Here is a 100,395-nt window from a genome sequence, read left to right on the forward strand (position 1 = left end):
TCCGGCGGCCCTGAATAATCTCGGTTCCCAGCACGCCGACAGGATGACAGAGGAAAAATCCGGAGTCCCGTACAAAATGAAAAAATCTTCACGCTCCTCATCCACCCCTTCGCCGGCTCAATTTCGACCTGAGTAGTTACCAACTTGCAGCCATCCGCCGAAGAGGCAACCGAGGACCAGTTAGTCAACGGCGCGTCGTCTTGCTTCCAGGTTAGCCCAGAATCTCTGGAACTAAAAATTCCGCTGCTTTTGGCGACAGCAACCATTTCTTTTCCATCCGTCGAAAGGGTGAGGGCACTGGCCATCACCCCGGGAGCAGTAACCTGGATCCAAGAGCCGCCTCGGTCTCTTGAGAGAAAGATCGTCCCGGCTCCTCCACGGCCCGTTGCCGCCAGCATCGTGGTCCCATCCCCTGAACAAGCGACAGAATACCACATTCCATTCGGCCCGATGTTCCAGGTGCCTCCAAAGTCAGTCGAGATTAGAAGGTAGAGCCCCGCAGCGGCGTCGAACCCAGCCAACATTGTGCTCCCATCCCTCGAGCAAGCCAGGGAGATTGGGTATCCTTGAAGCCTGCTATAGGTCCAACTGGCGGCGGAATTTGTAGTTAGGAAAATTTGGCTCCCGTACGCTTCCCCTGCGAGGTCTGCGCTCCCGACTGCAATTGTTTTGGCGTCCGCCGAACAGGCAACTGACGCCCAGTTGCCCCAAAACTCATTCGCCGCATTCAAAGCGATGGTGTCCCAGGTGATCCCCGCATTTGTAGAAATATAAAGAGGATCGGGAGGGAAATTGAAGGTGCCGGCCACCAGCGTGCTGCCATCGGCAGAAGCAACAACGGAGGCCCAGTTCGCCACAGGTGCGGCGGTTAAAACCCAAGATACCCCACCATTCGTCGAGATGTAGATACTACCTGCGGCAGAAGACACGTACTCCCCAACTGCCGCCACAATCTGTTGACCGTCTGCCGAGCAGGCAACAGAAACCCAGTTGGTAATGGGCGCACTGGTTTGAACCCAGCCCTGAGCAACAGCGCCAGCGGTAAGAAATAGAAAAAGAAGAACCCCCGCTGCTTTGAAAATTTTGGAAGCAACCGTTCTCACAAGTGTATGGACCTGGTTAACTGCCAAGTCCTCTAATTTCAACTAAGGAGACTCAAAAACGTCAATACAATTCTCACCCGCGCAGGCGTACAAAACAATTCGCGTGCCAAAAAGCAATTTCTTATCAATTATCAATTGACCGGTTCGGCATCTTCTGGTATGCTTGAATCGGATGCATCCGCTAAAGCGGCGCTCGTGCCCTGTCGCACTGTGGAGAGGCTCCAGCGAGAAGGACACCCTGCCGCGCAGGCGAAGCGGCTGGTGAAAGCCGTGATAGACCTTGAGGAAGGAAAGGTGGTCGATTATGTTAAACTTTGGTGTCACCTTGTGCGATTTTTGCCTTATTCTCCCCCGGGGGCGGAGAGGTGATTTTGATGCTTGCTCTGGTTCTGATTCTGCTTGGGGGCAGAAAGCTGCCGGAGATTGCTCGGGGGTTGGGCCAAGGAATTTATGAATTTCATAGGAACGTGAGGGAACTCAGTGAGGATCTTGATCAGGAGGCCCGCGACGCCGGGGAGAGTTTAGGTGGAATTTTTGGAAAGGCCGCTGCCCAGGCACTGACACCTGAAAATCAGGTTGCGGAACTTTACGATCCAGCCGCCTTTCAGGATTCTCGCGCCGAGAAGCGGAGAAAGTTTCGAGGCTTGGTCCGCCTGTATCGCCTGATTTGCCATCGCCTTCGCAGGTGCTTTGATGCGTTCATTCGGGCTTTTGGGTCTGGAGGGAAACGATGAGAAATGAAAAGCCCGAACGACCGCAGGCAGCGGACCCCGCGAGTCTGTCATGTTTGCATTCTGCACCTGTGGCGCAGGGGGCCTATACGGAGCGTTCGCCGAACGGCAACCACGGCGATATTTATCAATCATGAAATGTAATATCTGCGGCGCGGAAGAGGCGAGCGTCCACATTACGCAGACGCACCCCGCAGGGGGAAGCCCGTCTGCGTTTCATTTGTGCGAGGCATGTGCCAAGAAAATGGGCGTCAACGACCCGACAGGCTTTTCGCTTGCAGACCTACTCATCGCGGTGAGAGCGTCACAGCGGACAAATCAGAAACAAGAGTAAGGAGTGTTGGAAAAAATGGAGCACTTCAAGGCGAACCACCGCAGGGAGCAGGCCCCGCGAGTCCGTCCTGCTTACATTTTAAGCAAGTGGCGCGGTGCCGCTGCTACGGATCGTTGGGGCATATGGTTGCGTGCGCTAGTCGTCGGCATAGCCTTCGCGTTTCTGTATTCGGCCATCTGGGGCGTCCGCCGCAAACTATGATTCACGAACCCAACCATCCAGCTTCAGGCAACGGCCCGGCTGCGTCTCTGTTCGATTTTGAACGCCCCAGACGCGCCGTGCCTGAGCCGGTTCGTGAGGCGGCATCACCGCGGCTGTCATGAACAATGGCTTTTGCAAATTTCCTCAGACGCGGTTCTGGCACGAGGTTTGTCAGCATCTCGCGGAGCTTCCAGGCGTCGCAGTCACGGAAGCTACCGACGCTCCGGTTGTTGGCTCGTGGATCGATTTCACTTTTCGTGATCATTCCTTTACCATTAATGCGGAGTGTGGAGAATTCGTGTTTTTCGTCGAGGACCCAGGCTGCCCCGAGCCCGTGAGCGCTGAGGTCAGGGCGTACTTTGAGCCGTTCTTTGCAGAGCGGACAGACCACGGAGACAGCGGTGACATCACTTTGAGACGAGTATGACTACGCCCAATGGAGCGGCGATTGAGGGATGAACCAGAGAGCGCCGAACAATCGTTTTGGAGCGGATGCTGACCGGGCATTGTGCTCATGTTCGGTGCTTGATCCGCCCGGCACGGCTCAAAACGGTCGTTAAGTTTGGAGGGAGATTATGACACGAAAGGAGATCAATCAGGCAGAGTGGAGCAATCCAAAAACTGGTCTGGGCCCAAATGGTGCAAGCTGTATTTCAGCCGACGAGACATACGCGCATGGGTTCCAAAGTGGCACCAGGCTTTTGGGTGGACGATCAACATGGGAAACGCCCGTGGAGCCGTTTGCCTTGTCGGAGTTGTGATTGCTGCGATTGCATTTGTGGTGCTTTCAAACATTATTGTGCTGAACTTAATTGCAAGAAAATGACCATTGAGCTTAACCACCGCAGGCAGCGGACCTCGCGATTCCGCGCCGTGTGCATATCACGCCAGTGGCGCGGGGCCGCTGCTGCGGGGCGTTAGGCCAGGACAAAATGACTAATCGCGAATCACCCGCGCAGGCGTACAAAACAATTCGCGTGCCCAAAAGCAATTTCTTATCAATTTGGCTGGCTCGAGGAAGACCTGGCGAACCGACCCAAGAACGACCCGCTTAAACTTGATATGGCCGCTCGCTTGCGCCGGCAAACCACCCTGTCGATCAAAGCGATTGCAGCTCGGGTTCACCTTGGCAGTTCCAAAGCGGCCAAGCGGGTCATGTGAGCCACCTGCTCTATCGTGAACACCGATGCTATGATACAGCTATGATACCGATGTCAGTCAAAATAAGCTGTTCTGACCCCCACTCGATTATGAAATCATTCTTGCCCGCCGCGGCGCTGGTTCTCGTCACCCTCACCGCCGGCGCGAAGCTGGCCAGCAGCGGCGCCGCCGAGACGCCGCCGGCGCACGCCGCCCCGGAATACCAGCCGCCCGCCATCAAGCCGGCGGACATTCTGCCCGGCGCCACGAAGCAGTTCACGTTCACTCAGAGCCGGTTCTTTCCCGGCACGGTGCGGGAGGTCACGGTATTCATCCCGGCGCAATACGACGGCCGGTCGCCTGCGTGCGTCTATGTGAAGACCGATGGGTTCAACCCGCGCGAAAAGATCCTGCTGGAGACGATGATTGCGACCAGGGAAATGCCGGTGACCGTTGGCGTGTTCGTGCAACCCGGCGACCTGCCCGCGCCGATGAAAGGCACCCTCGGCCGGCGCAACCGTGATTTCGAATACGACGGCGTCAGCGACAACAACGTGCGGTTTCTGACCGAGGAACTGCTGCCTTTCGTTGCCGAGAAGTACAACCTCAGCCTCTCGACCAACGGTAATGACCGCTGTATGTCCGGCGGCAGCAGCGGCGGAATCGCGGCCTTCACCGCGGGGTGGAACCGGCCCGAGGCCTTCAGCCGGGTGTATGCGGCCAGCGGCAGTTGGGTCGCCTTCCGCGGCGGGCATGAATTCCCGGCGATGCTGCGCAAGTTCGAGGCCAAGCCCATCCGCGCCTTTCTCACGACGGCGACGCATGACATGGAGAACTGCGCCGGCGACTGGTTCCTGCTCGACCAGGAGATGGAAAAGGCGCTGCAGTTCTCCGGCTATGAGTATCAGTTTCGCGTGGTCGACGGCCCCCATGTCGCCGGCTACCTCAAACATTGGCGCGAGGCGATGGCCTACCTGTGGCGGGGTTGGCCCGAGCCCGTGAAGCCCGGCCCCAGCGCGCCGCGCGCGCGGGAGATTTTGGTTCCGGGCCAGGATTGGCAACTGGTGGCCGAAGGGTTCAAGAGCACCCGCGGCCCGGCGTGCAACGCGAGCGGCGAAGTCTTCTTTGCCGACACTTCGGCGAACAGGCTTTACCGCATCGGCCTCGATGGCAAAGTCAGTGTCTTTGCCGCAGACGCCGCCCAAGCCCACTGCGTCACTGTCGGCGCGGATGGCACTTTGTTCGCCGTCTCGGAAACGTCCGGCAAGCTGATGCGCTACGACGCGACAGGTAAGGGCCGCGTGGTGATGGAGGGCATTTTTGGCCACTCGATTCTCGCGCGACCGGATGGCGGCCTTTACGTCACCAGCAACGACGCGAAAGCCGGCTTGCCCGGGGCCGTCTGGCTCATTAAGGATGGCCAGAAGATGCTGGTGGACCGCGGCCTCAAATTCGCCACCGGCATGGCCTGCCGGCCCGACCGCTGGCTGCTCTCGGTCGCCGAAGGCCACTCGAAGTGGGTCGATAGCTATCAGATCCAGCCCGACGGCACGCTCACCAACAAAGAGCGGTTCTTCCACCTGTTCGTCACCGATTGGGATGACGATGCCGGCCCGGAAAGTCTCTGCTATTCGGTTGAAGGCCGTCAATTCATCGCCACCCGCAGCGGCATCCAAATCAGCGCCGACGATGGTCCAACGCAAATCATCCTCCCCGTTCCCGACCGCAGTCGTGTCCTGGGTGTCGCCCTCGGCGGCCCGGACAAGGACATGCTGTTCGCCTTCTGCGGCAACCGAATCTGGAAGCGCAAGATCCAGCAACATGCGATGGGCGCGTCCTCGCCCTGGACCAAAGTCAGCGGCACGCCCTTGTGAGCTGAAGCCAATCTCGACTCTCACTTGGAAGCAATCTATGTGTAAGCCCCGAAAGCTGGTCCGGTTGTTTGCCCTGAGCCTGACTCTGTGTGCCTGCGCCATCTCCTGCCTGGCGCAGACCTCCCCGGCGCGACCGGAGGTGTGGATGGGGCCTCCGAGCTGTGACCAGGGACGATGCTTCCGCGAGCTCTTTCAAAAGCCGGACGAGTGGAAGGAGACGCGCTCCTCTATCGACGTGGTCTTCTATGCCGATCACAACCTGAAGCGGCAGTTCACCGATGACGAGCTGCGAACCTGGTTTGGCCAGTTGAACGGGTGGACGCTCAAGTTCGGGATGGAGGTCGGCGCAATTAAGCCGTGGGGCCAGACCGGCGAGGCCTGCTTCAAGGCAGAGAAGCCCATTTGGGACCGGCTTGAGCAGCTCGGCGCCAACCTCTACGCCATTGCGATGGACGAGCCGCTGCTGTGCTGCCGCATGCACATCCACAAGCCCGACGACTACGCCGTCCAGGAGACGGCGAACTACATCGCCCTGGTCCGCCGGCATTTTCCGCAGATGAAAATCGGCGATATCGAGACCTATCCCTCCATCCCGCTCGCTGATCATGTCTGGTGGCTCGATGCGCTCCAGAAGAGGCTCGCCGAAATGAGCGTGCGCGGCTTGGACTTCTACCGGCTGGACGTGAACTGGGCCAACTTCATTGTGCAGGACCGTGGGAGTTGGGGTGAGGTGCGGCAGATCGAACTGGCCTGCCGCCGTCGCAAGCTGCCTTTCAGCCTCATCTACTGGGCTTCCGACCTTCCCGAACTCGAGCGCAAAGGCATCGCCGACGAATCCTCCTGGTATCTGTCCATCCTGCACCAGGGCACTGCTTACGCGATGGTGGATGGCCGGCCCGACCAGCTCGTCATTGAGAGCTGGCTTCAGTCGGGCAACCCCAAATGCCTGCCGGAAACCGAGTCGTGGACGTTCACCCGCTCGGCCCTGGATTTGACCCGCTTGCTTATGAGGGCCAGGCGATGAAGTGCGCCTGCCCCCTGATGTGCCGACAGGCTTTGAGCGTGCGACCAGGGCTAAGCGATGGACGCCAGGCTGCCGGCTAATTCGACGCTAGGGCGGCCTCTGGCGCTGGTCTGCGGCATCAAGCGCTTCGAGGACTGCGGCCGTAATGGCTGAGGGGGTGATGCCGGTCATGCAACGCAAGTCGATTGGGCAGGAGCGGCGGAAACAGGGCGAACAAGGGGCCTGAGATGTAAGCAAGTGGTGGCGTGGCTCGCCCGGCAGGCCGGGGCCGGTCAGTTCGGGGGAGGTGCTTCCGAAAGGGACAACGACGGGTGTGTCCAAGGCGGCGGCGGCATGCATGGGACCGCTGTCGTTGGTGAGTAAAACCCGGCACAATTTGAGCACCGCCAGCAATTCGCGCAGGGAGGTCTTTCCACTAAAATTAATGGCCTGACCGCCCGTTTGCCGGGTGATCTCCTCGCATAATTCAGCGTCCTGCGCATTCCCCAGCACCACCCAAACCCGATTCGGGTCTCGGCGGGAGACCTCCCGGCCCACCGCAGCAAAGTTCTCCACCGGCCAGCGTTTAGCCGGTCCGTAAGCGGCCGAGGGGTTCAAGCCAAGCCACACCGGTTTTGATTTTGTTGCCATTGCGCCGGAGAGTTTGAGCCGAGCCGAAAGGAGCTTGCTCTCGACGGCTTCGACTTCACCGCGCAGCACCTCCAGCCGGGGAGAAAGGGGTTCAGGGGAAGCGCCCAGGGTGGCGGCCAAATGCAAGTAATCATGGATTTGGTGTGTGCCGGCCACCAGAGCCGGCGGCTCGGGAATTCTGGGCGGATTGAGCCGAATCAGTTCCTTCACTTCCCTGGCGGACCGCTTATGCATCGGGCGCCGGCCAAGCCGGGCGGGGACGCGCTCAGTGAGAAACCAGTTGCGCAGTCGATGTGCGTAACCGACCCGCCGGGGGATGCCAGCCAGCCACATTTCAAGGGCGGACCTGGGCGAATTAGGCAACACCAGGGCAAGGTCAAAGGGGGCCTTTGCGTCGGACTGGAGGCGCCGGATGTTGGAAGCGACCGTCCAAGGAGTCGAGCCGCGTGGGGCTTCGAGGACCGCATCCAGGAGGGGCTGTGCGCGCCAAAGGGGGCCGAGGTGTTCGGGGGTGAGCAGGGTGATTTTGGCCTGGGGAAAGCGCTCGCGAATTCGCTGCAAGGCAGGCAGGGTCATCACGGCGTCCCCCAGCCAATTGACGCCACGCACCAGAACCCGGCAGGGGTCGGTTAGTGGGGAGGCCCTAACATGAACTGGATTACACACGGAGGAAGAAGCATCGAGATTTCGTTGAACATTGAACATTGAATATCGAAGAGATTACAGGAGGACCGTGGTTCAATAAACCAATCATGTGGGGGCAAGGTAAAGGGCCTCCTCTCCCCGGCCCTCTCCTCCAAGGGAGGAGAGGGGGGGCAGACTGCCAGTCAGCCCAACCGGCGGTACCGCCGCAAGCGCTTGTACCGAGTTCGTCACTGGCCGTTGCAACATGGTGGCATCTGGTTAGGGGCGGCCTTGGGTTTCCACGTTCGCAGATTTAATGTCCTGACCAAGTGCCTGGGTTGCGGGGGGCTGGATGGAAGTCCCTGCCGCCTCGCCCTGGCCCTTGCTTTTCCACCGGTTATGGACCCAAAACCAGTTGGCCGGGTCCCGCCGTACGGCGGCTTCAAAGGCGCGGTTGACATCGAGCATAATGGCGCTGGGGGACCTGTGCTGGCCATTTTCGCGGGTGGAGATTTCAGCGCCTGCCTCGATGCGCCAGCGGGCCAGGCCGGTGCGGTAGCAGATGCCCGTGTAGAGAGAGCACTCGTAGCGCAGCGCGAAAATTGCCGGGGCAGGGGAAGTGGAACAATCACGCCCCAGGAACGGGAGACAGAGCCCGTTTCTGCCCGCGTGCTGGTCGGACAAAAGGCCCAGCAGCACTCCTGGCCGATGCATAAAGTTTCTCAACGCCGCCCCATCAAAGCGGCGCTCGAAGAAAAGGCAGCCCGAGCGCTCGCGCAAGGACTGCAGGAGTTGGTCCAGCGAGGGCAATTCCAGGCCACGGTAGGTTGTCGCGCACTGAAAGGCGGGCAGGAATTGCCCGAAGCGCGCGTATAACTCGAAATTGCCGAAGTGACCGATGGCGGCAACGACCCTCGAAGGAGCTGGTGAAGCGGCGCTACCCGCCAGGGCCGGCGGGGGGATGAATTCAACATGCGGTCGCAGCTCTTCCATGGTCATGGCGGCGGTCTTGACCGCGCAGGCAAAGTTCTCTCCTATCCGGCGGAAGTTCTCGCGAGCCAGCGCGCGTATCTCCGCCTGTGATTTTTCCTGGAAGCACAGGGTTAGGTTCCGCAGGGCGACCCGCCGGTGCCGCGCATCGAGCCAATAAACCAAAGCGCCCCCGGCGCCCCCCAAGCGGGCGACCCATTCCAGGGGCAGGCCCTGTATAAAGGCAACCAGCCCTCGGGCGATTAACGAAAGCAGCGCGTCCATGGGGCTGTCCTTACCGGAAACAAATCTTGCGCACGCAATCCTGGAAATCATCGGCGCCGTGCAGGATTTTAATTTCAACGCGCATGAAATAGATCGGCAGGTCGCGCCGGTCGATCTTTGGAAAACGGACTGCGTCTTTCTGTGTTGTGATAATGGCTTCGGCCTGGCGCTTTTTGCTTCGGTTAATCACGTTGAGGATTTCCTGCTGGGTGAACCGGTGATGGTCGGCAAAGCGCCGCGAGAAGACCAGCTCACCCCCGAGCTGGACGAGGCTGCCTTCGAAGCTTTCGGGCTGGGCAATACCGCTCAAGGAGGCCACCTTGCGCCCGCGCAACAGGTCGAGTCCGCAGCGCTGGCCTGTAAAGACGTCTTCCAGGTAAAGCGGGTGATGAATGCACTCAATGATTCCGGCAGTCGGATTGACGGCAGCAATGCGCCGGCGCAGGGCGGCGGTGTTGCCATCGCTTTTGGTAATGAAAATCGTGCTGGCCCGGGCCAGGTGCGAGGGCGGTTCCCGCAGCGTGCCGCGCGGGAGCAGCCGCTCGTTGCCGAAGGGTTGCTGTCGATCGATGAGCACGATGTCCTGGCGGCGCCCGCGCAACTTCCAATATTGAAAGCCGTCGTCGAGCAGGAGCGTGTCGCAACCAAACTTTTCAATGGCATAGCGCCCGCTCTTGACCCGGTCCTTATCCACCAGCACAACGACATCTTTCAGGTTGGAAGCCAGCATGTACGGCTCGTCCCCGGCCATTTCCGAATCCAGCAGAAGGGATTTGCCGTCCGAAACCACGCGCGGTGGGGTGGTATCGTCCCGGAGAAAGAGTTTGTTAACGAACCATTGGTGGATGGGGGTCGGCTTGGAGCGGTAGCCGCGCGAGAGGATAGCCACCGTGCGGCCCTGATCGCGCAGTTCGCGCGCAAATTTCTCCACAACCGGCGTCTTTCCCGTGCCACCCACGGTCAAATTGCCGATTGCAATGACCTGAACACCCAGCGTCGAGTCGCGTAAAATGCGCACGTTGTAGAGAAAACGCCGGGTTTTGACCGCCACTTGGAAGAGTTTGGAACAGCCGTACAGGGCGCAACGCACGACGGCTTCTTTAAAGCCGCGCCGTTCTTCAAGAATGACCTCCAACAGAAAGGTCTCAATTGTTTCGATCCAGGGAAGCCTTTCGCGCATCTGCCCTCAGTTTGCCAAGCGGGCGCCCTCTGGGCAAGGAACTCGTGGGAAGGTAAAGGGCCTCTTCTCTCCGGCTCTCAGCAGGTTCTGAGGTTCAGCGAGGTTGGGCTTTGACAAGTTTCCGACAAAGTTTCCGATAAAGGGAGATGAGATCGTTATTAAGATGCCCAAACTCCAACACGAATGGCTTGGACTTACGCCGGTTATGTGGCAGTATAGGGTTGAATCTAAAATATGAGTAAACCAAATATAATCGCTTATCTGAAACCGAGCTGCGGCTGGAGCCAGGGTGTGCGGGCCGTGCTGCGCAAATACGACCTGCCGTTCGAGGACCGAGACATCATCAACGACCCGGCGCAGCGGCAGGAGATGATTGAAAAGAGCGGTCAGATGCTGAGCCCCTGCGTCGAGGTCAATGGGCGTATGCTGGCCGATATCAGCGGCGAAGAGGTGGAGGCCTATTTGATGAGCCAGGGCCTGGTCCAACCCAATGAGCGCTCCCCTGAAGCGCCTACCAACCAGCCTTGCGCGCACGAGATGCCCTCCGAGAGCCCGGTCACCCTCCGGCGTTAGCGGCGCGGTTTGCGGCGTCCTTCGACAAAAGATTTCAAGATTTCAAACAGAATCTAACGAAGGGAACGAAGAGGGTCATTGCGGGGTCATTGCGCGAGTACGCGGTAGAAGCGCATGGCGTTGGTGGCACTCGAATCGGCGATCTGCATATTTGTGCCGTTGCCGTATCCGGTGCTGATGGTCTGCCAGGTCACGGGTGGCGCCAGGTTGGTTGTCTGTTCCACAATGTAATAGATGCCCGGCTGGCTGGTGAAGCTCAGGCTGAAGTTGCTCCCGCTCAGACCACCAACGGAGACCGTCGGCGAAACCAACGGCAACACGGTAATGCCCAGATTGGTCGAGACCCCACCGGGATTATCCGCGTTATAGGCTGTGAATGTAATGGTGTAGTCGCCGGGATTAGTCCAAATATGGGAATAACGCAGCTCACTTGCGTTCGTAAGAAACGACCCATCGCTAAAGAACCAGGCCACGCGGCTCGCCCAGCCAGTCACCAAGCCAGAGAGCAAATCACGGGCTGTCTGAACGACCGGAGACGGATAAACAACGGCGCTCACCGATAAGGGCCCTTTGATGTTTGCCGGCCAGACCTCATCGCAACCCATCGAGGGCGGATTGGTCCATGGCTCGCCGTCAATGTCTATGCCCGAGGTATTAGCCGCAGTGCCTGCGCCGCGGCAGGGCGAGGTGGTCGCCAGATGGATGCCGTCCATCAACTGGGGATCGGAGGAGATATTGCTTGCGCCGCCCGAAAGAGGAAAGGAACAAGAGTAATAAAACACCGCTCCGTATGAGTCGGCGGGGAACCCTGAGAGGGGGCTACCGCCTTCCCAATTGCCGGACACTATGGAATTGGTAACGCTGGTGAAATTGCCATAAAGACCGCCTGCGCCGCCATACGTCTTGATGAAGTTGCCGCTGACTGTGCAGTGATTCAACCCGCCCCCATTCTGCCATATACCGCCGCCCAGAGAGACCGCCCAGTTGCCAACCACGGCCGAGTTGACCAGCGCCGAAGCGTAAGCCCCGCCACCGGACTGATTGCTTGTGTTGCGCAGCACGCGGCAGTTTTGGACCAGCCCCCCATACACCCCTCCGCCGCCGTAATTGGCAGCGTTGGTGCAGATGACGCATTGCGTGAGAGTTGCTTGAGGCGAAGCCCAAACCCCCCCGCCGCTTTGCAAGGCGATTTGGTCGCCCGTGTTTCGAGTTGCGCCGCCTTCAAGTGTGAACGCGTTGAGAATTGCGCCATCGGCAACCCAGGCGCAGCGGACCGCTCCGGGGCCATTGGTGGCAGGATCCCACGCCCCTTGAATCGTTGTGAATGCGCTCCCATTAACACTGCTGAGAGTCAGTGGTTGAGTCACTGCCACGCGGTTGGTTAAATCGCCCGCCATGACGCGGCCACCGCTTGCATAAAGCCCGTTAGTGACCAGCACGAAATCACCCGCCCCGGCGGCATCGATGGCGTCCTGGATATTCGTCGCAGCAGTTGTCCAGTCTGAATATGGTGTCGTTGGATTTACCCCCGCCGCATCGGCGCAATGAACGACTACTTGGGCCACCACACTGGTCGCCATGCCGAAGGCGTTGCTGGCCACAACCTGGTAAGCCCCGGCATCACCCGGGCCAAATCCGTTCAGCGTGAGGTTTGGAGTCTGTGTCGAAGTAAAATGAGTTCCATCCACGAGGAGCCCGCCGTCTTTTAGCCAAGAGTAGGCAAACGGTCCCTGGCCGGCGACCACCGCCCCGCTGAAAACAAGCCCCAGGGGCGGCCCGGTAAGTTGCGGGGAGGCAGCCACGGTGACCAGAGGGACTGGCAGCCACTCATCACAGCCCATCGAGGGCGGATTGGCCCAGGGCTGTCCGTCAATGTCGGTACCGCTGACCACGCTATTTGTTCCTGCGCCGATGCAGGGTGAAGCCGCTCCCAGATGTATGCCATCGGGCAGAAGCTGCGGGTCCGCGGCGATGTTGCCTGCACCCGAGGCGAGAGGCGTCGCGCAACAGAAGGCCAACGTGGAAAGGGAGTCGTAGTTCATCCCGCGGTTTCCGAACACGAGGCAATTAGTGAGTTTGGCCGAATAGACACCGGCTAAGCCATAACCAGTAAGCGTGACTGCCGAATTACTGGAAATCGTACAATTGACGGCTGTCCCAAGATAGACGGCCCCGCCACTGCTTTGGATAGCTGGGCTTTGGTTGTGTGTGACCGCGCAATTTCTGAGATTGCTGAATGCGGCTCCTCCCCCGCCCAGGTTGGCGAAATTGGCGTTCAAGAAACAATTGGTCAGATTACACGAATCGGCCCCACCGCCGGACCCTGGCGTCGAGTTGCTCGACAAAGTGCACTTTATCAACTTGGCCTGATACACTCCTCCTCCTCCTTTGGCTGCAGCATTCCCTGCCAAAACGCAATTGACCACTGTCGCGTTCGTGCTGGAAGCTCCCCAAGCCCCGCCACCATAGCCCTGCATATCGGATGAGCTGTTACCTACCCGAGTCGCCCCGCCTTCCAACGTAAAGCCGCTCAAGACGGCCCCATTGGTCAACCAGGCGCAGCGCACGGCCAGAGGGCCATTGGTCGTCGCAGGGTCCCATGCCCCTTGAATCATCGTCAACGTCGGGCCATTCACACTTTCCACCAAGAGGGCTTTGTTGAGCGCGACGCGGTTGGTCAGGTCACCCCCAATCGCTCGGCCGCCGTTGGCATAAATGCCGTTGGTCACAAGCACAAGCTCTCCCGGCAAAGCAGCGTCGATCGCATCCTGGATATTCGTCGCGGCACTTGCCCAATCGAGGTAAGGAGCCGTTGGGGTCGAGTTGGCCGCATCCACACAATGGATGACCAGTTGGGCCACGATGCTGGTGGTCATCCCAGATGCATTGCTCACTGCAACCTGGTAAGCGCCCGCGTCGTCCAAACTAATCCCGCTGGCCGCCAGATTTGTTGTGTGCGAGGCACTCCAATGCGCATCGTCCGCTATCGGCGCGCCATCTTTAGTCCACCAGCAGGTGAATGGCTCCTGGCCCGCTGCCACGACGGTGAGATTGAACCCTACCGGATAGCTGCTGAACTGGATTTGTGGAGCCATGGTAACCACCGGCTCAGACAGCCACTCATCGCAACCAATCGACGGTGGGTTTGCCCAGGGTTGCCCGTCAATGTCCGTGCCGGTCACCACATTGGTGCCTGCGCCCCGGCAAGGAGAGGTGCTGGCCAGGTGGATGCCATCGGGCAGCAATTGCGGAGCAGTGGCGATGTTTCCAACTCCAGAGGGCAAGGGAGTGGTACAACAGAACGAAAGCCTTCCCCCCGAGTAATTGGCCGCTCCGCTGAAGCGGGGCATTGTATTGAAATAAACAATGCAGTTAGTCACCGCGCAGTTGAATGTCCCATACGCGAGATTGCTGACTATGGTGCAACTGGCCAAATTGCACAGGTAAGCGCTTCCTGAGCCAGGAGCCCAATTGCCTTGGAGAACTGAATTCCTTATGGTCCCCAGATAAACGCCTCCCCCATCGCTGGTCGCTGCATTCGATTGGATAATGCAATTAAGCACTAATGCGTTGGAAGAGGCGCACCAAATCCCGCCCCCGCTTTCAAGGGTAAAGACAGCCCCGCTCGCGCGGGTCGCACCGCCTTGCAGGGTAAAACCCGCCAGTGTCGCTCCATTCGTCATCCAGGCGCAGCGCACTGCCAGCGGCCCATTGGTCGTGGCTGGGTCCCAAGCCCCTTGTATCACGGTCAACCCCGGGCCGTTGACGCTTTGAACTGTCAATGCCTTGTCCAGGGTCACACGGTTGGTTAAATCCCCAGCCATCACCTTGCCGCCGGTGGCATAAATGCCGTTGGTGACCCAGATCAGGTCGCCCTCACTGGACGCATCGATTGCATCCTGAATATTTGTCGCCGCACTGCTCCAATCGGTAAAAGGAACAGTGGGATTCGAGCTGTTGAGGTCCACAAAGCGCACCGTGGCGGAGGCAGCCGCCAATGCGGTAAAGAGGATGATTGATGCTAAAAGCGCGGGACGTTTCATAATCAATGTTGCCTTGCCTTAATCCAGGATGACGCCCGAAATAGCGTATTGTTCCGAAAGTGTCAAGGAAATTCAAACGGGATTTCAACGGGTGAGGCTTCTCAAATTCTGGGCGTGGGGGGAAGGTAAAGGGCCTCCTCTCCCCGGCCCTCTCCTCCAAGAAGGGAGGAGAGGGAGGCCGACCGTCAGTCAGCCCAACCGGTGGTACCGCCGCCGCAAGCGCTTGTAATGACTTTGTCACTGCCCGTGGCAATCACGGGTATTCACCCCCTTGAGTCTGGAGTGCGAACAACTACGGTATTTTATGTTCTGTACTGGATTAAGCAGGAGAGCCCAATGAAGTTGTCGCCCCATTGTCTAAAGCGCTATAAAGACATTACGCTGCTGCTGCTGAAATACGGCCAGCCGAGCCTTGCCTCGCGATTTGTCCAGGAAGAAGAAACAAACCATCGCGGGGGCAACGGCTCGCGCAATGCCGAGGAATTGCCTGGGGACCTCGAACGGCTCGGCCCCACGTTTGTGAAGTTGGGCCAGTTGCTTTCAAGCCGCTCGGACCTGCTCCCCCCGCTGTTCCTCAAGCCTTTGGCGCGCTTGCAGGATAAGGTCAAACCATTCCCATTCGAGGAAGCGGTGTCCATCATCGAATCCGAACTGGGCACCAGGATTAACAAGGCGTTCGCCTCATTTGAACACGAGCCGCTGGCGGCGGCCTCTCTGGGCCAGGTCCATCGGGCTGCGCTCCATGATGGCAGGCCGGTCGCGGTCAAAGTCCAACGTCCCGGCATCGTCAAGCAGATCGAAGAAGATTTCGCGGCGCTGGAAGAAATCGCCCGGTTCCTCAATCGGCACACGAAGGTAGGCCAACGGTATCAGTTGCAAAAAATGCTTGAGGAATTCCAGCACACCCTCAGCCACGAACTGGATTACCGGCGGGAGGCCTCCAACCTGCAAACCATCGCCCGCAACCTCGAGAAGTTCCCTCGCATCCAACTGCCCTTGCCGGTGGCGGACTACACGACCCGCAAGGTGCTGACGATGGACTACCTCGAAGGGTTCAAGATAACCGAGCTTTCGCCCCTGGCCCGGCTGGACCTGGACGGCAAGGACCTGGCTGAGCAACTCTTTCAGGCCTATCTGCACCAGATTCTCGTGGACGGCATCTTCCACGCCGACCCGCACCCGGGGAATATCTTTGTGACGCCAGACCACAGGATAGGGCTGCTGGACTTGGGGATGGTGGGCCACATGACGCCGGGGATGCAAGAGAGCCTGCTCAAACTGTTGCTGGCGGTCAGCGAAGGGGAGAGCGACGAGGCGGCCGATATGGCGGTGCGCATTAGCACTCCGAGCTTTGATTTTGATGAGCCGCATTTCCATCACAAAATCGGTCAACTCGTTGCCGAGCAAAAGAATGCCACTTTGTCCGAGATGGATGTCGGCAAAGTCATCCTCGAAGTGGGCCGCAGCGCCGCAGAGACTGGCCTGTTCGTGCCTCCCGAGCTTTCGTTGCTGGGCAAAACCCTGCTCCAACTCGATGAGGTCGGCCGGACCCTCGACCCGGATTTCGACCCCACCGAATCGGTCCGGCGCAATGCGCGCAAGCTGCTCAATGACCGGCTCAAGTCGTCCCTGACCGAAAACCGCGCTTTTGCGGCGCTGCTGGAGGCCAAGCAGTTCGTGGGGGCCCTGCCGGCGCGGCTGAATAAAATCCTGGATACAATCGGCGAGGCGGAGTTGAATGTGAATGTCAAGCCGGCGGAGACCGAGTTCCTGGTCGAGAGCGCGCGCAAGGTGGCCAACCGCATCACGACCGGTCTGGTTTTGGCGGCGCTCATTATTGGGGCGGCGCTTTTGATGCGCGTGCCGACCAGCTTCGAACTGTTCGGCTATCCGGGCCTGGCGATGATCTGTTTCCTGGTCGCTGCAGGCGGCGGCTTTTGGTTGGTGGTGAGCATTCTTTGGCAGGACCACAAGTCCAAACAAAAAAGCCACTCCCCTCGCGCACCCTGACAACAGGTCGAGTGAGTCACTCGCTTGGCTTAGGCACGATGATCAACTTTCCGTCACTGACCTGGATGCTCGCAATCCGGCTGAGCGCCGCGGCGGCGCGCGGGTTCGCATTGACGCGGGCTGCGAGATTCTGTCTGCGGATAGCATCCATATAGCCGCTGGGCAGGGGCTTGCCTTTCACCACGCACTCTTGCATTCTCAGCCGCAACACCCCGTTCTCGATGGCAATTTGAAACGTTCCGGTCCCGTTCAGGTAACGCCCGCGAAAGTGGTCCAGGCCAACCTCGGCCATCGGCAAGCTGAACTGACCGCTGAGGCGGTCTCCGTCGATCATGACGTATAATTTGTCTTTGAAACCCCGGAATTCAGGTTCACTCGCAATCAACGCATTGACGTCATCCGCGCTCAGGGCCAGAGGAGCGGTGGGGCGCCCGGTTCGCACCGCATCACGGAAGCTGTCGAAACGGTCCTGGACCTGGGCGATTTGCTGCGGTGTCAGCTTGAGAGCCGGCAGCGGCATCGGTTTGGTGTCGGTGTAGTTATTGAGCAGTTTCTTAAACTGCTGGATGCCAAGCAAGCCGGCTATCAGAATGGCCACCAGGCAAACGACCCCGGTAATGCACCCATAAAAAAAGCAGCCCCGGCGTCGAGGCACCTTTTGGTCAGTCATTTATTGCGATTCTAGCGCCCCTTGGCGGCCTTGGGAAGGGCTGTCTGGCCGGCATAAACAGCGTTCTTTCCCAGCAACTGCTCGATGCGCAGGAGTTGATTGTATTTCGCCAATCGATCCGAACGGCTCAACGAGCCAGTCTTAATCTGGCCGCAGTTTGTCGCTACTGCAATGTCAGCAATGGTTGCGTCCTCCGTTTCGCCCGAGCGATGGCTGAGCACGGCAGTATAGGCATGGGTCTGCGCGAGTTGAACCGCATCCAGGGTCTCCGTCAAGGAACCAATCTGGTTGACCTTAACCAGAATGGAATTGGCGACACCTGAATCGATTCCCTTCTGCAGGAATTTCACATTCGTCACAAACACATCATCGCCGACGAGCTGTATCTTATCGCCGAGCTTGTCGGTGAGGGTTTTCCAATTCTTCCAATCGCTTTCGGCGCAGCCATCTTCAATGTTGACGATGGGGTACTTGCCGCACAATTCCACATAAGAATCCACCAACTCATCGCCGTTGACGGTTTTGCCCGAGCTTTTCTTGAATGTGTAGGACCCATTGCCGTTGTAAAACTCTGAAGCGGCAACATCGAGGGAGAGAAAGATGTCTTTGCCGGCCTTGTAGCCGGCGTCCTTGATGGCCTGGAGGATGCATTCAATCGCGTCCTCGACGCTGCCCAATTTGGGCGCAAACCCGCCTTCGTCGCCCACGGCGGTGCTGAGGCCCCGTTTTTTCAGGACCGCTTTAAGAGCGTGAAAAGTTTCCACGATGGCCCGCAGGCCCTCGCTGAAGGTGGGCAACCCATGGGGCATGATCATGAATTCCTGGAAATCGATGGGCGCATCCGAATGCGCGCCGCCATTGATGACATTGGCCATCGGAACGGGCAACACCTTGGCATTGGGCCCGCCCAGATATTTGAATAGCGGCATACCCAAGGCATCCGCTGCGGCTTTGGCGGTGGCCAGCGAGACCGCCAGGATGGCATTGGCCCCCAGCTTTGATTTGGTCTCCGTGCCGTCCAGGTCGAGCATGACCCGGTCCACTGTCAACTGGTCGAGAGCGTCAAGGCCTTGCACCGCAGGAAGGATTTTCTCAGTCACATTCTTCAGCGCTTTGGTAACGCCTTTGCCTTGGAAACGCTTCTTGTCGCCGTCGCGCAATTCAATGGCCTCATGCTCGCCGGTGCTGGCGCCGGAAGGGACCGCCGCGCGGCCCACAGCGCCTCCGGCCAGAATCACATCGACTTCGAGAGTGGGATTGCCGCGTGAATCGAAGACCTCACGCGCTTTGATATCATAAATTGTGCTCATATCTTTGTAATTCCTTCAGGGGCTCGGACGGCCAGGTTCCTTCCTGATTTGCGTCCAGCTCAGTTCTTAACAGCGGGCGCATGATAGAACCCCCGAAATGGGAGTCAAGCGATGGCTCAACAACCATTCATAAAAAGAGGTTGTCATCCTGCCGGTACATGCTATTTTTCACGGCCTTTCTATGAAAGAAAAAATCCATCCAAAATATGTGGATGCGGAGATTCGTTGCGCCTGCGGCAACGTGATTAAGACCCGCTCGACCAAGCCGGTGATTATCGTGGGCATTTGCAATGCCTGCCATCCGTTCTACACCGGGCAGCAGAAGTTCGTCGATACGGCGGGACGCGTGGACAAATTCCAGCAGCGCATGGCCAAAACCCAGGCCGCCCAGGCGGCAGCCGCTTCCGGCAAGAAGAAGAAACACTAGCAGCTTCCCCTTTAATCCGCCTGCATGGTCCCCGGACTGTTCGGGCGGATTTTCTTTTGTGTTGAACCCATTTCGTATCTGGGATTTCGCCTTAGCCGCATGGAGCTGAAGCCATATATTGAGAAGTTCGCCCGGCGATTCGGCGAAGTGGAAGCCGCTTTGAGCGAGCCAAAGGCCTTTGCCAACCCGCAACGCGCGCAGGAACTCTCCAAGGAATACGCCCGGTTGAAAGAACTGGTCGCCCAAGGCCAAGCTTACCAAAAGACCGTGTCCGACCTGGCGGAGAATCGGGCCTTGCTCGAGGCTGAGCCCGCCGAATCCGAGCTGGCCCAGATGGCCCGCGAGGAGGTCGCCCGGCTCGAAGGGGCGGAGAAGAACCTCGCTCAGCAACTCCAGCGGGGAATCATCCCGCCTGACCCGGCTGATTCCCGCAATACTATCTTTGAAATCCGCGCGGGGGCCGGCGGGCAGGAGTCCGCCTTATTTGCCGCCGACCTCTACCGCATGTACACCCGCTACGCCGAGCGGCGCGGATGGACATTCGAAGACCTCGATTCCAGTCCCTCGGACCTGGGCGGATATAAGGAAGTGATTTTTCAAATCCAGGGACAGGACGTGTATAAGCGGCTTAAGTATGAGAGTGGCGTCCATCGGGTCCAGCGCGTGCCCGCCACCGAGGCCCAGGGCCGCATTCACACCAGCACCTGCACGGTTGCTGTCTTGCCGGAAGCCCAGGAAGTGGATGTCGAGTTGAAACCCGAAGACCTGGAGATCACTGTCTGCCGCGCCTCGGGCCCCGGCGGCCAGGGAGTCAATACCACCGATTCCGCGGTCCAGGTGATACATAAACCCTCGGGCCTCATCGTGCGTTGCGCCGATCAACGCTCGCAGCAGAAGAACAAGGCCCGGGCCTTAACCGTGCTGCGCTCGCGCTTGCTCGAGCGCAAGACCGAAGAGGAAAACGCCAAGTACGCCGCGCAGCGCAAAGCGCAGGTCGGCACGGGCGAACGCAACGAACGCATCCGAACCTACAACTTCCCGCAGAACCGGGTCACCGACCACCGAATCGAACTGACACTGTATAATCTGCCCGTGGTGCTCGAAGGGGTCATCGATCCTATCATCGAACCGCTGATGATACATGATTTGGAGGAAAAGCTGACTGCATTGAAACTCTGAACGGGATGATCAAAGGAATCATTTTCGATTGCGACGGCACCTTGGCCGATACGATGCCCTTGCACTGGCGGGCCTGGCAGGTCATTGCCGCCCGGCACCGCTTTCACCTGCCCATCGAACGATTCTATTCATTGGGCGGGGTGCCTTCACGCGACATTCTGAAGATGCTCAGCGAGGAACAGGGCCTGGGCTTGGACCATCTGGCCGTCGCCCGCGAAAAGGAAGCCGAGTACCTGCCGCTCATCGCCCAGGTCGAACCCATTAACGCGGTCGTGGCAGTTGCCCGCGAAAATTTCGGCAAGGTCCCCCTGGCAGTGGCCTCGGGCGGCACCCATAGCGGCATCGGGCAGGTCCTCGGCCATTTGGGCATCCGGCACTTGTTTCAGGCTATCGTCACCAGCGAGGATGTCCCCCGGCAAAAACCGGCCCCGGACATTTTCCTGGAAGCAGCGCGGCGTCTTGGGATTCCGCCCCAGCACTGTCGCGCCTACGAAGACACTGATTTAGGCATGCAGGCCATCCGCGCGGCGGGCATGGAGGCGGTGGATGTCAGAAAATTGCTGGAGCAGCGTCAGGGAAGTTAGGTTAAACCGCCTCTTTCTTTCTGCCCTCCCCCAGTCGTTTAGATTTTTCAGTCGCGGCGCGCACCGCGTTCATGAGTACGGCGCGCAGTTTGCCTTTCTCGAGTTCGTGTATCCCCTCGATGGTCGTGCCTCCGGGACTGGCGACCATGTCCTTGAGCGAGCCGGTGTGCAGGCCCGTTTCAAGGACCATCCGGGCGCTGCCCAAGGCGGTTTGAGCCGCCAGCTTGGTCGCCACCTCGCGCGGCAATCCGGCGGCGACGCCCCCGTCGCTTAAGGCCTCGATGATCATATACAAGTAGGCCGGACCGCTCCCGCTCAAACCAGTTACCGCATCCAGGAGCCCCTCGTTGACCTCAATCGCAAGTCCCACCGCAGAAAATAGCCGGTGCGCCAGCTCCCCGTCTGCCGGACGCGCATTGTTGCCCAATGCAAAGGCTGTTGCCGAGGCTCCGACCAGCGCCGGCGTGTTAGGCATGACCCGGATGAGCCTTGCGCCGTTTTTCAAACCTGCTTCGAGCTTTGCCAGGGGCACCCCTGCTGCAATTGAAATGAGAAGATGTTTGTCAGTTATTTCCTCATGGATGCTTGCCAGGACGGGGCTGACCTGATCCGGTTTCACGGCAAGAATCACCACCCCTCCAAACCGCGCCACTTCCGCATTCGAGTCCGTTGCGCGGGCCTCAGTATTTTGGGCAAAGGCTGAGCGGGCGGCTTGGCTGGGGTCGCTGGCGATGACCCGGCTTGGAGAGATCAACCCGGCGCCAATGAAGCCTTTGGCCAGGGCAGTTGCCATTTTGCCCGCCCCAAGGAAACCGATGGTGAGTGTTTCTGTCACTGCGAGGTTTCTAGCAGGTCCGCCAGGCCAGTAAAGGTCAAATGACATGTTGCCTGGTTTTCACAATTATTCGCTTGCCAATTAAGTTTTCCTTAGGTAGTTTTTCGGCGTTGGATACAATGGCTTTATTTGCCTGTGTCCTGGTAAATGAATGCATGAATAAGCTTCAACCGACGAGGGTGTCTTGAGCCGCCCTTTCTCCCCACGTTCTTCTTCTTCTTCCGTTCCTTTCGTCAGGGTTAATGGAAAAATCCGCGCCCGCGAGGTCCGGGTTATCGGCGTGGACGGCAATCAGCTTGGTGTGCTGTCCCTGGGCGATGCCCTGACTTTGGCCCGTACCAACGCCGTGGACCTGGTCGAAATCGCACCCAATGCGATTCCCCCCGTCTGCCGCCTGGTGGATTTCGGAAAATTCCGCTATGAACAGGCCAAGCGGGACAAAGAATCGAAGAAGCACCAGCACGCCAACAAAGTTAAAGAGGTCCAACTCAGCCCGAAAATTGACCCCCATGATCTAGGCGTCAAAATCGGACACGCCATCGATTTCCTCTGCGAAGACATGAAAGTCAAGGTGACCCTTAAGTTCCGAGGCAGGGAAATGGCCCATACGGAGTACGGCTTTCAAGTCATCCGGAGATTCCTCACGGAGATTACTGCTTACGGCCATCCGGATTTTGATCCCAAACTCATGGGCCGCGCCATCAATGTCATGATTAGCCCGCTGCCGCGCAACAAACGCGCCCGTCATCCGCAACAAGGCGCCCGCAGCCCCAGCGCTACCGCCGCGCCACCCCACCCGGAGGGCGATCATCAGCCCGCGACGGCGCAACTCGAACAAGAAGCGCGCCGGGACGAGCCCCGGCGCTCGAACGAGTTCAGCAACAATCCCTTCGCCCAGCTGGAGATAAAACGATGAGGCTTAGTGCCATCCGCCAGGTGAATAAACCACCATCGACGGGGTCTAATCTTTCGAATTGAATAAGCAGTTTCAGCTTATGAAAAAGAAGAATCTATTGGCCATCGTTGCAACGCTCCTGCTGCCGCTGTGTCTTGGCCGGGCCCAAGTTCCGGTAACCGATGCCTCCGTGGCCCAACCCCCGGGTCCCGCCGCAGTCCCCACAGACCTTTCCCCCACTGTCAACGAAGTGGTCCGCCTCTCCGAGGCAGGCACGACAGAAGACGTCATCCTGGCTTACATCCAAAATGCCAATTCCCCCTTCAATCTCTCAGCCGACCAAATCCTTTATTTGCGGGACATAGGGATTTCATCGCCGGTCCTTGCGGGGATGCTCAACCGCGACAATGCGCTGCGGAATCAAACCGCGCAATACTCGTACAATCAAACGCTGTATCCCCCATCAGCGCCGCCTCCGGCCAGCCCCCCGCCTGCCGACAACGAAGCCGTCGCGCCCCAACAAGTCGCCCCTGTCCCGGAGGCCCCCGCACCCGTGGCGGTTCCCGTTTCCGCCCCGGTTTATGTCAGCAGCCCTCCACCGGATGTGACCTACTTTTACAATGACCTCGCGCCGTATGGGACTTGGGTGGACTTGGACGGAGTGGGTTGGTGCTGGCAGCCTCGGGCGGTGAGGATAAACGCCGGCTGGCGCCCTTATTGCGACTCCGGCCATTGGGATTACACCGACGCCGGCTGGTACTGGCAATCGGATTATTCCTGGGGTTGGGCCCCGTTCCATTATGGCCGCTGGTATATGCATCCGGGCTGCGGCTGGGTGTGGAGCCCCGACCGGGTCTGGGGACCAGCCTGGGTTGTCTGGCGCAGCGAGGGCGACGCTTGCGGTTGGGCCCCACTGCCGCCTCACGCCGATTTCGATCTGCACCTGGGCTGGCGGTTCAATGGCGCCCGGGTGGGGGCTGATTTCGGTTTCGGACTCGGCCCGGCTAATTTCACTTTCGTCGCTCTGCGTGATTTTAACGATCGCGATTTGGGACATCGTCGCTTGGCTCAGGCCGACGTGACGCGGATTTACAACCACACAACAATCATCAACAACTACACCGTGGTGAACAACACCATCGTCAATAACGGCCTGAAAGTTGACCGGATCGCCGCGGCGACCCACACTCAAATCCATAAGCTTCCCATTCGCGATGTGCCCGCCCCCGCCCAGAGAGGGTTGCAACGAAACCTTTCCGGAAAATCCGAGCTGGCAGTGTATCGCCCGCCATTGAAAGCGCCTCCTGTTCAGACCCCGAGGATGGTTGCCCAGAAGATTGATCAACGTCACCCGGTAATCCAACACGCGCCGGTTGCTCCGGCCATGACTACCTACCGAGCCGCCCCGGCTGGCAACAACGCGACCCCATGGGCCACCCCCATTCGGAATCAGCCGCGGTCTGGTTCCGCCCAGCCTCCCGCCGGCAATCCGGCGCGTAGCGCTCCCAGGTCGGCCCAGGCGCAGCCTGCCCCCACATTTGCGGCGCCCTCATCGCGCCCCAGCGAGCAGGCGCAATCCGTTCCCCGCTCGACAAGCAGCTACCAATCCAGGCAGGGTTCAACCTATCCGGCGGCGCCCAACCGCCAAACCCAAACCCTGACCTCACCGCGATACACTTCGTCCGCCCGGCCCCAGGAACCAGGCAACCTTTACCCGCTGCGCAGCAGCAGCCGTTCCGAAGTCGCTACGCAAGCCCAAAGAAGCGCCCCGGCCCAATCCGCCTACTTTCCCAAAGGCTACCATCAGGCTGCGGAGGTCCGCTCGATTCCCCCGGCCAATGCTCCCCAGTCATTGCCACCGCGCGAACCGCGAAATCAGCAGCCACCACAATCCAGGTAAGTCGGCCATCCCATCTCGGGCTGCAAGGGTTTGGGACGGCCTTCACAATAGACGCGCCCCACTCGAACCTTCGATGGACTCGATGACTCGATGGAGATTATGCTTTACACGCAGGCAATGCTGGTGTAGTTTAGCCGCCATCACCACCCCAGTTGTATGCCGTGCGTGAAGGAAACAACAATGCAAATCACCTCAAATATCCAGAACACTGCAGAAGGAATCGCGCCCACCTTTTCGCAAGGAGACAAACCGCGGGGTTTTACCCTGATTGAATTGTTGGTGGTCATAGGCATCCTCGCCTTTCTGGCGGCTATGCCGTTGCCGGCCCTTACGCGGGTCATGTCCAAGGACAAGCAAGTTCAATGCATGAACAATTGCAAGCAGATGGCCTCGGCCTGGCATCAATACGCGACGGATTACGGATGGTACCCACCCAACCCGGATGACCCGGGCAATTCCATCAAGTACTATCATTGGTGTCCCAATGCCGAAGGAGCCAGTACCCCCGACGTTTTCAATCCCGACCTCTATTACGATCCAAGCTATTGCCTGGTCGATCTATACATCGCCAACAACATAAAATTATTTCATTGTCCAGCCGACCTGCGGACGGGGCTCTACTCAGGCACTCAGCAACCGAGTCTTAAGGGGCAAACCATCTCAGCCGTGCGAACCATTTCCGCGAGCGGCGCTGTCGGCAGCACTGATGATACCTTCTGGTCCAGCGGCGGCGGCCACGGTGGCCTCATCCGCCATGCGGTCAATGGCCCATGGTTGGATGGACTTCACGACGCCCTGAATGGCCGAGGTGCTTACGCCACTTTCGGCAAACCTTCAGCCTTCAGCGTTATTGCGCCATCAATGGTGTTTATGATCGGCGATGAAAATCCCCAGAGCATTAACGATGGCGCGCTGAGCACCGTTGCCGCCCTGAATACTCTTGAGTTTATCGATTGGCCTGCTTCACTCCACGCTGGCGGGGGCACCTTTTCATTCTGTGATGGCCATGCCGAGATGCACAAATGGGGTGGCAAGATATTGCAGGGTCCTTTCACCGCCACCGTCCACGCCACGATCCCGGCCGACCGGGCCGACTTCATCTGGCTCGCACAGCATTCCTCAACACATAAATAGACTCCTATGAACGCCTGCTTTTCAATCCGCCGCCTGTGCCGCGTGCTCCTGGGTATCGGCTGTCTCTCAGGCCGCGTCCAAGCAGGCGACTTTCAACTTATTTCCACCGTTGCTCCCGCACAGGGGCCGGTCTCAGGGGGTGGTGGAGATTCCTGGGCGCCCATCATCAGCCCCGATAGCCGGTTCATTTTATTTGCAAGCACGGCGAACAACCTCTTGCTCGCGAGCAACAATGCCACCATCCCTCCCTCATTCCCATCGGTATTGAACCTCTACCTGCGCGACCTGCAAAGCGCTACAATCGCCCTCGTGAGCGTGAATCTGAGCGGTGTGGCCGGTGGCAACGGCGATTCGCTTCCAGCAGACCTCTCGACCAATGGCCGCTACGCCCTCTTCGTCAGCAGCGCGAGTGACCTGGTTTCGGGCGATACCAATAGTGCCACAGATGTTTTTGTGCGCGATCTCGTCAGCGGCACAACCACCCTCGTGAGCGTCAACACCAACGGTGTGGCCGGCAACGGGGCCTCGCGCAGCCCTGCCATGACTCCGGATGGACGCTACGTCGCATTCGTCAGTGATGCGACTGATTTAGTTCCAGGCGACACAAACAAGATTGCGGACGTTTTCGTGCGGGACTTGCAGGCTGGAATGACCATGCTTGCCAGCGTCGGGGCGGTGTCCACAAACCGCTCATCGCCTACAGGCAATGGCAGTTCCGAATCGCCCGCTCTCAGCGCTGATGGCCGGTACGTGGCGTTTTTCAGCACCGCGACGAACCTGGTGCAGGGGGTTCCCCCCGGCGGCGATGTGTATGTTCGCGACTTGGCTGCTGGCGCTACCACCTGGGCCAGCAGCTATGCCCGAACCGTGCTCAACACAAACAAGGTGGTTTCTTTCAACCTTGCCTTGAGCGCTGATGGCCAGTTCGTCGCTTATGAAGCCAGCAAGACCTCCGGTGTGGGGACCATTCTGCGCTATAGCCTCGCCTCCGGCCTCACCGACATCGTGCATACCAATGGCGCCGTTCCGATTACCGCATACCAGGACATTCAGACGCTGGATATGAGCCCGGACGGGCGGTTCATTGCGTTTGTCGCCAATACCAACGACACGAGCACGAGCTGTATCCTCTTGTGGGATGCCAACAGCGGTATGGTCTCGCTTATCAGCGGTGACACTAATAACCAGGTGCCCGCCGGCGCCACCTGCGATCAGCCCAGCCTGACGCCCGATGGCCGCTTTGTTGCCTTCGTCAGCACCTCCTCGAATCTGACCAGCAACCCGCTTATCGGCGATTATCACCTTTACGTGCGCGATACGCAGGCTGGCGCCACAACCATGTTGGACGCCGATACCAACGGCGTGGGTTCGCTCATCAGCCCCGCCGTCACACTCCGCATTACACCCGATGCCCATTTCGCCGCTTTCGATTGCGACGATGCCTATCTGGTCCCCAATGATCGCAACCGCGGTTCGGATGTGTTCCTGCGCGACATTACCAGCGGCGCTGTCCAAATGATTTCGACGCATGACCCGGCATTGCCCTCAGCCACCGCGAATGGGTCCAGCACTATTGCATCCACGTCGATGACGACAGATGGCCATTTCATCGCCTTTGCAAGCGATGCCGATAACCTCACGTCCAACGACACCAATGAGTGCAGCGAGGTGTTTGTGCGCGACTTGGCCTCCGGCGCAACGGTTCTGGTCAGTGTCAATACCAATGGCTGGAGTGGGGATGCGGTCTCCTTTGACCCGGCCATCAGCCCCGATGGGCGGTTTGTCGCCTTCACCAGCAGCGCCGACGACCTGATCAGTGGCGCTACAAACAAGGTTCAGCAAGTCTTCCTTCGCGACTTGCAGAACGGGACCACAACCCTGGTAAGCATTAGCAGCGCGGGCAATGCCCCGGGCAACAAGGATTCCTACTCGCCCTTCGTGAGCACTGGTGGCCGCTATGTGTTATTCCGCAGTCAGGCCTTAAACCTGGCTGCCGTCTCCGGCTCGATTGCTTACCCGGCGGAGAACCTTTTTCTGCGCGACATGCAAGCGGGCGTAACGCACGCGCTGACAACCCAAGGCCAATCAGGCTTTGTTGCCATGTCGGCGGATGGTCATTACGTTGCCCTGGGGGCGCCGGCGACTGGAAGCGCCTGCTACCTTTACCTTTGGAACTCTCAAAGCGAGGCCTTCATTTATACCAATAGCTTCGCCGGGACTTTAGCCACCAGCATTTATGGCGCAGCCATTACACCCGACGGGAGCCGCGCGGCCTTTGCTGGGACTCCTGGGCTGTACCTGATGGATACAACCACAGGAAGCGGCTCTCTGCTGGCTCCAGCCAGCACCAACTACGAAGACCTGCGCTTCAGCGCTAATGGCCTCTGGCTGGCCTGCGCACAGAGAGGGCGGGACTTCATCAACCAAATCTACCTGTACGATCTCCAAAACGGCGGCAGCACCCAGGTTACCCACAACTTGAATCCTTCGAGCGCCCCCAGCGCCGATTCCGACTCGCCTGCTATCAGTGCCGATGGCCGCTTTGTCGCTTATCGCAGCAGGGCAACGAACCTGGTGGCCGGCGTTGCCACTGGATTGCCGGAGGTCTTCCTGTATGATCGGCAGACTGGGCTAAACTCCCTCCTCAGCGCCAGCCTGCTCAACGGCCTCAACCCGAATAACCGCTCGCTTCCACCCGTGTTCAGCGGCGACGGCGATACCCTCGCCTTCGCAAGCTGGGCTTCGGACCTTGTCTCTGGTGATTTCAACCAGAACAGTGATGTCTTCACCTACACCTTCCTCAATCTGACACTTGCTCCTGCCGCCTCTCCCGGCCAGGGCCCTTGGCTCACGTGGCCTTGGGTCTCCGGAAATAGCTATCAAGTCGAATTCAAAGACGATTTGAACGCGGCGGCCTGGCAAGCTCTTGGCGGAACTTACACCAACCTGGGCACCAAGGCCTGGCTGCAGGACCCTGCGCCCCCACCCAGCCAGCGCTTTTATCGTGTCGGGACCTACTGAAGGCGATCGTCAAGGCTCGAGAAATGGATTGGATTAAAATGCCGAAACCTAGCTCGAAGTCGCGCGGGTTTACGCTCCTCGAATTACTCGTGTTGCTCGTGATGGTTGCGATTTCGGCGTTCATCGCTGCCCCCGGCTTCACCCGTGTCAAATCCAACGGCAAAGCCGTCCAATGCCTCGACAATCACCGGCACCTCGCGCTCGCGTGGCAAATGTACGCGCATGACGATCTCGACCAAGTCATCAACAATTTCTCCGTTTCGGGAACCATGCAGACTATTTCCAGCGGCCAGTTTCTGAACTGGGCCAATAACATCATGGATTGGAGTACCAACGACCAATGGGGAAACTTCAATCCCACTAATCTCCAGACCGGATTGTTTGCTCCTTACACCGCGGGCAAGGTGGGCCTTTACAAATGTCCGGCGGATAATTACCTCTCAGCGGCTCAACTTGCGGCCGGGCACATTGCTCGCACCCGCAGTGTTTCAATGAATGGGTTCTTCGGACCATACGATACCTTGGGGCCTTCTACTTGGGAGACGGGCAGAAACACCTTCTTTTCTTCCTACAGGCAATGGCTAAAAGTCAGCCGGGTTGCTCAACCCGGCAATACCTTTGTTTTTCTCGATGAGCATCCTGATTCGATGAACGACGGCTATTTTCTAAACAATCCCGTCTCGGCTGCTTATTGGGGTGATATTCCGGCTTCCTTGCATAACGGCGGGGCAGTGGTTACCTTCGCTGATGGCCACTCCGAATTGCACATCTGGCTGAGCAGCAGGACCAAAATCCCCGTCCAGTTCTCCTATTTCTCTCCTGCGTTTGATTCAGCAGGCCGCGTCGATTACCAGTGGCTCATCACCCGCAGCGCGGCCCAGTACCAATAACAACCTTTTTGAGCTCAATGATTATTGTTTCCGCCAAGGCCATTGTTTTCGCGCTCACCTTAGTTGCGTTATCCGCAGGCACTGCAAACAGCCGAGCGGCCAACCCGGCTCGAGACGATGACCTTGTACCGAGCCAACCCCTTCCCATGGCTCCCAACCGTGCTCCGATGCGCCTGCGTGTTGAAGGAACCCGCCTTCTCAACGCGAGCGGCGAGCCTGTCTTGCTGCGCGGGGTAAACATCGCTTCGCTCGAATGGACAACCCAGGGCGAGCACATGGAGCAGGCCTTCGACCAGGCCATCCATGTGTGGAAAGCCAATATCATCCGCATGCCCCTGGCGCAGGACCGTTGGTTCGGCAAAACGAGCGGACAACAGGACGCTGGCGCCGGCTATCGCGCGCTGGTGGACAGGTTGGCCGAAGCCGCCGGAGCCGCCGGGACTTACATCGATCTCGATCTTCACTGGTCGGATTGCGGCGGGTGGGCCAATGAAGGCGCCAGGCTCTCTCAGCACTCCATGCCGGACGCGCATTCCATTCTCTTCTGGAAAGACGCCGCCACTCGCTACAAAAACCAGCAGAACGTCATCCTCGGCCTGTACAATGAGCCGCACGACATTAAATGGACAATTTGGCGCGACGGCGGCACCGTCACGGAGAAACCTTCGAAGAAGGCCGCCCAGCAAGCGCCCGTTGTTTACCAGGCCGTCGGTATGCAGACACTCTACGACACCGTGCGGGCAGCCGGAGCCGGGAACGTGGTGACGGCCAGCGGCAACCAGTGGGCTTATGATTTGCGCGGTGTCCTGCAAGGCTATGCCATTGCCGGCACCAACATCATTTATGAGACCCACCCCTATCCCTGGAAAAAGGATTGGGACAAAAGCTTTGGCGATGTCAGCAAACAATATGCGGTATTCATGGGCGAATGGGGCGGCTCTTCCAAAGACCTTGAATACGCCCGGCGTCTCATGGATTACGCCCAGACTCATCACTTGAACTGGACGGCCTGGTGTTTCCATCCAAGCTGCGGTCCACCGTTGCTCAAGAACTGGGCTTTCGAGCCCAACGACTTTGGCCGCTTCGTCAAGGAGTCGCTGGCAAAGAAGTAACCGCCCAAATTTACGGGCTGACTCGCTAGCGCTCGTCAACGCCTAAACTTCCGGGTGAGACAATGGGGGCAATGGGGTGGCCAAAGAGCGCCAGCTTGGCGCGCAGAGGCGGCGAGCCGGCGGATTTCGAATGACGGCATTACCAACAAGCGCATGAGTTCTGGAAGCGCGCCCGGATTAAAGCGACTGTTACCAACGAAACATTACGAAATTGCGTCAAGCGAGGCGGGTTCGCGGAATTGCAGCGCGGCCAGGCGCCGGTACACACCTTCCTCCATGGCTTGCAGTTCTTCGTGGGTGCCGGACTCGACCACCCGCCCACCGGCGATCACGATAATGCGGTCCACATGCCGCACGGTGGCCAGCCGGTGGGCGATAATAAACGTGGTGCGCCCTTGCATCAGGGTCTCCAGCGCTTCCTGAATCAGGCGTTCGCTCTCTGAATCCAGCGAGCTGGTGGCTTCATCCAGAATGAGGATGGCCGGATTTTTCAAAATCGCGCGGGCTATGGCCACACGCTGACGCTGCCCGCCCGAAAGCTTGATGCCGCGGTCGCCCACTAGTGTGGCATAACCTTCCGGAAAGCCCTGGATGAACTCATGCGCGTTGGCCTGTCGAGCCGCCCCTTCGATTTCCGCCATGCTCGAGCCCGGTTTTCCATAGGCGATGTTCTCCGCAATGCTTCCGCCGAACAGCAAGACCTCCTGCGGGACCATGGACATTTGGCCCCGCAACTCGGTGAGCCGGTAATCGCGGGCATCCCTGCCATCCACCAACAACCGCCCGGCTGACGGATCATACAGCCGTAGCAGCAGCGAAATGAGGGTGGACTTTCCCGCCCCGCTCGGGCCCACCAGGGCGATTCTTTGCCCCGAAGCCGCTTCCAGGTGGATCGTCTGAAGCACTTCAACTCCGGGTCGCGAAGGATAGGTGAAGTGCACATTCTCGAACATCACGTCTCCGCGCAGCCGCGGCAGCCTCGGGGCTGGCCGGGGGCCAAGCAACGCTTCCACCTCGCCGGTTTCCCGCAGCAACTCCCGAACCCGCTGCGTGGCGCCGATGGCCTTTTGGAGCTGGCTGTAGAGTTCCGCGAATTGCCCCATCGCTCCTGCAATAAATGTCGTGTAAAGCCCGAAACGGGTGAGGTCGCCAAAAGTGATCCTTCCCTGCTGCAAAAGACGAGCCCCGGACCACAGCACCAGAACGATGAACCCGAACAAGGCGAGGACTATAAAGGCATTGAACGCCGCGCGCAGCCGGGCGCCGCGCAACGTGGCGGTCAGGAACCTTCCCAACCCGTCGTGGTAGCGATTGAGTTCATAACCTTCATTGGAAAAGGCCTTCACATTCACGATGCCCTGCAACGTCTCCTCCACGATCGTCGCCGTATCAGCCAGCCGATCCTGCGCTTCCCGGTAAATCTTGCGCGTTTTGCGGCCAAACACCACCGCCACCACAATCACCAACGGCAGACTCGCGAGCATGATAGCGGTCAATTGCAGCGAAGTGACCGCAATGAGCGCAATGCCCCCCACGAGCAAGGTGGTTTGGCGCAGAAACTGCGGCACTACACTGATGAGCGTGTCCTCGATTTGAATCAGGTCGGCGGAAAGACGGCTGGCTAACTCCCCCACGCGGCGTTGGGCAAAAAAGGTCATCGGCAGCGAGATCAATCTCGCATAAGTCGCCCGGCGCAAATCGACCAGACTGCGCTGGCCGACCGTGGCAAAGGAAAGGGAATGGAAATAAGACAGGCCGGCTTGCAGTGCCAGGATGCCCATCAGCATCAGGGCCGTGCGGTCCGCGCGCGCCATGCCGCCGCCCCGGGACCCGTGCATGGCCGCATCGATGATGCTCCCCGCCAGGTAAGGAAAGGCCAGGCTCAACAGGCTGCCGATGAACATCGACACCAGGGCCGCCCCAAACCGAACCCGATACGGACGCAGATACTGGAACAGCTCCAATGCCTGCCGCAGCGATTCACGGTCCAGCTTGGCCTTCGGCAGTTCGACTCCGGCCTGGTCATTGCGTGAATAGCGCGCCATGCCCTGATTCTAAAGAAACCGCACCCTCGCGCGAGCGGCAAAATGCGAATATGGAATCGGGAAGAAAAACGCGCGCAAAACAACAATCTGTCACAAATAGGTATTGACCTTCCTTCGCGTTTCGGTTAGAAAACCCCTCAGAGCATCCACTATTTTTGTCACGAGGAGCGCTTGTGCGCGTGTACGAGTGGGGCTCGGTCCGAGGTGAAGGTTATGAGAATCAATGTTGCGGGGCTGTTGGCTTTTTGTTGCGCGTCGTTTATTCATCAGGCCCATGCCAACCCGCTTGGGGGCAGCGTGGTAGGGGGCAATGCTAATGCCACTATCAAGGGGCAGGGCACTTCACTGGTTACCATCAACCAGAACAAAGGCCAGGCCATTATCAATTGGCAGAGCTTTTCCATCAATGCAGGAGAGATGACCAAATTCATTCAGCCATCCGCAACAGCCGCCATCTTGAACCGGGTCATGACCCCCACTCCCTCGTTGATTTATGGAAACCTCGAGGCCAATGGCAAGGTTTACCTGGTCAATCCAGCGGGTGTCTTTGTGGGGCCAAGCGGAGTGATAAACACCCGGAGCTTTCTGGCCTCAACTTTTGATATTGGCAATGATGCCTTCCGCTCAGCCGCTGCGCTGACCCTCTCTGGGTCTTCAACCGCCTCCGTCCGCAACGAGGGAACCATTCAGGCCTTGGGCGGGGATGTCTTCCTCATAGCCAATACAGTCGAAAATGCCGGCAAAGTACAGGCCTCGGGCACAGTCGGTTTAGCCGCAGGCTCAAAAATACTCCTGGCCCAATCGGGGGCTGAGCGGATTGTCGTGCAGGCAGGAAATCCAGCCCAGCATGGGACCGGCACCGGCGTGAACAACCAGGGGCAAATCCAGGCGGCAACAACCGAGATAAAAGCCGCCGGCGGCAATATTTATGCCCTGGCCATTAATAATGGCGGGGCAATTCGAGCCACAACCGCCATCAATGAGGGCGGCAGGATTTATTTGCGCGCTTCAGGCGGCAATATTCAGAACTCCGGCGCCATCGATGCCAGTGGCGCCAACGGCAACGGCGGCGCCGTCATCCTGGAAGGCGGCCACAATGCGACGGCCCCAGCCACTGTAGTCAGTTCGGGGACAATTGACGTCCAAGGCAACAGCTCTGGCGCAAAAGGCGGCATGGTCCAGGTGACAGGAGACCACGTCGGCCTCTTTGGCAATGGGCTCATTGATGCCAGTGGCCAGGGCGGAGGCGGCACAGTCTTATTGGGCGGCGATTATCATGGACGCAATCCTGCCGTCCTGAATGCCGAGGCCACGGTGGTCGGAGCCAATGCCTCCATCCGTGCCGATGCCCTGACCCTTGGGAATGGCGGCAAGGTCGTCTTGTGGTCCGAGGACACTACCCGGTTCCAAGGCTCGATCTTCGCCCGAGGCGGGTCCCAAGGCGGCAATGGCGGCTTCGTCGAAACTTCAAGTGGCAATTCTTTGGCCTTTAACGGCCTCGTGAATACCCTGGCGCCAGCCGGGCGCGGGGGCGAACTGCTGCTTGACCCGAAAAACATCGTTATCAACGCATCGGGTTCCGATGTCGTGGCGAATAACGAGACCTTCGCCCAGAACCCGACCGCTACCGCCAACTTGAGCGCAGCAAACTTAGTCACCGAGTTGGCCAATAATGCCTCCTTAACCCTGAAGGCTAACAATGACATTGCCATCGAGACGGACCTCAACTTCGCGTTGAACGCCGGCACGGCAGGGAAAAACTTCTCACTCGAGGCGGGACGCAACCTCATCTTTGCCCAAACTCCGGATTTCACCACACCGGCTAATAGCAGCGGGGCTGTTACGCTCACAATGAATGGTGGGGATTTTAGCGCAACATACAACGATGCGGCGGCCACACTAGCCAATCGCGATGCCGGTACTGCGCAGTTTTTCATGACACCCGGTTCGTCCATTCTGACCAGGGGCGGCGCGGCGAACATCACCGGCAGCACGTTATCGGGCGCAGCGGGCGACGCGACGCTGGGAACGCTAACAACCAGCGGTCCCGCCGATACCACGGCCACAGCCGGAGGTAATCTTTCCATTAATACGGGAGCAGGCGGAGGCAACATTATCGCTGCCGGCGCATTGACCACTGCCGGGGCGGCGCTGACTTCGGGCAACGTAGCGGGAAATAGCGGCGGCACCCTCAGCCTGATCGGTGGCACTCTTAATTTAGCAGCCGTGGACAGCTCCGGCAGCAGTGCGCGGGGTAGTGGAAACCACAACGGCGGCAGCGCCGGCTCTATTGCGCTGACGGCGAATAGTGCCACGCCATCAATCACTTTAAACGGCGACTTGAGTGCGAGCGGCGGCGTTGCGGTCGGCGGTACTGGGGTTGGCGGCGCCGGGGCCGCTATTACCCTCTCTGGACCAGTCATCCTTGCTCAGAACGTGACCGTGAACGCATTGCGCGGCACCGGTAACACCTTGTTGACGAGCGGCAAAGTATGGTTTCAGAGCACAGTCGATGGAGACTTGGCCGCTAATGACCGCACTTTAAAAGTGAACACCGGCGGCATCACTGAATTCGATGGCGCCATTGGCGGCCTCCAGAGTCTGGGTAGTCTGACGACCGATGTGACCGGCGAAACCGGCGAGCAGACTCAAATCGGTGGCAATGTGACCTCCAGCGGCACTCAAACCTATAACGATGCGGTCGTTCAGTCTGCAGACTCCCACCTGACAGGCTCGGCCCTGGCGCTGGGGCCCAGTTGGGATGCGGCTAACCACAATCTGCAACTGACCTTCAATAGCTCGGTCACTGTCCCAGCCGCTTTGGTCAATGTGAACAACTTCGCCTCCGACGGCGCCGGCGGCACCGTCATTAACGGGGATTTTACCACTGCAGGCAGTCAAACATACGGCTCTCCAGTGACTATTTCCGGTCCGGCAGGTGCTCGGACCCTCACCAGCACCGCTGTCTTGCCCGCCAATGGAAAGATTTGGTTTCAAGGCACAGTCGATGCCCTGACCGCCGGAAGCCAGGGCCTGGTGGTGAAAACAGATGGCACGACCGAGTTTGACGCAGCAGTGGGAGCAACCAGTCTCGCGAGCCTCGACATCAAAGGCAATTCCATCGCTACGGCGGGCAATACAGACCTCAACACGCCCAGTATCGCAACTAGCGGAAGCCAAACCTTTGAAAACGCTGTATCACAATCCGCCGGCGCGCACCTGACCGGAACGACTCTGACCCTCGGGCCAACCTGGAACGGGGGCAACCAGAACCTCCAGTTGTCCTTTAGCAGCGCTGTGACTGTCCCAGCGGTTTTTGCCAACCTCAATAACTTCACTTCCGATGGCGTGGGCGGGACGCTGGTAAACGGGGATTTCGCTGTGGCCGGCAGCCAAACCTATGTTCATGCGGTAACAATCGGCGGCGCTGCCGGCGCCCGCACACTCAGCAGCACGGCAACCTTGCCCGCCAACGGCAAGATTTGGTTCCAGAGCACGGTCGATGCCGCGAGCGCGGGGGTGCAGGGCCTGTCCATCAAAACCGACGGAACGTCTGAGTTTGATGCCGCTGTGGGAATCACTCCTTTGGCCAGCCTCGATGTGCGCGGCAACTCGGTCGCCAGCGCAGGCAATGCCGACTTGAACGCCCCGACAGTGACAACCAGCGGCGGCCAGACCTATGAGAACCCCCTCACGCTAAGCCAGGACAGCGTCCTCAAAGACTCCGCCGGACAGAACATCATCTTCGACTCGACGTTGGACGGCAACCACCGACTCGAAGTGGACACGACCGGAAACGAAATCTTCAATGGTGTCGTCGGTGGCGTTACCCCGCTGATCAGCCTGACAACTGACGCCAGCGGCGGAGTGGGCGGGCAGGCTCAGTTCAATATGACCGCGCCGGGCGGTGCCAATCCTGCAGGCGTTAATGTGGGTTCGCTGGTCATCAACGACGTCGCGGCGATGAATGTCGCCGGAAGCACCGGCCTCAAGCCGAGTGTCGAATCCAGCAGCGGCCAAACTTATAAAGGCGCCGTGGTCTTGAGCGCCGGGACTGTGCTGCGTGATTCGGCAGGACAAGACATCGTCTTTCAAACCACAGTAGATGGGAGTTTTGGTCTCGAGGTCGATACCACCGGCAATGAGGTATTCAATGGTGTGGTCGGCGGCGCAACGCCTTTGGCAAGTCTCACCACCGATGCTTCTGGCGGTACGGGCGGCCAGGCCCAGTTCAATATGGCAGCTCCGGGCGGGGCCAATCCTGCGGGCGTCAATGCGGCCGCCCTGACCATTGCAGACACGGCGGCTTTCCAGGTCTCCGGCAGCACCGCTGCCACCCCCACAGTTCAGTCCACCGCCGGCCAAACCTATAATGGCGCCGTCGTGTTAAATGCCTCAACCGTTCTTAAGGATGCCGGCGGTCAGAACATCTCGTTGACCTCAACCGTGGATGGAGCAAAAACGCTTGAAGTCGATACCGGCGGCAACGTGGCTTTGGGCGTGTTAGGCGGAGGGACGCGGCTCACGGGCCTGAAAGTCACAGGGAACATCCTCACATTAAATGGCAACATTAATACCGAAGATGCCGCCGTGGATTTTACAGGCATCACAGCGGTGAATTTGGTCAATAATGTAACCATCGATACGGATAGCATCCAGGATGGCGGCGCGGCGGGGTCGATCAGTTTTGGTCCTGCCACTGCTATTAATGGCAGCCACGCCCTTGTGCTGGATGCCAGCGGCCAGGGCAGCGATGGTTGGGGCAACATCTCCCTGGGTGTCATCGGGACGACCACACCTTTATTGAGCGGCTTAACCCTTAAAGGGGCAACCCTGAACTTGAACGGCGCCATAGCGATTAGCTCGACCGGTGTAATTGATTTGGAATCGGTCAATAATATTGCAATCGGCGCAAACATTACGGCCGGCACGTTCGACGCCCATTCTGGTCTCACAGGTTTGGGCAACATCACCTTCGGTCCAGCCGTGGTTGTAAAAGCCGATACCCAATCCTATCAGGCTGGGGATGGCCATGGCGGCGGCGCCACATCCACCGCCGACCTGCTCAGCAATGGCCCTCTCTTCGAGAATACCGCCGGCCTGGCCGCGCCCGTCAGTTTCACCTATCAGCAGGATGCGGCGATTCTCGCCGGGAATCTCCCGCCGTCAGCCCAATTCATCGGCGGCCAGCCCTTGGCTTACGTTATCCGTTCCGACGACGGCGCCGTCCAATTACCGGCGCTGACTCTTCCGGGGAGCTTGCAGGTTATCTCCGCAGGTGACATCACCCAGTTGGGCGCTCTGAGCGTGATGAGCGGAGGCAGTTCCTTCAGCATCGAGGACGTAACCGCCAATATACTATTAGGCGGCCAGCCCAATCATTTCGCCAACCAACCGCTCAGCGTCGGCGCAATCAACGGTGGCTCTGTGCAGGACTTGAACTTGCGTAACGTGGACCCCGGCGCATCAGTATTGGCTTTGCCCGCAAACCTGCGAAACCTGACATTGTATTTTGACACCGCACCAGTAGCACTGCCGGCGGTCACCTTGAGTGGGGCCTTGAGCGTGACGGCTGGTGGCACGATTAGCCAGAGCGGAGCGCTCAACGTGATGGCCTTTCCCAGCACCTTCACCATCAATGGCGCTGCCGCCAGCGTCCTCCTGGGCAGCAGCCCCAACAATTTTGGTAATCAGCCCATCACCATCAGCGCCATCAACGGCGGCTCGGTGCAGGATGTGGCGCTGTGGAATGTCTTCGCCACTCCTACCGCCCTCTACCCGGCACTCCCCGCGGCCCTGCGCAACCTCACTCTGCGATTCGACAATGCCGGAGTGAACCTGCCCGTTCTGACGTTGAGCGGAAATCTGAATGTGAAAGCCGGCGGGTTGGTGGATTTCACCGGCGCGGCAGCTAGTGTTATTGGCGGGACGATGGCCCTTTCGACCACCGCCGGTGGGATCAGCCAGAGCGGTACCGGCCCTTTGACTGTTACCGGGACCAGCACACTGGCAGCGGGTCCAGCAAATAACATCGCTCTCAATCAAAACAACAACTTTAGCTCGGTCGGCATTACCAGCGGCCATAACGTCGTCCTCAATGACATCAATGGCCTGATTGTAGGTGGCACGATTAGCGGCAACCTCAATGCAACCGCAGGAGGTGTTCTGGGATTCAATAACTTGAATATAAGTGGCAACCTGAATGCCACGGCCAATGGATTGATTAATGATAACGGAGCCGTTCACGTGGCAGGTCTATCAAGCCTGGGGGCCGGCCCGCTCAACGATATTCAACTCACTCATGCAGACGATTTCGGCGGAGCCGTAACCATCGTGAATGGCCGGAATGTGGTGCTAACCGACGTGAACGGGTTGACCGTAGGGGGGGCGGTCAGTGGTAACTTGGGTATCAGCGCAGGGGGCGCCACTATCTTGAATCCCCTCAGCGTGGGCGGCTTTCTCAATGCAAACGCCACCGGCCCCATCAGCGATAACGGCGCGGTGACGGTCGCCGGCACCACGGCCTTGGCCGCGGGCCCCGCAAATGACATCACGTTGAATCATGCCGACTCCTTCCAGGGCGCGGTGACCATTGTGAGCGCCGGGAACGTCAACCTGAATGATATTATAGCGCTGACGCTCGGCGGGACGATCAGCGGTGATCTGGCCACCACCGCCGGAGGAGCAACGGCATTTGGCACGCTGAGCGTCGGGGGCAACCTCAGCACCGTGGCAAACGGTCCCATAACGCAGACCGGTCCGATCATCGCTAATGGACTGGGCAAGACCGCCACTTTTACTGCCGGTCTGGCCAACGACATTACGCTGGCCAATCCTGCCAATGATTTCACTTCCGTAGGGATCGTTTCCGCTAATAACGTGGCGTTGTCCGACCTAAATGGCATCGACCTTGCCGCGTCCACCCTGGCTGGCAATTTATCGGTCGCTGCTAACGGCCCGATTACCCAGGGCGGGGCCATTCTTGCGAATGGAACTGCCAAGGTCGCCACGTTCGCAGCGGGAGCAGCCAACGATATTACGCTCGGAAATTCCGCCAACGATTTTTCAGCCGTTTCAATTACCTCAGGCAACAATGTGACTTTGGCGGATGCCAACGCCCTGATCCTGGCGGCCTCGACGGTGAGCGGGAATTTTAATGTGTCTGCCAATGGACCCATTACGCAGAGCGGGGTTATTTTGGCCAATGGGCTTGGCAAAGTGGCCACCTTCGCCTCCGGCCCTCTCAACGACATCCTGCTGGGCAATCCCGCCAATGATTTTACAACCGTTGCTATAGGGTCGGCTAACAACGTCACCCTGGCGGATGCCAACGCGCTGAACCTGGGCCCCGCAAATATAAGCGGCAATTTCAGTGTGACGGCTAACGGCCCGATGACTCAGAGCGGGAGCATCATCGCCAACGGCTCGGGTAAGACCGCAACATTTGCCGCTGGAGCAGCCAATGACATCAACCTGGCCGACCCCGCTAATGATTTTTCCACGGTATCCATAGGGTCCGGCAATAACGTCACGTTGGCGGATGCCAACGCGCTGAACCTGGGCGCCTCGGCCGTCAGCGGCAATTTTAACGTCACCGCCAGCGGGCCCATCACACAAACCGGGATCATTATAGCCAACGGGCTGGGTAAGATCGCCACTTTTGCTGCCGGACCTGGCAATGACGTTACCCTGGCGAATCCCGCCAATGATTTTACAACGGTATCAATTGTCTCGGGCGCCAATGTCCTGCTGGCCGATGCCAATGCCCTGGATTTGGGGAACTCGACCGCAAGCGGTAACTTGAGCGTAGCTGCCGCCGGACCCCTAACGCAGAGCGGCGCGCTGAATGTGACCGGTTTGGGCTCATTCACCTCGACTGCCAGCGGGGCGGCCGGGAACATCACTTTGAATAACGCCGCCAATAATTTCGGGTCAATCACTTTGGTGAGCCCGAATGGGGCGGCGGCGTCAGTCAATGAAGCAAGTGCTTCAGCCTTGGATACGATTGCAGTCAACAACGGAGCCCTGACGGTCATTTCCGCTGGAGCCATCAGCCAGGTTTCTGGCAAGACCATCACCGTAGGGCAGTTGGCTTCCTTCACTTCCTCAGGCAGCGGGGCCAGTGGCGATATCACCCTGAACAATGCCGGTAACAATTTTGGTTCTGTGGGTTTGAACACCGCCAATGGGGCGGCGGCATCGCTGACTGAGGCGAGCGACACCGCCTTGGATACCGTGGCAGTGAACAACGGCGCCCTGGCGGTCAACTCGGCCGGCGCTATCAGCCAGGTGGCTGGCAAGAGCATCACGGCGGGACAATTGGCTTCGTTTACCTCGGCAGGCAGCGGGGCCAGCGGAGACATCACCCTCAATAACCCGGCAAATAATTTCGGTTCCGTGAGCTTAAACTCGGCTAATGGCGCTGCGGCATCCGTGACTGAGGCCAGCGCTACGGCCTTGGACGCCGTTTCGGTGAACAATGGGGCGCTAAGCGTTAACTCGGCAGGGGCCATCAGCCAGGTGGCCGGCAGGAGCGTCACGGTCGGCCAGTTGGCTTCCTTCACTTCAACTGGCAGCGGGGCTGCTGGCGATATCACGTTGGACAATGCCGGGAACAATTTTGGCTCGCTCAGTTTGAACTCCGCCAATGGCTCTGCCGCATCCGCCACCGAGGCGAGCGATACCGCCCTCGATACTGTGGCCGTAAACAATGGCGCGCTGACGGTCAGTTCAGCCGGCGCCATCAGCCAGGTGGCTGGCAAGAACATTACGGTAGGGCAGTTGGCCTCCTTTAGTTCCACCGGGAGCGGGGCTAGCGGAGACATCACCCTGAATAACACCGGGAACAACTTCGGTTCCGTTAGCTTGAACTCGGCTAATGGTTCCGCGGCATCCGTCACTGAAGCGAGCGACACCGCCCTGGACACAGTGGCGGTAAACAATGGCGCGCTGGCCGTCAATTCCGCCGGGGCAATCAGCCAAGTGGCTGGTAAAAACATCACCGTCGCGCAGTTGGCCTCATTTACATCGACCGGCAGCGGGGCCAGTGGCGACATCACCCTGAACAATGCCGGTAACAATTTTGGTTCTGTGGGTTTGAACACCGTCAATGGCGCGGCGGCATCGCTGACCGAGGCAAGCGACACTGCCTTGGATACGGTGGCGGTGAACAATGGCGCGCTCACGGTCAATTCGGCCGGAGCAATCAGCCAGGTCGCTGGAAAGAGCGTCACCGTGGGCCAGTTGGCTGCCTTTTCTTCAACGGGCAGCGGCGCCAGTGGCGATATCACGCTCAATAACGCCGGCAATAACTTTGGTTCTGTGGGTCTGAACACCGGTAATGGCTCTGCCGCATCGGTTACCGAGGCGAGCGACACGGCCCTGGATACGGTTGCGGTGAACAATGGCGCCCTGACAGTCAATTCGGCTGGGGCCATCAGCCAGGTGGCTGGGAAGAGCATCACGGCCGGCCAGTTGGCCTCATTTACATCGACTGGCAGCGGCGCCAGTGGCGACATCACGCTCGACAACGCCGGGAACAATTTTGGCTCGGTGGCTCTGAGCACAGCCAATGGCGCGGCGGCATCTGTCACTGAAGCGAGCGACACCGCCCTGGACACCGTTTCAGTGAATAATGGCGCGCTGATGGTCGATTCGGCCGGAGCCATCAGCCAAGTGGCTGGCAAGAGCATTGGAGTCGGACAGTTGGCCTCTTTTACCTCCACCGGCAGCGGCGCCAGTGGCGACATCACTTTGAATAATGCAGGAAATAACTTCGGCTCAGTGGGTTTGAACACCGCCAATGGTTCAGCGGCATCAGTCACTGAAGCGAGCGACACCGCCCTGGACACCGTGTCAATGAATAATGGCGCGCTGACAATCAATTCCGCCGGGGCCATCAGCCAGGTTTCCGGTAAGAGCATCACGGTCGGCCAGTTGGCTTCCTTTACCTCCACCGGCAGCGGCGCCAGTGGCAACATCACGCTGAACAATGCGGGGAATAACTTCGGTTCCGTCGCTCTGAACAGCGCTAATGGCGCCGCGGCATCAGTTACTGAAGCGAGCGACACCGGCCTGGACACTGTTTCAGTGAATAATGGCGCGCTGACAATCAATTCCGCCGGGGCCATCAGCCAGGTGTCTGGCAAGAGCATCGCCGTCGGCCAGTTGGCTTCGTTTACCTCCACCGGCAGCGGCGCCAGCGGAGATATCACACTCGACAATGTCGGGAACAATTTCGGCTCTGTGAGTTTGAACACCGCCAATGGTTCAGCGGCATCAGTCACTGAGGCCAGCGACACCGCCCTGGACACCGTTTCAGTGAACAATGGAGCGCTAACGGTCAATTCTGCCGGAGCCATTAGCCAAGTGGCCGGCAAGAGCATCGCCGTCGGCCAGTTGGCTTCGTTTACCTCCACCGGCAGCGGCGCCAGAGGAGACATCACACTGGACAATGCCGGAAATAACTTCGGCTCAGTGAGTTTGAACACCGCCAATGGTTCGGCGGCATCAGTCACTGAGGCCAGCGACACCGCCCTGGACGCTGTGGTGGTCAACAATGGCGCGCTGACGGTCAATTCGGCTGGAGCAATCAGCCAGGTTTCTGGCAAGAGCATCTCGGTAGGGCAATTGGCTTCGTTTACCTCAACCGGCAGCGGCGCCAGCGGCGACATCACACTGGATAATGCCGGGAATAATTTCGGTTCGGTGGCTCTGAACTCCGCCAATGGTTCAGCGGCTTCGGTCACTGAGGCCAGCGACACCGCCCTGGATGCCGTGGCGGTCAACAATGGCGCGCTGACGGTTAACTCAGCCGGAACGATCAGCCAGGCGGCTGGCAAGAGCATTACAGTCGGCCAATTGGCTTCCTTTACCTCCACCGGCAGCGGCGCTAGCGGCGACATCACGCTGAACAACGCCGGGAATAATTTCGGGTCCGTGGCTCTGAACACAGCCAATGGCCTGGCAGCATCAATCACCGAGGCGAGCGACACTGCCCTGGATACTGTCTCTGTGAACAATGGCGCACTGACGATCAATTCGGCCGGAGCTATCAGCCAGGTGGCCGGCAAGACCATGACGGTCGGTCAATTGGCCTCATTTATTTCGACCGGCATTGGCGCCAGCGGCGATATCACACTCGACAATGCCGGAAATAATTTCGGCTCAGTGAGTTTGAACACAGCCAATGGCTCAGCGGCATCACTGACTGAGGCGAGCGACACGGTCCTCGACATCGTCGCGGTGAACAACGGCGCCCTGACACTCAATTCCGCCGGGGCTATCAGCCAGGTTCCTGGCAAGAGCATCTCGGTAGGGCAGTTGGCTTCCTTTACCTCCACCGGCAGCGGCGCCAGCGGCGACATCACTCTTAACAATGCAGGCAATAATTTTGGGTCCCTTGGTTTGATTACCGCCAATGGCACAGCGGCGGCAGTCACCCAGGCGGGCGATACCGCACTCGATACGGTGGCCGTCAACAATGGCGCGCTCACGGTCAATTCGGCCGGCGCTATAAGCCAGGTCTCGGGCAAGAACATCACGGTCGGACAATTGGCTTCGTTTACCTCCACCGGCAGCGGCGCCGGCGGAGACATCACACTGAACAATGCCGGGAACTACTTTGGCTCGCTCAGCTTGAACACGGCCAATGGCGCAGCCGCGTCTGTCGCTGCGGCAAGCGCCGCGGTGCTGGATACAGTCGCTGTGAATAATGGGGCGCTCTCGATCAACTCGGCGGCCGCAATTTCCCAGGTCCCCGGCAGGAGCATCACCGTTGGGCAACTGGCCTCCTTTATTTCAGCCGGCAGCGGCGCCAATGGCGACATCACACTGAACAATGCCGGGAACTACTTTGGGTCCTTGAGCCTAAACTCCGTCAATGGCGCCGCCGCATCCGTCACTGAAGCCGGGGATGCCCTGTTCGATACTGTCTCTGTCAATAGCGGTTCTCTGGCCCTGGTTTCTCCCGGCGCGATTAGCCAGGTCCCTGGAAAAGCTATCACCGTGGGGACATCCACCACCCTGAATGCCGGCGGCAACATCACCTTGGATGGCCCGGGCAATTATTTCGGTGGCTTGGTCACCGTCGCCAATGGCCAGGCAGTCACTCTCGTGGACATCAGCACCTTGACGGTGGGTGGGGCTTCGCGAAGCCTCGAAGCCCACGCCAATGGCGGTGACCTCGTCTTTGCCGGATACAACGTCGTCAATGATTTGATGGGAACTGCCAGCGGGAACATTTCCCAAACCGCCCCGGTCTCGGTTGGGGGCAGCGCGAATCTCGATGCTGGCGGCAACATCACTTTGAATAACCCCGCCAATACTTTCAGCCGCGTCGCGCTCTCGAGCACCAACGGGACTCAGGTCCAGGTCTCCCAAAGCACCGATATGCACTTGGATGATGTCCTGGCCCCAATCGCCACCGTCATGCTCAACTCGGCCGCGGGCATCTTCCAGGAACCCGGCGCCAGTCTGGTTGCCAGGGAATTGGCCCTTAACGGCGTCAGCCAGGTATCCCTTGTCGGCACCAATAACCACGTGCAGAATCTCGCCGGAATCCTCACCGGCCCCGGCGCCTTCCAGTTTACCGACCAGGATGCCCTCACCGTGACCACCGTCGGCGGGGTGCCGGGTATCACCGCGTTGAGCCCAGGCAGCCTGGTCACCCTCAACGCCAATAACATCGGCATCACGGCCATCGGCATCACCGCCCCCCGCAACCAGGTCACCCTCCAGCCCATCTCCACCTCAGGCACCCTCTTTATCGGTGGTCCTTATATCGCCGGGCCCAACCCGCTTGAATACGCCGGGCTCAACAACGTCAAGGCCGGCATACTCCAGATCGGCAACAAAACCACTTTCAACGGCAACATTGTCGTCAATCAGACCATCACCTTGACCAATAGCTCGGGCCTCCCATTCCAGCCTACCCCGGTCGCCTCCTCCACAAAGGATTCTACCACCCTCTCCTTGCAGACGATGCGCGGGACCATTACAAACGCGTTCGCCGGCGGGGCCTGGGCTGTCGTGAATGTGCCCCGCTTGAGCCTCGTCGCTTCCAATGTCGCCTTCCTGGGAAATCTGGCTAATTCGAGCGACGTCAGTTTCCTGGCATGGCAGACCGGAAAGCCTATCACATTCGTCGATGCCAACACCCTCGACCTGCTCTGGGCCGACCCCGCTAAGATCGGTGTCAATACCCCGCCCGTTTCCCCCTACCCGGCTAATCCCCAGGCCTTTTATACTGGAATAGACGGGGTGTTCGGAGCCAACCCGCCTACGGGCAATGACATCCTTTTCAACGGCGGCGGTGTGCCGGCGCAGCAATTCGCCAACTCCCTCGCTCCATTTAATTCCATCGAGCTGCCGACCAGCCGTTTGACTCTCTCCGCCGTCACCACCGCTTTCGACCTTAAAGCATACGGAGCAAAAATCGATTCCATTCTCGGTCCCGGCTCGATTTGGATGAGCTTCGCCGCCATCCCGTTCACCACGACCACACCTGTGGAACAGATGCTCAAACCCGAGGTCACTTCCAAATGGATTCGTGGCGTCACCGGCATCAGCGGCTCCACCGCCGGCCCCCAGCAATCTTCATATTAGGGAACTCTGAGCAGGGCTATGCGGGCATCGTCAGAAATCGGATGAGGGAACCTTTTAAAGTAAGCCTATGAAATTGCAAAAAATCCTGAAAGTGTGGTCGGGGCTGGCGCTTCTCTTGCTATTGAGCGCCTTGTTCTGCCCGGTGGGCATGCAAGCACAGGGATTGGGAGAAGAGCGATTGCCCCAGCGCTCTCCCAAGGTCCCCAAAAAGCCGCCCACCCCCGCCCCTTCGGTCCAGAGCCCCACCCCGCAAACCAATCCGGAAGATGACAACGTCCTCATCCCGCGCTTGACGGGAATCGTCATCGTTAAGTCACGCGACGAAATCAAGGAGGAGGGCGTCTCGGGCGTGACCGGCATCAAGGTCGTCAATATCCCCTTATTAAGCGGACCGGATTTTCAGAAGCTCGGGTATTGGTATCTCAACCAGAGCGTCTCGATCAACGATATCCGCAGCCTCGAAAACGACATTATCCTTTATTGCCGCGCCAAAAACAGGCCATTGGTGGACATCATCCTCCCGCCGCAAAACCTCAGCACCGGCGTCATTCAGCTTTGGTTCCTCGAAGGCAAGGTCGGCAAAATCACCGTCAATAATCCCGGGCACAAATGGTTTTCCGACCAGTTTATCACCCGCCAAATCCGTTTGCGCCCAGGCGACGTCGTCGATATGCAGAAGCTCACCGACGATTTGGATTGGGTAAACCGCAACCCCTTCCGCCAGGTCAACACCGTCTTCAAAGCCGGCGACGACCTGGGCAAGTCCGATATTGACCTGCAGGTCGAAGACCGGATTCCGCTGCGCGCCTACTTCGGCTACGAAAACACCGGCACCGAGTTCACCGGACAGGACCGCTTGCTGGCAGGGTTCAATTGGGGCAACGTCTTCGGCTTGGACCAGCAGTTGAATTACCAATACACCACCGATGTGGACTTCCGGGACATCAGCGCCCACTCCGCCAGTTACCTCATCCCGCTGCCCTGGCGCCACAACCTCGCCATCATGGGCGCCTATGCCGATGCAACCGCTGAGTTTCCCAATACCTCGGCGCTTTCCAAGGGCAACAGCTACCAGGCCAGCTTGCGCTATTCGATCCCGCAACGCGTGGGCAAAAATTATATCCAGGAAATCACTGGCGGCTTTGATTTCAAGAGCACCGATAACAATCTCGAATTCGGCGGCCAAACCGCCCTCAGCACCACCCGCATCCAGGTCGATCAATTCGAGTTGGGCTACAGCGGCTTGCTGCTCGACCGCGCCGGCCAGACCTCCCTCGGCCTCGAGGGCTATTACAGCCCGGGCGGCTTAACCAGCCAGAATAACGACGCGACCTTCGACCAGTTGCGCCCCGATTCCAAGGCCCATTACCTGTATGGCCGTCTGACCGCAGAGCGCCTCACCCGCTTGCCCGCTGATTTTAGCTGGGTCCTCCACTTCTTCGGCCAGTATTCCAGCCAGCGGCTCACCCCGAGTGAAGAAATCGGCATCGGCGGCTTCGGCACCGTGCGCGGCTATTTCGAACGCTTCGTCAACGCCGACAACGGCTGGATCGTCAATAATGAACTCCGCACGCCCACCTTTCCCGTGCTGAAGCGATTCGGGTGGTTTCCCTACGATGACCGCTTGCAATTCCTGGTTTTCTTCGATTACGGCACCGTGCAGATCGAAGACTTCAATATCACCGACGCCGGGGCTGGGCTGATGAAAAACACCAGCCTGGCCTCCTATGGCGCCGGCCTGCGCTATGACCTGCGCCAGAACCTCTCCGTTCGCTTCGACTACGGCATCGAACTCATGAACAAGGAGCAAGGCAGAGACTCCGGCGGCCACATCGGCGTCCTGCTAAGCTTTTGACGAATATCCACTTGCTCCCCCAGAAGGACGAGCCTAGAATGCTGCATATCACATCCACGGTATTATGGAAATCCGAAATGTCGTGACCGGAGACTCTTGCGAGGTGCTCGTCTTCGGGCGCGTCGATGGCACCGGGGCTAATCAACTGGAGGTCGAACTGCTCAAGCTGATCCGCTCGGGTCCGAAAAGCAACCTGAGCAGCGCAACTTTTCTTTGTTCGGCCGGCCTGCGGGTGCTCCTCCAGTAATGGCGGCAAATGAAAAACTCTCAGCGGGTGCTGCTGGCGACACGGCCTTCGCCGGAAGTCGATGCGGTGCTGGCTACCTCGGGTTTTCGCGAGGCACTGGTCGAAAAGGTCTGAAAGTGTCCTTCAGGCCCTGGTGCGTTGCCTTTTCCTTGTCCCTGAGCCGCCTCTTTTCCAGGCAGGCGCCAATCCGGGCGCGCAGGAATACGGGACTGAAAGGCTTAGCCAGGTAATCTTCGGCGCCCATTTCTATAGAGCGGGCGACGCCATTTTCGTCATCCAGCGCAGAAAGCATCAGGATGGGGATGTCGCGCAGTGCCAGGTCGGACTTGAATTTTGCAAGCACTTGAAACCCATCCAGGCCCGGCATGACCATATCCAGCAAAATGAGATCGAACTGTTGCCTGCGGGCAAGCGCCAGGGCCTGCACGCCGTTGCCTATGGCCGAAACGGTGTAGCCGCTGCGCCGCAACCGCCGGGCCAGCATCTCGCGGCTGCTTTCATCGTCATCCACCACCAGAATCGCCCCTTCGTCCTTAAACAAAGGCCGGCCAGTTTTGGGTTCCGGCACTTTAAAACTGAAGCCAAGATTCAAAGACAGAGGTTGACCGCGCGAGCCGGCAGGCTGGAGGGTGTCAGGCGCCGCCGCCAGGACCGGCTCGATTAAATAGGCCTCCATCAAGGACAACCAGTCGCTGGCGGCATCTCGTATTTTCTTGAGGTCGGCAACAGCCGCCTGGATGGCCGCGTCCTCGGTTTGTTCGATGAGCAAGTCCGTGTAGCCGATGATGTGGTTCACCGGTGTGCGCAGTTCATGGTAGAGCTGGTGCAAGTCCCGGTGCTGGAGAAACTGTTCCTCGTCAAAGTACCTCGCAATTAGTATTTGCAGCTCGCGTCCTCCGGCGTGAATTCTGCGCAAATCCTCCAAAGCCTGTTCCGAGAGCTGCGCCTCTTCGAGCAGCAATTCGCAATAGCCCAGAATATGATTGATAGGCGTGCGCAGCTCGTGCCGCATGCGGGTCCAGCTTTCCCACCGCCGCCTCGGTTGAAGCTGAGCCTGAAGCAGAGGCCGGCTGCTTAATTCCCTCAACAGGCAGGCTCATGCAGAGGTGGCGGGCGCCAGCAACTTCTCGATTTTGACCAGCAGCCGTTCAAGCTCTATCGGTTTCGTGTCGTAATCATCGCACCCGGCTTCCCGCGCCCTGCGCTCGTCGCCTTCCATGGCGTGGGCGGTCAGCGCGATGATCGGCACCGATGGTTTAGTGGCCTTGATTCGTTTGGTAGCCTCCCAGCCGTCCATGACCGGCAGGCTCATGTCCATCAGAATGAGCGCCGGCGCCTCCGCTTCGGCCATTTTGACCGCCTCCTCTCCGTCCATGGCGCAGACCACCGCATAGCCCTTGATCCTGATGGGCTAGGTGAACAGGTTGACGTGGCTCCACTGCCGTGCGCGGAGGATGCCCGGAACCTGCAGCCGTTGAACCACCTTTTGCCCGAGAATTGCGCCAAAAGTATTGTTACCCGGGAGGGGGTTGAAAGAGCGGTGAAACGATACGTTGTGCCAAAAGTGGGGTTACCCTGGCCGGAATGGATAAAAGCATGAGTAACTCGACACGAAAGCAGGTTTTGGAGAAGTTGCGGCGGCGTTACAAAACGGCCGGTGCGCAGCACAAGACCAAGCGTATTGACCAGGCGGTGCAGTTGCTGGACTACCATCGCAAGGCAGCGATTCGGGCCTTGGGTCAAGCAGTGAGGAGGTCCGTGAAGGGACCTGTGGTGCTGACGGGGCGTCCGATGAAGTATGAGCCCAACTTGTTGTTGCCGTGGTTACGGCCCATCTGGCAAGCCAGCGATTACGCCTGTGGGCGGCGGCTGGTGGCGATGTTGCCGGAATGGGTTCCGGCCTACGAGCAGCATGAGAAGCGCATGCCTGGGGAGGTGCGAGAGAAGTTGCTGTTGGCCAGCGCACGGACGCTGGACCGGTTGCTCGAACCCTTGCGGGGCCAAGGGAAGGGCCGCTCGCTAACGCGCCCGGGGACATTGTTGCGGCAGCAGATCCCCATTCGCGGGAGCCTGTGGGAAGAAGGCAAAGCAGGCTGGTTGGAGGTCGATACCGTGGCGCTGTGCGGCGGTAGTGTGGCCGGGGAATTTGTGTGGATGGTCGATGGCGTGGACTACGCGACAACCTGGGTGGAAGTGCGGGCCATGTGGGGACGGGGCCAGGCCGGCACCTTGACGGCCCTGCAGGATATCGAGGCCAGTCTGCCCTTTAGCTTGTTGGGCCTGGACAGTGATAACGGGGGAGAGTTCCTCAATCATCACGTGCTGCACTGGCTGCAGAAGCGCCCGCGGCCGGTGTTCATGACGCGGAGCCGGCCTTACAAAAAGGATGACAACGCGCACGTCGAGCAGAAGAACTGGACGCACGTGCGACAGTGTTTCGGGTATGAGCGGCACGATAATCCCGAGTTAGTTGAGCCGATCAATGGGTTGGTTAAAGGGGCCTACGGGCAGTTGCTTAACTACTTCCATGCCAGCCTCAAGTTAGAAAGCAAGGAGCGCGTCGCGGGCAAGTTACGCCGCATTTACGGCGAGGCCCAAACGCCGCTGGCGCGGGTGTTGGCCAGCGCCGAGGTGACTGCGGCCGCCAAAGCACGCTTGGTGAAACATAAGGCAAGCTTAAATCCATTTGCTTTGAAGCAAACGGTGACACAAAGCCTGAAGGCCATCTCTGCCCTGCGTCGAGGGCCTCGTTGAGCGCAGAGCTAAAAACTGTGAATAACTCGATGGAGCAAACCTCCCCCCCGGTGCCCCCCTCCGCTAATGCGCGTCCGTGTTCCACCGCAGGGGGGCGCGAGCTAAGGCTCGAAGCCCGCCCCCCTGCTCGTTTTAGCTCGCTTCCTACGCAAAGAACGGTTAACCAAAAACAAGGCCATCGGGTAACACCCTTTTGGCACAACGATACCCGTCCCTCGGGTAACAGTTACTTTTGGCGCACGGCGGGGTGACGAAGATAGAAGGGCCGGAGCTGAAGAATTCGCAGACTGAATAAAAACCTTGAAGCCAAAACCCGGCACATCCAAAGCGCGGTCAGGGTCGAACGCTGCAGGGCATGTTCTTGTTACTGGCGGGGCCGGTTTCATCGGCTCGCATTTGGTGGAACGCTTGCTGGCGGAGGGCGAAAGCGTGGTCGTGATTGATGATCTTTCGACCGGCAGCCTCGAGAACCTCTCCCGCGCCTCCAGCCACCCTCGATTCGCTTTTGTTCAATCGCGCATTTCGACCTGTCCGGACCTTTCCCGGCTGGTGGGGCAGGCACAGGCCGTCTATCACCTGGCAGCCGCTGTGGGCGTGGAATTGGTTGTGAACACCCCGATCCGTGTCCTTGAAACCAATCTGCACGAAACGGAAGTTCTGCTTGAAGCAGCCGCCCCGCAGAGGGTTCCCGTGCTGTTGACTTCGACCTCGGAAGTGTACGGCAAGAGCCAAAAGGCCGCTTTCGGCGAAGAGGACGATTTGCTCATCGGCCCACCCCACCAGGCCCGCTGGAGTTATGCCTGCTCGAAGCTGATGGATGAATTCCTCGGGCTGGCTTATGCCAAAGAACGCGCGCTACCGGTTGTCATCGCCCGGCTGTTCAATACGGTCGGCCCTCGACAGACGGGCCGCTACGGCATGGTTTTGCCGCGCTTTATCTCCGCAGCCAAATCCGGCCAGCCGCTCAAGGTGTTTGGTGACGGCCAGCAGACCCGCTGTTTTTGTTACGTCATCGACACGGTCGAAGCGCTGGTGCGCCTGCAGAACTGCCCGGCAGCGCGGAGCCAGGTCTTTAACGTGGGCGGTTCAGAGGAGGTTTCCATCAAGCAGCTCGCGGAGCTGGTAATTGAAATCCTTCACTCAAAAGCCAAGATAGAAATGGTCCCTTATCGCGAAGCTTACGCCCCCGGCTTTGATGACATGCTCCGGCGCAAACCAATTGTCGATAAACTCGCCGCCATAACCGGGTTCCGTCCCGCCACGCCGTTGCGAAGGATCATTGAATTGACGGCAGACGCAACTGCGGCCCGCAGTTGCTGAAGTCTCGGCTGGTTTCAATGCGATCAGCGTATTTGCCGCGCGCTGGCATGCATTGTTTGGAGGAACAGCGGAATACGTGGATTTTTCTTTCCGTCGAGGAATCCCTTTGGCAGCTTGACGCCTGAAATATTCTGATTCAGACAGCCCAACATAGAAGCCTATGCCAGAGAAACCAGTTGTCACAAGAAAGCTCTCGGACAAAAGCACCAAGCAGGAAATGCTCGATGCATACCAGGCCCTTGCCAAAGAGCTCGAAGAAAAACGCGCTGCCGCGTTGGCTCCTGAACGCCGCCTCGAGGAGAAGAAGGCCGCCGAAGCCGTGAAAGTGGCGACGGGAATTGCGCCGGAAGGCGTTGACCGCGAATTAGGCGGGCTCAGATCGGAGATCGGCAGAATGCTGGCCAGCATTTCCGACCAACTGGCGGCGGAATCCGCCAGGTTCCGCAATGTCCAGAAGGCTGTGGAAAGCAAAGAGCAGGAGCTGAAGGAGCTGTATGGGATTGAAAAAGCGGCGGTGAGCCTGGCGGCATTGATCGAAGCCCAGAATCAAAAGCGGACGGAATTCGAAACTCAGATGGCCCAGGAACGGGACGAGCTGGAAAAGGAGATTGAGACCAAACGCGCTGAGTGGGAAGAGGAGAAAAGAACCCACGATGCCGAAGTCAAGGAGCGGGATGGCGCCGAGAAAAAAGCGCAAGACCGCGCCCGGGAAGATTTCAATTATGCCTTTAAGCGCGAACAGCAATCCATCAAAGACAAGCTCAACGACGAAAAGGCTGCGTTGGAAAAGGAGATTAAGATTAAGCGCGAGACGTTTGAACGGGAATTCGTTGAGAGAGAGAAAGCCATCACCGGGAAGGAGCACGAGCTGGCCGAGCTTCGCGCCAAAGCCGCCGACTTTCCCAAAGAACTGGAAGCCGCCGTCAACCACTCGGTCAAAGAGGCCAGCGAGCGGCTCAAGCTGGAAGCCAAGAGCCGGGAGGATGTCGCCCAGAAGCAATTCGAAGGCGAGCGCAACGTTCTGACCGCCAGGAACGAAGCGCTGGAACGAACCAACAAGGACCTTGTCACCGCGAATTCAAAGCTCGCACAGCAACTCGAAGCCGCCTATCAAAAAGTCCAGGAAATCGGCGAGAAAACTGTCGAAGGCGCCTCGCAGTCCAAGTCCTATGCGGAGTTGCAAAAGCTTTTCCTGGACCAGAGCCGGAAAGCGCGTGAGGAAAAAACCTGAGGCGGCATCGACCCCAAGCGCTCCACAAGGGCTGAAATCCCCGACCCGCGCAATTCGCGACCAACGAAGCAGACCTTACAGCCGCCGCGTCAAAGTGTAAGAGGTTAGCTTTTGTTAGCTGCTCAATGGCTGTGCGGCACTGAGGCGGCGTGTTCCCAGCAGTGCAGGACCTGCTCGGCTATCTCGTCCACACCCATCCCATGTTTGACCTGTGCAAAGATAATCGGTCCATCGCCGCGCATGGCATGGGCGTCGCGGCGCATGATTTCCAGGTCGGCGCCGACGGCCACAGCGAGATCGGTTTTGTTAATCACCAGAAGGTCGGATTGAGTAATGCCGGGGCCGCCTTTGCGGGGTATTTTGTCGCCGCCAGCCACATCGATGACGTAGATGGTGAAATCAGCTAATTCGCGGCTGAAATGCGCGGCGAGGTTGTCACCTCCGGATTCGATCAGCAGGAGCTGGGTGTTGAAACGTTGGTGAAGGTCTTCCAAGGCGAGCAAATTGGCAGAGGTATCCTCACGGATAGCCGCATGGGGACAACCGCCTGTCTCGACCGCCCGGATGCGGTCGGGTTCGAGGGCCTGGTGGCGCACGAGGAACTCGCCATCCTCTTTAGTGAAGATGTCATTTGTGACAGCCGCCATCCGAAGTTGATGGCGCAGTTTCAGACACAATGCCAGCATGAGGGCGGTTTTGCCGCTGCCGACCGGGCCGCCCACGCCGACGGTAAAGGCGCGGCGGCTGAAATCGCGGGCAAGTGGCTTAGGGCGCTGGTCGAAGTAGCCTGGGTATTCGAGGTGTTCGTGAGTATGGCCCTCGGGCCCGTGTTGGTGATGTTCCAAGTTCATGCTCAGCTTTGGAATAATCTCGAATAAAGGCGGTCTTGATTAGCCTGGAATAATTCCAGCAATGGCGAGGGTTGAGCGATTTGTTCGCGAGTCAGGTTTCGACAACGGAGCAGGACCTCCTCGGCCTGTGCGGCGAAACTGTGCAACAAAGCCTGTCCTTCGAGAGGGCCAATGATTCCAAGGCGGATCGCCCCAGTCACAAGCCCGCGCAAATGGATAAAGAAGAACAACCGCGCTGCCGGCATAAAGTCGATTCCAAGCGCGTTAGTTGTCACGCCGAACACGGGAGCGAAATGATAAAAGGCTCCGGTTTGCCGGGCGCTTTGGCGAAGCTGTTCCAGTTGGTGTGTGGCAAAGATGCGCTCGGCCGATGCAAGGAGGGCCTGGCCTTGGAGGCGGCTAGCGCGATTGGCGACATGATTGGTGTTAAAAGTGTCGCACAGCCGATCCAGTTCAAGCCAATTCCCGGGATTAGCGTGGGCTGCGGTCACAAACGGCAGTGAAGCGCGCCCGAGTTGGCATAGACTCGCTCGAATGAACGAGGCCAGTTCCCCAGGATTGGCCAACTCGCCCTGCTGCCAGGCGGCCTCCAACCCGCCAGAATGGGCGAAGCCGCCCGTCGGAAAGGCTGAATCAGCCAATTGACATAACAACCATTCATTGTTTGGAGACTCGGAACTCACACATCCGAAGATTGAGAAGAACAAGCCATTATACCAAGATTCTCTAAAAGAGAAAATAGCGCTGAGCCAACGGCAGAACGCTTGCCGGCTCGCAAGCCAACAACTCACCATCCGCTTTAACCTCGTAGGTTTCAGGATCGACAGTAATGCGAGGCGTTGCGTCATTCCATTTCATTGCTTTTTTGCCGATGTTCCGGCAATCGCGAACGGCCTCGACGCGTTTGGTCAGGCCGTAGGTTGCGGGGACGCCCTTCTCCTCGCAAAGCCGGCTGACAAAACTCACTGAGATGGGAGATGCGGCCGAGCCGAAAGCGCCGAACATCGGACGCATGAAGACAGGTTGGGGCGTCGGAATCGAGGCGTTCGGGTCGCCCATCTGAGACCAGGCGATTATCCCACCTTTAATGACCATCTCGGGTTTTGCGCCAAAGAAGCCGGGTTTCCAAAGAACGAGGTCGGCAAGTTTGCCGGTCTCGACAGACCCAACCAGATGGCCAATGCCATGCGAAATGGCGGGGTTAATGGTGTACTTGGACACGTAGCGCTTGATTCGAAGGTTGTCGTTGGACCCTGTTTCGCCTTCGAGACGGCCACGTTGTTGGCGCATCTTATTGGCCGTCTGCCATGTCCGCGTAATGACCTCGCCGATGCGGCCCATGGCCTGCGAGTCCGAACTCATCATGCTGATTGCCCCGAGGTCATGGAGAATATCCTCCGCCGCGATGGTCTCGCCCCGTATCCGGCTTTCGGCAAAGGCGACATCTTCCGGGAGCTTTGGGTCGAGATGGTGACAGACCATCAGCATATCGAGGTGTTCATCTAGCGTGTTGACTGTAAAAGGGCGGGTAGGGTTCGTGGAACTGGGCAGAACGTTGGGTTCGCCGCAGATGCGAATAATATCCGGGGCATGGCCGCCGCCGGCGCCTTCCGAATGGTAGGTGTGAATCGTGCGGCCTTTGATAGCAGCTATGGTTGCATCGACAAACCCGGACTCATTGAGCGTGTCTGTGTGGATGGTCACCTGCACGTCCTGCTCGTCAGCCACGCGCAGGCAGCAGTCAATGGCCGCGGGGGTTGTGCCCCAATCCTCGTGCAACTTCAGGCCGATGGCCCCGCCAAGAATCTGCTCAGGCAATCCCGCCGGCAAAGCCGTGTTCCCCTTGCCCGTAAACCCAAAGTTCAGAGGCAAAGCGTCGGTGGCTTGCAACATCATCCGCAGATGATTTGCGCCTGGCGTGCACGTCGTGGCGGAGGTGCCGGTCGCCGGGCCTGTCCCCCCACCGATCATCGTGGTCAGACCGGCGGAGATAGCTTCGAACACTTGTTGCGGGCAGATAAAATGAATGTGCGCGTCAATACCCCCGGCAGTGACGATGAGCCCTTCGCCTGCGATGACTTCTGTTGTGACACCGACGACCATGCCCATGGTCACGCCGGCCATCACGTCCGGATTGCCCGCTTTGCCTATGCCCGAGATGAGGCCGTCTTTGAGGCCGATATCGGCTTTGTAAATGCCCGTGTAGTCCACGACAAGCGCATTGGTTATCACGCAATCCAGCGCATCGGCCTGGGCGACCCCTGCGGCCTGGCCCATGCCTTCTCGCAGCACCTTGCCCCCGCCGAACTTGCACTCGTCCCCATAAACCGTGAAATCCCGTTCAACCTCCAACACCAGCGAAGTGTCCCCCAACTTGACCCGGTCGCCGGTGGTTGGCCCGAACATTTCTGCGTAATGCCGCCGATCAATCTGATGTGCCATAAGCTATTCCTCCTGGTGGGCAAAGCCGCGTTCCGTTACCCGGCCCAATGCGGCCTTTTGGTTCTCTGCCGATACTGAACCCTCAGCCAGGTTATTGCCTCCATGAATAATCCGCCTCCCGGAAATCTCCACCAAGCGGACCGTTTTGGTCTCACCGGGCTCGAACCGGACGGCTGCCCCGGCGGGTATATCGAGGCGTTTGCCATAAGCCTTCAGCCGGTCGAACCGCAGGGAAGCATTCGTTTCGATAAAATGATAATGGCTGCCCACCTGCACGGGCCGGTCTCCGAGATTGGTCACTGTCAGGGTCACTGTTGGGCGGCCAGCGTTCAGGTCCAGCTTGCCCGGAGCTACTTCATACGCGCCCGGTTCGAGTTCGCCCTCCGCCGGAACGGATTCGAAGACCGAGGGAGGCGGAATCGGCAGGAAACTCCCGTGCAATGCCAGTTCGAGGTTCCCATTCTCCGAAGCAATAGGATGATGAACGGTGACAAGCTTTGTCCCGTCCGGAAACGTCCCCTCGACCTGCACCTCGCTGATGAGTGCTGGCACGCCGGCCATTACCTGGTTGCGCCCCAGAAGTCGTCTTCCTAAATCCATGAGTTCCGCCACTCGCTTTCCTTCGCGAATGAATTCGAGAAGTTGAGAGGCGATGAGGGCGACGGCCTCCGGATAGTTCAGGCGCAGACCGCGGGCGAGGCGTTTTTGGGCCAGAAAGCCGGCGTTATGGAGCAGGAGCTTGTCAATTTCGCGAGGGGAGAGGTGCATAGGGGACCCTGGGTGTGGAGTGTGAAGCGTCGAGCGTCGAGCTTAGGGCGTGGGCTGGATTGATCCTTAAAATGGCAGTTGAGCCGCCCTGCGGGCGCGATGCAGAATCCTCTGGGATTGAAGAGTTCATCTTTCCGCGTTCGTTTGCCGTTCTTTGGCCTGCTACCATTTTCTAGCCCATGGGTCATCATGCAGAAACTGCGGAACGAAGGAAAGCAGCCGCCGGACCTCGTGGCTGACGGCTTCGACGGACTCACCGGCGATGCGAATCAAGGAACCCTGGGTGATGGGGCTGGCGCTGCAGACCAGCGGCGCGTGGCGCGGCATTGGCAGGCGGGCGACCTCTTCCAATAAGCGGGCGCTCACAGCGGCAAGGGTGTCTCCAATCACCACCACCAAGGCGAGACAATTGAACCGCCCCATGCGATGAGAGGCCTCAAGCGGCCCGTCGGCAGGCTCCAACAGCAGCGAATCGAGCAGCACACGCGATTCTCCCAAAAAAATTTCATTCTGGCTGTGGAACCGGTCGAAGGCCCAGCGCTCCCCACGCGCTGCGCGGCCCGAACAGAGCCAATCGACCAACACCAACCCGCTTTTGGGTTGCAGATGAAACTCCTGGCGCTGCCGATAGCGCGATTGAGCAAAGGCTTGGACCGGGTCGGGCGCCAAAGCCAGGAGCGCCTCGCGGGCCAAGTGAGCCCTGAGATAATGGCTGCACGGCTGAGAATCTGGATTGCGATAAACCTTGGTTGATGCCTGGGTGCTCAAAAAACAGCGCGCTCCCTCCCCAACATTTAACGTCAGGCTGATTTCGTCCCCGGCAACCAACCCCCCGCCAAAACTGCTCAAGCAGGCCCAAACACTCGGACCGCGAGGACGCGGAGTCAGGATTTTGAGGGGGCTGGTGGCCCAAACAGAAGTGGCCGTGCTTTGGCCGGCCGCTAATTCTACACTCAAATGGCCGGTGCCCGGCTGCAATTGGTCCAAGCTCATACCGTCAAGTATTGCTTCACAAGATTTTGATTCAAGTCTGCTATGGCCCCTTCGGCGGCAATCGCGCCGCGGTCCATGACATAAAAGTAATCGGCGACGCTGAGGCAAAAATCCAGGTACTGCTCGACCAAAAGGATGCTCATTTGACCTTCCTTTTTAATCTTCAGCAGCGTCTCACCTATGTGGTCGATTATGTTGGGCTGGATGCCTTCGGTCGGTTCATCCAGTAGCAGCACCTTTGGGGCGGTCAGCAAGGCGCGCGCGATAGCCAACTGTTGCTGCTGTCCGCCGCTGAGGACCCCGCCCTTTCGTTTGAGCATGGTCTTAAGAATCGGGAAAAGTTCGAGGATCCGGTGCACCTGGCCGTTGGCCGTTGCGCCGTGCGCCACGAGGCTAATCCGCAGGTTTTCCCACACCGTCAGGTTCGGAAAAATATCGCGGCCTTGCGGCACGTATCCAAGCCCTTGGCGGGCGCGTTCGTCGGGGCGCAAGCCGTTGAGCAGCCGGTCGCCCAAACGGATATTGCCGCTCATTGGTTTGAGCAGGCCAGTCACGCATTTGAGGGTGGTGGTTTTGCCAACGCCATTGCGACCCATCAAGCAAACGACCTGGCCTTGCGGAATGGACAGCGAAACATTACGCAGGATTTGTGACCCTTCATAGGCAGCGTTGAGCTGGGAGAGCGTGAGGATGTCCGGCGCGGCATTCACAGTTGGCGTTTCGGCTCGTGTTTGCGGCCCAGGTAAACCTCGATGACCCTTTCGTCGTTTTGCACCTCCTCGACCGAGCCTTCGCAAAGAACGGAGCCCTGGTGGAGCACCGTGACCTTTCGGGCGATTTGGCGGACGAATGCCATGTCATGCTCGATGACGATGAGGCTATGGTGGGCGGCCAGGTTGACCAGCAGTTCGCCCGTGCGGACCGTTTCGTCATCGCTCATCCCGGCCGTCGGTTCATCGACCAGCAGCAGCCTGGGGTCCTGGGCCAGGAGCATGCCAATTTCGAGCCATTGCTTTTGGCCATGGGCCAATGCTCCGGCCCGCCAGTGCTGGCGGTCAGCCAGACCTACCGTTTCGAGGACCTGTTGGATGCGTTCACGCTGAGCCGGGGTGACCCTTGAGAACAGCGCCTCCCAAACGCTCCGCTTGCTCGGGAGCGACAGCAGGATGTTTTCAAACACCGTGTGCTCGACATAAACCGACGGGGTTTGAAATTTGCGCCCGATCCCCAACCGGTTGATCTGATATTCATTGAGCCGCGTCAGGTCGGTGTCCCTGCCAAATTCGATTTTGCCCGAATCGGGCCGTGTGCGGCCAGAGATCAAATCGAGCATGGTGCTTTTGCCGGCGCCGTTTGGGCCGATGATGACGCGCAGCTCGCCGGCATCCATGTAAAAGTTCAATTCGGAAATGGCCTTGAACCCGTCAAAGGTTTTGTTCACGCCTTCGAGCATCAGGATGAACTCTTTGCGCTGCGCGCTCATTCGCTTTTGACGAGGGTTTCGCTGGGCTTGGCCGCAGGTGCTGGTTGCGGGGTGGGTTCAAGCTTGCCACGAAAATGGCGGCGGAGCGATTTCAACTGTCCGGGCAGGCCAACGATTCCTTTGGGCATGAAAACGGTCACGAAAACAAACAGAGCGCCCAGGATCAGCAGCCACATATCCGGGAAGGCGCGGGTGGTCCAGCTCTTGAGGGCATTGACACCAATCGCACCCAGGATGGGACCAATCAATGTGCCGCGCCCACCGACGGCGACCCAGACAACCGCTTCGAGCGATTTATCAGGGGCCATCTCGCTGGGATTGATAATGCCGACCTGGGGGACGTACAGCATGCCCCCGAGCGCGCCAATGACTGCGCAAAGAACGAATACAAACAGCTTGTAGTTGGCAGCGGCGTACCCACTGAACAACACACGGTCTTCCCGGTCACGAATGGCCTGCTGGACCAGGCCGAATCGGGTTTGGCTCAACCAGCGGCATCCAATATAAACCAGCGCCAATAGAAGGGCCGTGGCGATATAAAGGCCCCGCTGAGTGGCCGGCTCGCGTAGATCGTGGCCAAGGAGGAATTTGAAATCAGTAAACCCATTGTTCCCGCCCATCAAGAGGCTATTGCGGAAAAACAGCAAACAGGCGGCGTAGGTGAGGGCCTGGGTCAAAATGGAGAAGTAAACGCCACGAATGCGGGAACGAAAGGCGAGATAGCCGAAAATCAGGGCCAGCAGACCCGGCACCACCACGACCATCAGCAGGGCGAAAGCAAAGCTCCCGAAGGGCCGCCAGAAAGGGGGCAAATTATGCCAGCCCAAAAAGACGAGAAAATCGGGGATAGGCTGATGGTACTGCCCGAGGTCGCCGATCATGCGCATGAGGTGCATGCCCATCATGTAGCCGCCCAAGGTGAAGAAAAGGGCCTGGCCCAGGCTCAGCAAACCGGTATAACCCCAAAGGACATCGACGCTGATAGCCAGGACGGCGTAACAAAGGTACTTGCCGTAAAGGTTGATGCTGAAATCGCTGACATGCAAAAAGCTGCCGGCGGATGTGAAAGCATTGAGGGCCGGCAGCACAATGATTAAGACGATGGCCGCGATAGCCAGGGCACATTTTGATGATTTGCTGGCGGTGCCCCACATACTGTCAATCGAGGCTGCGACTACGGCTGCTGAATAAACCGCCTGGCTTCCACTGTAAGAACAGGATGATGGCAATCAGCACAACGATCTTGCCCGTAACCGGCGAGCCGGTGGTTTGTTGGAGCACCTGGTCGGCAGTGCCGATGCCCAGAGCGGAATAGACCGTGCCGACGATGCTGCCGATCCCGCCAAGGACCACCGTCATGAAACTATCCACGATATACGTTTGCCCAAGACTGGGGCCGACGTTGCCGATTTGCGATAGGAACGCCCCCGCCAGTCCGGCCAGGCCGGAGCCAAAGGCGAAGGTCACCATGTTAATGCGGCTGGTGCGCACGCCCAGGCAAGCGGCCATACCCCGATTTTGCATCACAGCCCGAATCAGCAAACCCAGGGGGGTCTTGGTCAACAGGAGCCACGTCCCGATGACAATGACAACGGCAAAGCAGATCACGAATACCCGGTTATAACCGAAGTTAAGGTCGCCAATGGAGAAATGGCCCAGAAGCCAGGACGGGGAATTGACCTGAACATTGTTAGCGCCGAATACCATGCGGAAACACTGTTGCATAACCAGTGAGATTCCCCAAGTGGCCAGCAGCGATTCCAAAGGGCGGCGATACAGGAACCGGATCACCGTCCGTTCGATGAGAAGCCCCGCCAGGGCGGCGGTGACAAAGCTCAATGGGATAGCGAAGAGGAAATAGCTCTCATAAAGCCATCCAGAGGCGTTTAGGCCCGGAAGATGCATGCCGAAGCCGATCGGTCTGCCTGCAAAACTGAATGGCAAGATAATAGAGAATCCGAAGCCGGCGCCGAACAGGTTCTGGACGACGTAACAGGCGTAGGACCCGACGGCAATCATCTCGCCATGAGCCATGTTGATGATGCCCATCAGCCCAAAGGTGATCGCCAGCCCAAGCGCTACCACCAGCAGAATCGAGCCGAGGCTCATTCCATGAAAGATGGTGCCAAGAAAGTTGAGCCACCAAATGTGTTCCTGGATTGCGTGGATGGCCTGCCTGGCGGACCGGGCGACATCAGGCGGGCAATTCGGCGCCGATGCCAGGCTCGTGAGAGTATCGAGGGCGCCCATGGCCTGAAGATGCTCCAGTTGCTGAACGGCTTTGAGTTGTACTTTGGGGTCGGTATCAACGAGTTGAAGCAGAGCGATAGCTTCTCGAATGCCCTTCCTGACCTGAGAATTTTTTTCTTTTGGGAGCTTGGCCTCCAGGACCGGGATATACCGGGGCTTGCGCGAATTGCCCAGCTTCAAAATTGCCGAGTGCCGGGCCTCAGGCTCAGGGTCTGACAAGGCCAGGGCATCGAGGGTCTGCTGAATAGCGCTGCGCAGACGCATATCCGTGTCCGCTGTATTCAAATCGTTGTCGCCGAAGCGAAGTTCAGCGCCTTTGGCATCCTTCAGGTAAGTCCCGTCATCAACGCGGATGGCGCGCTTTTTGCCATTGGCATCCTCAGCGTCCTCAAGCAGCACCGGGACTTTGGAACCGTCCGGCGCGACATACAGGTAAACTCCGTCGCGGTTCCAGAGGTTCAAAACATCCGCGGCTACCTTCGAGCCGGACCCGGCCAATTCGCTGAGGAGTTTTTGCTGGTCCTGCCCTTGGCTCAGGATGGCTTGGTCGAGCTTGTGCCGGACGGCAGAGGCCTCCTCGCTGGCGGAGTCACGGGCGAGCGCGCACGAGAAAAGGCCCAGTGACAGCCAAACCAGCCATGTCAGACCACGCTTCATAAATAGATTAAGGGGCGGAGCATCGACGCTCCGCCCCGTTGTCGAAACTCAGGCAGCAGCAGACGGTCACTTATTCAAGGCTGTCAGTTTTTGATCCAATCCATTGAGCAGGAACGGTTCGCCAAAAACCTGGTCATACGATTTCAGAATTTTGAACTGCCCGTTGGCGCGGGTCTCGCCGATATAAACGTTTTTTGTCGCATGGTGGTTCTTCTGGATAGTAATCTTTCCGCCCGGACCGTCAAAACTTATTTCGCCGCTTTCGAGGGTCTTACGGACCTTGTCCACGTCGAAGCTGCCGGCCTTTTCCGCTGCCGCCTTCCAAAGATAAGCGCCGTCGTATGAAAGCACCATCGGGCTGTCCACCGCCCGGTTCTCTTTCACGACGCCCGGGTGGTTTTCTTCCTTTAGCCACGTATTCCAGCGGGCTAGAAAATGCTTGTTCTCGGGCGTTTTGAGGGACATGAAGTAAGTCCAGCAACCCAGCTCGCCCACGAGGTCTTTGGTGGGCAGGGAGCGCAGCTCATCTTCCGCCAGGCTGAATGAAACGACCGGGCAATCCGCCGGGGTGAGCCCCGCAGCAGCCACTTCCTTGAAGAACGGGACGTTCGAGTCACCGTTGATGGTGTTGATCACGCACGCGTCGCCGCTGGCGGCAAACTGCTTAATCTCGGCAACGATTTGCTGATAATCCGTGTGTCCGAAGGGGGTGTATTTGCCGGCCGAAATCACCTTTCCGGAATCATCTTTGCGCAACCCGCCGCCGATGTCCTCGAGCCGGATTCCGTGCAGCAACAAATATTTATAAAGGATCAAATTTGTCGTTTGGGGATAAACGTAGTCCGTCCCGATTAGATAGAATTTCTTCTTGCCCTGCGCCAGCAGGTAATCGATTGCCGGAGTCGCCTGTTGGTTGACGGCTTCCGCCGTGTAGAAAATGTTCTTGGACAGCTCTTCACCTTCGTATTGGACCGGGTAAAAGAGAAGGCCGTTGTCCTTTTCAAAGACCGGAAGAACGGATTTGCGGCTGACTGAGGTCCAGCAACCGAAAACGACGGCAACTTTGTCTTCTTCCAGGAGTTGTTTGGCTTTCTCGGCAAACAACGGCCAGTTGGAAGCGCCATCGACAATGACTGGCTCGATCGTATAGCTCTTATCGCCAATCTTGATGCCGCCCGCCTTGTTGATTTCATCGAATGCGAATAGCAACGAGTCGCGCAACGAGGTTTCGCTAATGGCCATCGTCCCGCTGAGGGAATGGAGTATGCCGACTTTGATGGTTTCGGCGGAGCTGGAGATTGGCGTTTGAGCCAAGGCCAGCGCGCCGATGAGCAGACTAAACAGGTATTTTTTCATGCTTTCTTTTTAAATGTGGTTGGTTCGAATTGTTTTGGATTTAAAACAGGTAAGAGACGCCCGCCCCGTAAACGATGCGGTTTTGTTTGCCGGGAACGAAACCGCCGGCCCAGGAGGTATGGTCAAAACGGATTTCCGGCTGAATCTTGATTGTTGGGACGGGTCTGTAGTTAAGGGTCAGGGCGACGCTCGACAGGTCCTGACCAGTGCCCAGCGGGTTGAGGAATCCCAAAGGACCGCCAACACCCCCAGCGGAGGCATCGACGCCGTCTTTATCGCTCAGAAACTCAGCGCGCAGCGCCAAGCCGACTTTCTTGGTGAAATCGTAAGTTGTCCAAAGGCCCGTGGACCAGACCGGCGCATCCCCGGGGACTGCGTAACTGGCAGGATTGTGGAAGTTAAAGTAGTCCAATTCGGTGCCGAAACCCAACTGCTCGGTCGCCTGCCATCCGGCCAGGAGCGAGCCACCCCAGTCCGATTGCAAATAAGGCGCGCCCTCACGCCCCCCAAACCCGATCAGGTTAAACCAAAGATTCTTCATTGGGGTGAAGTTGAGCGAACCCATGTACGTCTTCGAAGAGCCGTTGGAAAACTCGCCGGCATACAGGCCGTTTTGCACCCGGAATTTTGCGTTGAGCCAATCTGTTAAATTGTAGCCGAGCTGGATACCCGCCGCCGGTGGATTGCCGGTAAAATACCATTGGTAACCTTGCGAGAAGTTGGCATTCACTGCCCCGCCGTCGCCCGATTCATAGTTGAGGAGCGAGATGAGTTCGCCGATTCGCACGTCCAAACCCGTTCCGATAGGGATGTTCAGTTCCACGAAGGCCTCCCGCACCAAGTCAAAGCCGACGGACGAGCTCGAGGAGTTGACGTACGGGGCGTTCTGGCCGGCGATGAGCGAGACACGGTAGCCCGCATCGAATTTATCCCCGTTGTTCTGCACCTGCGGGCTGGCGAGGGTGATCTTCACCGCATTGAGCGTGAACGAATCGTTCCTTCGGTTCCAAAGATAGCCCGGAATTTCATTCCCTGGTGGCTCGCTCGAGTCGTGAAAGAAGGAGGTCGTCACAAACCCGCTTAGAGTGATATCGCTCAAGGCGGAGACCGGCGGGTCAGCGGGTTTGGTCCCGCTGGGCAGCAATCCCTCTTTTTGAGCCAGAGCTTCGAGCGTATCGAGCCGCTTTTTCAAGTCCTGGTTTTCTTTTTCGAGGTTTTCGAGCCGGTTCGTGCTTAAGTTGGATGGGGCGGTCTGCTGGCCGTGCAGCAGGGCGGTGCCGCCCACTGCCAACCCCAGGCACACCCCTGCGGCTTTAATGTGTTTAGTTCCCTTGGTTCCTTGCCTCATAGGTATTCGATAGGATTTGGTCATTTTTGTGTCTCGCAGAGTTCACCCGCCGGTTCACAAACCACGCCCATCCCACTAATGGACTTACGGTTTTAACGAGCGATCTAACGAGCTTTGTCCAACCCTGAGCAGCCGAGATGCCATAGGGGAAAACGCCGCGCCTCCACGCGAAAATTCCTCAAACGAGCCAACCATTTTCCGCAGACTAAAAACGCATCATTCGCCCGGTTTTACCGTATGATCTTCAGCGTGCGCCAAAGCGCAAAAATTCGAGCCGCACGCATGGCGAAGGTCAGGCAGGCACCGACAATGTGGCGCGTTGCCTTGTTGCGTTTTGACCAATCTGAGCAAAAGAATAATTGGGCCGAACTTTGTCCCCCGGCACATCTAAAAGGGAATTCTCACCACTGAATTTGAGGAGACTGTGAAGATGTTTTTCAGCGTTAGGATGCATCCAGGGTGAAATTTTGGCATCCCAATTGCTGTCACAGGTTTGGATGATACTGAGCGCAGAAGCTTTGGAGATTATTGCTTACCTTAAAACCAATCCTGGTAAATTCTTCTCCTTACAAGAGATTTCCCGCAAAGCTGGGGGGCGGCGGCGGTTCGAGGAAACCCCGGGCTGGGCCAGGAACATGATGTCCCCTTTGCTCGAATCGGGTCTGATCGAGGTCAACGCGCGCGGGCACTACCGTGTGCCGGGAGGCGGACAAGCCCCCGCACCCGCAAATCCGCCCGCTCCCAAGGCGCGCAAACCACGAGGCAAAATCCTGGGCGGCGATTACTTTCCCGCCAGCGAAGGCCCCCAGATCGTGGGCGGCGATTATTTCCCGGCAAGTTGACGGTGTCCTCTTGCTGCGCGCTTGCCCCTTAAGCTCGAAGGTCTTTGAGTGGCTGGCCCGGGCCATGCTCTGTAAAGGGATTCTCGAGCGCCAGGCTGAAAAACGGGCTGGTTGGGATGCAGCTTGGACAATACGAATGCCAAAATAATGGACACCAGTGCCACCGAGTTGCCGCAGACCTTTTATCAGGGGCGCGTCATGCTCGGGAAGCCAGGCCACCGCGATGTTCCGCCCGAAAGAGATAAGTTTAAGAAAGGTGTCCTTATTGGCAGCATCTCATTGTGCCTGGCTGGCTGCAGCCTGGTCCAGGTAGTCACACCCGCCAAAACACCGGAGAAACCTGCGGCTGTCGAAACGCCAACGAATCGGACCACTTCAATTACGGGTCCGGCAAGACATTCTGAAGAGCCGCAAAGGGCCTCTCCTATCGTCGCTCGTCAATCATCTCAGAGCCTCGTCATTGCCAATCCCCCTTCCCGGCCTGTTCCGACTACAGCGACTAAGGGAGCCGAACAACTGACTGAACCGATTCCAGCCGCTCTCGAACTCCCGGCAACACCCACCAGAACACAACCCCAGTCAGCCCATGTCCAGGCGCCTCTTACAGTGCCGGCTGCGGCCGCGATTAGTGACCCGACTCCGAACCAACTGGTCCTGAAAGGACCGCCTCAACCGCAGCGAGTTGTCGGAGAGGATCGAAAAGCCTATTATCTTCTGGGGCTGTTGCTCTGTGTGGCGGCATTGGCAGGAGCCTGGCGGCTGTATCCTTTTGGCCGCAAACAAAAGTCGCCGCAAGGAAACAAAGATGATCTCATTACCCCGCCGGGGTTCGTTCTCAAAGAAGCCCCCGCCTGCGCCGCTGAACCGATGATCGGAACCATTTCGTTCCCTGGGGAAAAGGCTCGCAAAAAGAGCAAATGATAGCGGCGATTTCTTTCCGCTTTCCACTTTCTGCTTTATCCAATGAAATCCTTCCTTTCCACTCTGCTGCCGTGCGCTATGATCGGACGCATCTATGATTACGGCCATTCAGCTCCGCCGCCATTTCGCCAGTGATAACTATGCCGGGATTTGCCCGGAGGCCTTTGCCGCCCTGGTGGAATGCAACGAAGGCCATGAGGTCAGCTACGGGGATGATTCCTGGACACAAAAGGCCTCCAACCTCCTGCGCGAGGTGTTCGAGACCCATTGCGAAGTGTTTTTTGTCTTTAATGGCACCTCGGCCAACGCGCTGGCGCTGGCTTCTCTATGCCAATCTTACCACAGCATCCTCTGCCACGAGGTAGCTCACGTCGAAGGCTCCGAGTGCGGGGCGCCCGAGTTCTTTGCAAACGGCACTAAGGTGCTGCTGCTGCCCGGCGCTATCGGAAAGATCGATCCCAAATCCATTGAAGGGGCCGTCAACAAGCGGACCGACATCCACTATCCCAAACCGCGCGCCCTGAGCCTGACGCAGGGGACCGAGGTCGGCACGGTTTATTCCCTGGAGGAGTTGCGCCAATTGGCAGATGTGGCCCGCCATTTCCAATTGCGCATTCAGATGGACGGCGCCCGCTTCGCCAATGCCGTCGTGTCGCTCGGAGTTGCTCCGAAGGAAATCACTTGGCAATCGGGTGTCGACGTTCTGTGTTTTGGCGGGACCAAGAACGGGCTGGCAGTGGGCGAGGCGGTGGTTTTCTTCAATTCGGAGGCGGCGCGGGAATTTGATTATCGTTGCAAGCAAGGCGGCCAATTAGCCTCCAAAATGCGGTTCCTTTCGGCTCCGTGGGTGGGCATGTTGCAGGATGGCGCCTGGCTGCGGCACGCCCGCCACTCCAATGCGATGGCCCAACGCCTCGAGGCGGCAATCCGGCCCATGCCCGGCGTCCAAATTGCTTACCCGGTTCAGACCAACGCGGTTTTTGCTAAAATCCCCGAACCGGTGGTGCAGGCAATGCACGAGCGGGGCTGGAAGTTTTACACGCATGTTGGTGGCTGGGATGAGTCACGGCTCATGTGCAGTTGGGATACAACAACCGAGGACGTGGACTCCTTTGCTGCGGACTTAAACGAGTGTTTGACACTTCGATAGAATTCCCTATGAGCATGTTCCCGGTCAGTCAGGAAAAGGAAACACAACTGGCTCGGCGCATGGCCGCTCTCGGCGCCAAGGAGAGCGATCTCGACGAGACCTTCGTCCGGTCCGGCGGGCATGGCGGCCAGAATGTGAACAAAACCGCCACGTGCGTGATGCTGACGCACCGTCCGACGGGCTTGCAAGTGAAATGCCAGACCACACGGCAGCAAGGTTTAAACCGCTTTATCGCCCGGCGCCTGCTGCTGGATAAAATCGAAGCGCATCAGCGCGGTTACGTGGCTGCTGAGCGGGCGCGCATCGAGAAGATTCGCCGTCAAAAACGCAAGAGGAGCCGCCGCGCCAAAGAACGAATGCTGGCTGACAAAGGGCATCACTCGACCAAGAAAGAATTGCGCCGCCCCCCTTCTGCGGTTTGAGCGAAAAGTGGTGGGAAACCCAATACTCCAGCACTCCATCACGGAATTTGACCCCGCTCTCGTTCTTGAGCACTCTAGCGCGATGGGCAACATATTTGGGCATTTGTTCCGTATTGCCACTTGGGGCGAGTCGCACGGCGGCGGTGTAGGCGTAGTCGTGGACGGCTGCCCGCCACGGCTCGAACTGACCGAAGCGGATATTCAACCCGACCTGGACCGGCGGCGTCCCGGCCAGTCCAAAATCGTTTCGCCCCGGAAGGAATCGGACATCGTCCAGATTCTTTCTGGCACATTCGAGGGCAAAACACTTGGCACACCGATTTCTCTTTGGGTTCGAAACGAAGATGCGCGCCCGGAGGCCTACAGCGAGATGGCAAAAAAATTTCGCCCGTCCCATGCCGATTACACGTATCAGGCCAAGTTCGGCATTCGCAACTGGCAGGGGGGCGGGCGCAGCAGCGCGCGGGAAACCATTGGCCGAGTGGCCGCCGGGGCGATTGCAAAAAAAATTCTTCGCCAACGTTATGGGGTCGAGGTGCTGGCTTATGTGAGGCAAGTCCAGCGCCTGATCGCCGAGGTCGATCCGCAAAAAGTTTCTGCAAAGGCGATTGAGGCGAACATCGTTCGCTGCCCGGATGAGCAAACAGCCAACAAAATGATCCGCCTCATCGAACGCATGCGCAAAGCAGGCGACACCGTGGGCGGAATTGTGGAAGGAATAGCGCGCGGGGTTCCTCCCGGTTGGGGTGAGCCGGTATTCGACAGGCTCGAAGCGGACCTGGCAAAGGCGATGCTGAGCTTGCCGGCGTCAAAAGGATTCGATATCGGTTCAGGATTTGGCGGCATTCTGCTAACGGGCACGCAGCATAACGACGCGTTCCGGTCGAGAGCGGGAACAGTGTACACCACCTCGAATCGTTCCGGGGGCGTTCAAGGGGGAATCTCGAATGGGCAGACGATTTATTTCAGGGTGGCGTTCAAGCCGGTGGCCACTGTCATGCACGAACAGGAAACCGTGGATACGGACTTGCACAACACGACACTGACCGGGCGAGGGCGTCATGACCCCTGCGTGTTGCCGCGCGCGGTGCCCATGGTGGAAGCCATGACCGCCTTGGTGCTGGTGGACCATGCCTTGCGCCAAAAGGCGCAATGCGAGTGAGCCTCACCGGCCCGCCATTCCCAGCATGATGTTCCTGTACCACTCAATCAAAGCGGGTCCGGCAAAAATCCAGATAGCAGCAGCCAGCGCGATATAGGGGCCATAAGGCAGACGCGACGAGAGCGCCCGCTTTCGCAAGATGACCAGCAACACTCCCACAATTGAGCCGATGAGGGAACTAATCACTAACGAAAAGATTATTGCCTGCCACCCTAAAAAGGCCCCGATGGCGCCCATGAACTTCACATCACCCAAGCCCATCGCCTCGCGCGGCAAGACGATCTCGGCGCTGACGGCTTCAAGCACCAGCACGTCCTCCGGGTTTAACTGCTCCTGGCCTATCTCGAGCCGCGCCGGGCTAATCCGCACCTTCACGTCTTTGTAGCACCGGTCCACCAACTCAAGGGTTTGTGCCTGCAGCGAGATGGTGTCGGATTGGCGGTAAAAGAGGTCCTCATACGCGATTTCGCTATCCGGCAGCCGAACCGTTGTCTCGGTAAACAGGATGCGCGAGTCCGCCGGGAGCTTAATCCGGTGACGGCCAAAGAGCAGTTTGCCCATCCGCAAAATGCCATAGATGAGCCCCGCCCCAAGACCCATCCCGATAAGGCTCTGCTTCATTGAGCCCGCGACAGAGGTTTGTCCGTGCAACGCCGGTACGAGCGCCGAACAGATAAACCCAACCACCATCCCGCCTATGGTGATTTGGTCGGGAATGATGAAATGTTCGAAGTCGATGAACGTGGCGACAATCAGGCCGGCCAGGAACCCCGCATCGATCAAAGCCACCCAGACCGAGCGATGCCCGAAGGCCAGCCAGCACCCCAAAAAAACAAGCCCGGTCAGCAACTCGACCAGGAAATACCGAATCGAAATCGGCGCCCCGCAATTGCGGCACTTGCCCCGCAGATAAAGCCAGGTGACCAGCGGCACATTGAGATACCATGGGATGGAGTACTTGCAGTGTGGACAATGCGACGGAGGCGTCACAATGCTCTGTCCCAAGGGCAGCCGGTGAATGCACACGTTGAGAAAACTGCCGACCATGCAGCCAAAGATGAACGCAACCACCGACCAGAATTCAAAGGGCATCGCCCAATAGCGTGAGTCGAACATCGGACTAAGCATAGACATTCTGTTCCAATGCCCGGCGCATAATATCGAGTGGCGCCTTGCGACCGCTCCACAGTTCAAGCGCTCTGGCCCCTTGATGGAGCAACATCCCCAACCCATTTGACGCCCGGCACCCCGCTGCCCGGCCGAGCTTTAGCAACCGCGTTTCGGCAGGACGATAGATCATATCATAGACTGCGCCCGCCCTCTCCAAAGCGAATTGGGTCTCATCAAAGGGAAAGGGATCGCTCGGCTTGAGCCCCAGCGACGTCGCGTTGAGAACCAAATCCACCGGTCCCGTTGGATAGTCCAGCGAGGTCGTCACCGCCGGAAAACGGGCCTGGATTTCCTCGGCTACGGCCACGGCCTTGCTACGGGTGCGATTGACCAAAAAAAGCGCCGCGGCGCCTTCGGAGGCCAATTTGAGCGCGGCTGTGCGGCCCGCTCCGCCCATGCCCAGTAGAAGGATGCGCGCCCCGGCTAACGTGAGGCCCAGGTCCTCGCGCAGCGCGCGGTTGATTGCGTCGGCGTCCGTGTTGAACCCGTGGGACCTGATAGCGCGAGGTGGCTCAGGAAACTCCGCCAAGGCCTCCCACTTGCCGTGTTCATCTTTGCCTTCAAACCGGACGGTATTAACCGCGCCCCAGGTTTTTGCAGTGGCATCGAGCGCATCCATCATATCGAGGGCCAGGAGTTTGTGCGGGACGGTGAGATTCACGCCGATGAAATGCATCGCTTTAGCGCCCTCGATGGCCGCGCGCAAGTCATCCGGATGCACTTCACAAGCTAGATAACGCCAGTCCAACCCAAGGGCGGCCATCCCGGCGTTCTGCATGGCCGGCGAGGCCGAATGCCGGACCGGATGTCCAAACACCGCGCAATAACGTGTGCGGGCATGGATAGGCTCGTTGAATGGTTCCGGCACGCGGTGGTTATAGGGCTAAGTGTTGCATTTCACAATAACCAATGGTAGGTCAATTACACCGTGCTCTTGGATGAAAAGGACCTTGTTGGCGCCCGGTTCAACGGCGGAGAACTGCCGACAACGGTTATCCTGGATGCCCAAGGCCGGGTGCGGCGCCGCTTTGTCGGTTCGCGGAGTCTGGCTGTGTTCGAGGCAATGATAGCTGAGCTGTAACCCCGCCTCAGAATTGAGATGCGCCAGGGAAAGCAGGTGGCGCGGGTGGAGTTCCTCTCCAAGGAATTTCCTGGGGGTTTTGGGCAGCAAACCCCATGTCCTGGCTCCAGCGGGGGCGCTATGCTGCGTTCATGCATTTGAATCTATCAACGCCATAGGACCGATCTGCTATGATTACACCCAATCTGAAATCTCCCCTCGTACCTCTCATCAATAGGGCCTCTGTTCTGCTGTTGGCTGCCGGGCTGGCCGGCTGCGCTTCTCCCGGGTACCGCAAGAGCGACTCTGCCGCCAGGAGCATGCAGACTGCCGCAGCGGAAGTTCAAGCCGAGAGCCGGGCAATCGACCTGACACTCGGTTCGTTGAAAGACCTTGAAACTGAGCCAGGCGCTGATTTGAAACAACCCTACCGCCATTTCAGCGCTTCGTTGGAACACCTGATAGCCTGCGCCCGGCGCACGCAGAACACTGGCAAAGCCATGGCCGAGAAGAATGCAGTTTATCTGCAGGCATGGGACAAACAGCTCGACGCGATTAGCTTTGAGCACATCCGCGACCTCAGTCAGGCCCGCAGAACCGAGGTAGCCAATCGGATGGCCGCAATCAACCAGCGTTACCAGCAAAGCCAGCAAGTGGTTGAACCGCTCATCTCGTATCTCCTGGATATTCGCCGCGCGCTGGGCTCTGACCTCACAACGGGCGGTCTTGGGTCGATGAAAGAAATCGTCGAAAATGCCGGGACGAATGCCGCCAAGGTGCAGAGTGCCCTGAACGCATTGACGGGTGAGTTGGCCAATTCCGGCACCCAGATGTTATCCTGGGCGCTGCAGGCAAAGGAATAGATACAAGTCCTTAGCGGAAGCAAAGCAGCGGAGGACTGCCGCGGTCCAAAACGCTGGCGGGGTCACCAACGCCGTCCCGCTGCTTTTATGCTTTTATACCGGGACACGCGGAAGCAGCCGCTCCAGATGCTGTCCGGCTTGTTCGAGCCATTCCCGTTCCGGCAATGCATACGGGCGGAACGTTTCCAGGTAGCCTTCCTGGGCGTTGAAGAACAAGGCGCGATGCAGGCCCAACAGACCGGCTTTGGGATTATCAATCAGGCTCGCCGAATCGTTGGCGCTCATTTGAAAGAGGACCCGCATCTCAAATTCGCTGAAGGCCTTCCGGCTCAGGAAACGATTGACCGTATTGTAGGTGTCGCACGCGGCAATCACATGGAAACCCAGCCGGGTCCCATCGCAGACCAAATCATTGAGAACGACCGCCGGATTAGGCTCCGCGTCGGCATCGGGCGCGGAGAAACCAAACTCCTCCTCGTAGCGCAGCCTGGTGAATCGTTGCAGGCCGTGAATGAACAGGAAGACCGGCGGTGCGCTTTCCGAGTCCATATCTTCAGCGCGCTTCTTGCGTTCCTCGCCCAGTTCTTTCATGATGTTCCCCATATCCCCGGGCCGAGCGAGAGCCACTTGGTGCGGGATAAGGTTGACAACCCTCTCCAGATACTCGCGCGCCGGGGTGCCCGGAGGGCTGGCGTCACACAGGAAAAACCGGGCGTTGCCCGGCGCGTATTGAGCCGCGAGGCACAGCAACCCAATCGACACCAGGCCGAGGATAGTCTCCTCGCGTTGGCCAACGATCAGCAAGTTATTGCCGCTTTGCCGTTGAAACACCACCTCGGTCGGGCCCTTGATCGAGTTGGGTGCGCCGAGCCAAATGCGGGCGGCTGCAACCGGTTTTTGAACTTTGGCCTCAAGTAGAACCCGTAGCAGCACATTTTCTTGCACATGCGCCGGGGCGTTGCCTTCAAAAACTATCGGGCCGGGAAATGCCTCTCCGAGGCTGTCCGCCCGTTGGCGGACCTTGGCCAGGTTCGCATCCCGAACATCCTCAGGCAGCCAGACAACCTGGAATGGGCTGTTGCCTTCCAGGGCGCCGGCCATATCGTTGTAGATGCCCTCGCCCGGCCTGGATAGAAGGCGCGGGGCGGGGTTGTTTTCATCCATGATCAGATAGGCGTCGGCCTCGTTGCACTGAAGGGCAATACGGATGACCATCTGGCCGAGGGTGGTTCGCGCCACGGTGTAGGCCCCGCCGAGCGTCTGCGAGCCAAGCAGGACATGGATGCCAAAGGCGCGCCCCTGGCGCACAATGCGGTCCAGCAGCAGGGAAGCGGTTTGGGCGATGCGGTCATCTTCGACGAAGAACTCCTGAAACTCATCAACCATGAGCAGGGTGCGCGGCATGGGTTCCCTGCCCCCTGCCCTTTTGTAGCCGGCAATATCCTGCGCGCCCAGTTGGCGCAACAAATCTCCGCGGCGCCTGAGTTCGTCATCAACGCGCTGCAGCACGCTCAAGCCGAATTCCCGGTCGCTTTCGATCGCCACAACGCGGGCATGGGGCAGCCGTTTGGCAGCGTAGCATTTGAACTCGACGCCCTTTTTGAAATCGACCAGGTAAAACTCGACCTGCTCGGGACTGCACCACAACGCCAGATTGGTGATGATGACGTGGAACAAGGTGGATTTGCCGGAACCGGTTTTGCCCGCGATCAACCCGTGCTGCCGTGTGCCCTTGCCGATAGCCAATTGCTGGAGCTTGGTCGCTCCGGTCCGTCCGATGGAGACCACCAGTTCCTGGGCTGTTTCCTGGCTCCAGATTTCTGATTCCGCCGGCGCGACTTGCTTGAAGGGGACCTCGACGCGGCTGGAGTCGCGGCTGAAGCGGCCAATCAACTGGATGAACTCGGTGGCAAGCTCGGGCGGCGGCGGCTCATCCAGGGCCAGTTCGGCGCCGGGTCTGGGTTTGCCGCTGATGATGAGGCGGGAATCCTGTTCGCTGACGCAGAGGCTGCTCTTGCGCAGTTCGTCGGGAATGAAGTCCTGGGGCAGCGGCTGCCGCCGGTCCCAGTGAATGAGCGTATAAACCCCGCACCGGGCGCCGCTGGCTGCGATGCTCAGCAACCGTTTCGCAGCCGTATCCGTAAAATTGGCCGGAAAATCCGCCACCACAAGGAAATGATATTTCTCAGCGATGACCCCGGCCTGCTCGTTGTATTCGGCAATGGTTTGATATTCATTGCGGAGATACATCTGGATGACCTTTTCCATGTGCTCGTTGAGGTCGGCCAGCTTTTGCTCGATCTGCGTCGATTGCGTCCAAATGCGGTTGTTGATGATCTGCTCCTCGAAATCAGCCAGGTGCATCACGCCGGCAAAATTTTGGCCTAGCCCGACCGGATCGAGGATAGTGAAGTTCAAGCGGCCAGGCGGAGCGGTCGAGAGCAGGCGCAGAATAATATTGTTCAAGGCGCCGATGGCCTGGACATGACCCGTGCCTCCCGTCTCAAACAAAATGGAACCCTGCTCCGGGTAAGCCAGGCACAGCGGGGCCGAAAACCGCGCCGGTCCGGGCAAGGCCAAAGCGCGGTCCTTGGGGAGGGCCTGACAAAGCTGGGCGACATCGACCTGCAATTCTGCAAAGCGCGCGGCCTGGGAGAATTGAGCCGGCGGTTTCCAGTCTGCCCAGGGATACACGTTCCAAGCAGGAAACAATGTTGCCGCCGCTGTGGAAGCGGCCTCAAGAGTTTGGTAAATGGGGACCAGGCGGCCATTCCATTCGGATTCCAAATCGCGCCGCTGGGCCTCGTATTCCGCAGTCAACTTCGCCTCCTGCTCTTCGGAGGCGCTCTTGAGGGCTTTGAGCCGGACGGCCGCTGATGCTTTGAGCCGTTGCGTCAAAATATGATATTCGCGTTCGAGCCGTTCCAGCCGAGCGCGATGCGCCCGTTCGTTCCTGGAATGGACGCTCACGGCCCGCTCATCGCTGCGCATCCGCCAGGAGACGCGCCACTCGCCGGCATCGGCCAGGGCCTTTTTCAATTCGTGATCAACGCTCGAAGTGGTGCTCTGGAATTCGCCGTTGGCCCGGTCAAGTTCCTGGACGTAGTGCGCTTCGGATTGCTGGTGGCAAACATCGTGCAGGCGCCTGGCATGGGCAAGGGTCCTGGAAATTGAAAGGGCCAATGGCCGGGCTTTTCTTCGAGCAATGAACCATGCGGCCAATATCAGCAGCAGGCTGGCCCCGGCGCTCACCAAGGCCGTTTGCAAGGAAATCCTGCGAACGCCCGAATAGGTCAGCAGCCGGGCTGCGGGAATTTCGCACAGCGCCAGCGCCAGCCAGGCCGGCAGAAACCGAACCAACGGCAGCGGGAGGAATTTGCGAAAGCGGCTAAGCTCGCCTCGAGCCTTTTGCGCCTCATCGCGCACCCCGGCTAAGAGGCGGACTTCATCCTGGGATGGTTCGGTGGAACTTTCTCCATACGCTCGCAGGAAAAGACGCCGGTACCCGCCCAACCCGCCAAACGAGCGCTGCGCCAGGGCTTCTAATTCCGCCAGTGCTTCTTCCTCGGTTTGCAGACCGCGCCGGAGTTCCTCAATCCTTTTGCCGGCGTCCGCCAGTGCCGTATCCCGGTCCTTCTCGGCTTGCAACATGGCCCGCTGCAGTTCGTATTTGCGTCCGCCGATCTGTTGCTCGATTTTGACGAGGCCCTGTTCCTTGCTGGCCTGGTAGGCCTTGCCTATCCGCCCTTTGCGCTGCTCATAACGAGTCTGCGCTGCTGCCTTTGCGGCCCGATAATTGGCCTCGGCTTCGGCAGCATCCGTTTTGAGTTGACGGGCGTGTTCTTCGTCCGCTGCTTCTCGACGCCGGCGTTCCTTGGCTGTTTTTACCTGGACCTCGCTGGCGAGCGCATTGGCGCGCGCGGCGATTTCGTTGATCGTGGTTCGCAGCCCTTCCACGAGTTCCAATGTCTTGCCTGCTGAAAGTTGGCTACTCACAATCCTTCCGAATCTTGCCGACGAGTTTGTCCAGTTGTTCGACCACGGTGACGGATTTATCCACGGTGCTCATCAATTCGACGAGATACCTGCGCTCGAATTCCTGGCTCTGGGCGTCATTCCAGTACTGCTTGGTCTGTTGCCAGTGGACCCATAGCTCCTTGGTGAGCGCTGCCAGGCGCGTCGAACTGGCGCTCATTTCAGCTCTCCCTTCTCAGTGGCCGATTCCGGGCTCTCCGGGCGGACGGCGTCCTGCAAGGCTGCAGCCACCGGGCTTGCCGGGGAGCCGCCCTGGGAATAGGCGGCCAAAGTATTGATGGCTTTGGTCAGGAAGGTGACGGCCTGGACCATGTCATTGGAGAAAACGGTGTGCAGTTTTTCCACTTGTTTAACCAGCGGCTGCACCCGTCCATCAAACTCGCGCTGCCATTTCTTGACCAGGCGCAATTTCATCTGCGCCTCTTCGACAGTGCGTTTGGCGCGGTGCACGGCCATTTGCTGGGCCGCGGTTTCGTGACCCAATTGGCTCAAACGCGCGCTAAAGAGGGCCTCCTGGGCCTGCTCGAGTTCCTTGGTGCAGCGGCGCAACTGGCCTTCCCAATGGGCGCGCTGGTCATTTTCAATCCACAATCGGGTCCGCAGCACATCCGCCCCAATTTCCTCGAGCGCCGGACGCGCCTGCCCCAAATAAACGATGAGATAGGCCCGGAAGGCGCTCAAGGCTTCGAGAGAGGTGACACGGGCTTGTTGGGGCATGGGCGCTATCGCTGGTTAAGATACTCCTCGATGCGCTGGGCTTTGCGCAAGAGATAAGGCGTTTGCTGGTTGGACACCTCAACGAATTTTTTGAGAGCTTTCATAATCTGCCGGAATTCCTCAGCAAACTTTGCGTGCTCCTGGTCCTGCCAGGTGTCGCCCAGCGCGGCAAACCGGGCTTGCAAGGAGGAGATCTTATCTTGCAGGTCGCTGTTGAACCGCTTCAGTTCATCAGCAAAGCGGCGCACCTGCGCGGGGTCCATGATTGCCTGGGCCATAATCATTCTTTCTCTTAAGTACCTGCAGCAATGTAATACAGAATCCGAATTTGCTCTGGAAGAAAAGGTTTCAGCGATAGTGCAGGCTCGATAGGTATCCCCAACCCGCGCCGATGACCAATCCTGCCGCATGCGCTGTATTTGCTATTGGACCCAACAATCCCGTGAGGCAAACCACAAACCAAACGATCATCATGGTCACCGTCGAGGGATGCAGATAAAGACCCGAGCCCGGGTCGAACTTACCCCGAAGCCAAATGTAACCTAACAAAGCATAAACCACTCCTGACATGCCACCAAAAGCAGCAGTGTGGCCGATATAAAACTCAGCCACATTCGAGATGGCGGCGGACACCATCACTAAAGCAAGCAGAACCAATGAACTTTGCCGCGCTTCAATCATGCTGCCCAGGTCTCGCAGCCAGAGCATGTTGAACAGGATATGCAATACGCTGAAATGCAAAAAGATCGGCGTAATAAGACGCCAAATCTCCCCATTCCGGATTTCGGGCAGGCTGGCATTGAAGCTCCCGCCCAACCCAAACTGGGTAATACTGAGCGCCATGAGGGCCTGTCCGTTGCTCCCGGAGCGCATCCAAAGAAAGACCCCGACACTGATGACGATCAGCCCAAAGGTAAGCGGTCCAAAACCATACGCCGTAAGCGGACGAAAGAGGTACCGGCGGGTTTGCAACCGCTGCCGGTAAGCTGCATCACTTTTTTCCTTTTTTGCCCGCAATCCCGCCGCGTCGGATTGCGCCCTATACTTCGGATCGGTGGGGTTTCTCTGGTAATCCTGCAGCAGTTTTGCCGCGCCTTCAAGTTTGTCCTCGTCATGGACCCAGATCGCCCACCCGTCACTGGGCTGGCTTTCAACGCGGTTTTCGATGCCCTGGACGTAGAGATAATCGCCAAAAGCCCGCGCAGCAGATTCGGTGGCCAGATGGCCGATCAAACGCATAACTTTCTTCATCCTACCGGCAAAGCCCCTGGGAAAGACAGAAAAATGGGAGCAGGAATATGACCCCGGACGCTTGAATGCAGTTCTCTGGAAAAACACGCGCACCCGAAGAATCCTGTCGCGCGCCCTACGAGTCCGTAAGAACCTGTTTCTGCTTTCTCCTGTTTCGGCCTTGCCGCCAGGGTGGGGCATGCCTATGATATAGACTGCATGATATTGGTCCGTTCGGGAATCGTTTGGTTGGCCACGGTGTTTTTAGCGGCTGCGAGTGCCAGTGGGCATGCCGCTTCGCGCCCCGAAAGCCCGCCTGGGCTTGATGAGATTATCCAGAAGGCAGTCGCCTGCGCCCAGCACAGTCCATCCAAGGAGCGCCCCGCGCGCTATACTTACACAAAAGCCAGTATCATCGAGCAACTGGACGCTACCGGCCACGTCAAGGAGCGCAAAGAAAAGGTTTACCAGGTCTCCTTCCGAGACGGCCTTACCTACGCCAGGCTGGTCGAAGTCGATGGCCACGCACCCGCCCGGGCGGACCTCAAGAAGCAAGCCGAGAACGAAGTCAATGTGCGTCAATTATTGGGCCAAAACACACCAGCCGGGGACAATCGAGAGAGTTTTCTCACCCCCGAGCTCGTTGCGCGCTTTGATTTTAAACTCCTGGACCAGGATACCATCAACGGGCGCGCGGCTTATCGCATCAGTTTTCAGCCCAAAATCCCCGGACCGCCCGCGCGCCATATCGTGGACCGCTTGCTCAATCGCATCTCCGGCACGCTCTGGATTGATGCCGGCGAGTTCGAGGTTGCCCGGGCCCAAATCCAACTGGGGTCCGAGGTGGACTTCCTCGGCGGCGTCATCGGTTGTTTGAAGAAGCTTGCGTTCACAATCACACGCACCCGCCTCGCCGATGGTGTGTGGCTCAATAGCGATTCGAGCGGCGATTTCGAAGGGCGCAAGCTGCTGGATTTTCTTCGCATCAAAACCAAATCGCAATCGACAAACTTCCGGCCCTTGGCCCAAAACAGTTCCGGAACCCAAGCAGCCGGGTAGAGGCAGAGTTGCCGCTATTCGTCCTCCTCCTCGCGGCCGTCCTCGTTCTCGAAACCCCTGCGATCGCAAAAAAATTCGTGTTAATTCGTGAAATTAGTGTCTCGCTCCGCCTGGTCTGAGGTCGCGCCTCGCTACGGGTCAGGCGATTCACCCCCGAGCCTCCGCGCGCCAATCCAGGGCAATCTTTTGCCCATGAGCTCTGTGCGACCTATCCACACAACGCAGCTCCAACTCCATTCCTTTGCCTTGCACCCGCGCATGCACCCAACCGGAGGGCTCGCCTTGACGAAACACGTAAGAGACCGGCGGCAGGTTGATGAAATGGATGCCGCTGCTGTCCTGTTGGACATCCCAGTGATGCGTGTGGCCGAAGATATAAGCCTTCACCTGGTTGCGTGGCCGGATGACTTCAAGCAAAGCCATCGTGTCCTTCAATCCCATGTTCCCGCCGTTGAGCCCCGGGTTGTGATGGATGAGAACCAATGCCGGCTTATGCGAGTTGGCGTCGAGCGCTTTGCCAAGCCAATTCAATTGTTCAGGCCCCAGCAAACCCGGTGTCGAGAGCGTCCTTTCGAGTGAATCCAGGATGAACCAATTGACCCGGCGCGTGCGCAGAAGGGCCATCTGCCTGTCAGCCAAGGGGCGGCGGGCTGCTTTTTCCTTTTCGAACGCTTCCCAGAAGCGGTCGCGGTTATCGTGGTTGCCTAAGGTGAGGTGCACCGGCATTTGAGCCGCGCGAATCGGCTCGAGCAAGTTAGCCAGCACTCCGTAATCAGCGCTTTCCCCGTTGTTATAGGCGCAATCGCCTGTGATAAAGACCCCCGATGGCCGGCCAGGCAGAGCCAGCAACTCGCCCGAAACGGCCTTGAAATGTTCGGTCATATTGATACCGCGCGAGACCAAAGTGCGGTCTGCCGCCAAATGCGTATCGGAGAGCAAAGCCCAGGAATCGTGGTCAATGCCTCGATCGCCAGCGAACAATTCGGGGTTGAGGACCAGCCCCGCGCCTGCCGTCAATGAACGGGCGAGAAACCGCCGCCGTGAAATGGGTCTGAGATAAACCGGCATGGTGGTTTCTTTACCGAGCGGGCGGGAGCAGCACAAGGAGAAACCGGTGAAGAGCGTGGGCGCCTCGACGAGGACAGACTTTTCCATCCGGTTCACTTTCCCATTCCTTCCCGTGCCGGCACTCGCTATCCTCAAGCCGTGCCGTGCCGGATTCTCCTTATTAGCGCGAATCAATGTTCGAGTCCCGACCCGGTTTTCCCGCTCGGCTTGGCCTATCTCAACGCCGCTTTGCGCCGCGCCGGACACACATGCCTCTGGTTGGATTGGCTGATGGACTCCGGTCGTTTGCTTCAAGTGTTGCGGGAGTGGCACCCGGATTTCGTAGGCATCTCCGTGCGCAATATCGACGATGTGCTCATCCGAAAGCAGGAAACCTTCTTCGGAGAACTCGCCGAGCTGACTGCCGCAATTCGTGTCGAGGCATCTTGCCCGGTCATTTTGGGTGGCAGCGGGTTCAGCATTTTTCCAAAGCAGTTGCTCGAATTGGCTCAGGCCGATTTTGGTATTGCAGGGCCAGGAGAGGCTGGCTTTCTCAGGTTGATTTCGGCGCTGAAAAACGGGACCGATTACTCCGGCATCCCCGGCCTGGTCTTCCGCGAGGACGGGAAGGTTATCGTCAACGGGGCTGCGCCCGCCGGCTCCGCCTGCGCCCTCGATCTGTGCGACAGGCCGGCTTCTATAGCGGCCTATTACATCCAACAGGGCAGTATGCTCAATCTGCAAACCCAGCGGGGCTGCTCGTTCCGCTGCTGTTACTGCACCTACCCGCTCGTCGAAGGACGCCGGCGCCGGCGTCAGCAGCCCGAGTTCATTGCGAATGATTTCGAGCGCCTGCAACGCTTGGGCGCGCGGTACGTTTTTATTGTCGATTCGGTCTTTAACTCTTCGGCCCGGCATGTCACCGAGACCTGCGAGGCCCTCCTGCGCCGAAAGCTCAGGCTGCCTTGGGGCTGCTTTCTGCGGCCCCAGGGCCTTACACCGGACTTGATGCGGCTGATGGCCCGCGCCGGCCTGACCCATATCGAGTTTGGTTCGGACAGCTTCTGCGATGAAGTCCTGGCAGCTTATCGCAAGGATTTTACCTTCGAAGAGGTCCGCCGCGCCAGTGAACTTGCTTGGAAGGAAAAAATCGATTTCTGCCATTTTCTGATCGCGGGCGGCCCAGGTGAAACGGAGGCGACTTTGGAAAAAGGTTTTGAAAACTCGCAGCGGATACCGGGGGCTGTCATCCTGGCGGTAGTCGGCATGCGCATCTATCCCGGAACACGCCTTCACACCCAGGCGATTGCCGAGGGACGCATTTCCCGCAAAACGAATCTCCTCAAGCCAGTCTATTATCTGGCGCCGGGGTTAACCGAGGAGGACACCTTTGCAAAGATTGCGGACTTCGCCCGGCGCTCGCCCAACTGGCTCGTGGGCGATCCGGACCCCGGATACCAAAGACTGGTTAATCGGCTGCGCCAGCGAGGCCTTGCGGGGCCGCTTTGGAGCTATTTCGCCATGCTCCAGCGGTTGCAGGCCCGAAAGAGCCCATAACCCCCCATTACGTCAGGATTCGCCGGCCCTCGTCGAGGAAGATTCCTTTGAAATTCATTTCGAGGGCCTGTGGATTGGTGGCTTTGCCCAGCGCCTCTTGTTCGGTTATCTTGCCCTGCTTGACCAGGTTGAACAGGGCCTGGTTGAAATTGATCATGCCGTCGTCCATCCCCGTTTCGATCGCCGCAGGCAATTTATCGAGCCGGTTCTCTTCAATCAGCTTTTTGACAGTGGGAGTGTTAATCATGATCTCGAGTGCCGGCGTCATCGAGCCGGCGATGGTGGCGACCATGCGCTGGCAGATGACCGCCTGCAACGTGCCCGCAAGCTGGCGCCGGATTTGTTCCCGCTCGTCGGCTTTGAAAAAGTCCAGAATACGACTAACCGACTGGGCGGCGTTTGTAGTGTGGAGCGTGGAAAGCACCAGGTGACCGGTATCGGCCGCGCTCATGGCCGCCGTGAAGCTGATCGAGTCGCGCATCTCACCGATCATGATGATGTCCGGGTCCTGCCGCAGGACATGCTTGAGCGCATGATGAAACGAGAGCGTGTCCAGGCCCACCTCGCGCTGCTCGGCCACGCATTGGTTGTCCTCGAAAACATACTCGATCGGGTCTTCGAGTGTGATGATGTGCTTTTTGAAATTGGCATTGATGTGCTCGATCATCGCCGCCAGCGTCGTGGATTTGCCGCACCCGGTCGAACCGGCGAGCAACACGATTCCCCGCGGAGACTCCGCTATCTTGCGGATTTGCTCCAGCAGACCGAGTTCCTCAAAGCTCGGGACGACCGTTTTGACGTAGCGCATGGCCAGGCACCATTGCCCGCGCTGCTGGAAAAGATTCGTGCGGAATCGGCCGATGCTTGGCACGTAATAGGAAAAGTCAACCTCACGCTCCTGTTCGAGCCTCTTTTTGAGGTGAGCGGGGGTGATCTGTTCGACGATGCTGTTCATCCAATCCTGGGTCGGAAGGGGACACTCGATGGCAATGAGCTGGCGGTTGATCCGGAAGATAACGGGCGTCTGGATCTTGAGGTGGACATCCGAAGCCCCGCCTTCCATGGCGGTTTTCAAAATCCGATGAAACATTTCCATGCGCGGTAAAGTAACAAAAGAGACCCTGGAACCAAGAGCAAAATAGACTTCGGCGCAACGGGACGGCCAGTGACAAAGTAGCGCAGGCGTCTCGCCTGCGGGTTCTGGCGGCGTCCCCGCCGCCAGAACCTCACAAAACCGGGCGAGACGCCCGGTTAACCCGGCAGGCGTGGACGCCTGCCCTGCACTTTGTCCATAGCCCTGCACAGGGGACGACGCAAATCCGAATATTGAATCTGCCTTCGCGACCTTTTAAACTGCAGCCCAATGCGGCTGCAACGAACTCCCCAGCCCGTCAGGTTTGCTCAGGTCATCCCCGGGCGCTTCACGCAGGCAGGCTTGGATTGGGCGCGTGTATGGTGGCTGCGAGGCTGGCTGCCCATCCTTCTGCTGGTGATTGGGACCTTGTGCGCGTATGGCCCTTGCCTCGACGGAGGATTTGTCTGGGACGACGACGCCTGGACTTTGAAATTGCAGAACTTGCTCGGCAGCTTGTCGGGCTTAGGACAGATATGGAGTCATCTCACCGCCCTGCAGCAGTACTATCCTTTGACGGCGAGCAGCTTCTGGCTCGATTACCATCTTTGGGGCTTTTGGACGCTCCCCTATCACGTGGAAAATGTTCTCCTGCACATTCTCAACGCGCTGCTTTTTTGGAAATTGCTTCGGCGCCTCGATGTTCCAGGCGCTGGATTGGCGGCGGGCATTTTTGCATTTCACCCCCTTGGTGCCGAATCGGTCGCCTGGATCACCGAGCGCAAGAATGTGCTCTCGCTGGCCCTGTTTCTGGGCGCCTTATTGTGCTACGGACGCTTCACGCGCTTCTGGAAACATGACGACAGAGTGCCTGCCAAACCCGGACCCTTGCCGCGCGAGTGGCGGTTTTACCTGGGCGCTCTCGTCCTCTTTTTGGCGTCTTACCTGGCGAAGGCGACCACGTTCGCATTTCCGGCTGTGCTTTTGTTAATCTGTTGGTGGAAGACCGGGACGATTCGCCTGCGCGAGGATGTCTTGCCCGCTTTGCCATTCTTTGCGCTGACAATTGGTTTGGGATTGTTGACCTCCTGGCTCGAACGGCATCATGTCGGCGCCAACGGCCCGGAATGGGACCTCTCCTGGGCCCAGCGCTGTCTCATCGCCGGACGCGCCCTCTGGTTCTACGCTGGCAAGCTCGTTTTACCGGCTCACCTTTGTTTCATTTATCCTCGCTGGCAGCTCCAGTCCCATTCGCTCCTGCAATGGCTTTACCCCATTTCAGCCGCCGCCAGCCTCGTGGCCCTTTGGGCCTTGCGCGCCCGTATTGGTCGCGGCCCGTTGGCGGCTGTCCTTTACTTCGCCGGCACGCTTTTTCCGCTGCTCGGTTTTATGAATGGTTATTTCATGCGCTACTCGTTCGTGTGTGACCATTGGACCTATCTCCCGTGTCTCGGCCTGATCGCTCTCGGTGCCGCCCTGGTAACAGGCGGCGCGCAACTTCTGGAGGCCCGCGGCCTGATTTACATTATTGCAGCGCTGCTGCTGCCTGGCCTGGCCGCGCAGACCTGGCGCCAGGCCGCCACCTTCGCCGACAGCGAAACCCTTTATCATGCGACTCTGGCGCAAAACCCCAATGCCGACCTGGCCCACAATAACCTGGGCCTGCTCTTGTTTAGAGCCGGCGCGGTGGATGAGGCCATCGCTCATTTCCAAAGGGCCGTTGAAATCCGGCCCAGCTCGGCCCATGCGCATAATAACCTGGCCAATGCGCTTCGCGCGACCGGCCACGAGCGCGAAGCCGCAGAACAGTATGAGATGTCGCTGGCTCTCGAACCGGCCAGCGCAAACACCTGTATCAACCTGGCCATGCTCCTGGCGACCTCCGCCGAAGCCTCTCTACGCAACGGGCCCCGCGCGCTCGAACTGGCACGGCGCGCCAATACCCTTACCGGCGGCAGGAACCCCGTTGCGCTCGGCACGTTGGCGGCTGCTTTTGCCGAAACAGGACGCTTTGCCGAGGCAGCGGCTACTGCGCGCCGGGCCTTGCAATTGGCCTCTCAACCGCCCGGCAACTCCCTGGCGCAGGCGCTCGAGGCTCAAATTGAGCTTTATGAGGCCGCCAAACCTTTGCGGGAGGAGTCCCCGGATAACTTTCGGCATCCTTGAGCCGGTTGACGCTGTAGGTTGAAGTGCCGTTGTATCCCGACGACCTCCCGTCGGGGGAACGCGTCCCCGAACGCGCGTCGGACAGGAAAACGTCGCCCCGCTCACGTGAGCGGGGCGCGGGAGTCATTCAACATCGAACACCATTGATCAGAGACCCCTTACTTCGTCTCCTACAAAGGGTTGGAACTGACCTTGTCATTGGCCCTGTTTTGCCACTCACGCATCCGCCAACCAGCCCTCCAACGCGGCCCGGCTTTCTTTGAGCGCTTTCACCAACCCGGCGCGGCTCTTGTTTTTGCCGTGGTTTGTCCAGTCGTATTCCATGTGCATCGAGATTGGGGCATGGTATCCCATTTGCCTGAGCAATTTGAAATAGCCAGTGCCAGCGATGTCCCCCTGTCCGAACGGCACCCACCGCCGGCCCGCCGCCACGTCCTTGACGTATGCGATCCGGAAATGCGGCTTCACCAACTCGAAGTAGCGTCTCCATTCCGCCCCATGCACCACCAGGGCATGGCCGATGTCAAAGGCAACCCCGGCTTGGGCCGGGTCGAGCCCTTCGAGCGCCGCTGCGATCTCACGCAAATCACCCCCAAAGTAAGTGTGGTTGCCCGCCGGCGAATGGTTTTGGATGAGAGCGCCAATTCCGATGGCTTTGTTCAGAGCCGTCAGGTCCTTCAGTCGCGCCCGCACCTCGCGCGCTTGCTTTTCACTCGAAACCCCGGCCTCGCGTTCGATGAAGCCGATCCGGTAATACTGCACCCCCGCCGTGCCAGCAGCTCGCAGGACATCCTCCGCATGAGGCGTGGCCGTGCTTAGAATCCCTGTGCTCAACAGCGGGATTTGCAACTTGCGCTCGCGGAGGATGCCGGCGTAGCGAGGAAGTTCCTCAGCTACTCGTTCCGGTTCAATTTCCCCGCCTGGGCGAACTGGGGAATCAACACCGTCGAGTCCCGCTTCCGAGCTAACCTCCGCCGCTTCGTTGAAATTCAACCCAAGCTCCTGGTACACTTTGCTGAAAACCACAATCGGGCAGCGCCCTGGCTCAGCCGCCTTGGCCTCAGATAGCGGGGCCGCCCCGTAGCCCGCAACCGCAGACGAGACCAGCATCGTGCGTTTCAGGAAATCACGGCGTGAAACCGCATTCGCTACCGGATAGTCAGCATCCCGGCTCATATTCTTCAGCCGGCTCTTAGGCGAGGAACAAGGTTGACCACCCTGTCCAAAACTGTCAAGCATTCCCCCATGTTTAAAGTCCTGCTTTCCTCAGTCGCTCTCTGCACGGCCATTTCATTCGCCTCCGCCGGAGACCTCCTCCCCACTTTCAAGAAGATTCAATTGACCGATCAGTTTTGGGCTGAGGGCGCCGACATTGCAGATTTCAACCACGACGGCAAAATCGATGTCTGCTCGGGACCCTTCTGGTACGAAGGACCGGATTTCAAGAAACGCCACGAGTTCGCTCCGGCCACGGCCACCTTCAAACGCAAAAATGCCGATGGCGCCGAGGAGACAATCCCCGGGTTCGAAGGGGCGCTTGGCGAGAAAAATGCCTATTCGGAGTGCTTCCTGACGTTCGCCTATGATTTCAACCACGACGGGTGGCCCGATATTCTGGTCTATGGCTTTCCGGGAAAAGAAGCTGCCTGGTACGAAAATCCCAGGGGCGCCGAAGGACACTGGGCGCGCCACGTGATTTTCGATGTGGTGGATGATGAATCGCCCGGTCTGGCCGACATCACCGGCGATGGCCGCCCTGAGATACTCTGTTGTTCCCGCGGCTACATCGGCTATGCCCAGGCCGATTGGAAGAACCCCGCCGCCCCTTGGAAATTCCATCCTGTTTCACCCAAAGGCAACTACCAGCGCTTCACCCATGGCATCGGATGCGGCGACATCAATGGCGATGGCCGGGTGGATATTCTCGAAAAAGACGGGTGGTGGGAACAGCCCGCTTCTCTGGAAAACGACCCGGTCTGGATTAAACACCCATTCCACTTTGCCGACGAGGCCGCCCAGATGCTCGTCTATGATGTCAATGGAGATGGCCTCAATGATGTCATCACCAGCCTCAACGCCCACGGCTACGGCCTGGCCTGGTACGAGCAGGTCCGCCAAAACGGCAATATCACCTTCCGCCAACACCTGATCCTCAATAAAGACGCCACACCCAACAAATATGGCGTCGCTTTTTCCCAGCTTCACGCCCTGGCCCTGGCCGACATCGACGGCGATGGCTTAATGGATATCGTCACCGGAAAGCGCTTTTGGGCGCACGGCAAGAATGGCCCGGACCCGGATTCCAACGGGCAGGCCGTCCTTTACTGGTTCCAATTGGTCCGCCACGCCGATGGCCAGGTCGATTACGTCCCACACCTCATCGATGACAATTCCGGCGTCGGAACCCAAGTCACCGCCGGCTTCGTCTCGAGCAAGAAATTCCCTGATATTGTCGTTGGCAACAAAAAGGGTGTGTTCGTCTTCGAAAACCAGGCCGGCCGTTCTCCGCGCCCCAGGACTTTGGAAGAGGCCCACCCCATACCCCAAAAGTGGCTGCGGCCTGATGAGAACAACCGCTGAACACAATGGCGCCAAAGTGGCAGAAGGGTCTCGCGCTTCCGGACGATTGATAAACTGATATTGATTATTTATTGAATTGATAGATTTGCTTTTGCCTGCTATGGGACAGCAGGCTACAAAAACCAGAGGACGCAATCGGCCAAAAACTCGATCCGCAAAACTCAAAATCTCATTTTGGCACCAAGCCTAACGAAACCCCTGAAAATCAATGGGCCAACGCGAAACTTTCCCCTTATGGGACGCCTGTGAAAAAAATATGCAAAGTAGGGGGCCCATTTCCGAGGAAATTCCGAGGCACAGCTCTCATATTGGGAGCCATTGTTGTAGTTGTGGCTGTGGTGATCGCACGGTTTTGGAATCTCCGTTCGCCACGTCCGGCCCAGACGTCATTGACTGCTGCCGAGGTGCGCCAGATTGTGAGCATTGTCGCCAAGAAGCGCTGGGAACTGGTGCGCTTCGCCGCTCGAAAGCGCGAGTTCAAATTGCTGCGGCGCTTTGCTCTCGCTCGAATTGAATCCGTGAATGCCGATTCACCGACCTCAGAACGAGCTACCGTTCGGTGTCATGCGCCATTTGAGCCAGCCGTGACGGTTATTATGACCTTTGTGCGTGAGGGCGCCAACGCGTGGAGATTTGAGAGGTGGCGTGTCATCGAGAAGACCGGTAATAGAGCAGCCCAGCCGATTCTTCCAGGCGCGTCTATTAGCGAATCGAATGCGCTCAGATTGATGCGACCGGCTAACGAGCTCAGTCACCCGCGCAGCGTACAAAACAACTCCGTGCCAAAAAGCAAATTCCTTTCAATTTCAATTAATGACACGGTGCCAATGTCCTTCCCCGCGAGCGCGCGTTTCATTAGAGCCCAAGGTTGTTCCTCGCTTGAGTTACAGTCAGCGTCTTCATAAAAGCATTTTAACGCCCAGCCTGATAACGCAAGAGACGGCCGAGGGAGCAGTGCAGCCGCGAAGGGGAGAGGGGTCCCTCTGTGTGTAATCCATCCCATGGTCCCCCCAGTACCTTTTGAATTTATAGATTTGCTTTTGCCTCGGCCGGGGAAGCGAAGGGTTTATGGGATGGTCCAGTCCGCGATCAACAGGTTTGGAACACGCAAATCCCCTTCGTTAAAACTCGTGAAATTCGTGTCTCGTCTTTCTTTACAGGCCCCCCAGATTAAAAACATTCGACGAAGGACCCCATCCGAAGGCATTGTGCGCCTTCACTGTCACCGACCAGTTCGGGATGTAATCCACGCTAAAGTACGCCGTCAGCGCCGTTCCGGACACCGCCTCCGTCAACGTGCCCGCACCGTCGCTGCCAATGATCGTAATCTGATATTGATCAATCGGACTGTCGCCGGCCACCGCCGCCGCCCACGTGGCCACCAGCGTGTCGTTCGTCCCGGTGGGGTCTGGGTTCGACCAACTCGCCATGACATTGGTCGGGGCCGAAGGTGGTATCGAGGCCGCCTCGGTCGTTACATCAATCGGAGTCGAGGCCGGACCGGTTCCGCCGATGCTGGTGCTCACCACAGTGATTTGATATGTCGTCTGGGGCTGCAGCATCGGGATGACCCCGTTCGCGCCCGGCCCGGCCACGGTCGTTGTGAGCACTGAAGCCGTTGAGTTGACAGGCGCCGCTGTCAGCGTCGATGACGTGATGGCGGCCGGGTTGACTCCGTTCGGCATCCAGGCAACCCGAAACTGGTCGCCCGACTGAACGGCAGTCACACCCGTCGGCGCCCCCGGTACCGGAACGATGAGATACGCGTTCGCGCCGCCGTTATAAAGAATGTCCTTGAACCCGTCGGTGGCAATGAACGCCGGGTTGGCCCGGGCCCCGCTCGCGGGCGTGCTCGTCGAGACCACGTTGCCGGCCCAATCCCACATCACAGTGACCGAGGCCGTGTGTACAGAGGGGGGACTCCCGGCCCTGCCGGTGCTGCAAGAGGTCTTCAGGTCCACCGTGCCGGTCGGATTTCCGCTGGCGGGATCGAAGCCGGTTGCATAGACCTGCTCGGAGATGCCGCCGCAGTCGTAGCCGAGAATCGCGAACGCCGTGGACTGCGCCAACAGCAGTTGCGTTGGCTTGGGTTGGAGCGTCAGCCGGTAATACCCCTGGCTGGCCGAGGCTGCATTGCTGACAATAACCGACCTCACGGTTCCGTAGCCCTGAATCCCGGCCTGGAAATTGGTCCACGGCGCCAACAAGTCCGGGCGCATCTGCAGCCCGTAATAGTTCGTGCTGGTGGTCGCAAACGACAACATTAAGTCGTTGCCCGATTTCGTCGCCGCCAGGAGCCCTGGCAGCAGGGGCAGCGCTGCCGCCGAAAATGATGCCGGCAGGCTCGCGCCAAAAAACAACCCCGTCGCGAGAGTGGACGCGCAACTCCATTTTATCATAGTGCGCATAATGGGAACTGCTTCAAACTAGCACAAGCGGAGCCCAAATCAACCTGTCCCGAAAGATCTGCCCCCAGCTCTCTGTCCCCGAACCGCGTCGAGCTTGATCCCGACTTTAACAAATTCTTTCGAACCGCGGAATACGCGAAATACGCGAAAGAATCAGGCGTATTCCGCGTATTCCGCGTGTTCCGCGGTTTAATCCCTTTTCTATAGTGGCATGAATCCTGAAAGCGCAAAAGTGATGCGCTTCTGGTCATACATTTCAACCCTTGGAAGAGGATTAGCGAAAAACTCAGTCGTAACACAACATTTGCTTTTTCCTCCGGTTTCCGCTTCCGTATGCCCAGTGAAACTGACTTTCAAACCACTCGAACTCCAATTGGCCCATACCTGGGCCATCGCCCGCACCCAGGCCACCAAAGCCGCCAAAGTCGTTATCGTGGAACTGACCGGCGCTGACGGCACCAGCGGCCTGGGCGAAGCCGCCCCCAGCGCGCGTTACAAAGAATCCGTCACCACCGTTGAAAGCTTCCTCAAACGGGTGGACCCGCGCGGCCTTTCTTTCAACGACATCGACGGAAGCATGACCTATCTCGACACCCTTTCCCGGCACGATATGGCCGCCAAATGCGCCCTCAACATCGCCTTGCTCGACGGCGCGGCAAAACGTGCCAGGCAGCCTGTTTATGATTTCCTCGGACTCGGCTTCCGCGAAGGGCGCCATGTTACCTCGTTTACCATTGGCATCGACAAACCGGAAGTCATCCGCCAAAAGGTCGTCGAGGCCGACCGCTACCCCATCCTCAAAATGAAGCTCGGTGTCCCCGGCGACAAAGCCAATCTCCAGGCCCTGCGCGAGGTCGCCCCCCAAAAAACTATCCGCGTTGACGGCAACGAAGGCTGGAAAACCAAGGAGCAAGCCCTGGAAAACATTCAATGGCTGGCCCAGGACGGCCGCATCCAGTTTGTCGAGCAGCCGATGCCCGCCAGCATCCCGGCCAAAGACTGGGCCTGGCTTAAGGAACGGTCCCCTCTGCCCATCTTTGGCGATGAATCGTATCATTTAGCCGATGATATCGAGGAGGCGGCCAAATGTTTTCATGGCGTCAACGTGAAACTGGTCAAGACCGGTGGTATCAGCGCCGGTCTTGCTGCTCTCCAAGCCGCGCGCAAAGCCGGGCTCAAGACGATGATCGGTTGCATGATCGAAACGAGCATCCTCATCAGCGCCGCCGCACATTTGGCTGAACTGTGCGACTATTTGGACCTCGATGGCAATATCCTGATTACCAACGATCCCTACGCCGGCGTAACTTCCGAAAAGGCCGCCCTGTCCTTCGCAGAGGCGGCTGAGAAGCTCGGCCTGCGCGTCAGCGCCAGGAACCATTGAGAGGACAGAATCATGGGGAGAGAAGAAAAACCAGAAAGCGGAGAACAGAAAAATAGGCTCTCGTACTTTTGGTTTCGCACTGCATCCAGCCGAGTACCTCGGTGGTGGTCGAGGCCCGCCAGGCTCTTCACGCGATAGAAGGAGCTCAGCCCGGCGGTTGCGGAGTTACACTCAAGGATTTTGCTCAAGGCAATCCGGCTCGGTAATACCGGAATGGGAAATTGGTCCATCCCGGATCGGACATTTAGCCGCCGCCTCTTGCCTTCCTTTGTCGGAAACTTTGTCGGAAACTTTGTCAAGTGGCTTCTTTTCAATGAAAAATGCAAAATTAGCCAAATTTTGGGGTTTTCACCCCATTGTCCGAAACAGAGGCTCGATTAGCTTACCAGCGGTTCCTTGTAATGGTGGTTAGTTAGGTTCAGGCGGCTCTGAGTGGGGCCGCCTTTTTCATTGCGCCATTGCTCTCCTCTTTCTTACATTTCTTTCACCGTGTGTATGGGTGCGCCTTGTTGGTGCGCTCTTTTGGCTTGGCGCGCTTTTGGAAAATGCACCCGGTCGCATCATCCTCGCCCTCGTTCTGCTGATCTTCAGTATTTTAGGCGTACCCTTTGGGATTGAACAGGAGAATGCAACGGGGGGATGGGAGACGGACAAGGCGAATTTTGACAGGCGGGAGGCGCTCAGGCTTGTGCGCCGTGTCGTTGCTGCCCGGCTTTTATTGACAAAACCCCCGCTTGCCACAATCTTCTCCACCGTTCGGTTGCCTCAATCGGTTGCCTCGGTAGCTCAATTGGCAGAGCAGTTGACTCTTAATCAATTGGTTCTAGGTTCAAGTCCTAGCCGGGGCACCACTTCATAATCAATCACTTACACAAAATAAAATTAATATCCGATTTATTATACTCTGACAAATCCTTGACAAGTGGCGGGAATTCTGGTCCGGTCACGCCATGAAAGAAAAGCAGGGCGGCTACACGGAAATCGGGGAACTCGAAGTAAGGCTACGTCCTCCAATTCTCCCATGCCCAACCTTGCTGTCTAAAGTTGTATAAGAGTTGTGAGGTGTACGACCCAACTTCTTCCGTTGAAAGACCGCTATCTGCGGCAAATTGACGCAAATCCCCCTCAAGTTTCTCAAACAACCGATTTTTCAGGGGGTACCCGCCCTTATAATCGGCTTCAAGAGGAAGGCGATCGCATTCGTCAAGAGGTTTCCAACGACGCACTACCGCAAGTCCGTATTGAAGCAGTTTATCGGACCGCAACGTTTCCGCTGACTTGGTAAAGAAATCCATCGCATGATTTCGTACATCCCCGGAAATCTCGTTTAAAACTAAGTGTAGTTCGCTCATTGAATTTCCGTATGTATACCAGTTCAGTTCTACTTCAATAGCACGTCGTCCAAATTTCAGGTTTGAAAGGCCGGTGTTCCTTCCGATAGGAGAACCTCCCGCTCCATTCCAGCACGGGTCATAAGTTGTAGCAACTTCAACAGCCAAAGCACCGGCTTTTCCGTCCCGTTGAAAGAAAATACAATCGTACAATCCGTCTTCGTGGACCCGGCGAAAGTTGTAGAAAACAGATTTTGCCCAAGCGAACCTAAAGCCCGGATGGTTTGATTCCATGTGAGAAACAACGTCTTTCTTGATCTGCATGGCAAGGCACGCTTGTCCGCATTGTTCAGGCGTCCACAAACACCACGGCGAGCGTAAAGAAGGTGCGGTTGAACGTCAATCGGAGTCAGAACTCCTGACAAACCTGACAAGCGAAGCCGTGCATATAAAAAATCCGCACCCTGTATAAAAACCTTGCCCCTTGGCAACGGCTCTCACGTTAAAAAAATGAAAGTGCATCCTGACCGCATAAGCACGGGATGAAATGCACTCCGATAAAATAACGTCTCGGGACTGGCACGATTAGTGCGTCTATAAAAAACCGACTCTTAATCAATTGGTTCTAGGTTCAAGTCCTAGCCGGGGCACCACTTCTTCTTCCCGTCTGGCAAGCACTTCCGCGATTCGAATCAAACGCCGGGAAAATCGAAAAAGCGTGCTTGGCCAATTCTTGGCCAATTTTCAGGTGATCGCGTTCTCTAAGCGCAATGCGGTGGCTCAGTGAGGATTGAGGTAGCGATGCAGTTCGCTCCGGGAGATCAGGATCCGGCGAAGTCCGGGCAGTTTTCGAAGCACCTTCCGGCGCACGAGTCGTCGCACCGTTTCTGCGCGCACGCCGAGCTCGGCAATGCTTTTCCCGAATTACCTTTCCAACACCCCCGCCGGCTGGCATTTTCTGTCACGTTGAAAATTATGGTTTTATCCCGATATTTTTCTCTCTGCGCAGCGGCCCTGGCTACGGCTGGGCTTATTCTAAACGGTTCGGCGGCCACAACGAACCGCAACCACTTCGGCTTTACCGGTCCGGAAATTTTTCCCATCGACAACCAGATTTCCCAGTTGCACGTGGCCGACCTGGACGGCGACGGCCTCAATGATCTCATTGTGGTCAATAACGCCCGCTCGAAGATTAACCTGCTCTACAATCAAACCGCCAAAACCAACCGGGTCCGCAATCCCTATGCCTCGCCTCGACGCGAGATCAACCAATTGCCGCCCGATGCCCGGTTCCGGATTGAATCCATCGCCTCTGAAAAGCGGATTTCCTGCCTGGTCGTGGCGGACCTTAATGGCGATGGCCGCCCAGACATCGCCTATTACGGCGACCCAAAAGAGTTGGTCGTCCTGTACAACCAGGGCGCCAACGGCTGGAGCATCCCCAAACGCTGGCCTATTGACGACGGCCAACTCTCCCCCAATGCCCTTTGCACGGGCGACCTGAATGGCGACGGGCGCACTGACCTGGTTCTCCTGGCTGAGGATTACGTCTATTTTCTTCCTCAACAGGCCGACCATACGCTGGGTGAACCGCAAAAAATCCCGCTCTCTTCACCTGCGAAATCCATCCAGCTCGTCGATATCAATGGCGATGGGCGCAGCGACTTGCTCCTGGTCAATTGGGAGGACAAAAACCCCTTCCGCTTTCGCCTCCAAAAACCCGATGGCCAGCTCGGCCCGGAGTTGTACTTTTCAGCCGCTCCCATCCGCTCCTATTGGGCCGATAACCTCGAACCGCGCGGCAAAACCGACATCATGACCATCGCCCTGAACTCCGGGCGCGCCGCCGTTTCCCAATTTGTCCTTAAACAGGCCCAACCGCTGTCCGGTTGTTTCCGCCGGGGCCAATTCCAAGTGCTCCCGCTCAATAAAACCGACAAAGCGCGGCGCGGCCAGGTCTGGGCCGATGTCAATGGCGACGGTCTGCCCGACCTGGTCGTGGCTGAACCCGAGAGCGGGCAGATTTCCCTGTACCTGCAGGAAAAGGATGGCTCCCTGGCTTCTCCAAAGACCTTTCCCTGCCTGGCCGGGGTGAGCGACCTGGCCGTTGCCCACTGGCAAGGCGATGGGAAACCTGAGATTTTCATGCTCAGCGCCGATGAAAAGTGCGTCGGAGTCACCCGTTTGGACGAGAAGGGCCGCCTGCCATTCCCGACGCTCCTGCCGTTCGAGGGCAAGCCCCTGGCCATGGCCGTGGGCAAACTGCAACCCAAGGGCAAACCGGTCCTGGCCGTTATCATGGACCAGGACGGCAAGCGCTCGCTGGTGACGCGGACCGCCGATGGCAAGACTCGCAAACAAAAGTTGAGCGAAAGTTTTCAATCCAATCCCACAACCATGGTCTTCCATGATGTCGATCAAGACGGCCTGCCCGACCTGGTGGTGTTGATCCCATACGAGAAAGTCAAAATCCTGCGGCAAGTGCCCGGCAAAGATTTTCAAGAGATCGACGTCGCCCCGCCCGGTGGCGCCATCGACCAGCCCTGGCTTAGCTCCGCCGATATCGACGGCGACGGCAAACCCGAGCTGTTGCTCACTCAAAAAAACTTCCTGCGCGCGGTCGTTCTGGAACGGCAGCAGGCCGGCGCGGAGGCCAACAATGAAGAGGGCTGGGCCTTTAAGGTCAAAGAGCAGATCAACGGGGCCTCGCGCAATTCGCGCCTCGTCGCCGCCGCTGCCATGCCGGGTTGTGCCAACGGGCTCCCCTCACTCTTCCTGCTGGATGCCGAGCGCAAGGCCCTCACCCTTTGTGAGCGCGATGATTCCGGCGTCTTCCGTGTCACCCGCAACATTCCATTGCCCATCGCGGACTTCAGCAACCTCCAAGGCGTTTCACTGGGGACCTCCGCCAATGGCAATGCCCTGGCGTTGCTCGGGCTCAACGCAGTCGCCTGGCTGCCCCTGCAAGGCAAGGCCTGGGAACTCGATGAACTCGACGGCTATGAAACCCCCATCCACGACGGCTATCTCAACGACGTCATCTCCGGCGACCTCGACAACGATGGCCGCAAAGACCTCGTCTTCCTTGAAACCGCTCATAATTATCTCGACCTGGTCCTCTTCGACTCACACCACAAACTCATCCCGGCCAATCGCTGGCAGGTCTTCGAGGAGCATACCTTCCGTGGCCGCCGCAGCGACATGCCCGAACCCCGCGAAGCCCTCATCGCCGACATGACCGGTGACGGCAAAAACGACCTCGTCGTCCTCGTCCACGACCGCATCCTCCTCTATCCCCAAGAGTAGAACGCGCCGCGCCTTTTTCGGGCTCTCAGGCGTTTTCACAACCCACCCCGTCCATTTTCCCCACACCACTGCCCCACCCTGAGACACTCCCCCAACCCCCATAACCAGCAACCCCCGTACCCATGCGCCCAGGGAAAGTACGGTTTTTTGGCACGAATTTCGCTTTACACAAATCAGCCGTTTAGGGAACCCATCCCCCTAACAGTAGGGCAGCGCGGGCAAGATGCGTCTGCAGAGAAATACAGCCGGTCTCGCCCGCGCGTATTAATAAGGTGTTAAACGCCCGAAACAAGAAAGCGAGTTTTATGATCGCTAACGACCCAAACTGTCCGGACAAATCAACAGAATCTCCCGAATCCCCCAACTTCACCCTCGAACCCCTGCGCACCCAGGGCCGCGATGCCCTCAGCACATTCGACATCCCGGCATTCGCCAAAATCACACTCCGCCAGCTCGAAATAACCTGGGAAAACTCCAACAACCAAATAAGCATCAAAAAGGGCGACGACCTTTTCTGCTCAACATGCCCCAACCCCATCCCACCAGCCGGTGAAATAACCCGCGCCACTTTCCGCATCCAACCCAAGGCCGGTGACGGACCCCTCACCGTCGAGATCGTCCCACCACATACAATCTCAATACACCCGCCACACGATCCAACAACAATTTACCTTTGGCTCAACAAACACGGCTTCAAAATGCCACCAGCAGCAGCAGCCATCCTCCTGCTAATCGCCATCGCCGCCGCAACATTGCCATTCCCCGACACCGATGACGATAACGACGACGACACCGTGGACCACCACCGGCACGCCCTCACCGTTCGCTGCTGAGCCGGCCCCGAGAACCCAAAATAGCCGGCAACACACAGGCCCCACGATGTCCAAGAATCCCTGGCATGCCCTCGAGGAGGTCCCAGGCCTCATCGCCACGCCAGACCAGTGGCGCACCCTCCTTGGCCCGAACCTTCCACAATTCCAAACACTCTGCCTGCATCCCGCTGAAGTTCTCCCCCTGACCCGCCGGTGCAAACTCTGCCATTGCAACCACGACATCATCCTCCGGCATGACCACACCGGCGCCATTGCCGTCTGCCGTTGCGACCCGCCAACCTGCCCGGACATCCACCTCACCATGGAACAAATAACCCCCCTTCAACTCAACTGGCAAAGCCTTGGCCGCGCCCTCTGCAAAACACTCCAGCTAAACCCGAAATTCGAATTCCTCCACCCGGCCAACGCCGCCCAGGTCGGCTCCTGGTCGTCAGCGGCAGTGCCAGCCATCCTGACCATCCACGTTTTCCCCGAGGAGTTCCGCAGCACCGTCGCCCAACTCGCAGCGCACCTCCGCCGCCCCTTCCTCCTCTTCGCTCCCACCAGCACCCATATCGACGCCACAGCCCTCGCAATCCTCGAAAACTACGGCGCCGCCTTCTTCCCTCTCGACACAACCGTCACGCTCACCCCCCAAGGTACCCTGACCGCCCGCCAACCGCCCGCCCACCTCTTTCTGCGCTTCACCCCCGAAACCGAAAGAGCGCCCGCCGCCATCATCCACAAACCACGCTACGCCCTCCGAAAAGGCCTGGGCGTTTGGCACCTGATTTTCGACTTCAAAGAAGCCGACATCCGCCACGAAAAAGGACTCCTGTACGTCGCCTGGCTCCTCTACAACCCCCCCGAACAGCCAATTCATGCGATCGATCTCATGGCCAAAATCCCCGAAATCTATCGCCAGCAACTCGGCCTCGCCCCCATCGTTGACCCAACCACCGGCAAGGCGGCCCCCCTGCAAAGCCGTGCGCGCATCCAGGAACGCAGCCTCTCCCTCGACGACGCCCAGGCCATGCGCGCCATCTTCAAAAAAGAAAAAGAACTCGAAGCCATCCTCGACTCCGAAGACGAATCCGAACCCGTCAAAGCCGAAGCCCTCCGCGAATTGGAGGCCATCTCTGAATTCCAGCGGCGTCACGCCAGCCGTTCCCAGGACAGCGCCCGGCGCGTTAATGATGGCGTTCGAAAGGCAATCAAGCGGCTTGAACGGCATCTCTCAACCGCGCTGGACCAGAACGGAACCCCCCACCCAGTCCTCTACCCATTCGCACTCCATCTCCAAAAGTACATCCTGACACCTTCAAGCCAACACCCTGGGTCCGCCGCCCGTCCTGGCAAACCCACCTCCGCAGCCCCTCTCACCTACGAACCACCGAGAGGCACCCAATGGGCTCCAGCACACCACATCGCCACGACAGCGGGCTAACGCGGCTTCGCCTTGATTCCAAATCCGGGGGGCGCAGAATCTGGCTGCCCAATTACCAGCAGACGCTCTAGCTTTGCCTTGATTCCAAATCCGGGGGGCGCAGAATGCTACCCCATCATCTGGACCGACGTCCTCGAACCCTACGGCGTCGCCGCAGCTCCAGACAAACCTCTCGCCGTTTTTGGCGCCATCGAATTCTGGTGGTTCGGCGAGCACGGCGCCCCCCGCATGGACACCTCCGATCATGTCCTCTTCATCAACGACCAACTCGCCGTCCGCTTCATCGAAGAAATCGACTTCGACTACAGCGCCATCGACGCCACCGCCGCCCTCCTAACAGCAGCGGCGTAACACCCAGCCCGGGGCGGGTAGCGCGCCCGCCCCGCCCTCCGCGCCAGGCCCATTAAGAATCTCATGCCGGCCACTCACCATCCCCCACGGCTTTTTCCACACGGACTTTGCGCCGCACCTTGTCGCATTTGTTGCTTGTCACAGCCAGCCACCATGACACACTCACCGTCAAACCTGCAGAACGGAAGCCACAGAGACGGGAAAACCAGGGGTGCGCCGCCTTTTAAAACAACAGCCCTGCAGCAAACAAAACCATCCCAAAAGCAATCATAGGTACATAATTTGGCCTCGTCAGCAAAATCTGTGGGTAAACTCATTGGGCTCGGGGAGCTTTCCTAGCGTGTGATACAGGGCAATTTCCATCGCATCGTAGGTGCGAAAGCCGTAGGACCGTCTGGTAGCCACTCGGATCTTGTTATT

70 protein-coding genes and 1 tRNA gene are annotated in these 100,395 nt (G+C 58.4%); 38 read left to right on the forward strand and 33 right to left on the reverse strand.

Translation table 11 applies throughout. The features are described from left to right. Positions 1-1,468: 1,468 nt before the first annotated feature. The 3 genes from VG146_18935 to VG146_18945 all read left to right on the forward strand — a co-directional run bounded on the left by VG146_18935 (position 1,469) and on the right by VG146_18945 (position 6,407). Positions 1,469-1,837: a twin-arginine translocase TatA/TatE family subunit gene (locus VG146_18935; protein ID HEV2394430.1), complete on the forward strand. Its 369-nt coding sequence runs from the start codon at positions 1,469-1,471 to the stop codon at positions 1,835-1,837. A 1,782-nt stretch (positions 1,838-3,619) separates the two neighbouring features. Then, on the forward strand, positions 3,620-5,383 hold the full coding sequence (locus tag VG146_18940; protein HEV2394431.1) for an alpha/beta hydrolase-fold protein: 1,764 nt from the start codon (positions 3,620-3,622) through the stop codon (positions 5,381-5,383). Positions 5,384-5,420: 37 nt separating this feature from the next. Beyond that, positions 5,421-6,407, forward strand: coding sequence for a hypothetical protein (locus VG146_18945; protein ID HEV2394432.1), 987 nt, complete (start codon positions 5,421-5,423; stop codon positions 6,405-6,407). A gap of 87 nt (positions 6,408-6,494) precedes the next feature. Here the strand turns inward: VG146_18945 and waaF are convergent, their stop codons facing one another. The 3 genes from waaF to lpxK all read right to left on the reverse strand — a co-directional run bounded on the left by waaF (position 6,495) and on the right by lpxK (position 10,095). Further along, positions 6,495-7,703: a lipopolysaccharide heptosyltransferase II gene (gene waaF / locus VG146_18950; GenBank protein HEV2394433.1), complete on the reverse strand. Its 1,209-nt coding sequence runs from the start codon at positions 7,701-7,703 to the stop codon at positions 6,495-6,497. A 237-nt stretch (positions 7,704-7,940) separates the two neighbouring features. Then, positions 7,941-8,915, reverse strand: a complete 975-nt coding sequence (locus VG146_18955; GenBank protein ID HEV2394434.1) for a hypothetical protein — start codon at positions 8,913-8,915, stop codon at positions 7,941-7,943. Between the two features lie 10 nt (positions 8,916-8,925). Beyond that, positions 8,926-10,095, reverse strand: coding sequence for a tetraacyldisaccharide 4'-kinase (gene lpxK, locus VG146_18960; protein HEV2394435.1), 1,170 nt, complete (start codon positions 10,093-10,095; stop codon positions 8,926-8,928). A gap of 234 nt (positions 10,096-10,329) precedes the next feature. Here lpxK and VG146_18965 point away from each other — a divergent pair, with 234 nt between their 5' ends. After that, the gene (locus tag VG146_18965) at positions 10,330-10,668 is read left to right on the forward strand and encodes a glutaredoxin (protein HEV2394436.1); all 339 of its coding nucleotides are present in this window, start codon (positions 10,330-10,332) and stop codon (positions 10,666-10,668) included. 86 nt (positions 10,669-10,754) lie between these two features. Here the strand turns inward: VG146_18965 and VG146_18970 are convergent, their stop codons facing one another. Beyond that, entirely contained in the window at positions 10,755-14,711 is a 3,957-nt protein-coding gene (locus VG146_18970) for an immunoglobulin domain-containing protein (GenBank protein HEV2394437.1), read from the reverse strand. 336 nt (positions 14,712-15,047) lie between these two features. Between VG146_18970 and VG146_18975 the strand changes: the two genes are divergently transcribed. Next, positions 15,048-16,721 carry an AarF/UbiB family protein gene (locus VG146_18975; protein ID HEV2394438.1) on the forward strand — a complete coding sequence of 558 codons (1,674 nt, stop codon included), beginning with the start codon at positions 15,048-15,050 and terminating at the stop codon, positions 16,719-16,721. 16 nt (positions 16,722-16,737) lie between these two features. On the opposite strand, the gene VG146_18980 is transcribed toward VG146_18975, so the two are convergent. Beyond that, on the reverse strand, positions 16,738-17,391 hold the full coding sequence (locus tag VG146_18980) for a hypothetical protein (protein ID HEV2394439.1): 654 nt from the start codon (positions 17,389-17,391) through the stop codon (positions 16,738-16,740). An 11-nt stretch (positions 17,392-17,402) separates the two neighbouring features. Continuing rightward, positions 17,403-18,701 (reverse strand): phosphopyruvate hydratase, encoded by a 1,299-nt coding sequence (eno, locus tag VG146_18985; protein ID HEV2394440.1) that lies wholly within the window; start codon positions 18,699-18,701, stop codon positions 17,403-17,405. Positions 18,702-18,882: 181 nt separating this feature from the next. On the opposite strand from eno, the gene rpmE reads away from it, so the two are divergent. From rpmE to VG146_19000, 3 genes are all read left to right on the forward strand, one after another. After that, complete coding sequence (gene rpmE, locus VG146_18990; protein HEV2394441.1) at positions 18,883-19,128, forward strand: 50S ribosomal protein L31; 246 nt, start codon at positions 18,883-18,885, stop codon at positions 19,126-19,128. Positions 19,129-19,227: 99 nt separating this feature from the next. Then, positions 19,228-20,307, forward strand: a complete 1,080-nt coding sequence (prfA, locus tag VG146_18995) for a peptide chain release factor 1 (GenBank protein ID HEV2394442.1) — start codon at positions 19,228-19,230, stop codon at positions 20,305-20,307. Between the two features lie 5 nt (positions 20,308-20,312). Beyond that, positions 20,313-20,891 carry an HAD family phosphatase gene (locus VG146_19000; GenBank protein ID HEV2394443.1) on the forward strand — a complete coding sequence of 193 codons (579 nt, stop codon included), beginning with the start codon at positions 20,313-20,315 and terminating at the stop codon, positions 20,889-20,891. Position 20,892: 1 nt separating this feature from the next. Here VG146_19000 and proC read toward each other — a convergent pair whose 3' ends face one another. After that, positions 20,893-21,726: a pyrroline-5-carboxylate reductase gene (gene proC / locus VG146_19005; protein ID HEV2394444.1), complete on the reverse strand. Its 834-nt coding sequence runs from the start codon at positions 21,724-21,726 to the stop codon at positions 20,893-20,895. Between the two features lie 184 nt (positions 21,727-21,910). Between proC and infC the strand changes: the two genes are divergently transcribed. From infC to VG146_19035, 6 genes are all read left to right on the forward strand, one after another. Beyond that, on the forward strand, positions 21,911-22,642 hold the full coding sequence (gene infC / locus VG146_19010; GenBank protein HEV2394445.1) for a translation initiation factor IF-3: 732 nt from the start codon (positions 21,911-21,913) through the stop codon (positions 22,640-22,642). Between the two features lie 79 nt (positions 22,643-22,721). Next, positions 22,722-24,521 (forward strand): DUF6600 domain-containing protein, encoded by a 1,800-nt coding sequence (locus VG146_19015; protein HEV2394446.1) that lies wholly within the window; start codon positions 22,722-22,724, stop codon positions 24,519-24,521. A gap of 180 nt (positions 24,522-24,701) precedes the next feature. Then, a complete protein-coding gene (locus tag VG146_19020) occupies positions 24,702-25,655 on the forward strand; it encodes a DUF1559 domain-containing protein (GenBank protein ID HEV2394447.1) in 954 nt (317 codons plus the stop codon). 6 nt (positions 25,656-25,661) lie between these two features. Next, on the forward strand, positions 25,662-28,676 hold the full coding sequence (locus VG146_19025) for a hypothetical protein (protein ID HEV2394448.1): 3,015 nt from the start codon (positions 25,662-25,664) through the stop codon (positions 28,674-28,676). A 38-nt stretch (positions 28,677-28,714) separates the two neighbouring features. Further along, positions 28,715-29,566 carry a hypothetical protein gene (locus VG146_19030; protein ID HEV2394449.1) on the forward strand — a complete coding sequence of 284 codons (852 nt, stop codon included), beginning with the start codon at positions 28,715-28,717 and terminating at the stop codon, positions 29,564-29,566. A gap of 146 nt (positions 29,567-29,712) precedes the next feature. Beyond that, positions 29,713-30,678, forward strand: coding sequence for a glycoside hydrolase family 5 protein (locus VG146_19035; protein HEV2394450.1), 966 nt, complete (start codon positions 29,713-29,715; stop codon positions 30,676-30,678). A 203-nt stretch (positions 30,679-30,881) separates the two neighbouring features. Here VG146_19035 and VG146_19040 read toward each other — a convergent pair whose 3' ends face one another. After that, a complete protein-coding gene (locus VG146_19040; GenBank protein HEV2394451.1) occupies positions 30,882-32,723 on the reverse strand; it encodes an ABC transporter transmembrane domain-containing protein in 1,842 nt (613 codons plus the stop codon). Positions 32,724-32,936: 213 nt separating this feature from the next. Between VG146_19040 and VG146_19045 the strand changes: the two genes are divergently transcribed. The 3 genes from VG146_19045 (at position 32,937) to VG146_19055 (ending at position 48,430) form a co-directional block, all read left to right on the forward strand. Continuing rightward, positions 32,937-46,328 carry a filamentous hemagglutinin N-terminal domain-containing protein gene (locus VG146_19045; protein ID HEV2394452.1) on the forward strand — a complete coding sequence of 4,464 codons (13,392 nt, stop codon included), beginning with the start codon at positions 32,937-32,939 and terminating at the stop codon, positions 46,326-46,328. A 67-nt stretch (positions 46,329-46,395) separates the two neighbouring features. Continuing rightward, positions 46,396-48,183 carry a ShlB/FhaC/HecB family hemolysin secretion/activation protein gene (locus tag VG146_19050; GenBank protein ID HEV2394453.1) on the forward strand — a complete coding sequence of 596 codons (1,788 nt, stop codon included), beginning with the start codon at positions 46,396-46,398 and terminating at the stop codon, positions 48,181-48,183. A gap of 64 nt (positions 48,184-48,247) precedes the next feature. Continuing rightward, positions 48,248-48,430, forward strand: coding sequence for a hypothetical protein (locus VG146_19055; protein ID HEV2394454.1), 183 nt, complete (start codon positions 48,248-48,250; stop codon positions 48,428-48,430). A 73-nt stretch (positions 48,431-48,503) separates the two neighbouring features. Here VG146_19055 and VG146_19060 read toward each other — a convergent pair whose 3' ends face one another. Then, on the reverse strand, positions 48,504-49,442 hold the full coding sequence (locus VG146_19060) for a response regulator (protein ID HEV2394455.1): 939 nt from the start codon (positions 49,440-49,442) through the stop codon (positions 48,504-48,506). Between the two features lie 84 nt (positions 49,443-49,526). After that, the gene (locus VG146_19065; GenBank protein HEV2394456.1) at positions 49,527-49,838 is read right to left on the reverse strand and encodes a response regulator; all 312 of its coding nucleotides are present in this window, start codon (positions 49,836-49,838) and stop codon (positions 49,527-49,529) included. Between the two features lie 188 nt (positions 49,839-50,026). Here VG146_19065 and VG146_19070 point away from each other — a divergent pair, with 188 nt between their 5' ends. The 3 genes from VG146_19070 to VG146_19080 all read left to right on the forward strand — a co-directional run bounded on the left by VG146_19070 (position 50,027) and on the right by VG146_19080 (position 53,735). Further along, entirely contained in the window at positions 50,027-51,184 is a 1,158-nt protein-coding gene (locus VG146_19070; protein ID HEV2394457.1) for an integrase, read from the forward strand. A gap of 300 nt (positions 51,185-51,484) precedes the next feature. Then, positions 51,485-52,504 (forward strand): NAD-dependent epimerase/dehydratase family protein, encoded by a 1,020-nt coding sequence (locus tag VG146_19075; protein HEV2394458.1) that lies wholly within the window; start codon positions 51,485-51,487, stop codon positions 52,502-52,504. A gap of 160 nt (positions 52,505-52,664) precedes the next feature. After that, complete coding sequence (locus tag VG146_19080) at positions 52,665-53,735, forward strand: hypothetical protein (protein ID HEV2394459.1); 1,071 nt, start codon at positions 52,665-52,667, stop codon at positions 53,733-53,735. A gap of 122 nt (positions 53,736-53,857) precedes the next feature. Here the strand turns inward: VG146_19080 and ureG are convergent, their stop codons facing one another. From ureG to VG146_19135, 11 genes are all read right to left on the reverse strand, one after another. After that, positions 53,858-54,586 (reverse strand): urease accessory protein UreG, encoded by a 729-nt coding sequence (ureG, locus tag VG146_19085; GenBank protein HEV2394460.1) that lies wholly within the window; start codon positions 54,584-54,586, stop codon positions 53,858-53,860. Positions 54,587-54,588: 2 nt separating this feature from the next. Beyond that, positions 54,589-55,227, reverse strand: a complete 639-nt coding sequence (locus VG146_19090; protein HEV2394461.1) for an urease accessory UreF family protein — start codon at positions 55,225-55,227, stop codon at positions 54,589-54,591. An 85-nt stretch (positions 55,228-55,312) separates the two neighbouring features. After that, positions 55,313-57,028: an urease subunit alpha gene (ureC, locus tag VG146_19095; GenBank protein ID HEV2394462.1), complete on the reverse strand. Its 1,716-nt coding sequence runs from the start codon at positions 57,026-57,028 to the stop codon at positions 55,313-55,315. A 3-nt stretch (positions 57,029-57,031) separates the two neighbouring features. Next, positions 57,032-57,796, reverse strand: coding sequence for an urease subunit gamma (ureA, locus tag VG146_19100; protein HEV2394463.1), 765 nt, complete (start codon positions 57,794-57,796; stop codon positions 57,032-57,034). A 162-nt stretch (positions 57,797-57,958) separates the two neighbouring features. Continuing rightward, complete coding sequence (locus VG146_19105) at positions 57,959-58,789, reverse strand: urease accessory protein UreD (protein ID HEV2394464.1); 831 nt, start codon at positions 58,787-58,789, stop codon at positions 57,959-57,961. Then, positions 58,786-59,499, reverse strand: coding sequence for an urea ABC transporter ATP-binding subunit UrtE (gene urtE / locus VG146_19110; protein ID HEV2394465.1), 714 nt, complete (start codon positions 59,497-59,499; stop codon positions 58,786-58,788). The genes VG146_19105 and urtE overlap by 4 nt, the downstream gene beginning before the upstream one ends. Beyond that, positions 59,496-60,272 carry an urea ABC transporter ATP-binding protein UrtD gene (gene urtD, locus VG146_19115; protein HEV2394466.1) on the reverse strand — a complete coding sequence of 259 codons (777 nt, stop codon included), beginning with the start codon at positions 60,270-60,272 and terminating at the stop codon, positions 59,496-59,498. Before urtD ends, urtE begins: the two co-directional genes overlap by 4 nt. After that, positions 60,269-61,426: an urea ABC transporter permease subunit UrtC gene (urtC, locus tag VG146_19120; GenBank protein HEV2394467.1), complete on the reverse strand. Its 1,158-nt coding sequence runs from the start codon at positions 61,424-61,426 to the stop codon at positions 60,269-60,271. The genes urtD and urtC overlap by 4 nt, the downstream gene beginning before the upstream one ends. Before the next feature lie 4 nt (positions 61,427-61,430). Then, on the reverse strand, positions 61,431-63,179 hold the full coding sequence (gene urtB, locus VG146_19125; GenBank protein ID HEV2394468.1) for an urea ABC transporter permease subunit UrtB: 1,749 nt from the start codon (positions 63,177-63,179) through the stop codon (positions 61,431-61,433). A 66-nt stretch (positions 63,180-63,245) separates the two neighbouring features. Beyond that, entirely contained in the window at positions 63,246-64,535 is a 1,290-nt protein-coding gene (locus tag VG146_19130) for a transporter substrate-binding protein (protein HEV2394469.1), read from the reverse strand. A gap of 40 nt (positions 64,536-64,575) precedes the next feature. After that, on the reverse strand, positions 64,576-65,883 hold the full coding sequence (locus VG146_19135; protein HEV2394470.1) for an outer membrane beta-barrel protein: 1,308 nt from the start codon (positions 65,881-65,883) through the stop codon (positions 64,576-64,578). Between the two features lie 497 nt (positions 65,884-66,380). Here VG146_19135 and VG146_19140 point away from each other — a divergent pair, with 497 nt between their 5' ends. The 5 genes from VG146_19140 to aroC all read left to right on the forward strand — a co-directional run bounded on the left by VG146_19140 (position 66,381) and on the right by aroC (position 70,380). Next, positions 66,381-66,725 (forward strand): hypothetical protein, encoded by a 345-nt coding sequence (locus tag VG146_19140; protein ID HEV2394471.1) that lies wholly within the window; start codon positions 66,381-66,383, stop codon positions 66,723-66,725. A 147-nt stretch (positions 66,726-66,872) separates the two neighbouring features. Beyond that, entirely contained in the window at positions 66,873-67,646 is a 774-nt protein-coding gene (locus VG146_19145; GenBank protein ID HEV2394472.1) for a hypothetical protein, read from the forward strand. A 94-nt stretch (positions 67,647-67,740) separates the two neighbouring features. Next, complete coding sequence (locus VG146_19150; GenBank protein ID HEV2394473.1) at positions 67,741-68,796, forward strand: low specificity L-threonine aldolase; 1,056 nt, start codon at positions 67,741-67,743, stop codon at positions 68,794-68,796. Positions 68,797-68,810: 14 nt separating this feature from the next. After that, on the forward strand, positions 68,811-69,218 hold the full coding sequence (locus tag VG146_19155) for a peptide chain release factor-like protein (GenBank protein HEV2394474.1): 408 nt from the start codon (positions 68,811-68,813) through the stop codon (positions 69,216-69,218). A gap of 82 nt (positions 69,219-69,300) precedes the next feature. After that, positions 69,301-70,380, forward strand: coding sequence for a chorismate synthase (gene aroC, locus VG146_19160; GenBank protein ID HEV2394475.1), 1,080 nt, complete (start codon positions 69,301-69,303; stop codon positions 70,378-70,380). Between the two features lie 3 nt (positions 70,381-70,383). Here the strand turns inward: aroC and VG146_19165 are convergent, their stop codons facing one another. Then, positions 70,384-71,514, reverse strand: a complete 1,131-nt coding sequence (locus VG146_19165; GenBank protein ID HEV2394476.1) for a prepilin peptidase — start codon at positions 71,512-71,514, stop codon at positions 70,384-70,386. After that, on the reverse strand, positions 71,501-72,418 hold the full coding sequence (locus VG146_19170) for a shikimate dehydrogenase (GenBank protein HEV2394477.1): 918 nt from the start codon (positions 72,416-72,418) through the stop codon (positions 71,501-71,503). Before VG146_19170 ends, VG146_19165 begins: the two co-directional genes overlap by 14 nt. Positions 72,419-72,478: 60 nt before the next feature. Between VG146_19170 and VG146_19175 the strand changes: the two genes are divergently transcribed. Together VG146_19175 and VG146_19180 are read left to right on the forward strand one after the other, a co-directional pair. Beyond that, positions 72,479-72,631, forward strand: a complete 153-nt coding sequence (locus tag VG146_19175) for a hypothetical protein (GenBank protein HEV2394478.1) — start codon at positions 72,479-72,481, stop codon at positions 72,629-72,631. Positions 72,632-72,801: 170 nt separating this feature from the next. Beyond that, positions 72,802-73,473, forward strand: coding sequence for a DUF2959 family protein (locus VG146_19180; protein ID HEV2394479.1), 672 nt, complete (start codon positions 72,802-72,804; stop codon positions 73,471-73,473). A gap of 93 nt (positions 73,474-73,566) precedes the next feature. Here the strand turns inward: VG146_19180 and VG146_19185 are convergent, their stop codons facing one another. The 5 genes from VG146_19185 to VG146_19205 form a co-directional block, all read right to left on the reverse strand. Next, complete coding sequence (locus VG146_19185) at positions 73,567-77,469, reverse strand: FtsK/SpoIIIE domain-containing protein (GenBank protein HEV2394480.1); 3,903 nt, start codon at positions 77,467-77,469, stop codon at positions 73,567-73,569. Then, positions 77,462-77,668, reverse strand: a complete 207-nt coding sequence (locus VG146_19190) for a hypothetical protein (protein HEV2394481.1) — start codon at positions 77,666-77,668, stop codon at positions 77,462-77,464. Before VG146_19190 ends, VG146_19185 begins: the two co-directional genes overlap by 8 nt. After that, positions 77,665-78,225, reverse strand: coding sequence for a hypothetical protein (locus VG146_19195; protein ID HEV2394482.1), 561 nt, complete (start codon positions 78,223-78,225; stop codon positions 77,665-77,667). The genes VG146_19190 and VG146_19195 overlap by 4 nt, the downstream gene beginning before the upstream one ends. Before the next feature lie 5 nt (positions 78,226-78,230). Then, positions 78,231-78,503 (reverse strand): WXG100 family type VII secretion target, encoded by a 273-nt coding sequence (locus tag VG146_19200; GenBank protein HEV2394483.1) that lies wholly within the window; start codon positions 78,501-78,503, stop codon positions 78,231-78,233. A gap of 70 nt (positions 78,504-78,573) precedes the next feature. Then, positions 78,574-79,476 (reverse strand): rhomboid family intramembrane serine protease, encoded by a 903-nt coding sequence (locus VG146_19205; protein ID HEV2394484.1) that lies wholly within the window; start codon positions 79,474-79,476, stop codon positions 78,574-78,576. 198 nt (positions 79,477-79,674) lie between these two features. On the opposite strand from VG146_19205, the gene VG146_19210 reads away from it, so the two are divergent. Then, positions 79,675-80,514, forward strand: a complete 840-nt coding sequence (locus tag VG146_19210) for a hypothetical protein (GenBank protein ID HEV2394485.1) — start codon at positions 79,675-79,677, stop codon at positions 80,512-80,514. A gap of 147 nt (positions 80,515-80,661) precedes the next feature. Here VG146_19210 and VG146_19215 read toward each other — a convergent pair whose 3' ends face one another. Beyond that, positions 80,662-81,669, reverse strand: a complete 1,008-nt coding sequence (locus VG146_19215) for a metallophosphoesterase (GenBank protein ID HEV2394486.1) — start codon at positions 81,667-81,669, stop codon at positions 80,662-80,664. A gap of 51 nt (positions 81,670-81,720) precedes the next feature. Between VG146_19215 and VG146_19220 the strand changes: the two genes are divergently transcribed. Then, complete coding sequence (locus VG146_19220; GenBank protein ID HEV2394487.1) at positions 81,721-83,118, forward strand: lipid biosynthesis B12-binding/radical SAM protein; 1,398 nt, start codon at positions 81,721-81,723, stop codon at positions 83,116-83,118. 7 nt (positions 83,119-83,125) lie between these two features. Here VG146_19220 and VG146_19225 read toward each other — a convergent pair whose 3' ends face one another. Next, complete coding sequence (locus VG146_19225; protein HEV2394488.1) at positions 83,126-84,214, reverse strand: PilT/PilU family type 4a pilus ATPase; 1,089 nt, start codon at positions 84,212-84,214, stop codon at positions 83,126-83,128. 267 nt (positions 84,215-84,481) lie between these two features. On the opposite strand from VG146_19225, the gene VG146_19230 reads away from it, so the two are divergent. Continuing rightward, positions 84,482-86,356: a tetratricopeptide repeat protein gene (locus VG146_19230; GenBank protein HEV2394489.1), complete on the forward strand. Its 1,875-nt coding sequence runs from the start codon at positions 84,482-84,484 to the stop codon at positions 86,354-86,356. A gap of 216 nt (positions 86,357-86,572) precedes the next feature. Here VG146_19230 and VG146_19235 read toward each other — a convergent pair whose 3' ends face one another. Next, positions 86,573-87,532 (reverse strand): TIM barrel protein, encoded by a 960-nt coding sequence (locus tag VG146_19235; protein ID HEV2394490.1) that lies wholly within the window; start codon positions 87,530-87,532, stop codon positions 86,573-86,575. 69 nt (positions 87,533-87,601) lie between these two features. Here VG146_19235 and VG146_19240 point away from each other — a divergent pair, with 69 nt between their 5' ends. Beyond that, complete coding sequence (locus VG146_19240; protein HEV2394491.1) at positions 87,602-88,936, forward strand: VCBS repeat-containing protein; 1,335 nt, start codon at positions 87,602-87,604, stop codon at positions 88,934-88,936. 329 nt (positions 88,937-89,265) lie between these two features. After that, complete coding sequence (locus VG146_19245) at positions 89,266-89,841, forward strand: hypothetical protein (protein HEV2394492.1); 576 nt, start codon at positions 89,266-89,268, stop codon at positions 89,839-89,841. Between the two features lie 249 nt (positions 89,842-90,090). Here VG146_19245 and VG146_19250 read toward each other — a convergent pair whose 3' ends face one another. Continuing rightward, positions 90,091-91,344, reverse strand: coding sequence for a fibronectin type III domain-containing protein (locus tag VG146_19250; GenBank protein HEV2394493.1), 1,254 nt, complete (start codon positions 91,342-91,344; stop codon positions 90,091-90,093). Between the two features lie 340 nt (positions 91,345-91,684). Here VG146_19250 and VG146_19255 point away from each other — a divergent pair, with 340 nt between their 5' ends. Together VG146_19255 and VG146_19260 are read left to right on the forward strand one after the other, a co-directional pair. Continuing rightward, positions 91,685-92,728 carry a dipeptide epimerase gene (locus VG146_19255; GenBank protein ID HEV2394494.1) on the forward strand — a complete coding sequence of 348 codons (1,044 nt, stop codon included), beginning with the start codon at positions 91,685-91,687 and terminating at the stop codon, positions 92,726-92,728. Between the two features lie 775 nt (positions 92,729-93,503). Then, positions 93,504-93,579: transfer RNA gene (locus VG146_19260), tRNA-Lys, on the forward strand. Between the two features lie 150 nt (positions 93,580-93,729). On the opposite strand, the gene VG146_19265 is transcribed toward VG146_19260, so the two are convergent. After that, positions 93,730-94,383: a hypothetical protein gene (locus VG146_19265; GenBank protein HEV2394495.1), complete on the reverse strand. Its 654-nt coding sequence runs from the start codon at positions 94,381-94,383 to the stop codon at positions 93,730-93,732. 651 nt (positions 94,384-95,034) lie between these two features. On the opposite strand from VG146_19265, the gene VG146_19270 reads away from it, so the two are divergent. The 4 genes from VG146_19270 to VG146_19285 all read left to right on the forward strand — a co-directional run bounded on the left by VG146_19270 (position 95,035) and on the right by VG146_19285 (position 99,975). Next, complete coding sequence (locus VG146_19270; protein HEV2394496.1) at positions 95,035-97,365, forward strand: VCBS repeat-containing protein; 2,331 nt, start codon at positions 95,035-95,037, stop codon at positions 97,363-97,365. A 305-nt stretch (positions 97,366-97,670) separates the two neighbouring features. Beyond that, positions 97,671-98,198: a hypothetical protein gene (locus VG146_19275; protein ID HEV2394497.1), complete on the forward strand. Its 528-nt coding sequence runs from the start codon at positions 97,671-97,673 to the stop codon at positions 98,196-98,198. Between the two features lie 46 nt (positions 98,199-98,244). Next, on the forward strand, positions 98,245-99,624 hold the full coding sequence (locus tag VG146_19280) for a hypothetical protein (GenBank protein HEV2394498.1): 1,380 nt from the start codon (positions 98,245-98,247) through the stop codon (positions 99,622-99,624). Between the two features lie 78 nt (positions 99,625-99,702). Then, positions 99,703-99,975 (forward strand): hypothetical protein, encoded by a 273-nt coding sequence (locus VG146_19285; protein ID HEV2394499.1) that lies wholly within the window; start codon positions 99,703-99,705, stop codon positions 99,973-99,975. Positions 99,976-100,395: the final 420 nt, after the last annotated feature.

This window comes from Verrucomicrobiia bacterium (genome assembly GCA_035946615.1).
Lineage (GTDB): Bacteria > Verrucomicrobiota > Verrucomicrobiia > Limisphaerales > UBA8199 > DASYZB01.

Excerpts from the sequence above, each read along its gene's own strand:
- VG146_18940 (HEV2394431.1), top strand. The coding sequence starts at position 3,620 with ATGAAATCATTCTTGCCCGCCGCGGCGCTGGTTCTCGTCACCCTCACC.
- VG146_18945 (HEV2394432.1), top strand. The coding sequence starts at position 5,421 with ATGTGTAAGCCCCGAAAGCTGGTCCGGTTGTTTGCCCTGAGCCTGACT.
- VG146_18955 (HEV2394434.1), bottom strand. The coding sequence starts at position 8,915 with ATGGACGCGCTGCTTTCGTTAATCGCCCGAGGGCTGGTTGCCTTTATA.
- lpxK (HEV2394435.1), bottom strand. The coding sequence starts at position 10,095 with ATGCGCGAAAGGCTTCCCTGGATCGAAACAATTGAGACCTTTCTGTTG.
- VG146_18965 (HEV2394436.1), top strand. The coding sequence starts at position 10,330 with ATGAGTAAACCAAATATAATCGCTTATCTGAAACCGAGCTGCGGCTGG.
- VG146_18970 (HEV2394437.1), bottom strand. The coding sequence starts at position 14,711 with ATGAAACGTCCCGCGCTTTTAGCATCAATCATCCTCTTTACCGCATTG.
- VG146_18975 (HEV2394438.1), top strand. The coding sequence starts at position 15,048 with ATGAAGTTGTCGCCCCATTGTCTAAAGCGCTATAAAGACATTACGCTG.
- VG146_18980 (HEV2394439.1), bottom strand. The coding sequence starts at position 17,391 with ATGACTGACCAAAAGGTGCCTCGACGCCGGGGCTGCTTTTTTTATGGG.
- eno (HEV2394440.1), bottom strand. The coding sequence starts at position 18,701 with ATGAGCACAATTTATGATATCAAAGCGCGTGAGGTCTTCGATTCACGC.
- rpmE (HEV2394441.1), top strand. The coding sequence starts at position 18,883 with ATGAAAGAAAAAATCCATCCAAAATATGTGGATGCGGAGATTCGTTGC.
- prfA (HEV2394442.1), top strand. The coding sequence starts at position 19,228 with ATGGAGCTGAAGCCATATATTGAGAAGTTCGCCCGGCGATTCGGCGAA.
- VG146_19000 (HEV2394443.1), top strand. The coding sequence starts at position 20,313 with ATGATCAAAGGAATCATTTTCGATTGCGACGGCACCTTGGCCGATACG.
- VG146_19015 (HEV2394446.1), top strand. The coding sequence starts at position 22,722 with ATGAAAAAGAAGAATCTATTGGCCATCGTTGCAACGCTCCTGCTGCCG.
- VG146_19020 (HEV2394447.1), top strand. The coding sequence starts at position 24,702 with ATGCAAATCACCTCAAATATCCAGAACACTGCAGAAGGAATCGCGCCC.
- VG146_19025 (HEV2394448.1), top strand. The coding sequence starts at position 25,662 with ATGAACGCCTGCTTTTCAATCCGCCGCCTGTGCCGCGTGCTCCTGGGT.
- VG146_19030 (HEV2394449.1), top strand. The coding sequence starts at position 28,715 with ATGCCGAAACCTAGCTCGAAGTCGCGCGGGTTTACGCTCCTCGAATTA.
- VG146_19035 (HEV2394450.1), top strand. The coding sequence starts at position 29,713 with ATGGCTCCCAACCGTGCTCCGATGCGCCTGCGTGTTGAAGGAACCCGC.
- VG146_19040 (HEV2394451.1), bottom strand. The coding sequence starts at position 32,723 with ATGGCGCGCTATTCACGCAATGACCAGGCCGGAGTCGAACTGCCGAAG.
- VG146_19045 (HEV2394452.1), top strand. The coding sequence starts at position 32,937 with ATGAGAATCAATGTTGCGGGGCTGTTGGCTTTTTGTTGCGCGTCGTTT.
- VG146_19050 (HEV2394453.1), top strand. The coding sequence starts at position 46,396 with ATGAAATTGCAAAAAATCCTGAAAGTGTGGTCGGGGCTGGCGCTTCTC.
- VG146_19055 (HEV2394454.1), top strand. The coding sequence starts at position 48,248 with ATGGAAATCCGAAATGTCGTGACCGGAGACTCTTGCGAGGTGCTCGTC.
- VG146_19060 (HEV2394455.1), bottom strand. The coding sequence starts at position 49,442 with ATGCGGCACGAGCTGCGCACGCCTATCAATCATATTCTGGGCTATTGC.
- VG146_19070 (HEV2394457.1), top strand. The coding sequence starts at position 50,027 with ATGAGTAACTCGACACGAAAGCAGGTTTTGGAGAAGTTGCGGCGGCGT.
- VG146_19080 (HEV2394459.1), top strand. The coding sequence starts at position 52,665 with ATGCCAGAGAAACCAGTTGTCACAAGAAAGCTCTCGGACAAAAGCACC.
- ureG (HEV2394460.1), bottom strand. The coding sequence starts at position 54,586 with ATGAACTTGGAACATCACCAACACGGGCCCGAGGGCCATACTCACGAA.
- ureC (HEV2394462.1), bottom strand. The coding sequence starts at position 57,028 with ATGGCACATCAGATTGATCGGCGGCATTACGCAGAAATGTTCGGGCCA.
- ureA (HEV2394463.1), bottom strand. The coding sequence starts at position 57,796 with ATGCACCTCTCCCCTCGCGAAATTGACAAGCTCCTGCTCCATAACGCC.
- VG146_19105 (HEV2394464.1), bottom strand. The coding sequence starts at position 58,789 with ATGAGCTTGGACCAATTGCAGCCGGGCACCGGCCATTTGAGTGTAGAA.
- urtD (HEV2394466.1), bottom strand. The coding sequence starts at position 60,272 with ATGAGCGCGCAGCGCAAAGAGTTCATCCTGATGCTCGAAGGCGTGAAC.
- urtC (HEV2394467.1), bottom strand. The coding sequence starts at position 61,426 with ATGTGGGGCACCGCCAGCAAATCATCAAAATGTGCCCTGGCTATCGCG.
- urtB (HEV2394468.1), bottom strand. The coding sequence starts at position 63,179 with ATGAAGCGTGGTCTGACATGGCTGGTTTGGCTGTCACTGGGCCTTTTC.
- VG146_19130 (HEV2394469.1), bottom strand. The coding sequence starts at position 64,535 with ATGAAAAAATACCTGTTTAGTCTGCTCATCGGCGCGCTGGCCTTGGCT.
- VG146_19135 (HEV2394470.1), bottom strand. The coding sequence starts at position 65,883 with ATGAGGCAAGGAACCAAGGGAACTAAACACATTAAAGCCGCAGGGGTG.
- VG146_19140 (HEV2394471.1), top strand. The coding sequence starts at position 66,381 with ATGATACTGAGCGCAGAAGCTTTGGAGATTATTGCTTACCTTAAAACC.
- VG146_19145 (HEV2394472.1), top strand. The coding sequence starts at position 66,873 with ATGGACACCAGTGCCACCGAGTTGCCGCAGACCTTTTATCAGGGGCGC.
- VG146_19150 (HEV2394473.1), top strand. The coding sequence starts at position 67,741 with ATGATTACGGCCATTCAGCTCCGCCGCCATTTCGCCAGTGATAACTAT.
- VG146_19155 (HEV2394474.1), top strand. The coding sequence starts at position 68,811 with ATGTTCCCGGTCAGTCAGGAAAAGGAAACACAACTGGCTCGGCGCATG.
- aroC (HEV2394475.1), top strand. The coding sequence starts at position 69,301 with ATGGGCAACATATTTGGGCATTTGTTCCGTATTGCCACTTGGGGCGAG.
- VG146_19165 (HEV2394476.1), bottom strand. The coding sequence starts at position 71,514 with ATGTCTATGCTTAGTCCGATGTTCGACTCACGCTATTGGGCGATGCCC.
- VG146_19180 (HEV2394479.1), top strand. The coding sequence starts at position 72,802 with ATGATTACACCCAATCTGAAATCTCCCCTCGTACCTCTCATCAATAGG.
- VG146_19190 (HEV2394481.1), bottom strand. The coding sequence starts at position 77,668 with ATGAGCGCCAGTTCGACGCGCCTGGCAGCGCTCACCAAGGAGCTATGG.
- VG146_19195 (HEV2394482.1), bottom strand. The coding sequence starts at position 78,225 with ATGCCCCAACAAGCCCGTGTCACCTCTCTCGAAGCCTTGAGCGCCTTC.
- VG146_19200 (HEV2394483.1), bottom strand. The coding sequence starts at position 78,503 with ATGGCCCAGGCAATCATGGACCCCGCGCAGGTGCGCCGCTTTGCTGAT.
- VG146_19205 (HEV2394484.1), bottom strand. The coding sequence starts at position 79,476 with ATGAAGAAAGTTATGCGTTTGATCGGCCATCTGGCCACCGAATCTGCT.
- VG146_19210 (HEV2394485.1), top strand. The coding sequence starts at position 79,675 with ATGATATTGGTCCGTTCGGGAATCGTTTGGTTGGCCACGGTGTTTTTA.
- VG146_19215 (HEV2394486.1), bottom strand. The coding sequence starts at position 81,669 with ATGGAAAAGTCTGTCCTCGTCGAGGCGCCCACGCTCTTCACCGGTTTC.
- VG146_19225 (HEV2394488.1), bottom strand. The coding sequence starts at position 84,214 with ATGGAAATGTTTCATCGGATTTTGAAAACCGCCATGGAAGGCGGGGCT.
- VG146_19230 (HEV2394489.1), top strand. The coding sequence starts at position 84,482 with ATGCGGCTGCAACGAACTCCCCAGCCCGTCAGGTTTGCTCAGGTCATC.
- VG146_19235 (HEV2394490.1), bottom strand. The coding sequence starts at position 87,532 with ATGAGCCGGGATGCTGACTATCCGGTAGCGAATGCGGTTTCACGCCGT.
- VG146_19240 (HEV2394491.1), top strand. The coding sequence starts at position 87,602 with ATGTTTAAAGTCCTGCTTTCCTCAGTCGCTCTCTGCACGGCCATTTCA.
- VG146_19250 (HEV2394493.1), bottom strand. The coding sequence starts at position 91,344 with ATGCGCACTATGATAAAATGGAGTTGCGCGTCCACTCTCGCGACGGGG.
- VG146_19265 (HEV2394495.1), bottom strand. The coding sequence starts at position 94,383 with ATGCAGATCAAGAAAGACGTTGTTTCTCACATGGAATCAAACCATCCG.
- VG146_19270 (HEV2394496.1), top strand. The coding sequence starts at position 95,035 with ATGGTTTTATCCCGATATTTTTCTCTCTGCGCAGCGGCCCTGGCTACG.
- VG146_19275 (HEV2394497.1), top strand. The coding sequence starts at position 97,671 with ATGATCGCTAACGACCCAAACTGTCCGGACAAATCAACAGAATCTCCC.
- VG146_19280 (HEV2394498.1), top strand. The coding sequence starts at position 98,245 with ATGTCCAAGAATCCCTGGCATGCCCTCGAGGAGGTCCCAGGCCTCATC.